We start from the raw sequence: 114461 nt of genomic DNA on the forward strand, positions 1-114461 counted from the left end.
TGCCGTGAACGCCATGCTGAACGCGGTCGCCGCCGAGCATCCGGGCATGTCGGCCGAGCGGATCGCCGAGATCACCTCGGCGTATCCGGATTTGGCGAAACCGCGCGGGGCGCTGGCCATGTCGACCGACGCGGCCTTCCGCATGCCCGCGCACTGGGTCGCCGATGCGCATTCCCGGCACACCCGCACCTGGATGTACCGCTTCGACCAGGCCACCCCGATGCTGAAGGCGGCCCGGGTCGGTGCGGGCCACGCCACCGAATTACCGTATGTCTTCGGCAATTTCGGCACGATCAATCACGATCCGACCTTCTGGCTGGGCGGGCGCAAGGCCGCGATGGAGGTGTCGGGCCGGATGATGCGGCGCTGGCTGGCCTTCGCCGAACACGGCGTGCCCGCGGCACTGGACGGCTCGAAGCACTGGCCGCCCTACCGGGAATCCACCCGCACCACCCTGGTCATCGATGCGACCGACCGGGTGATGGACGACCCGGACCACGACCTACACGCCGCCTGGGGCGATCGGATCGTCGGCTTCAGCTGAGGCTCAGACGGTGCTCGGCTGCTTGGCGCGATGGCCGAGCAGCACCGGCATACTGCTGTAGCCGTGCAGCGTGAACAGCTCTCGGCGTTCGGGTCGACCCGCCAGCTGCAGATCAGGGAAATGCTCGAACAGCGACCGCAGCGCGTACACACCCTCCATCCGAGCCAGACTGGCGCCCAGGCAGATGTGGACTCCCGTGGAGAAGGTCAAATGGTCCTTGGCGTTGGCCCGGGTGACGTCGAAGCGGTTCGGATCCTCGAAGACCTTCGGATCACGATTGGCCCCGGCCAGTGACAGCACGACCGTATTGCCCTTGCGCACGGTGACGCCCGCGATCTCGATGTCCTCGGCCACCGCCTGCCGGGCGGTGCTCTGCACGGGCGCGTCGAAACGCAGGATCTCCTCGACCGCGTTGGGCCACAGCTCCGGATCCTCGCGCAGCCGGGCCAGCTGCCGCGGGTGGGCGAGCAACTGGACCACGCCATTGCCGATCAGATTGACCGTGGTCTCGAAGCCCGCGCCCATGAGCAGGCTCGCGGAGGCCTTCAGCTCGCGGTCGTCGAGTTCGCCCGCCACCACCAGGCTGGACAGGATGTCCTCGCCCGGTTCGCGGCGCAGCCGGGCGATGTGATCGTCGAGGTAGGTGTCCATGACGCGCATGGAGTGCACGGCCTGCCGATAGGTGCGCCAGGGCAGGCCGACGTCCAGCAGCGGGCTCATGGCGTCGCCCCAGTCCAGGAACCGGCGGCGGCTGCTGTCGGGGAAGCCGAGGATTTCGGAGATGATCGCGATGGGCACCTGAGAGGCGTAGGTGGCCACCAGATCCGCCGAACCGTTCGAGGGCAGGGCGGCGATGAGTTCGTCGGTGACGATCTGGACCCGTTCGCGCAGGCGGCCGATGGCGCGCGGGGTGAACGCCGAGGCGACCGGGCGGCGCATCCGGGTGTGGTCGGGCGGGTCGATCACCAGCATCGAGGGCGGCTCGATCGGATTCGGCGGCAGCGGATGGCGTTCCATCAGCCGCTGCAGCGGGCGGGGGATGTTGAGCGCGTCGAAAGCCCGTACGCCCCAGCGGTTGTCACGCAGGATGCCGCGGCACAGCTCGTGATCGGTGGTGGCCCAGCCGATCGGTGAGGACACCAGTCGGCCCTGCGCGCGCAGCGCCTCGATCAGGGGTAGCGGATTCTGATAACCGGCCGGGCCGATCATCAACTGGGACAGCGTATCTCCGCGCCGGGCGAAGGCCTGCATCGCGTACCGCGCCGCGCCCTGCGTGGAGATCCAGCGGAACCAAGTGTTCGGCAGCATCGCCGACCCCCTTCGTTGTCCAGTCCTGTTTCCACCGTACGAAAACGCGCCGTGATCTGAAACATCCCGCGGTCGGACCGAAGACCCTACCCGGGTAGGACATGCGGTTCCGATGCTACGCGCGGGTCACGCGTTCGGTATCGATTCGCCGGGCCTGGGCGGCCGGATCGGGATTGGCGACCTGGACCAGCGACGCACCGGCGGCGTAGATCGCGAGCAGGCCGTCGACCAGTTCGCTCGCGCTGTTCCAGGATGCGGCCGACAGCACGCGATCGGAGTCGGTGAAGCCTTGGCGGGCCGCGGATTCGCGTGCCGCGGCGAGGACCTGCGCGACCGAACTGCCCTCGAGTGCGGCACCGGCGCCCTCGGGCCGGAACTGATCGCCGTGGGCGCGCACCGAGGTGGCGTAGTCGGTGATGCCGACCGGCAGACCGCGCACGGGTGCGCCGAGCGGATCGAGCGACAGCGCGGCCACCTCGGCGATCTCGGTGACGTCATCGATGCGATCCGCGGTCACCAGCGCCATCTCCGCGTCGTCGGCCGGATGCAGCAGCACCTCGGCCCCGGCCCACCAGCAGCCCAGCAGCACCGCCGCGGTCTGCCAGTGGGCGGGCAGCAGCACCGTCACGCGGCCACCCGGGGCGAGGCCGAATTCGTCGCGAATCATATTGGCGGTCTTGGCCGCCCAATTCGCCAGCGTCACCGCCGACAGCTCGATGCGCGCGCCGGTGGCGTCGTCGTAGTAGGTGATGCGCGGACCGGACGGATCGCGGGCCAGGATCGGATCGAGCAGCGCCGCGGTGAGGGTCTGGTTCAGTTCACGCATTTGGGTCCGTTCCGGCCGGCGTCGATGGGTGGTGCGGGCGGTACCGGCGTCGCCGTGCTCGATGCCGTTCCGGACAGGTCGAACAGGCTGCCCGCCGCCGAGCCGGGACCAGAATAGTCCCCTGCCAACACGACTCGGACCGTGCCCTGCGGCAGGCCGGACTCGCCCACGACGGGTAGGCCGCCCAGCGCCTTGGCCACCGCCTTGGCCTTGGGGTCGGCGGAGTTCCCGGCCAGCACCCGGCTCGCGGGCACCGGGCCGCCGATCCAGTTGTCCACGGTGCCGGTGCGAAAACCCTTGCCCGCCAATGCCTGCGACACCTGTCCGGCCAAGCCCGAGGTGCCGCTGGCGTTGTACACATCGACCGTCACCGACGACGGCTCGACCACCGAGGGATCGGCCGCCTTCCCGCCGACCTGGGCCGCCACATAGGACTGCACCGCCTGCGGATCGACCTTCACCACCGATTCACCCGCGGCGGTCGTGCCGTTGATATCGGCGACCGGGATGGTCTCGAACTCGACCTGGCCCGCCGACAGATCCTGCAGCTGCTGCAGGAATTTCATGACATCCCAGTCGTCGTCGAGCACGATCGTGCGGCCGACCGCATCGCTGAGCTGGCGTAATTTACCCGGATTGGCCAGGATTTTCGCGCTCAGCGCCTGGTGGACGAGCGAGGCCATGAACACCTGCTGGCGCACGATCCGATCGAGGTCGCCGCGGGGCAGTTCGTGGCGCTGGCGCACGAAGCTCAGCGCCTGCGCGCCGTCGAGGCGCTGCTCGCCCGCGGGGAAGTCCGCGCCCGAAAGCGGTTCGTCGACAGCGTTGTTCAGGCATACCTGCACCCCGCCGACGGCATCGGTCAGCAGCACGAAGCCCAGCAGGCTCACCTCGGCGTAGTGATCGACGGAGATTCCGGTGAGGTTGCCGACGGTCTTGATCAGCGCCTGGCGTCCCGCCTCGGTGGATCTGCGCTCCACCTCCGCATCGGACACGCCCTGCGCGATCAGCTTCTGGCGCGCCTTCTCCTTGCTGACGCCGTAGGCCGAATTGATCTTGCCCATGCCGATGCCGGGAATATCGACATAGGAGTCGCGGGGAATGGAGATGGCGGTGGCCGAGCGGCCGTCGTTGGGCACGCGCATCAACACGATCGTGTCGGTATTGGTGCCGACCTCGTCACCCGCGTGCAGCATGGCCCGCTCGGCGCGCGAGAGCGGGTTGCCGTGCGCGTCGGTGCGGCTGTCGATGCCGACCATGAGGATGTCGGTGGCACCGTCGCTGCCGCCGCCCAGGCCGAGGTTGCCGATGCGCTGGATGCCGGAGATCAGCCCGTCGACGCTGTGCCAGCCGAAACCGGTGACGATGAACACCAGGGTGGCCGCGGCCGCGGCGATGAGCCGGGCGGATCGGTTCACCGGAGGTTTGCCGTATGCGGGTCGCTGCCGGGGTCCGGGACGCAGCGGGGTGCCGGCGCCGCGCGGTCGCGACAGCGTCGATCCACCTCTGCTCTGCGCCACGTTCGCCGTCCTTTCGGCCCCACCCGGTAACCCCATGTTGCCTGTCTACCCCCTCGGGACGAGGCTAACGAATGCGAGGGCGTGCATGGTTCAACCGCGACCGGCGCGGCGTGCGAGACTTGCGCGCGTGGGTGCGTCATCCGTTTCGCGACTGGTCGTCACCGGGGCCGGAGGGCAGCTCGGCCGTGCCGTCCGCGCGCTCGAACCCGGTGCGCTGGGGCTGGGCCGCGATGCTCTGGACATCACCGATCCCGAGGCGGTCCGCGCGGTGCTGCGGGCCGGGGATGTGGTGGTGAACTGCGCGGCCTATACCGGCGTGGACGCGGCCGAGACGGACGAGGCCGCCGCCTTCGCGGGTAACGAGACGGGTCCGGCCGTGCTCGCCGCCGCATGTACCGCGTTGGGCGCGAGGCTGATTCACGTCTCGACCGACTACGTCTTCGACGGTGCGGGCACCAGGCCGTACGAACCGGACGATCCGACCGGGCCGACGAGTGTCTACGGGCGTTCCAAACTGGCCGGGGAACGGGCCGTGCTGAAGCTGGCCCCCGCCGCCCACATCGTGCGCACGGCCTGGGTGTACACCGGCGACCAGGGCGATTTCGTCGCCACCATGCGGCGGCTGGAGCGGGAACGGGACACGGTTTCGGTGGTGAACGATCAGATCGGATCGCCCACCTTCGCCGTCGATCTGGCGGCGGGGCTGCTGGAACTGGCCGCGCGGCCGGACGCGCCGCGAATCCTGCACGCCACCAATGCCGGTCGGGCCAGCTGGTTCGAGCTGGCGCGGGCGGTTTTCGAGGAGCTGGGCGCGGATCCGGAGCGGGTGCGCCCGTGTACGAGCGCGCAATTCCCGAGTCCCGTACGGCGGCCGGCGTATTCGGTGCTGTCGAATCGTGGCTGGGTCGCCGCCGGGTTGACGCCGCTGCGGGATTGGCGGCTCGCCCTCACCGACGCGCTGGCGCGGATATCGGGATAGGGTGGGCTTCCGTGAGCGAGCGTGCGAGCGAACCAGACAACACAGCACCCAGCGGGCACGACGGAGTCGTGAACGCTTCGGACCCCGTCGCCAGGCCCTCGCTCGTCGTGGTCACCGTGACCTATTCGCCCGGTGAGCATCTAGAGCATTTCATCAGCACGCTGGCCAGCGCGACCGCCGAGAAACCGCAGGTGATCCTGGCCGACAACGGGTCGACCGACGGGACTCCGGAGCTGGCCGCCGAGTCCAACGAACATGTGCGGCTGCTGCGTACCGGGGGCAATATCGGCTACGGCGGCGCCATCAATCGCGCGGTGGCCGAGATCGACCCGGATATCGAATTCGTCGTCATCGCCAATCCGGACATCCGCTGGGGCACCGATTCCATCGATCGGCTGCTCGAGGCCGCGCAGCGCTGGCCCCGGGCCGGGGCGCTGGGCCCGCTCGTGCGCGAGCCCGACGGCAGCGTCTATCCCTCCGCACGCCGGGTGCCCGGACTGCTCGACGGCGCGGGGCATGCGGTGCTGGGCACGATCTGGCCCGCGAACCCCTGGACCCGCCGCTACCGGCAGGAGAACGAGGAGATCTCTGAGCGCACGGTCGGCTGGCTGTCCGGATCGTGCCTGCTGGTACGCCGCGCCGCCTTCGACTCGATCGACGGCTTCGACTCCCGCTACTTCATGTACATGGAGGACGTCGACTTCGGAGATCGCATGGGCCGGGCCGGCTGGCACAATGTATTCGTGCCATCGGCGGAGGTCACGCACGCGAAGGGGCACGCGGCGGGGCGCAATCCCGAGGCCATGCTGCCCGCCCATCACGCCTCCGCGTATCGTTTCCAGGCCGATCGGCATCCGCACTGGTGGCAGGCGCCGCTGCGACTGGCGTTGCGCGTTGGACTTGCGATCCGCTGCCGGCTTGCGGTTCGATCTGCGCTGCGCGAGCGCGCCGCGCAGCAGTAGCGCGCGACGATCTCGATCCCACGCCCGCGTGGGCCGAACCTGAACAGGGAGACTGATGGCGGACAACTCCGCGACCGACGCCGTGATCCTGGTCGGCGGCCAGGGCACGCGGCTGCGCCCGCTGACACTGTCGGCGCCCAAGCCCATGCTGCCGGTGGCCGGTCTGCCGTTCCTGCACCACCTGCTGGCCCGCATCGCCGATGCCGGGATCAACCACGTCGTGCTGGGCACCTCGTTCCGGGCCGAGGTCTTCGAGGAGCACTTCGGCGACGGCGCTGACCTGGGCCTCGAGATCGAATACGTCCACGAGCCCGAACCGCTGGGCACCGGCGGCGGCATCCGCAACGTGCTGCCCAAGCTGCGCGCCGACACCGTGATGGTGTTCAACGGCGACGTGCTGGGCGGCACCGATCTGGGCGCGGTGCTCGACACCCACGTCTCCAGCAATGCCGATGTGACCCTGCATCTGGTGCGGGTGAGCGATCCCCGGGCCTTCGGCTGCGTGCCCACCGACGAGAACGGCCGGGTCACGGCATTCCTGGAGAAGACCCAGGACCCGCCGACCGATCAGATCAACGCCGGTTGCTACGTCTTCCGCCGCGAGTACATCGAGAAGATTCCGAGCGGGCGCCCGGTCTCGGTCGAACGCGAGGTCTTCCCCGCCCTGCTCACCGAGGGCGCGCACATCCAGGGCCACGTCGACACCTCCTACTGGCGCGATATGGGCACCCCGGAGGACTTCGTCCGCGGCTCGGCCGATCTGGTCCGCGGCATCGCCCCCTCACCCGCCCTGCCGGGCCAGCGCGGCGAGTCCCTGGTGCACGCCGGTGCCGGTGTCGCCCCCGGTGCCCTGCTGATCGGCGGCACCGTGGTCGGTCGCGGCGCGGAGGTCGGCGCGGGCGCCCGCCTCGACGGCGCGGTCCTGTTCGACGGTGCGCGCGTGGAAGCCGGTGCGACGGTAGAGCGTTCGATCATCGGCGCGGGCGCGCGCATCGGCCCGCGGGCGCTGGTGCGCGACGCGGTGATCGGCGACGGGGCGAATGTGGGGGCGCGCTGCGAGCTGTTGCGCGGCGCGCGCGTGTGGCCGGGTGTGGACATCCCCGACGGTGGGATTCGTTTCTCGACCGACGTGTAGTTGGTCCTCGCGCCCTGTAGCTGTCGGTGTCCGGTGCCATACCGGTCGAGTCCGAGCGAGCTGGTACATGGAAGGGGCAGTTCGCCGCCCGCGGGAATGTGGGCGGCAAGTTGTTTCTCGGCCCGGGCCTCAGGCCGTGGCGGCGATCATCGGCGTGTGGGCGGCTGCGTGCTCGCGCAGGAGCAGGAGGCCGGTCGCGATGACCAGGGCGGCGGTGAGGCCGTGGATGCCGAAAGCCGCCGCGGGGGAGCCGTCGTAGCGCAGGACGGTGAGCATGTCGCCGAGCGGGACGAGGCTGGTGGCCAGCATTCCGATGGCCAGGGCCCGGCGTTGGTGGGTGAGGAGGAGAGCGAGTATCAGGACTCCGAAGGCGGTGTCGCGGACGCCCTCGAGGTTCATGAAGGCGGTGGCCTGGCCTTGGGGCCATTCCGGCAGGCCGAAGCCGGGGGCGATGAATTCGGGGGCGATCAGGTAGCTGAGCGCTCTACGACGCCATGTTCGTGCAGAAGGTGGATCTGAAGTTCGGGCCGGACGCGCCGCCGGTGCTGAAGGACGCGTTCGACGAACTGGCGGCGGTATTCGCGCCTTTCGCGGGCGACCGCGATGTCGAGACCTTCACCGAGGTCGCCTGGAGCTCACTGCACGGCCTGGCCACCCTCGACCACGACGGCCGCCTGCGCCCGGACTCTCGCCGCCAGCGCCTGGACATCCTCGTCGCGCAGTGGACCCGCGGTTAACCCGCCGAACCGCTGGAGGCGCCGGAGACGGCCATCGACATCAGCCAGGTGAACGCGTGGCCGAGCGTGGTCATCCAGTCGTTCACGTTGAACGAGCCCATGGGGCAATCCTTTCCGTCGCGAATCGGCTCATGGGCCGATCCGGTCGCCCGCCGCGGTGAGATCGCAGGAGGTGTCGTTGCTGGTGTTGCCTCCGGTGGAGGTGATCTCGGCGAATACCTTCTTGCAGTTCTGCTCGCCGAGGCCGGAGGTGTTGTGGGCGATCGTGCTGCCGCTCAGGATCAGCCGTCCCATACCGGGATTCACCGCATCGGTGAATTGATACGGCAGGGTGTCCAGATAGGCCGGGGCGATATTGATCCCGCCGCCTCCGTCGGTGGCGCTGTTGCGCACCACGACCGAGTCGATGAGCACCACCGCGCCGAGGCCACGGATGTCGAGTCCGCCGCCGCGCCCGGCGAATCCGCCCGGGCGATACCAGCGGTTCGGATTGGTCACCCGGTTGTCGCTGATGGTCGTGCGGGTGAAGGTGCAGGTGTCGTCGCAGCGCACCCCGCCCGCCTCGCCCGCGGCATTGCCGGTGATGATGCTGTCGGTCACCCTCATGTCGGCGACCGGAATGTTGAAGATGCCGCCGCCGTAGTCGGCCGCATTGCCGGTGACGGTGACCCGCTCCAGCGACAGATTGCCCGAGTTGGCGATTCCGCCGCCGCCGGTGTCGTAGAGCGGGATCTCGCGCTGGGTGGTATTGCCGCCGGTGATGGTCAGGTCCGACAGCGAGACCGTGGCGGTGGTGAGCATGACCCGGTCCAGATGGTTGCCGTCGATGATCGTCCGCTCCTGGCCCGCGCCCACGATCGTGGTGTCGGCGGTGATGTCGAGATCGCCGGTGGTCGGATCGATGAAGGGGCCGTTGACGTTCAGCAGGTTCGGCGGGATCGTCAGCCGATAGTGACCGGGCGGCAGCACGATCGTGGTGCCGGGGCGGGCGTCGGCGACCTGCACGGCCGCCCGCAGCGTGCATTCCCCGGTGCGCGTGCGGCAGCGGCCGTCGAACGGGTTCACCGCGGCCCCGTCGGCGGTCGTGGTGACGGTGACGGTGCCCGGGGATTGTGCCGATCCGGTGTCGGCCGCGGCGGGCGCGGCCCAGGGAGCCGCGAGAAATATTGCGGCGCTGCACAGTTCGACATAGCGGCGAGTGGTCATGGCCAAACTCCTTGGAGGGCACGAAGACTCGCGCCATTGTGATGTCGATCACAAGAAGGATGACGGTTGGCCGCGGGGCGCGCCATGGTCGGTTTGCCGAAATTCCACCCGTCCGGTTGTGCGTCACGTCGCGGTGGTGGGGTCGGCACTCCGGTCGCGGGTCGTGCCGACACCACCGACGCCGGACGCGCACGCGCCTACAGTGGTGATCATGGCGGATGCGGTGATTGTCGGAGCCGGGCCGAACGGGCTTGCCGCGGGGGTGATCCTGGCCAGGGCCGGTCTGAGCGTCGAGGTGTACGAGGCCGGTGACACGGTGGGCGGCGGCTGCCGGACCGCCGAGCTGACGCTGCCGGGCTACCACCACGACATCTGCGCCGGAGCGCATCCGATGGCGGCGGCCTCGCCGTTCTTCCGCGCCTTCGATCTGGCCGCGCACGGGGTGGAGCTGTGTACGCCCGAGGTGTCCTATGCCCATCCGCTGGACGGGGGAGTGGCCGGACTGGCGTGGCGGGATCTGGATCGCACGGTCGCCGGGCTCGGTCGCGACGGCGCGGCGTGGCGGCGGCTGTTCGGGCCGCTGGTGCGGCACTGGGCGGGCGTGGTCGAGCTGACCATGTCGGATCTGCGGCATCCACCGCTGAACGTGGGCGTCGGCGTGCGGTTGGGGCGGCGGCTGCTCGAGCAGGCATCACCGCTGTGGGACTTGCGCTTTCGTGAGGACACGGCGGCCGCCCTGTTCACCGGGGTGAGCGCGCACGCCATCCTGCCGCCGCGGGCCTTCGCGGCGGCCGGGGTGGCGCTGATGCTGGGCACCCTCGCCCATGTCGACGGGTGGCCGGTGCCGCGCGGTGGCAGCCAGGCCATCGTCGACGCGCTCACCGCGGATCTCGTGGCGCACGGGGGTCGGGTCGTCACCGGCCATCGCGTCGAGTCGCTCGACGAATTCACCGGCACCCGAACGATTCTGCTCGATACCGCACCGGCCGAACTGCTCCGCGTCGCCGGTGACCGCCTGCCCGCCCGCTACACCCGCCGACTGGAACGTTTCCGCTACGGCAGCGCGGCCTGCAAGGTCGATTTCGCGCTGTCGGGCCCGGTGCCGTGGCTGGCGGAGGGCTGTGATCGCGCGGGCACCCTGCATGTGGTCGGTACCCGCGCCGAGACGGTCGCCGCCGAAAAGGCCGTCGCCGCGGGCGAACATGCGCAGCGCCCCTACGTCCTGGTCATCCAGCCCAGCACCCTCGACGACTCCCGCGCCCCCGCCGGTAAGCACACCCTCTATACCTACGCCCACGTCCCGCACGGCTCCACCCGCGACGTCAGCGCCGCCGTCATCGCTCAGATCGAGCGCTTCGCCCCCGGCTTCCGCGACCTCATTCTCGCCAAGCACGTCTACACCGCCGCCGACCTACCCGCCTACAACCCCAACTACATCGGCGGCGATATCGCCGCGGGCGCGATGACCACCCTCCAGGTCCCCTTCCGCCCCGCCCTCCGCTGGAACCCCTACGCCACCCCGCTCCCCGGCGTCTACCTCTGCTCCTCCTCCACCCCGCCCGGCCCCGGCGTCCACGGCATGTCCGGCCTGCACGCCGCCCATCACGCCCTGCGCGACGTCTTCCACGTCGACACGGACCCGCTCACCCTGCTGAGTTCGAAGCGGTGACCGGACCGGACTAGACTTAGTCCAGTCGGATAGGATAGGTTATGACCTCAGTCAACATCCACGAAGCCAAGACGCATCTGTCACGGCTGTTGGAGCGAGTGGCGAAGGGGGAGCGCATCGTGATTTCCAAGGCCGGAAAGCCCATCGCGGATCTGGTGCCGCATCGCGGCACGCCGGTCACCTTCGGCGGCCTGAAGGGCCGATTGCACTACGACGACAGCGTTTTCGACGTCGACCCGGACATCCAGGGGATGTTCTACGGGGACGCCGATGCTTCTGCTTGACAGCCAAACCGCCGTCTGGCTGCTCGACGACAACCCACGCCTGGGCGTCGACACGCGACGGCGGATCGAATCCGCGACCGAGGTCTATGTCTCGGCGGCGACGATCTGGGAACTGACGATCAAGTCAATGTTGGGCAAACTGACGGTGCCGCCCGAGCTCACCGATCTGCTTGTCGACCAGGGCCTGAGCGTCCTCGACGTGACCGGATATCACGCCGAGGCGCTGAGCGAATTCCCGGAGCTGTCGCGGCACGACCCGTTCGATCGCCTGATCACCGCCCAGGCCTACTGCGAGCGGTTACGCCTGTTGACCGCCGACAAGATTCTGCTCGGATTGGGCCGGGACTACATCATCGACTCGACCCGGTAGAGGTCCGGTTCGATGTACATGAGCTTGGCGGCGGGGACGGCTGTGCGGACTCGGGATTCGGCGTCGTCGATGGCGGCGGCGATATCGGAGATGTCGAGGCCGGGGACGATGGCCACCTTGGCGGCGATGAGGAGTTCCTCGGGGCCGAGGTATTCGGTGCGCAGGTGGATTATGCGGTCGATGCGGGTGCCGTCGACGAGGTTTTCGCGGATCGCGCGATCCTGATCTGGGGTGGCGCCCTCACCGATGAGCAGGCTCTTCATCTCGATGATCAGCACGATGGCGATGGTGCCCAGCAGGGCCCCGATGCACAGGGTGCCGATGCCGTCCCAGATCGGATCGCCGGTGAGCATGGTGAGCAGGACCGCCGTGAGCGCGAAGATCAGGCCGAGCAGGGCCCCGGCGTCCTCGAGCAGCACCACGGGGAGTTCGGGACTGCGGGAGGTGCGGATGAACCGCCACCAGCTGGCGTTGCCGCGCAGCGGATTCGACTCGCGGATGGCGGTGATGAAGCTGAAGGTCTCCAGTCCGATGGCGATCACCAGGATGACGATCGCCACCATCGGCGAGGTCAGGTCTTCGGGGTGCTGAACCTTGTGTACGCCCTCGTAGACCGAGAACAGCGCGCCGAGGCTGAACAGCACCAGCGCCACCACGAACGAATAGAAGTACCGATTGCGCCCGTAACCGAACGGATGCTTCTCGTCGGCCTCCCGCTCGGCCCGCTTCTGCCCGAGCAGCAGCAGCCCCTGGTTGCCGGTGTCGGCCACCGAGTGCACGCCCTCGGCCAGCATGGACGCCGAACCGGTGATGGCCGCGCCGATGAACTTCGCGATCGCGATGCCCATATTCGCGGTCAGTGCCGCGAGAATCGCCTTCTTACCACCACCGGCAGACATGATGCAGCCCTGGTCCTTTCGCTTTCGCGGCCCGTCACTCGCGGCCGTGCCGATTCGCCGGTAAATCTACAGCCGTTGTCAACGACCGCTCACACAGGCGCAGAACAACTGGGCCGCCTCGCCCGTCGCCCGCGCCCGCACGGGGCCGTCGGCGGCCGAGATCCACGCCGCACTGCCCGGCGTGATCCCCAGCTCATCGGCCCCCTGCCGTAACCGCGCGGTTCCCGCCGTGCACAGGATGATGCCCGGTCCGCCGTCGAGAATCCGGGTCGGCTCGGCGTCGGCGCTCAGCTCGAACCGGCGCAGCTCGAATTCCGTCGCGGGCGTGCGGTAGACGAACTCCCCATCGTCGCGCGCCTGCGGCTCCACGATCGGCAGCTCCAGCGGCTCGAAGTCCAGCACCCGCAACAACTCCGGCACGTCCACATGTTTGGGCGTCAGCCCGCCGCGCAGCACGTTGTCGGAGTTGGCCATGATCTCCACACCCATACCGCGCAAATAGGCGTGCAGATTGCCCGCGGCCAGGAACAGTCCCTGCCCGGGTTCGAGGGTGATCCGATTCAGCAGCAGCGCCGCCAGCACTCCGGCATCGCCCGGATAGGCCTCGGCCAGTTCCAGCGTGGTCCGCGCCTCGGCCACGAATTCCTTCGCGGTCACCGGCGATTCGTCGTCGGACTGCTTGAGGTAGCGCACGCAGCCGTCGAGCACCTTGGGCAGCAACATGGCCAGCATGGCCTGGGGCAGCGTGATCCAGGTGGTGAACAGCGTGCGCAGACCGTCCGAATCCGGCTGCGCGCCGAGCAGTTCGGCGTAGGGGGCCAGCTCCGGCACCGACAGCGCGTGCAGCAGCTTGACCGTTCGCTTCGGATCGCGGAATCCGGCCAGCGCCTCGAAGCGCTCCAGCGCCACCACCAGTTCGGGCTTGTGGTTCTCATCGCGATAGTTGCGCAGCGGTGAGTCCAGCGGCACCCGCGCGTGATTCTCCCGCTCGTAACCGGCGCGGGCCTGCTCGGCGCTGGGATGGGCCTGCAGCGACAGCGGCTCCTCGGCCGCGAGGATCTTGAGCAGGAACGGCAGTCGTCCGCCGAAAGCCGGCGCGACCGAGCCGAGTTCGCGCTTCGGATCGGCGGCCACCACCTCGAGCAGCGAGGCGCTGCGCCCGTCGAGGCGGATCCGCGCGGGATCGGCGGGATGGGCGCCGAACCACAGCTCGGCCTCCGGATGCGCGGAGGGAACCGGGCGGCCGCACAGCTGGGCCAGCGCGGTGCGCGAACCCCAGGCATAGGAACGCAACGCACCTACCAGTTCGTGCACTAGAACGATCCCCCGTCGTATTGGGTGGAACGATCGGCCGCGGTTGGGCGGCTGCCGAGCAGGCGCAGATAGGCCGTGGCCATCTCCAGCCGCAGGATCAGCACGGCCAACTGCTCGAGCTGGCCGCGGGCGGGCGGCGGCTGCGGCGGGGAATCCGGCTCGGCCAGCAGGGCTTCGGCGGCCTGCGGCACGGCGGCCTCGCCGTTCATCAGCTCGGCGTCGATATTCACCAGGTCGGCGTCGACCAGTCCGGCGCTACCGCTGAAGACGGCCAGCCGCCGATGCGCGGCCACCTGATCCGGATCGGCGCTGACCACGAACACCCGTACCCGGTCGACCGGAGCCGGTCCGTCGAGCTGCTCGTCGTGGAACAGCGGATCGTAGCCGGGCGCGGCCACGCCCGCGGCCTCGCTCATCCGCGCGTGCGCGGCCACGGCGTCGGCCAGACCGGTGGCGGCGGCGATCTGCCCGGCCGCCTGCAGCAGCACCTCGGCGGTGTGCGCGGCCACCTCGGTCGCGGCGGGGGAGTCCCCGGCCAGCACGATGCGGCGCTCCTGCATGCGCGCGGCCAGGGTCTTGGCCGGATTGTGGAAGACCTCGTTCTGCGGCCCGTCGCGCAGCGCCTCGGCGTCGAGGGCGTCGGCGAGCGCGTCCAGGTCGGGTACCTGCGCTGCGGTCTTGGCCGGATCGATGGCCCGCAGCACGGCGATACCGACGGCCAGATAGCGCAGCAGCCGATTGTGCTCGAGCACCCGTACCCGCGGCGGCAGGATCGCCGCCCGGCCGGCCGCGGCCGCCCGCAGCGGACCCTCGTCGGGTGCGGCGACGACCACCTCGGCGCCGCGGCGCAACGCCCGGTCCACCGCGCCGATCAGGCGTGGATCGCCCGCGTCGTCGCCCGCGACGAGCACCACGTCCAGCGGGCCGACCCACTGCGGGATCTCGGTGACCGGCACGATCGGCAGTCCGGCGCGATCGCCCAGCGCGGCCGTCAGCAGCGCGGCGGCGCGGGCCGCGCGCCCGGATCCCGAGACCAGCACCAGGCTGCGAGGACGTAAATCGGCCAGTCGGGCCAGCGCGTCCTCACCGATGGCCGCGGCGGTCGCGCGCACCTGCGCGCCACCCGAGGCGGCCGAGCGCAATGTCCCTCCGGAATCGGCGGCCTCCAGCGAGGCGACGTCATCGAGGTCGAGTACCGGTGTCCCTGCGATCATCGGGCGTTGCCACCTCCCCTCAATCGGGTCACCAGGCCGGGCGAATCCGAGCTCTGTGATTCCACTATTCCAGTCAGCCGCGGACGATGCTCAGGATCTCGGTTACGAGTGCGTCTACATCCTCCGGCGATCGCGCCTCGACGTTGAGCCGCAGCAGCGGTTCGGTATTCGAGGCGCGCAGGTTGAACCAGGCGTCGTCGGGCAGTTGCACGGTCAACCCGTCCAGCCGATCCACCGACTTGGCCCGGCCCTCGAACGCCGCGAGTACCGCCATCGTCCGCTCCTTCGCGTCCGCCACTGTGGAATTGATCTCCCCGGAGGCGGCATATGTTGCATACGAGGCGGCCAGTTCGGACATCGGGCGGTCCTTCTCGCCCAACGCGGCCAGCACGTGCAGCGCGGCCAGCATGCCGGAGTCGGCGCCCCAGAAGTCGCGGAAGTAGTAGTGCGCGGAATGCTCGCCGCCGAAGATGGCGCCCGTCGCGGCCATCTGCTGCTTGATGAACGAATGTCCGACGCGGGTGCGCACCGGCGTGCCGCCCAGCTCGCTCACCAGCTCCGGCACCGCCCGCGAGGTGATCAGATTGTGGATGATCGTCGCACCCGGCTCCTTGGCCAGCTCCCGCTCGGCGACAAGTGCGGTGATGGCCGACGGCGTGACGGGCTCACCCCGCTCGTCGATCACGAAGCAGCGGTCGGCGTCGCCGTCGAAGGCCAGGCCGATGTCGGCGCCGGTTTCGCGCACGAACTTCTGCAGGTCCACCAGATTCTTCGGATCCAGCGGATTGGCCTCGTGATTGGGGAACGAGCCGTCCAGCTCGAAGTACAGCGGCGCGACGGTCAGCTGCGGCACCGGGCCGAATACCGCGGGCACGGTGTAGCCGCCCATGCCGTTGCCCGCGTCGACGGCGACCTTCAGCGACCGAATGGAGCTCAGATCGACCAGCCCGCGCAGGAATTCGGCGTAGGCGTCGAGCAGGTTCCGCTCGCTCGCGCTGCCGCGCGGACCGTCGAAGGCGGGCACGCCGCCGATCAGCTCCGCGGTGATGGTGGCCAGGCCGGTGTCCTGTCCGACCGGCAGCGCATTGGCCCGGCACAGCTTGATGCCGTTGTAGCGGGCGGGGTTGTGGCTGGCGGTGAACATCGCGCCCGGGCAGGCCAGGTGACCGGAGGTGAAGTACAGCTCGTCGGTCGAGGCGAGCCCGATGTGCACCACGTCCAGACCCTGGTCCAGGACGCCGTCGGCGAAGGCGTTCGCCAAACCGGGGGACGAATCGCGCATGTCGTGACCGATGACGACCTGTGCGGCGCCCTCGTCCCGCATCAGCCGCGCGAACGAAGCGCCCACGTCCCGAACGAAATCCGCGTCGATCTGCTCCCCGACGACACCGCGAACGTCGTACGCCTTGACAACTGCATGTACCGACTCGGCAGATCGCGCGACTGTCATGCTGAACACCCTAGTAGGCGCGCGCCCGGCGCAGGCGAGGTCCCACCCCTAATCCGCCCGCCGCTCAGCTGGGTGGGTCGGGCAGGACGCGCAGATGGCCGCGGCGGCCGGTGCGCCCGGTGCGGGTCGGCCGCGCGGGGGCGGCGGGGGTGTCGGAGTAGCCGCGGTGCTCGGGTTCCGGTGTGCGACGGCGCATTCCGGCCTCGCGGACGGCCTCGGCCAGTGCGGTCAGATCGTCGTCGTCGGGGGTGCTGGAGGAGAAGCCGCCCTCGTGGCGGACCATGTCCCAGCCCTTCGGGGCGGTGATCCGGGAGGCGTGGGTCTCGCAGAGGTCCCAGGAGTGCGGTTCGGCGACGGTGGCCAGCGGGCCGACGACGGCCGTCGAATCGGAGTACACATAGGTGAGCGTCGCGACGGCCGGGTTCTTGCAGCCTGGACGGCAGCAACGACGCATGGGAATCACACCGAGGAGAGTAACCCCCCTCACGCCCGCGCGCCGCGAGACACGCAGGATGGGATGCTGATCACTGCCCGGAAACCGTTGCGGGTGGCGGCGAACGCGGGGCGGGCGGGGGGTTTAGGTTATTGCCATGACCCGTTCACGGAAGCGACCGCCGACCGCGCGGTCGGTGCTACGTCGTGGGCGTGGGGTGCGCGGACCCATGCTGCCTCCGACCGTGCCCGCGTGGCGCACCCGGGGCCAGCAGTTCGACCGGCTGGTGCTGGAGGCGTTCGCGCCCCTGGACAGCCGCTGGCACGACCGGCTCACCAAACTGGATATCGCCGTCGACGACGTGCCGAAAATCCGTCCGCTGCACCCGGATTCGGTGACCTGGCCGGACGAGGTCGTCGCCGACGGCCCGGTGCCGCTGTCCCGTTTGATCCCGGCCGGTGTGGACCGGCACGGGGCGGCGACCCGGGCCCGCGTCGTGCTGTTCCGCAAGCCGCTGGAGTGGCGTGCGAACGGCGACCCCGACGATCTGGTCGACCTGCTGCGCGAGGTGCTCGTCCAGCAGATCGCCACCTATCTGGGGGTGGATCCGGACGTCATCGATCCCGTCGAGGAATGATCGGCGAACCAGCCGGGAAAAACCGCGGGAGCCTGGGGAAGATCCCCGGGCTCCCGGCTAGCTGATGCCTCGCTTCAGGCGACGGCGCTCCCGTTCGGATAGTCCGCCCCAGATGCCGAAGCGTTCGTCGTGCGCCAGTGCGTATTCCAGACATTCGTCGCGAACCTCGCAGCCCATGCAGATCCGCTTCGCCTCGCGAGTGGAGCCGCCCTTCTCGGGGAAGAACGCCTCCGGATCCGTCTGAGCGCACAGGGCTCGTTCCTGCCATTGCTCTTCGATGGTGTCGAACATCGCATCGAAGTCGGTGACGATCAGGCTCAGCCGTGGTGGTTCCGGCTTGCGCTGCGCCCGTGCCCACTGTCCTCCCTGCGGTGGTGTCACCGTGTCGCCCCCCTCCTGTTCCTCGATCGGGCTGTGGTCTGCGCAGACGCCAGGTGCTGCGCCTGCTGTGGAATCGGTTTGCGATACACCGCCCGGAATGCTCGACGGGGCCAGCTCCTCGGCCATCGCTCCGCCTCCTCACTGTGTGTTAGCGCAGAATGATTTATCCGTCGGACCTCATCTGCCCACCGACGGCCCAACACCGCGACGTAGTCCCGCGGACATCCCCGAGCTTGCCACCCCGATGCGAACGCCTGTTCGAATTCTGGCCTGCGCCATGCACTCTCGCGCGGGCCCGGAATGACATGCCTGTGATTAGACACGCCGGACGCAGCGATGGTCAAGCTGCCGACACAATTCCGTTACTATCCGCCGCCCACTTCGACGCGCTTCGGTAACCGGAAGTAGCAAATGATCAGCAATTATGGTCCGAAGCATGACCTCGGCGCCAGCGCATAGGCTGTGCGGATGTGAGTGGAGAACGAGCGGAGATCGCGCCCGGCGCCGGGCCGCGCATTGCCGTGTTGGTCGGTGGAGTCGGCGGCGCACGCTTCCTGCAGGGCGTGCGGGAACTGCTGCCGCAGGCGGAGGTTTCGGCCATCGTCAACGTCGGCGACGACGTCTGGATGCACGGGCTGCGCATCTGCCCCGACCTGGACACCTGCATGTATACCCTTGGCGGAGGCATTGATCCGGAGCGCGGCTGGGGGCGGCGCGGGGAAACCTGGCACGCCAAGGAGGAGCTGGCGAATTACCGGGCGCAGCCGGATTGGTTCGGACTCGGCGATCGCGATATCGCCACCCATCTCGTCCGCAGCGAAATGTTGCGCGCGGGCTACCCGCTCTCGGCGGTCACCGAGGCGTTGTGCAACCGGTGGCAGCCGGGGGTGAAACTCGTTCCGGCAACCGACGACAGATGTGAAACACATGTCGTCATCTCCGACCCGGAGAACCCTGGCGAACGCCGCGCGATTCATTTTCAGGAGTGGTGGGTACGCTATCGCGCGGACGTCGAGACCCATGGATTCGTCACAATCGGGGCGGAACAGGCCAAGCCCGCCCCAGGTGTGACAGAAATCATAGAATCCGCCGACGCGGTGCTGCTGGCTCCATCCAACCCGGTCGTGAGCATCGGCGCCATCCTCGCGGTGCCCGGAATTCGCGGGGCGCTGCGCACCACGAAGGCCCGGGTGGTCGGGCTGTCCCCGGTGATCGGCGGAAAGCCGTTGCGCGGCATGGCCGACGAATGTCTGTCGGTGATCGGCGTCGAGACCACGGCCGAGGCCATCGGGCGGCACCTCGGGGCGCGCTCGCAGACCGGCATCCTGGACGGCTGGCTCGTGCACTCCACCGATACCGCCGAGGTGCCGGGCGTGGAGGTGCGCAGCGTGCCGCTGCTCATGACCGATCCGGCCGCCACCGCCGAAATGGTCCGCGAGGCACTGGATCTGGCGGGGGTGAAGCCGTGAGCGTCACCGATCACGCGCCCGGCGGGGAACTGCGCATCATCCCGGTGCCGGGGCTGCCGGAATTCCGCCCCGGCGACGATCTGGCCGAACACGTTGCGGCCCAGGCGCCCTGGCTCGCCGACGGCGACATTCTGGTGGTCACCAGCAAGATTGTCGCCAAGGCCGAGGGTCGCATCGTCGCCGCGCCCGCCGATCCGGACGAGCGCGACGCGCTGCGCCGGGAACTCGTGCGCGCCGAGGCGGTGCGGGTGTTGGCACAGAAGGGCCGCACCCTCATCACCGAGAACCGCATCGGCATCGTGCAGGCGGCCTCCGGGGTGGACGGCTCCAATGTGGAGCAGGGCGAGCTGGTCCTGCTGCCCGCCGATCCCGACGCCAGCGCCAAGGCGTTGCGCAGCGCGCTGGCCGACCGGCTCGGCGTGGATGTCGCGGTCGTCATCACCGACACCATGGGCCGCGCGTGGCGGGTCGGGCAGATCGATGCCGCGATCGGCTCGGCCGGGCTGCGCGTCGTCCACGACTACGCGGGCGCGATCGACGGGCAGGGCAACGAGTTACACGTCACCCAGGTGGCGATCGCCGACGAGCTCGCGGCCGCGGCCGATCTGGTCAAGGGCAAACTGGGCGGCGTACCGGTCGCGGTGGTGCGCGGACTGACCCCCTACGACGACGGCTCGCGCGCGGCGGATCTGCTGCGCCGCGGCGAGGACGATCTGTTCTGGCTCGGCACGGCCGAGGCCCTGGCGCGCGGTCGCCGCGAGGCGCTGCTGCTGCGCCGCTCGGTGCGCCAATTCGCCGATACCCCGGTGGAACCCGAGCTGATCCGGGCGGCGGTGGCCGAGGCGCTGACCGCCCCCGCGCCGCACCACACCCGGCCCGTGCGCTTCGTCTGGGTGCGCGATCGGACGCTGCGCCAGCGCCTCCTCGAGACCATGGCCGATCGGTGGCGCGCCGATCTGACCGCCGACGGCCTGCCCGCCGATCGGGTCGAGCGGCGAGTCGGCCGGGGCCGCATCCTGTTCGACGCGCCGGAGGTGATCATTCCGTTCTGCGTGCCCGACGGGGCGCACGACTATCCGGACGAGCGCCGGACGGCGGCGGAGACGACCATGTTCACCGTGGCGGTCGGCGCGGCCGTGCAGGGATTGCTGGTCGCCCTGGCCACGCGCGGGGTGGGCAGCTGCTGGATCGGATCGACGATCTTCGCCCCGGAGACCACCCGCGCGGTGCTGGAGCTGGCCGCGGACTGGAATCCGTTGGGGGCCATCGCCGTCGGCTACCCTGTCGAGGAATTGGCCCCGCGCGAGCCGCGTGCCCCGGGCGACGCGCTGCTCGAGCTGTAACCGGAAGGAATCGATGAGCGCGGAATCATTGCACGTGTCGGCGCGGGAACTGCTCGAGAAGTGGTCTCCCGCACCGGCTCCGGAACAGTCGCTGCGACAGGCCGTGCTGGCCTTCCTCGACGCGTCGCCGCGCGGCTGTCTGCGCGAGAACGCCCCCGGACATATCACCGCCTCCGCGCTCGTGTTCTCCCACGACGAACGCGAGATCCTGCTGACCCTGCACCCGCGCGTCGGCCGGTGGATCCAATTGGGCGGGCACTGCGAGGAATCCGACGAGACGGTGGTCGACGCGGCGCTGCGCGAGGCCACCGAGGAGTCGGGCATCGCGGGCCTGGAGATCGACTCCGAACTCCACGGCGCCCAGGCCCATCCGATCACCTGCTCGCTCGGCCTGCCGACCCGCCACCTGGACCTGCTGTTCAAGGTCCGCGCCCCGAAAGGCGCGGTGCCGGTGCGTAGTTCGGAATCGACGGATCTGCGCTGGTGGCCAGTGGACGCCCTGCCGGAGAACGCGGAAGTTCTGCTGTAGAGGCCGTTCTGTTTGCGACAACGCCCACCTGAAAGGTTTGTGTCTCAGGGCGCCACAAACTAGCGGCGGCGGAGCCGCCGCCAAAAAATGGAAGGCGCCGGTGCGCGGCCCGCTCGGGGGTATTGAGCGGGGGCGCACCGGCGCGGCTGGTCACGGCCCTGGGAACAAGGCGGGTACTAGGCCGGGACCAGGTCTTTCTCATTACCCTTGGCCGGTGGGGCGTCGGGCGGGGCGGTCGACGGGTGATCGTCGACCATGGTGGCTTCGTCGAAGGGCAGCCGGCGGGCGAGGACCGAGCGCACCCGGTCCGGGTCGATGGTCTTGGTCCAGGTGCCGATCAGCACGGTGGCGACGGCATTGCCGGAGAAGTTGGTGAGCGCGCGGGCCTCGGACATGAACCGGTCGATGCCGACGATCAGGCCGACGCCGTTGAGCAGATCCGGCCGGTGACTCTGCAGGCCGCCGGCCAGCGTGGCCAGGCCCGCGCCTGTCACGCCGGCCGCGCCCTTGGAGGCCACGATCATGAAGGCCAGCAGGCCGAGCTGCTCCCCCACAGACATCGGCTTGCCCATCGCATCGGCTATGAAAAGCGAGGCCATCGTCAGGTAGATCGCGGTGCCGTCCAGGTTGAACGAGTACCCCGTCGGCACCACGATGCCGACCGTGGTCCGCTCCACGCCCATATGCTCCATCTTCGCGATCAGCCGCGGCAGCGCCGATTCCGACGACGAGGTGGAGACGATGAGCAGGTACTCGCGGGCCAGATACCGAACCAGTTTGAAGATCGACACACCGGACGCGACCCTCATCAGCACGCCCAGCACACCGAACACGAACACCAAACAGGTCAGGTAGAACGCGGTCATCAGCAGTGCGAGCTGAGTCACCGCATCCCATCCGGTGCGCGCCACCACATTGGCGATCGCGCCGAACGCGCCGATCGGAGCCAGCCACAGGATCATGACCAGGATCCGGAAGACCAGCTTCTGCACCAGCTCGATACCGCGCAGGATCGGTTCGCCCGTCCGGCCCATGGCCTGCAACGCGAATCCGACCAGCAGCGCCACGAACAGCGCCTGCAGCACGCTGCCCGCCGTCAGCGACGACAGCAGCGAGGTCGGAATGATGCCCTGCAGGAATTGCCAGGTGCCGCCGGCCTTCTCGGCCTGCTTGGTATAGGTGGCGACATCCCCCGCATGAGCGGCGATGTCCAACCCGGCACCGGGCTGCAGCAGATTGCCGACCACCAGGCCGATGCCGAGCGCGAAGGTCGACATGAGCAGGAAGTAGCCGATGGCCAGCCCGCCGACCTTGCCGACCCGCGAGGCCGCCCGCACCGATCCGATGCCGAGCACGATGGTGCAGAAGATGACCGGGGCGATCATCATCTTGATCAGATTGACGAACATGGTGCCCAGTTCGCCCACCGACTTGCCGAAGCCCGGCGCCACCAGGCCCACGACCACACCGGCCACCACCGCCACGAGTACGGCGAGGTAGAGCCAATGGGTGCGGTCGCGTTTGCGCGCCGGTGCGGTGCTGTCGGTCATCGTGTTTACTGCCTCCGGGTACTGCCTGCGTGAGCTGGGCCACGCGTTCGTGAGAAATCATGACGACTACGGTGACGGCGGTCACTATTTCGTACATTTCGTTCACCGGGAGGACACGTGCGGTTCCGACGGCGACAGGGCCTCACCCTGGCCGGGCAGGTCTTCCTCGTGCAACTACTGGTGCTGGTCGCGGTGATCGCCATCGGTGCGACCCTGGCCGTCTGGGAAGTGCGGCGCGAACAGGACGAGGCAACCCGGCAACTGGTCACCGGCATCGCCATCGCGGTCGCGCAGTCGCCCGCCACCATCGCGGCCGTGCACGAACCGAATCCGACCGCGCTGCTGCAGCCGGTGACCGAACGCATTCGCAAGCAGACCCGGGTGGACTTCATCGTGGTCATGGCCCCGGACCGCACCCGCTACACCCACACCCAGCCGGACCGGATCGGAAAGCCCTTCAGCGGCAACATCTATCGCGCCCTGCGCGGGGAGACGTTCACCGAGACCTTCACCGGCACCCTGGGACCGTCCATCCGGGTGGTCACCCCGGTGCGCGACGAGATCGGCGGCGGCGTGATCGCGCTGGTCTCGGTGGGGGTCACCCGCGCGGCCATCGGCGATCAGGTGGCCGAGCAACTGCCCTTCATATTGGGCGCGGCCGGGGTCGGCCTGGTGCTGGCGACGTTGAGCTCCCTGGCCCTGCGCCGCAGGCTGCTGCGCCAGACCCACGGCCTGGCCCCCGCCCAGCTGCGCGCCCTCTACGAACATCACGACGCCGTACTGCATTCGGTGCACGAGGGGCTGGTCGTCTTCGATCAGGACGCCGAGGAGGCGGCCGTGGTCAACGACGAGGCCCGCAAGCTGCTCGAGCTGCCCGACGGGCCGGTGCGCCGCACGGATCTGCCGGTCTCGCTGCGGCGGTTGGGCATGACGGTGATCCGCGACGAGATGCATGTGACCGCCGAGCGCGTGCTGGTGGTCAATCAGGACGTGGTCACCTGGTCCGGCCGCCCGCTCGGCACCGTGCTGACCGTGCGCGACCACACCGAATTGCGGGACATGATGGGCGAATTGAACTCCATGCGCGGCCTGGCCGATTCGCTGCGCGCGCAGGCCCACGAATCGGCGAACCGGCTGCACACGGTGATCACGATGGTGGAGCTGGGCCGCCCGCGCGAGGCGGTGGAGTTCGCGACCGCCGAACTGCGGCTGTCGCAGGCGCTCATCGATCGGCTCACCGGCGCCGTGCACGAACCCGCGCTGGCGGCGCTGCTGCTGGGCAAGGTGGATCAGGCCCTCGAGCGCGGGGTCGAATTGTCGGTGGCCGAGTCGACCGCGCTGGACTCCGCCGCGCCGCTGAGCCCGCACGAAATGGTCACCCTGGTCGGCAATCTGGTCGACAACGCCCTGGACGCGGTCGCCCAGCGTCCGGACGCCTGGGTGGAGGTGACCGTGCGTCAGGACGATGCGCAGCTGTATGTCCGCGTCGCCGACAGCGGCGCGGGCATGTCGGAGGAGGTGTTCACCCGCGCGATGGAACGCGGCTATTCGACCAAGACCGACCACCAGGGCCTGGGCCTGGCCCTGGTCCGGCGGTTGGTGGCCCGCTACGGCGGCACGCTGGAAGCCGAGCGCACCCCGGAATCGGCGGTGGTCGTGCGGATTCCGGTGATCGGGGGCCGATCGTGATCCGGGTCCTGATCGTGGAGGACGAGCCGCGCATCGCCGCCGCGCACCGGTCCTATGTGGAACGGGTGGAGGGCTTCACACCGGTCGCGGTCGCGCACACCGGCCGCGACGCGCTGCGGGAGGCGGGGCAGGCCACGGCGGCGGGCGCGCCGATCGAACTGGTCCTGATGGATATCGGACTGCCCGATATGAGCGGCCTCGAGGTCACCGCGGCGCTGGCACGGCTGCGGCCGCGGCCCGACGTCATCGCCATCACCTCGGCCCGGGATCTGGACATGGTGCGGGCCGCGGTGGCCCACGGCGTGGCGTTGTATCTGCTGAAGCCGTTCACCTTCGCGGCCTTTCGCGACAAGCTCGAGCGCTACCGGGAGTTCCGGACCGCGCTCACGGTCGGTGCGAGCGCGGTCACCCAGCACGACATCGACCGTGCGTTCGGCGCGCTGCGCACGGCGGATCCGAAGGCCACCGCCCCGAAGGGCATTGCGCCGCAGACCCTCGAGGAGGTCTCGCGGGCGGTCCGGACCGCCGCGGACGGGCTCTCGGCCACCGAAACCGGGCGTGCGGTGGGCGTCTCGCGCGTCACGGCGTGGCGTTATCTGGAGCGGCTGGCCGACGATGGGGTGGTCGATCGGCGCACCGACTACGGCCGCACCGGCCGTCCCCAGGTGCGGTATGTGTGGCGGAAGTGACGCGGCTTTTCCGAATCGTGTTGGGCTGTATAACATTTGTTCCAGCCCATCGAGGACGCTGGGCGGCAACTGGACAGCGTCGACATTCGCGCGGCGGGCCCGGGACCCGCGTCGCGACGGTGGGGACCCCGAACCCGTCGAATGTTCGCCTATGGTATGCGGACTCGGGAATCGCCTGTGCAACAGGTTGAAAACAGGACCCCGAAGTACGTAACGGTTGCCACGTTTGATGGATCCGAGTGGATGTAACGGGCGTAACGTCTGTATAGATTCACTGGCTACAGGTCAAGGGTACTTTTTTAGCGGGGCAAACGTGCAAACGGTCGGCAAACGCTCGGGTTCGCCAGACCCCAAACGACATCTGTGGATGTTGGGGTTGATAGCTCCGGGTTGTGCGTTGCTGCCTTCCCAGCTGGTGCTGCACACCGGGTTTCCGGTGTTCTGGTGGATCGGCCCGATCATCGTGTTGATCGTGATCCCAGTGCTGGACTGGGTGGTGGGGGAGGACGGCACCAACCCTCGGGACGAGGACTACGAACTCCTTTCCAACGACCGGTATTACCGGTGGTGTACATATCTGTTCCTGCCGATCCAACTGGCCGGATTGTGGATCGCGGCCTACATGTGGTCCGGCGACGAGCTCGCGGTCGTGGACAAGCTGGGGCTGGCGGCCACGCTCGGATTCGTCAGCGGGATCGGCATCAACGCCGCGCACGAGCTCGGTCACCGGGTCGAGCACATGGAGCGGTGGCTGGCGAAAATCGCGCTGGCGCAGTCGGGTTACGGCCACTTCTTCGTCGAGCACAACAAGGGGCACCACGCGCGGGTGGCCACGCCGGAGGATCCGGCGAGTGCGCGGCTGGGGGAGTCGCTGTGGGAATTCCTGCCGCGCAGCGTGGCGGGCGGGTTCCGGTCCGCGATCCGGATCGAGGGAGATCGGTTGCGGCGCAAGGGACTGCGCTGGTGGAGCCCGCGCAACCACATTCTGCAGGCCTGGTCGATGACGCTGGTGCTCTACGCCGCGTTGCTGGTGGCCTTCGGACCGCGGATCCTGCCGTATCTGCTGTTGCAGGCGGTGATCGGGGCGGCGCTGCTGGAAACGGTGAACTACGTCGAGCACTACGGGTTGTTGCGGCGCAAGCGGCCCAACGGTTCCTGGGCGCGCTGCTCGCCCGCCGACAGCTGGAACAGTGATCGCCTGGTCACCAACATCTTCCTGTTCCATCTGCAGCGGCACAGCGATCATCACGCCAATCCGGGGCGGCGGTACCAGACGCTGCGCTCGTCGCGAGAAGCACCCCAGCTTCCGGCCGGATATGCCAGCATGATTCTGCTGGCCGCGATACCCCCGCTGTGGCGCTCCGTGATGGACCCGAAGGTGCTGGCCCACTACGAGGGCGATGTGAGCCAGGCCAATATCGCCCCGCGCAAGCGCAAGCGGATTCTGGCGACCTACGGCGAGGCCGCGCCCGCCTGAAGCGTCAACTCCGCTGTGAGTTCTTCGCCCTTGCGTACCGTGTACGCACGATTGGTATTAGTCTCTCTTCGTACACGCCGACCAGGAGAGGCTGATGACGACCGCAGTGAGCAGCAAGACGACTGCCGACCACCGCAACGGGATCGATTTCAAGGTGGCGGACCTGTCGCTGGCCGAGTTCGGCCGTAAGGAGATCCGGCTGGCCGAGCACGAGATGCCCGGTCTGATGGCGTTGCGCCGCGAGTACGCGGAGGTGCAACCGCTGAAGGGGGCCCGCATTTCGGGGTCGCTGCACATGACCGTGCAGACCGCGGTGCTGATCGAGACCCTGGTCGAGCTGGGGGCGCAGGTGCGTTGGGCCTCCTGCAACATCTTCTCCACCCAGGACCACGCCGCCGCGGCGGTCGTGGTCGGCCCGCACGGCACTGTGGAGGAGCCCAAGGGTGTGTCGGTGTTCGCCTGGAAGGGCGAGACGCTCGAGGAGTACTGGTGGGCCGCCGAACAGATGCTGACCTGGCCGGATGAGCCCGCGAACATGATCCTCGACGACGGCGGCGATGCCACCATGCTGGTGCTGCGCGGTGCGCAGTTCGAGAAGGCGGGGGTGGTGCCGCCGGAGGACGCGGACCACTCCGCCGAGTACAAGGTGTTCTTGAATCTGCTGCGTGCCAGCCTCGAGGCCGACAAGGGCAAGTGGACCAAGATCGCCGAGTCGGTCAAGGGCGTCACCGAGGAGACCACCACCGGCGTGCTGCGGCTGTATCAGTTCGCCGCCGCCGGGGAGCTCGCGTTCCCGGCCATCAATGTCAACGACTCGGTCACCAAGTCCAAGTTCGACAACAAATACGGCACCCGGCATTCGCTCATCGACGGCATCAACCGCGGCACCGATGTGCTGATCGGCGGCAAGAAGGTGCTGATCTGCGGGTACGGCGATGTCGGCAAGGGCTGTGCGGAATCGCTGGCCGGGCAGGGCGCGCGTGTGCAGGTCACCGAGATCGATCCGATCAACGCGTTGCAGGCGCTGATGGACGGATTCGACGTGGTCACCGTCGAGCAGGCCATCGGCGAGGCCGACATCGTGATCACCGCGACCGGTAACAAGGACATCATCACCCTCGACCACATGAAGGCGATGAAGGACCAGGCCATCCTGGGCAATATCGGCCACTTCGACAACGAGATCGACATGGCCGCCCTGGAGCGCTGCGGCGCGACCCGGCTGAACATCAAGCCGCAGGTCGACCTGTGGACGTTCAAGGAGTCGGGTAAGTCGATCATCGTGTTGTCCGAGGGTCGACTGCTGAACCTGGGCAACGCCACCGGTCACCCGTCGTTCGTGATGTCGAACTCCTTCTCCAACCAGGTCATCGCGCAGATCGAGCTGTGGACCAAGCCGCAGGAGTACGACAACGAGGTCTACCGCCTGCCGAAGGTGCTCGACGAGAAGGTCGCCAAGATCCACGTCGAGGCGCTCGGCGGCACGCTGACCAAGCTGACCAAGGACCAGGCCGAGTACATCGGCGTGGACGTCGAGGGTCCGTTCAAACCGGAGCACTACCGCTACTGAGCCACGAGCTCGTTTCCTGCCGCCGCGGCCCCGGGCCGCGGCGGCAGGACCTTGTCACTTCCGATACGACGCGGGCAGGGGCAACCCCTTGCTCTCCAACGCCTTCCGTCCGCGATCCGGATAGTCGGTGATGATCCCGTCGACGCCCGTATCCAACTGCGCCGCGATCGTCGCCTCGTCGTTGAGCGTCCACGGCACCACCTTCAGTCCCTTGGCGTGCGCCTTGCGCACGTATTCGGCATCGGCGGTGAAGCGGAAGCCGGGCTCGCCGAACTTGGCCGGGCTGTTCTCCGCGGGCACATAACTCGGCGAGGAGACGTTCGCCCCGAGCGCCGCGATCGCGCCCAGCGGATCGTCGACATGGTCCTCGTAGCGCACCGGGCCCAGCCAGCGGCTGCCCGCCTTGAAGGTGGTCTCGTCGTAGAGCGCCACCGTCGGGATCGCCGCATTCTTCGCCTTCACCAGCGGCAGACTGGACCAGTCGAAGCTCTGGATCTCCACCTTGTCGGCGGCCCCCGCCCGGTTCACCGCGTCGAGAATGACGTCGACGAATTCCTGCGGCGCGGCGGTCTGCTCGGGATGTTCCGCCTCGATCTTGGTCTCGATGTTGTAGCGGATCGTCTCGAACGCGCCCGGATAACTCTTCACCAGATCGAACAATTCCGGCAGGCGGGCGATTCGATTGTTCGGAACCGACTGCTGTCCCGGGAAGTTCGGCAGCGTCTTCGAGCAGTTCACCGTGCGGACCTGGTCATAACTGAGCTCATGGAGCAGTTTGCCGACATAGGGAAATTGCGGATCGTTCGCGAACGCGGGCGCGGTATCGGTGCACTTGTCCGCCTGGATTTTCGGATCGTGCCAGATCACCGGCACCCGGTCGGCGGTGAGGACGATGTCCAGCTCCAGCGTGCTGACGCCGAGTTCCAGCGAATGCGCGTAGGCCGCCAGGGATTCCTCGGTCAGCAGGCCGCGGCCGCCGCGATGGGACTGCAGATCGATCGCGCGCTGCGAATCCAGCGCGGGCGCACCGCTCGTGGTGGTCGAACTCGAGGTGTCCTCACCCCCGCCGAAGGCGGTTACCGCGGTTAGAGCAATCATGCAGCTCGCAGCGGAGATGGCCCACCGCAGCCGTTTCCTCTCGGGTTTACTGGTCATTCCGGACACCCTAGCGATCGAAGGGCAACAAATACTGTCGCGCGGGTGACCGATCCGGTTCGGCGGCGAGCGTCTAACCTGGTGCGCATGGGTGCGTTGGTGGCGGTTGAGGGGCTCGACGGCGCGGGTAAGCGCACACTGATCGACGCCGTCGTCGCGGGGCTGGCCGAGCGCGGCCTGCGCGTCGCGGGGCTGGCCTTTCCCCGCTACGGACGGTCGGTGCACGCGGATCTGGCGGCCGAGGCGCTGCGCGGGAGGCACGGCGATCTGGCCGCGTCGGTGAATGCGATGGCCCTTTTGTTCGCACTGGATCGGGCCGGGTCGCGCGACGAGCTGGCGAAGCTGTTGGCCGACAACGATATTGTGCTGCTGGATCGCTATGTGGCCTCGAATGTCGCCTACAACGCGGCGCGAACCGACCAGTCCGCTGACGGGGAAATCGCTTCCTGGGTGACGGAATTGGAATTCGGGCGATTCCAGATGCCGGTGCCGGATCTGCAGGTGCTGTTGGACGTCCCCACCGAACTCGCGGCCGAACGGGCACGTCGGCGCGGTGAACTCGACACCGCCCGCGGCCTGGACGCTTACGAACGGGACAACGGGCTGCAGGAGCGCACCGCGGCGGTCTATCGTGTGTTGGCCGAAACGCATTGGCACGGATCGTGGTGGGTCCATCGGCCGCATGACGATCCGGCAACGCTTACCGCGCGCCTGGCGGAAAAGGTTGCCCTATAGGGTTGGATGTGCGTCGGTAATGTACCAGTGTTGGCGTGGTTGCCCGTTTCGAGCCGGAGAGATGACACCATAGTAGTTATGAAGCCGAAGATTCTGGTCGTCGACGACGATATGGCGCTCGCGGAGATGCTCACGATCGTCTTGCGCGGCGAGGGTTTCGATCCCCACGTGGTCGGCGACGGCACGCAGGCGCTCACCGCGGTCCGGGAGCTGCGCCCGGATCTGGTGCTGCTGGATCTGATGCTGCCGGGCATGAACGGCATCGATGTATGCCGGGTGTTGCGGGCGGACTCCGGTGTGCCGATCGTGATGCTGACGGCGAAGACCGATACGGTCGACGTCGTGCTGGGCTTGGAGTCGGGCGCCGACGATTACATCGTCAAGCCCTTCAAGCCGAAGGAGCTCGTCGCCCGGGTGCGCGCCCGCCTCCGTCGCACCGAGGAGGAACCGGCGGAGCTGCTGTCCATCGCGGACATCGTCATCGATGTGCCAGCGCACAAGGTGACCCGCGCTGGTCAGCAGATCTCGCTGACTCCGCTCGAGTTCGACCTGCTGGTGGCGCTGGCCCGCAAGCCGCGTCAGGTGTTCACCCGCGAGGTGCTGTTGGAGCAGGTGTGGGGTTACCGGCATGCCGCCGACACCCGCCTGGTCAATGTGCACGTGCAGCGGCTGCGCGCGAAGGTCGAGAAGGATCCGGAGAATCCTGAGATCGTGCTGACCGTTCGTGGTGTGGGCTACAAGGCCGGACCGCCGTGATCGAAACCTCCAGAAACCGCCTCGCGCGGTTGCTGGCGGCGACGGTGGCCTGGTTCAAATCCGTCGGAGAGTCACTGGGCCACGTCTGGCGGCGTTCGCTGCAGTTGCGCGTCGTCGTGTCCACCCTCACCCTGTCGCTGATCGTCATCACGATCCTCGGCGTGGTGCTGACCAGTCAGATCACCGATCGACTGCTCGAGGGGAAGATCAGCGCGGCCGTGGAGGAGATGGGCCGCGCCCGCAATACGGTGGAGAGCCAGCTGACGGGCGTGCACGATTCGAGCACCCAGCACGTGCGGCTGCAGGACGCGCTGCAATCGCTGTCCTCGGGCAGCTCCCAATCCGGCGGCGCCGCAGGTAATTACGATGCCGCGCTGTCGATGATCGGCGAGGGCGAGATGCCGATCGAGGCCGGTCCGATCCAGGACGTGCCCGTCGAACTGCGCCGCTTCGTGGATCAGAACCAGCTGAGCTATCAGTTCGTCACGCTCACCGATTCGGACGGCTATCACGGCCCGGTGCTCATCGTGGGCAGTCCCAGCGCCGAGGTGCCCACCCTCAAGATCTACCTGATCTTCCCGCTCAACAACGAGAATCGCAGCCTGCAGCTGATGCGCGGCACCATGCTGATCGGCGGCATCGTGCTGCTGGTGCTGTTGGCCGCGATCACCGCGCTGGTCACCCGCCAGGTGGTGCTGCCGATCCGGTCGGCGGCCCGGATCGCCCAGCGCTTCGCCGACGGTCGGCTCAAGGAGCGGATGCTGGTGCGCGGCGAGGACGATATGGCGAGATTGGCCATGTCGTTCAACGAGATGGCCGAAAGCCTGTCCAACCAGATCACGCAGCTGGAGGAGTTCGGAAATCTGCAGCGCCGCTTCACCTCCGACGTCAGTCACGAGCTGCGCACGCCGCTGACCACCGTGCGCATGGCGGCCGACCTCATCCACGGCTCCAGCGACGAACTCGATCCGGCGCTGGCGCGCAGTGCGGAACTGCTGGTGACCGAGCTGGATCGGTTCGAGAGTCTGCTCAACGACCTGCTCGAGATCAGCCGCCACGACGCGGGCGTGGCCGAGCTGCAGGTGGAGTCGCTGGACGTGCGCATGTGCGCGCGGGCCGCGCTGTCGACCGTGCGGCATCTGGCCAAGGACACCGGCGTCGAGGTCGTGGTGGATCTGCCCGAGGAGCCGCTCGTCGCCGAGGTCGATCCGCGCCGCGTGGAACGCGTGCTGCGCAATCTGCTCGCCAATGCCATCGACCACAGCGAGGGCAAACCCGTGTTGTTGCGGATGCGCGGCGACGTCGACGCCAACGCGGTCGCGATCGTGGTGCGCGATCAGGGCGTGGGCCTGCGGCCGGGCGAGGAGAAGCTGGTGTTCAACCGCTTCTGGCGCTCGGACCCGTCCCGGATGCGGCGTTCCGGCGGCACCGGACTGGGCCTGTCGATCAGCGTGGAGGACGCCAATCTGCACGAGGGCAAGCTGGAGGCGTGGGGCGAACTCGGCGTCGGCGCCAGCTTCCGGCTCACGCTGCCGCTCACCCGCGGTCGCAAGATGGGACCCAGCCCGCTGTCGCTGGAGCCGCCGAAGCGCCGGGTCCAGGTGGTGGAGGCCGCTGTGCCGCAGGGGGACCCGGCGTCCGGTCCGGCCGCGGCCGAATCCGGCGACGGGCCCGTCGCCCCGACGGACCCCGCCGCGGCGACCGTGAGCCGGACCGAGCCGGGCGAGGTCGCACAGCCCGCGGCCGGTTCCCCATCGACGGCGGCATCCGATGATCCCGCCGCCGCGCCACCGCCGACCGGCGCGAACCCTCCCGTCCCGCGGGACGATTCGCCCGACGGCGCCGCCCCACCCGCCCGCCGCACGCCGCGCGGTATCGACAGCACCTCCACCGCAGCGGATTCCGTATTCAGCGATTCCGGGGACACGAAGTCATGAACGTCGTAGGTCACCGCATACGCCTCGCGGCCTGCCTGATGCTGGCGGGCCTGCTCACCCTGACCGGGTGCGCCAACCTGCCCGATTCGTCCGCGCCCCAGGCCCTGGGCACGATCGATCGCGCCCCGACGTCCTCGACGCTCCCGCAGCCGATCCAGGGCCGCGATCCGGATCTGCTGCTGCGCGATTTCCTGCAGGCCTCCGCCGATCCGAGCAACCGGCACGAGGCCGCGCGCCAGTATCTGTCCCCGAAGGCCGCCGCGAAGTGGAACGACGCGGCCAGCATCACGATCCTCGAGTCGGCCGACACCCTGCGCGAATCCCGATCCGGGGATACCGCGACCTATCAGATCCGGGGCCGCAAACTCGGCGAGCTCGAACCCGACGGGTCCTATCGCGCGGTCGACGGCACCTCCTCGCAGGTCGAGAAGCGGATGGAGATGGTCCGGGTCGGGGGCGAATGGCGGATCGATGAGCTGCAGGCCGGCGTGCTGGTGATCAAGACCGCGTTCGAGAAGTCCTATCGGCGCTATGTGCTGTATTTCCCGAATGCCGCGGGCACGGCGATGGTTCCGGACATTCGCTGGATCGCCGAACGCAAGGATCAGCTCACCACTCGGCTGTTGACCATGCTGGCCGCGGGGCCGCAGCCGGAACTGCTACCGGCGACTCGAAATATGCTGTCCGGTGCCGTGAGCGTGCACGGCGGAGTCACCAAGGCCAATGGGCAGACCGATGCGGTCGGGGTCGGCGTGGGCGGGGTGCAGATCGACTTCGCCGGTGCCTCGACGCTGGATCAGCGCGGCAAGGAACTGCTGGCCGCGCAAGTGGTGCTGACCCTGTCCGGCGCGGACATCCTCGGGCCGTATGTGCTGCTGGCCGACGGGAAACCGCTCGACGAGCGCTACGCCGCCACGGGCTGGTCCGCGGCCGATATCAACGCGATGAATCCGGCGTGGAGCACCCGCAATCGCGTCGGCCTGCACGCGGTTCGGGACGGCTCGCTGGTCAAGGTGGACGTCGGAAAGAACGAGATCTCGCCCGTGCCCGGCTACTTCGGCTCGGTGCACAACCTGCAATCGGTCGGCCTGTCCCAGGACGGACAACTGGTCGCCGCCGTCGCCGATAGCGGGCAGCCCGCGCCGCAGCCCCCGCGCACCCTGGTGATCGGCACCTACGACGGCGCGAGCACCATCTCCGTCGAACAGGGCGAAACCTTCACTCGTCCCTCCTGGACCGCGGACGGCACCGCGGCCTGGACCGTTGTCGACGGCCAGCGGGTGATCCGAGTCGTGAACGACCGCCGCACCGGCACTGTGTCGAAACAGGACGTCGATATCTCCGCCCTGTTCGCGCCTCCCGCCGATCCTACGCAGTCGGCGCCGCGTGGGCCGATCACCGAACTGCGGGTCGATCGCAGCGGCGCCCGGGCCGCGTTGATCGCGAACGGCAAGGTCTACGTCGCGGTGATCGTGCCCCAGCCGAACGGCCGCTTCGCGCTGGCCTCGCCGCTGCCGGTCGCGGTGAGCGTCGCCAGCAGGGTGGTGTCGCTGGACTGGTTCAGCGCCGATCGCGTGATCTTCGTCCGCGAGGGCAATGTCGAGCCCGTCGACACCGTCCCGATCGACGGCTACGGCGTCACCCCGCTGACCGCCCAGAACCTGACCTGGCCGGTCCGCGTCGTCAGTGCCTCGCCCGACTTCCAATACGTCGCCGACGCCCGCGCGGTCCTGCAGCTGCAATCCAATGAACCGAGCAGCGAGCGCTTCTGGCGAGAGGTCTACAACCTCGGCCCGAACGCCGTTCCGGTGCTGCCGGGCTAGCCGACTCGCGGGCCGCGCCGCCCGGCCCGCTGCCATCGCCTCTGCCGCAACGAGATTCCATTGCCGGGCTGGTATCTCCGGGTCGCGGAGTATATTTCGCTGTCCGGTGCGGACACCGGCGATCCCGAGGCCGCGAATCGTGTCGGTGCCGGGGTGCATACTCCCGCCATGCTGCTGGAGTTGATACTGCCGCAGATGTGCGGGGGCTGTGGGGAACCGGGGGTGGGCTGGTGCGCCGGGTGTGCGGGAAGTCTTGCGGGGGCGCCGGTTCGGGTGTGGCCGCGGGCGGATCCGGGGGTGCCGTGCTGGGCGCTGGGGCGGTACGCGGGTCCGGTGCGGCGCGCGGTGGTTGCCGCGAAGGAGCAGGGGCGGCGTGATCTGGCGGTGCCGCTGGGGCTGGCACTGGCGAGGGGGCTTGATCGTTTGCGGGACCCCGCGCGGGCGTTGGTGCTGGTGCCCGCGCCGAGTCGCCGGGCGGCGGCGCGGCGGCGCGGCGGCGATCCGGTGGCCCGTACCGCCCGGGTCGCCGGAAGTTGGCTGCACGATAGCCGAATGGCCCCGCTGCTATCCATGCGCCGCGGTGTGCGCGATTCGGTCGGCCTGGGCCCGAGTGCTCGGGCACACAATCTGCGCGGTCGGATCGTGGTGTCGGCCGGTTCGCTGCGGACTGCCCCGGTTCCGCCGAATGCCGAGGTAGTGCTGGTCGACGACGTGCTGACCACCGGAGCCACCGCGCGCGAGTCGGTGCGGGTGCTGGCGCGCGCCAAGATTGCCGTGCGGGCCGTGGTGGTTACTTCAACCGTCTGATCGGGGGAAATTTGCGTGAACACTGGCGGACGGATCGCTGGCGTAATAGCGTGGCGAGTAGAGCGATCTGACACCCGAACCCCAGAGTTTGGAGGTGGCGCCTCGGACGACTTCGTGCCGAGTTTCAAGCATCGTTCCCAAGCTCGGCACGGCAGATTCCCGCCACACAGAATCGGTTGTGTGGCCAGATCCGGGAGGTACGCGTGACGACTTCACGACCTTCAGTGAAAGAAGCAGATCCCTCGGCCCGTTACGGCACTTCGTTCGACATCCCGCAGCGCAACGGAGCCGAGCAGCCTGCAGCGGACCGGCCCAGGACGCCTCGTGCGGACGTCGTGGTGAAGGGACGCAACGTCGAGGTTCCCGATCATTTCCGCATTCACGTCGCCGAGAAGCTCGCGCGACTCGAACGCTTCGACCCGTCGATCTACCTGTTCGACGTCGAGCTGTTCCACGAACGAAATCGCCGTCAGCGCAAGAGTTGTCAGCGCGTGGAGATCACCGTCCGGGGCAAGGGCCCGGTCGCGCGATCCGAGGCCGCCGCCGACAGCTTCTATGCCGCGCTCGAGTTGGCCGTCGATCGACTCGAGAGTCGGCTGCGCCGGACGAAGGACCGGCGGCGGGTGCACTACGGGGAGAAGACTCCCGTCTCGGTGGCCGAGGCCACCGCCGATCTGATCGACGACGCGCTGTTCGCCAAGTCGTCGGACGAATCGACGTCCGGCCACGAGCGCTGGCCCGACGAGATCATCGAACCGAACGATTACGCGGGCCCGGGCCATATCGTGCGCACCAAGGTGCACCCGGCCACACCGATGACCGTCGACGACGCCCTCTATCAGATGGAGCTCGTCGGCCATGATTTCTTCCTGTTCCAGGACAAGGAGACCGACCGGCCGTCGGTGGTCTACCGTCGCCACGCCTTCGACTACGGCCTGATCCGACTCGCGTAGTCGCGGCGTAAGCCCCCGGACCGGGGCTTTTCGGAGCCCCGGTCGCCCACTGTTCGGCGATTTCTCGCGAAACAGGTTGTCACGCAAACCTTCCGGGTAGCTCGCACTTGTCTGTGACAATGTGTATCGCCTTTTTCCTTACTTTGCAGTAAGTTGGTGGCCTCGGGTTCTTCGGAGAGGACATGTCGTGGCTGCCAAACGTCGTGCTGTGATCGTGTCGGGTGTGCGGACGCCGTTCGTACGGGCGTTCACCGACTACACGCGGCTGGATTCGATCGATCTGGCCGATGCGGCCGTGGCCGGTCTGCTGGAGCGGACCGGCCTGCCCAAGGATCAGGTGCAGGCCATCGTGTGGGGCGGGGTGATCCTGCCCAGCGCGGCGCCGAACATCGCCCGCGAGATCGCACTGGATCTGAAGCTCGATCCCGGCTGCGAGGGCTACACCGTCACCCGCGCCTGCGCGTCCGGCCTGCAGGCCGTGACGTCGGCGGCCGCGGCCATCGAGCGCGGGGAATACGACGTGATGATCGCGGGCGGCAGCGATTCCACCAGTAATGCCGAGGTGAAGCTGCCGCAGAAGGTGGTGCACGCGGCCGCGCCGCTGGCGCTGGGCAAGCCCAAGGCCAAGGACTATCTGTCGGCAGTGGCGCAGCTGGCCCCGTTCACCGATATCGTGCCGCGCCGACCCAAGATCGCCGAGCGCACCACCGGCGAGGTGATGGGCGAGTCGGCGGAGAAGATGGCCGGTATCCACGGCATCACCCGCGCGGCGCAGGACGAGTTCGCCGCGCGCTCGCATCACCGTGCCGCCGCGGCCATCGAATCCGGGCGCTTCGATCGTGAGGTGCTGGAAGTCGTGACGCCCGAGGGGGAGTCGGTGCGCCGCGACGGACTCGTGCGCGCCGACACCAGTGTCGAGAAGCTGGCCAGGCTGGCTCCGGTCTTCGCGAAGGACGGCACCGTTACCGCGGGCAATGCCAGCCCCCTCACCGACGGGGCCGCGGCCGTGCTGCTGATGAGCGAGGAGAAGGCTCGCGCACTGGGCTTCGCGCCGCTGGCCGCCTTCCGCTCCTGGACCTATGTCAGCGTCGACCCCACCGATCAGGTGCTGATCGGCCCCGCGATCTCCATGCCGCGGGCCCTCGACAAGGCCGGAATGTCGCTCGCCGACGTCGATTTCGTCGATATCCACGAGGCCTTCGCCGCCCAGACCCTGTCCGTGGTGTCCGCCCTGGCCAGCGACGAATGGGCCAAGACCCGCCTCGACCGCGACACCGCCGTCGGCGAGATCGACCCGGCCATCCTGAACGTGCGCGGCGGCTCGGTCTCCCTCGGCCACCCCTTCGGCGCGACCGGCGCCCGCATGGTCACCACAATGGCCAACGAACTGGCCCTCTCCGACAAATCCACCGCCCTGCTCGGCATCTGCGCCGCGGGCGGCATCGGCGCCTCCGCAGTCCTCGAACGCGTCTGACCCACCGCCGCACCCCGTCCGATACCTCGCACCCCCTGTGGTCGCCCGCAGGGGGTGCGAGGCGCGGGAAGGGGTGCGGCGCTGGGGTTCAGGACGTGCGGTAGCGCTCCCAGTGGATGGCGTCGGGGAGGGGGCGGCGGGCGCGCCAGCCGAAGCGTTCCAGATCGGGGGTGTCCTGGAAGTCGTGGACCGGGCCGACGCAGAGCCAGGCGATGGGGCGGATCCCGGGCGGGAGGTCGATCAGGGCGGTGAGGAACGGTTCGTCGTAGAAGCTGACCCAGCCGACGCCGATGCCCTCGGCCGTGGCGGCGAGCCAGAGGTTCTGGATGGCGAGAATCGTGGAATAGCGCCCGGTTTCGGGAACAGTGGCCCGGCCCAGGATCTGCGGGCCGCCGCGGTTGTCGTCGTGGGTGACGACGATTCCGGTGCCGCTCTCGACGATTCCCTCGATCTTGATCGGCTCGAATGCGCGCGCCCGATCCGGCGGCAGCGCGTCGCGGAATTCGACGCGCTTGTCGGCCACATGGGCGGCGAATCTCGTCAGCGTCGCCCGGTCCCGCACCACGACGAAATCCCAGGGCTGCGAATTCCCCACGCTCGGAGCCCGATGCGCGGCGTCCAGAATCCGCAGCAGCGTCGCATCGTCGACGAGTTCGCCGGTGAACTCCGCCCGGACATCGCGCCGCCGCCGGATCACCTCATAAAGCTCGGCCACGGGCGACAGTCAACCAAGCCGGGGCGCGGCGGCCGCCACCACCCCGGGTGACGGCCGGTCGCGAATCAGCCGACCGAGACCGGCTGGCGGCGCGCGGCGATGCGGCGGCGGCCCTCCTTCAGGGCGGTGCGCAGGCCGCGGCGGCGTCCGGTGGTGTGGTCGATGCTGGCCGAACCGCCGAAAGCCTTCTCCGAGCGGGTCTCCGGGGCGTCGTGGGTGCTGCGGCGCAGGTACTTGTTGGGCAGCGACAGCTTCATGATGGTGCGCCAGGACTTGGCGTACTGCACCGGAAGCGAACCCGTGGTGTAGGGCAGGTCGTACTTGTCGCACAACTCCCGCACCCGCACCGCGATGGCGGCGTACCGATTGCTCGGCAGGTCGGGGAACAGGTGATGCTCGATCTGATGTGACAGGTTGCCGGTCATGAAGTGCATGAGCGGGCCGCCGCTGATGTTGGCGCTGCCGAGCATCTGCCGCAGATACCATTCGGCCTGGGTCTCGTTGTCGACATCGCGCTTGGTGAATTTCTCCGCGCCGTCGGGGAAGTGACCGCAGAAGATCACCGCATTGGTCCACACATTGCGAATGATGTTGGCGGCCAGGTTGGCCGTCAGCGTGGACAGGAAGAACGGACCCGTCAGCAGCGGGAAGAGCAGATAGTCCTTGGCGGTCTGCTTGCCGATCTTCTTCAGCACCAGCCGCCGGTCCTGCTCGAACTGCTTGCGCTCGGGGCTGTCCGGCGCCCACTTCTTCTTGGCGAGCTTGCCCAGCTCCAGATGCTGAACGGCGACACCGTATTCGAAGAACATCTGCAGCAGCAGGTTGTAGACCGGCTGGCCGAGATAGAACGGCGACCAGCGCTGGTCCCGGGTGACGCGCAGCAGGCCGTAGCCGATGTCGTCGTCCATGCCCAGCACGTTGGTGTACTTGTGGTGCAGGTAGTTGTGGGTGATCTTCCAGTGTTCGGAGGGACCCACGTTGTCCCATTCCCACGTCGAGGAGTGGATCTCCGGATCGTTCATCCAGTCCCACTGTCCGTGCATGACGTTGTGGCCGATCTCCATGTTCTCGATGATCTTGGCCGTGGACAGCAGCGCCACGCCCGCGAACCACGCGGGCGGGAAGAAACTGGCGAACAACACCGCGCGCCCGCCGATTTCGAGGCCGCGCTGAAGCCGGATCACATTGCGGATGTAGCGCGCGTCGCGCTCGCCGCGGGAGGCCTCGATCTCACGCCGGATCGCGTCCAGCTCGGCACCGATCGCCTCCACGTCCTCGGGAGTGAGGTGGGCGTATTCCTTGACATCCGAGATCGCCATGGTGGTTACACTACCGTAGGTTACGGCTCCGTAGGTTAACTACAGATTGATTCACAGTTGTGATCTGGATCGCATTGTGAAAGTGACCAACGGGTCAGTTCGCCTGCCGCTGCCGTCGCCGCATCCGCCAGATCGCCCGCTCCCGCAGGGCCTTGCGGCGCAGTAGCTGCTGCTCCTCGCGGGCCTTGTCCTGCAGGGCCTGCCTGGCCTCGCGCAGGGCCTGCTTCTCCTGGCGTGCCTTCTCCCGCAGCGCCACCTTGGCCTCGGCCATGGCCGAGCGCAGGCCGCGCCGATGTCCGGTCCGCGGATCGATTCCGGGCCAATGGTTCTCGGCCCACTGGTCCGCGGTCGGCAGCGAGACCCGCGACAGCGCGGCGAATTTCCGCTCCGAGGAGGTCTCCGGCGCGTCGTCGGCGGTCCGGCGCAGGAACCGGTCCGGCAGTGCCAGCTTGTGAATAGTACGGAATGCCAGCAGATATTGCTTGCCGAGCGAACCGGTCGTATACGGCAGATCGTACTTGTCGCACAGCTGGCGCACCCGCGCGGCGATCTCCGGATACCGATTGCTCGGAATGTCGGGAAACAGATGATGTTCGATCTGGTAGCAGAGGTTGCCGCTCATGAACGCCATTGCCGGGCCCGCCTGGAAATTGGCGCTGCCCAGCATCTGCCGCAGATACCACTCGGCGCGGGTCTCGTCGGCGAAATGCTCCTCGGTGAACTTCTCGGCGCCGTCGGGGAAGTGGCCGCAGAAGATCACCGCATACGCCCACAGATTGCGGATCAGATTCGCGGTGGCGTTCGCCTTCAGCGTCTGCTTCCAGGCCGGGCCGGTGAGCAGGGGGTAGAGGACGAAATCCTTGGCGACCTGCCGACCGGCCTTGCGCGCGAACGCCTTGTTCGGCTCGGAGAACACCTGCCACGGGGACACGCCCGTCTGCAGCTTCTCCGCCGACAGGTCGTGCAGCGCGATGCCCCATTCGAAGGTGGCGGCCAGGACGAGGTTGGCCAGCGGTTGGACCAGATGCAGCGGCTTCCACTGCTCGTCGCGGGTCATGCGCAGGATGCCGAAACCCAGGTCCTCGTCCTTGCCGAGCACGTTGGTGTAGGTGTGGTGGGAGTAGTTGTGCGCCCGCTTCCACTGTCCGGACGTGCCGGTCATATCCCACTCCCAGGTGGTGGAGTGGATCTCCGGGTCGTTCATCCAATCCCACTGCCCGTGGCTGATGTTGTGCCCGAGCTCCATGTTCTCGATGATCTTCGCGACCGACAGCATGGCCGTGCCGAGCAGCCACGCCGACCGCTTCCGGCTCGCGAACAGCGTCGCCCGCCCGGCGGCCTCGAGAATGCGCTGGGCGCGAATCGTCCGACGAATATATTTCGCGTCCCGATCGCCCAGTGACTGCTCCACATCCCGGCGGATGGCGTCGAGTTCCGCGCCGAGGGTCTCGATGTCGGCCGGGGTCAGATGGGCGTACGCATTGATGTCGGTAATTGCCACAGTGTTGGATTGCCTCGCTAGTCGGATGCCGATGTTCGATTGCCTCGTCGCGCTCGAACGGCGCTCATCGCCAGGTGTGCGCACTCACCGACTACGGGGTCGCGAGGAGCACCGGGTGTGCCATCGAGAGTATCGGGTTTCGGTGAACGGTGTTGCAGCCGCGCGCCGCGGCCGGTCACACATCGAGGGTGCAGTCGCCGGCCGCGGCGGAGATGCAGGTCTGGATCTTCTCCCCGGCCTGGCGCTCGACCCCGTTGCGCAGATCGCGGGTGTGCCCCTCGGTCAGCGTCACCACACAGGTCTGGCAGATACCCATCCGGCAGCCGAACGGCATCTGCACGCCCGCGTCCTCACCGGCCTGCAGCAGGCTGGTGGCGCCGTCGACGGCGACGCTGCGCCCAGTGCGCGCGAAGGTGACCGTGCCGCCCTGGCCGACGGCCGAGCGTTCCACCTCGAACCGCTCGATATGCAGTCGCTCGGTCAGTCCGGCCGCGCCCCAGTGCTTTTCGATATCGTCGAGCATGGCCAGCGGGCCGCACGCCCAGGTCTCGCGCTCGCGCCAATCCGGGAACAGCTCGTCCAGATCGGCCAGCGCGAACTTGCCCCGCTCCCCGGTGAGGTGCAGATGCGAGATGAAGCTCGGATGCTTGTCGTGCAGTTCGCGCAGTTCCTCGGCGAACATGACGTCGTCGGAGGTGCGCGCCGAATGCACGTGCACCACATCGGGCAGGTTGGCGCGACGATCCAGCGTGCGCAGCATGCCCATCACGGGCGTGATGCCACTGCCCGCGGTCAGGAACAGGATCTTGGCGGGCGGCGGCTCGGGCAGCACGAAACCGCCCTGCGGCGCGGCCAGGCGAACGACCGTGCCCTCGGGTACGCCGTTGACCAGGTGGCTGGACAGGAAGCCCTCCGGCATGGCCTTGACCGCGATCGAGATCAGCCGCTTGGACCGGCTTTCCGGATCACTCCAATCCGGCGGACAGGTCAGCGAATACGACCGCCAGTGCCAGCGCCCGTCCACCAGCACCCCGATGCCGATGTACTGACCCGGGGTGAACTTGAAGTCGAACCCCCACCCCGGCTTGATCACCAGCGTGACCGAATCCGCGGTCTCCTTGCGCACGTCCACGATGCGCCCGCGCAGCTCACGCGCGGACCACAACGGATTGACCAGGTGCAGATAGTCATCCGGCAGCAAGGGGGTGGTGATGCGCGCCGCGGCCCCCCGCAGCGCGTTGAGGCGGGTCCGCCCGGCCATCTTCGCCTCGGCGACCGGAGCCTCCAGCCATTCCCGAATACTCTGTACGGATTTCGAGACCATTCGTGCAGACGCCCATTTCCTGTGATCACGCGCCGACCGGCGCAGCCTGACAGCAAGGTTACGGCATCGTAGGTTAGGTCAGGATGGGAGCCACGTCACGTCAGAGCAGTTCCAAGAGGAACGGCAGTTCCTGGGCGGCGTACCAGGCCAGCTGGTGATCCTCGGCGTCGCCCAGGACGAATTCGGCGTCGGGGTCGCCCAGGTCGGCGGCATCGATCACGTCGACGGCCTTGGCCACGGCCGGTTCGGCCTCGGCCAGGTCGACGTGTACCGAGGCGATCTGGTGGTAGGCGATCGGGGCCGACAGGCGGACCACGGCGTCGTCCAGGTCGGGGCGCAGGGCGGCGTCGGCGATGTCGGCGGCGATGACGGCGCGGCGGTAGACCGGGCTGTGGTAGGCGGGGTTGTCGTCGTCCTCGTCGGCATCGGCGGAGGCGAGGGCCGCCTCGCGTTCGTCGGCCAGCAGGCGCAGTGCCGCGCGCGCGGCCTCGCCCATGGCCACCTCGGCCAGTTCCTCGTCGTCGCCGGAGGCGTAGGCCTCCCGTAGCGCGGGGGTGACCGCGAACGCCGTGTCGTTGATCGCGCGGATCTCCCGATCGTTCACCAGGTCCCGCAGCATGGCGACGGTCGCCGGGACGTAGACCCGTAGCTTGCCTTCACTGGACGCAGGCACCGAGCATCTCCTCCATGGACTCGCGCACCGCCGCGGACAGCACGCCGATATCGGCCATCGCATCGCGATCGGCATTGAGACCGTAGAACACGTTTCCGTCGTAGGACGTGATTCCGATACTCGAGGCCTGGTTGCGCAGCAGTGGCGACACCGGATACATCTCCAGCATCCGCGCGCCGCCGATGTACATCGGCTGCTGCGGACCCGGCGCGTTGGTGATCACCAGATTGAACGTGTGCTCTGCGAACGTACTCGCCGCCCGCACGCTCATCGCATGCAGGCTGGCCGGAGCGAACCCGGCCATGTGTACCAGGGTGCGGGCGCGCACGCTGCGGCGGTGCCGGGCGTGCGCGGCGGTGGCGTGGCGGATGTGCGACAGCCGCATCACCGGATTCGGCTCGCCGACGGGCAGATCGACCAGGAACGAGGACACCTCGCTGGCCGGTCGGAGCTGATCGCCGTCGGGGCCCTCCACGTAGACCGACATGGGCACCACCGTGCGCAGCACCGCCGATTGGGTGAGCAGCTCGCCGCGCGACTGCAGGAAGATGCGCAGCGCCCCGGTGACCACCGCCAGGATCACATCGTTGATCGAGCAGTCGACCCGCCGTCGGATCCTGCGATAGTCCTCGAGATCGGTGCGCACCACGTCGAAGCGGCGATTGCGCGAGGTGCGGGTGTTGAACGGGCTGTCCGGCGCGCCGATGGCCGCGGTGCGCACCAGCGAGACCACCTTCTCCACGGCCCGCCCGGTGACCCCGACGATCGAATGGGACCCCGCCTCGCGCAACGCCTGCAGCGCCTCGCGCGGCTGGCCCGCCAGTTCCATCGCCGCCATGGTCAGCAGTTCCGCCTCGCCCGGCTCGCGGCGCGCGGTCCAGGCGTCGGCGGCGACCTCGCGCGGCGACGGGCTGGTATCGAGGATCACGTGGCCGATCTCGAGTGCGGTGGCGCCGTCGACCAGCGCGCTGTGGGTCTTGGTGAAGATCGCGCGGCGGCCGCCGGACAGCCCCTCGATCAGATACATCTCCCACAGCGGCCGGGTCTGGTCGAGCGGGCGTGAGGACAACCGGGCGACCAGATCGTAGAGTTGCTCCTCCGATCCGGGACCGGGTAGCGCCGAGCGCCGCACGTGATAGGTGATGTCGAAGCCGCTGTCCTCCACCCACACCGGCCGACCCAGCGCCAGCGGGACCTCGCGCACCTTGCGGCGATAGCGCGGCACCAGCGGCAACCGGCTTTCGACCAGTTCGACCAGTCGGTCGTAGCCGAGCCTGCTCCCGTCGGTTCCGCCATCGCGAACGATCGCGAGCGAGCCGATATGCATCGGATTACTGCTCGATTCGAGCCGGTAGAACGACGCATCCTGCGGCGTCAGTCTCGTGATCACGCTGCTGCGTACTCCTTCCGGTACTCGATCCATTGTGCGGTCACACAAACGGCTCGGCGGCGGCCGTGTGGCACTTTTCGCGATACCGGTGGAAGCCCTTCACCCGCAGCGGGTTCCGTGCGATGCTGGTGCGATTCGTGTCCAGGGGAGCAGATACGAGGGGGAAATGCTGACACCCGCGCCGAATACCGAACCGCCGCTGGAGGGTGCCGACCGGCCGGGCCGAGCGCCGCTGCCCTGCCGTCATCGTCTGCCCGCCCGCGCCGCTGCGCTCCGCCTGCGCGGATCGCACCGCCGGTCGCCGCACGACGGGCGTTCCCCATCCTACGCCAGGGCGGGCGAAAGAAGTTCGGGGGCAATGCGATTCGCCGAACGGTCGCTGCGGCTGGTGCTCGAGGCGCTGGACGGCCGCCGCTCGGCCGCGCAGCTCGCCCGGCTGGTGGATCCGACCGTGGCGGCCACCCTCGCGACCCTGATCCGCACCGGCGCCGCCGAGCGCAGGCTGGGCCCCGCCGTGCTGGTCGCCGTCCGGACCGAGCCGATCGGGCCGGGCGTCGCGGAGGTGGTGGCGGGATACGAACGCGGCGGACGGCGGTTCGCGATCGCCGCCCGGGCGGCCTGCCGTCGAGGGGAGTGGCGGCTGGTAGCCCTTAGGCTGCGATGACCGGCGTGAATAGCGCCCCGATGATGTGGGCGCGGTGCGCGCCCGCCGCCTAGGATGGATCCCGCATTACCATGGGCGATGCTGCCACAGCCAGCCCCCGCCTGGGGTCCAGCCCCGCGTGGGGTGCCGAGACGAACAACACCGACCAGAGGACTGACGAGACCCGTGCCTGCGCTGACACTGACGAGGTTGCTACGTTTTGGTGAGGGTCGCGTCGTCAAGCGGCTCGCGCGGCTGGCCGACGAGGTCATCGAGCTGGAGCAGGATTTCGCCGACCTCACCGATGCCGAGCTGCGCGGCAAGACCGACGAGTTCCGGCACCGCTTCGCCGACGGCGAATCGCTGGACGAACTGCTGCTCGAGGCGTTCGCCGTGGCCCGCGAGGCGTCCTGGCGAGTACTCGGCCAGAAGCACTACAAGGTGCAGATCATGGGCGGCGCCGCGCTGCACATTGGCAACGTGGCCGAGATGAAGACCGGTGAGGGCAAGACCCTGACCTGTGTGCTCCCGGCCTACCTCAACGCCATCTCCGGCGACGGCGTGCACGTTGTCACCGTCAACGACTATCTGGCCCGCCGCGACGCCGAGTGGATGGGCCGCGTGCACCGCTTCCTCGGCTTCGAGGTCGGCGTGATTTTGTCCGGTATGAGCCCGACCGAGCGGCGCGAGGCCTACAACGCCGACATCACCTACGGCACCAACAACGAATTCGGCTTCGACTACCTGCGCGACAACATGACCCACTCGCTGGAGGATCTGGTCCAGCGCGGGCACAACTTCGCCGTGGTCGACGAGGTCGACTCGATCCTCATCGACGAGGCCCGCACCCCGCTGATCATCTCGGGTCCGGCCGACGCGTCGTCGAAGTGGTACGCCGAATTCGCCCGTATCGCACCACTGCTCAAGAAGGACCTGCACTACGAGGTCGACATCAAGAAGCGCACGATCGGCGTGCACGAGGCGGGCGTCGAATTCGTCGAGGATCAGCTGGGCATCGACAACCTCTACGAGGCCGCGAACTCGCCGCTGGTCAGCTATCTGAACAACGCCATCAAGGCCAAGGAACTCTACGTCCGCGACAAGGACTACATCGTCCGCAACGGCGAGGTCATCATCGTCGACGAGTTCACCGGCCGAATCCTGGTGGGCCGCCGCTACAACGAGGGCATGCACCAGGCCATCGAGGCCAAGGAGGGCGTGGAGATCCAGCCGGAGAACCAGACGCTGGCCACCATCACCCTGCAGAACTACTTCCGCCTCTACGACAAGCTCTCCGGCATGACCGGTACCGCCGAGACCGAGGCGGCCGAGCTGCACTCGATCTACGGCCTGGGCGTGGTGCCGATTCCGACCAACAAGCCGATGATCCGCAAGGATCAGGCGGATCTGATCTACAAGACCGAAGAGGCCAAATTCAACGCGGTCGCCGACGACATCACCGAGCGGCATCAGAAGGGCCAGCCGGTGCTGGTCGGCACCACCTCGGTCGAGCGGTCGGAATATCTGTCGAAGCTGCTGACCAAGCGCGGCATTCCGCACAACGTGCTCAACGCCAAGTTCCACGAGCAGGAGGCGCAGATCGTCGCCGAGGCCGGTCGGCCGGGCGCGGTGACCGTCGCGACGAATATGGCCGGTCGTGGTACCGACATCGTGCTGGGCGGCAACCCGGACATCATCGCCGACCTGCTGCTGCGTCGACAGGGCCTGGACCCGGTCGAGACGCCGGACGAGTACCAGGCGCACTGGCTGCCTACCCTGGAGCGGGTCAAGCAGCAGGTCGAGGAGGATGGCGAGCGGGTGCGCGAGGTCGGCGGCCTGTACGTGCTCGGCACCGAGCGGCACGAGTCGCGCCGCATCGACAATCAGCTGCGCGGTCGTTCCGGTCGTCAGGGCGATCCGGGTGAGTCGCGGTTCTACCTGTCGCTGGGGGACGAGCTCATGCGGCGGTTCAACGGCGCGGCGCTGGAGTCGATCATGACCCGGCTCAACCTGCCCGACGATGTGCCGATCGAGGCGAAGATGGTCTCTCGGGCCATCAAGAGCGCCCAGACCCAGGTCGAGCAGCAGAACTTCGAGATCCGCAAGAACGTTCTGAAGTACGACGAGGTTATGAACCAGCAGCGCACCGTGATCTACGCGGAGCGCCAGCGCATCCTGGCCGGTGAGGACATGGAGGGCCAGGTCCAGAACATGATCACCGACGTGATCACGGCCTATGTCAACGGCGCGACCGCCGAGGGCTACGTCGAGGACTGGGATCTGGACAAGCTGTGGACGGCGCTGAAGACGCTGTACCCCATCGGCATCAACCACCGGGATCTGACCGGTCAGAACGCCTCCGGCGAGGTGGGCGACCTGACCCGCGAGGAGCTGCTCGAGGCGGTGCTCGAGGATGCGCACGCGGCCTACGCGCGGCGCGAGAAGGAGATCGACGATCTGGCCGGTGAGGGCAGCATGCGCAACCTGGAGCGCCAGGTGCTGCTGTCGGTGCTGGACCGCAAGTGGCGCGAGCACCTCTACGAGATGGACTACCTCAAGGAGGGCATCGGCCTGCGCGCCATGGCGCAGCGCGATCCACTGGTGGAGTACCAGCGCGAGGGCTTCGACATGTTCGCCGCGATGCTCGAGGGCCTGAAGGAGGAGTCGGTCGGCTTCCTGTTCAACCTCCAGGTCGAGGTGCAGCAGCCGCAGCCGCAAGGGGTTGCGGTCGATCCGGGTCTGCGTTCGCCGGTCGGCGCGATGGCGGGCGGACCCGCCGCGCCCGTCGACGAGACCCCCGCGGCCCCGGCGGCCCTGCGGGCCAAGGGCATCGGCGACCGCCCCAACGTCGGCGGCCTGACCTACTCCGGTCCCGACGAGGGCGGCCGCGTCGCCCGCCACAGCGACGCCGAGGAGTACGGCAACGGCCAACATTCCGACGGCATGACCCGCCGCGAGCGCCGCGAGGCCGCCCGCTCGGAGGGCAAGCACGCCAAGCCTCCGAAGTCCAAGCGGCGGCGCTGATTTCGCCGTGAACGCCCTCCCATCCCCGCGATGGGAGGGCGTTTCTCGTCGCGTTGGCTATTCCAGTGCGACGGCCGTGCGGCTCAGCGCGGTCAGGGTGGCGTCGTCGGGCCAGTGCCGGACCTCGTAGCGTGGGGGTTCGAGGCCGGGGACGGGGGTGAGGCCGAGCGCCTCGAGCGCATCGGGGAATGGCACCGTGAACAGTGTGTACGGCTCGCCCTGGTCGTCCTCGTCGCAGAAGGCGATGTAATCGGTTCGGGGCAGGAGGTATTCGACGCCCCTACCCCAGATGGTGACCGTATCGGTGCCGTGTGGGCCCTCGGTGAGGTATGCGCCCGCGACGTAGGCCGGTTCGATGTCGTAGCGCTCGAGGTGCAGCTCCTCCTCGAATCTTTCGCGCAGCCATTCGGACTGCGCGGCGTATTCCGAGACCGCGAGGCCGCAGGCCGCGCGGCGGGCTGCGGCGTGCTGGGGGTGTGGGCCGACGAGGTCGAACGGCACCACATTCCCATCCGGATCGAGGGTGTAGCCCTGCGGTGACAGTGCTCGCGTGGCCTCCCGGTACTCCTGCTCGGCCATGGCGAACAGTGGTTCGAGCACGTCGGGATCGTCGGGGGCCACGATCAGGGTGTCCACGTCGGGCGCGAAGGCGACCGGCCGACGATCGCCGAATGTGAAGGCCGCCAGCCATTCCGGGGACAGCAGCCGGGAGGTGAAGTAGCCGTTGCCGTCGTCCGCGAATCGCACGACGGTGTTCGGGTCGACCGAATCCGGCGGTCCGAGCGCGGCGAGATTGGCTCGCGCCGTGGCGAATACGCGCTCGGCCGGGACACCCCATTCCGACGCCTCGCCCGCGGTCACGATCGAGCGGCGGTCGGGCAGGTCGACGGCGACCAACTCGTCGAGGAACGGAAAGGCCGGGCGGGCGAGGAATTCGACATCGTCGGGCGCGGCGAGCCGATACGACACCGGTCGCAGGATCGGCCGCAGCCGGTTTCGGACCTGTTCCCAGCCGAATTCCTCGGTGCCGGATGCCAGCAGGGCGGTGACGAAACGCGCGATCCGCGCCGCGCGCTCCTCCTCGGCCAGGTCGGCCGTCTCGCGAAAGAGGTTGTCCAGGTAGAGGATTCGGTCGCGTTCGGCAACCGTGAGGGAGAATTCGTCCGGGTCGTAGACCACCCCGGCCAGGCCCAGCCCACCGGATATCGTCTCGATCTGTCCTGCCACCTGCCGCGCGAATTCGAAGCGCCGCTCTTCGCTGCTCATCGAGGTCCGACTGTATGCCCTCGCGGGGGTGGTGCGCACCCGCTGCCGGAGAGGTCGATGAGGGGCAAGGACATCGGTCCGGCAGCGGGGCTACCCGTAGTCTGCTGCGCCGGTCGGGATAGCGGAAGTGTTGCGGTGTTGCCGGTTGTTGCCGGGTTCGACCATTGTGGCAATACTGTTCGGTCGCCCCGGGTACCGTGCGGGAATGGAGCGGGCTGCGGTCGAGGCATGGGTGCACGGATACGAGCAGGCCTGGCGGTCACCGGGCACCGGGCGGCTACGGGACCTGTTCGCCGAGGACATCGGCTATCTGCCATCGCCGTGGGCCCAGCCGGTGCGTGGGCTCGCGGCCCTGTCGCGGTTCTGGGAGGACGGCCGCTCCGGGCCGAACGAGCCGTTCACGATGAGCTTCGAAATCGTTGCGGTGGACGGGGATACCGCGGTGGTGCGGGTCTTCGTCGAATACGCGGCGGACGATCCGAGCCGCTGGCGGGATCTGTGGATCATCCGCTTCGACGCGCGCGGGCTCTGCGTCTGGTTCGAGGAGTGGCCGTTCGCGCCCAGACAGCCCGACGGTCACTGATCAGGCACTGTTGCCACTGGCCCAGGGGTCGTTGGACTTCAGTGCCACGAGCAGGCGGCGGATGGCGGCCACCCGGCGTTCCTTGCCGGGGAGCTGGTCCAGCGCGCATTCCGGATCGGCGGGCGGGCCGAGGTGGGTGCAGCCGCGTGGGCAGTCCTCGATGGCCTCGGCGAGATCGGCGAAGGCGTGGATGACATCGTCGGGGGTGATGTGGGCCAGACCGAAGGAGCGCACGCCGGGGGTGTCGATGACCCAGCCGCCGCCGGGCAGCGGCAGCGCGACCGACTGGGTGGAGGTGTGGCGGCCCTTGCCGACGCCGGAGACCTCGCCGACCGCGCGATCGGCCTGCGGCACAAGGCGATTCACCAGGGTCGACTTGCCGACGCCGGAGTGGCCGAGCAGGCAGGTCAGTTTGTCCCGGAGCAGGTCGAGAATGGGGTCGAGCGGATCCTCGCGGCCGCCGCGCACGATGGTGAGGTCGAGATCGCGGAATTCCGTGGCGAAGTCGGACGCGGGGTCCAGATCCTGTTTGGTCAGGCACAGAATCGGTTGCAGGCCACCGGCATACGCGGCGGCCATGGCGCGCTCGACGAAGCCGGTGCGCGGGGGCGGGTCGGCCAGGGCGACCACGATGAACAGCTGTTCGGCATTGGCGACCACGACGCGTTCGAACGGATCGGTGTCATCGGCGGTGCGCCGCAACACCGTTCGCCGCTCGGCCACCCGCACGATGCGGGCCAGGGTGTCGGGCGTGCCGGACAGATCGCCCACCACGTCCACCTCGTCGCCGACCACGATCGGGGTGCGGCCCAGCTCGCGGGCCCGCATGGCCACGATCGGCCGCTCCGGATCGCCCTCCAGCACGCAGCTCCAGCGGCCCCGGTCCACGGCGGTGACCATGGCGCTCAACGCATCCCGATGCTCCGGCCGGGTCTTGGTGCGGGGCCGCGAGCCCTTGCCCGGGCGCACCCGGACATCGGACTCGTCGTAGTCGCGCCGCCTCAGTGCGCCGCTCCTTCGCCAGCGAGCATGGCCTCCCAGAGGGCGACGAAATCGGGCAGGGTCTTGGCCGTGGTCCCGATGTCCTCGATCTCCACGCCCGGAATCCGCAGGCCCAGAATGGCTCCTGCGGTGGCCATGCGGTGGTCGGCATAGGAGTGCCACCGGCCGCCGTGCAGCGTGGTGGGCACGATGTGCAGGCCGTCCTCGGTCTCGGTGACCTTGCCGCCGAGCCGGTTGATCTCGGTGGACAGCGCCGCCAGCCGGTCGGTCTCGTGCCCGCGCAGATGTGCGATGCCGCGCAGCCGCGACGGGGAGTCGGCCAGCGCGGCCAGGGCCGCGACGGTCGGGGTGAGCTCGCCGACGTCGTGCAGGTCGATATCGATGCCCGCCAGCCGTTCCGGCCCGCGCACGGTCAGCTTGCCGTCGAAGCGGCGGGCCTCCGCGCCCATGCGCACCAGGATCTCCCGGATTACGTCGCCCGGCTGGGTGGTCAGCTGCGGCCAGTGCGGAATGACGACCTCACCGCCGGTGACCGCGGCCGCGGCCAGGAACGGGGTGGCATTGGACAGATCCGGTTCGATATCCCAGTCGACGGCGTGAATCGGCCCCGGTGCGACCGTCCACACCTGTTCGGCCCGCGGATCCCCGGGCACCTCGACCCGCACCCCCGCCTGCTCCAGCATCTGCACGGTCATCTCGATATGTGGCATCGACGGCAGTGCTCCACCCTCGTGCCGCACGGTCACGCCCCGCTCGAACCGCGCCGCCGACAGCAGCAGCCCGGACACGAACTGCGAGGAGCCCGAGGCGTCGATATCGACCTCCCCGCCCCGCAGCGCCCCCCGTCCGTGCACCACGAACGGCAGCGAATCGCCCTCGATGTCCACCCCCAGCCGCCGCAGCGCGTCCAGAATCGTGTTCAGCGGCCGCAACCGGGCCTGCTCGTCGCCGAAGAACGCCACATCACCGTGTGCCAGCGCCGCGACGGGCGGCAGGAACCGCATGACCGTCCCCGCCAGCCCGCAATCCACGGTGGCGCTGCCCAGCGTCGCGGCCGGAGTGACCGCGAGAGTGTCCGCCTCCCCGCTGATTTCGGCCCCCAGCGCCCGCAGCCCCGCGATCATCAGATTCGTATCGCGACTGCGCAGCGCACCGGTCAGCGTCGAGGGCCGATCGGCGAGGGCGGCCAGGATCAACGCCCGGTTGGTAATGGACTTCGACCCGGGCAGCGTCACGGTCGCGTGCACGGGCTGTTCGGTATGGGGCGCGGGCCAGAAACTCACCAACCCATCTTCGCCTATGACAGCTTCTGGCAGCCGAGAGGTCACGAAGTTGTGAGCGGGTCGACTCGGAATTGGAGGTCGGACCAGGGGTCTACTTGTGCCGTCCGTGGATCAGCGGTACCACCTTGCGGAGCAGGTTCATGGTGCGCTCGGTGCGGGCGTAGCTGAGCAGGGCCATGCCGGGGATGGCGAAGCGCTGTACGGCGATCGAGTGCGGGCTGGAGAATTCCAGCAGGCCGGGGGCGCCGTGGATGCGGCCGATGCCGGAGTCACCGACGCCGCCGAAGGGCAGCGCGGAGATGGCGGCGAAGCCGAGGACCGAGTTCACCGAGGTGGCCCCGGCGCGTAGGCGGCGGGCGATCGCCAGGCCCTGTTTGCGGGAGAAGACCGTGGAGCCGAGGCCGTATTTGTTGTTGTTGGCCAGCTCGACCGCCTCGTCGATGCCGTCGACCGTGCGGATGGTGATCGTGGGGCCGAAGGTCTCCTCGCAGACGGCGTCGGAGGTCTCGTCGGCGTCGAGCAGGACGACCGGCTCGATATAGGGCGCCTTCACCGATTCGGGGCCGCCGACGATCGCGGTGCCGCCCTTCTTCAGGGCGTCCTCGATGTGACGACGAACGATATCGATCTGGCTGGGCATGGTCATCGGGCCGTAGGAGGCCTTGGCGTCGGAGCCGGGGTGGACGTCGGCGAGGATGCGCTTGACCTCGGCGAGGAATTCGTCGCGGATCGAGCGGTCGACGTAGACGCGCTCCACGCCCGCGCAGGTCTGGCCGCTGTTCATGGTCGCGCCGTAGGCGACCGCGTCGGCGGCGGCCTTGACGTCGGCGTCGGCGGCCACGATCACCGCGTCCTTGCCGCCGCATTCCAGCAGCACCGGGGTGAGCGTCTCGGCCGCAGCGGCCATGATCTTCTTGCCGGTGGCGGTGGAACCGGTGAAGGCGATCTTGTCCACGCCGGAGCGCACCAGCGCGGCGCCGGTCGCGCCGTAGCCGTTGACGGTGCTGAAAACGCCCTCGGGCAGTTCGGGATTCGCCTCGGTGAACAGCTGGGCGAGGAAATTGCCGATGCCGGTGGAGTATTCGCTCGGCTTGAACACCACGGCATTACCGGCCGCCAGCGCGTAGGCGATCGAGCCGTTGGGCGTGTAGACCGGATAGTTCCACGGGCCGATCACCCCCACGACGCCCAGCGGGCGCTGCTCGATATAGGCGGAGAAGTTGGCCATCAGCGCGCCGGGGGAGACCTTCTTGGCCTTCAGTACCTTCTCGGCGTTACCGGCCGCCCACTTGATGTGCTCGAGGGCCAGCATCAGCTCCAGGAAGGCGTCGTCGCGCGGCTTACCGTTCTCGTTGTGGATGAGCTCGCAGAATTCCTCGGCGCGGGCGACGATCCGGCTGCCCCACCGCAGCAGGTGCCGCTTGCGATCGGCGAAGCTCAGTCGTCCCCAGACCGCGGCCGCGTCGCGGGCCTTGGCGACGGCCGCGCGCACCGCCTCGTCGTCGGCGATCGGATGGCTGGCGATGACCTCGCCGGTGGCCGGATTGACCGAGGTCAGCGTGGTCTTGCCGGCGACGGCGGTGGACTCGGTGGTGGACATTTGTGAACGACCCCTAATGAGACGGTAACGGCTCGAAGTTCTCACACCATAGATGTGAAGTCAACTGCCTTCAGTTGGATTTCCGGCCATCTTTCGGTCGTTTCGGTCAACTACCTGTCGGTGCCCGGTGGCAGCATGGGGACCATGTGCGGCAGATATGCGACCACGGCGAATCCGGCCCGGCTGGCCGCCGAGCTCGATGCCATCGACGAGACCGGCGACGGTCCGGACACCACCCCGAACTACAACGTCGCTCCGACCAATCATGTGCTGACCGTAACTGAGGGTCACGGCAACAGCGAGTCGGACGAGCGTCCAAGGCTGCGCATCCGGCGCATGCGCTGGGGCCTGATCCCGTTCTGGACCAAGGCGGCCGAGCCGGGTGTGCCGGTCAAGGGGAAACCGCTGTTCAACGCCCGCGCCGACAAGGCCGCCACCACGGCCTCGTTCCGGGACGGGGTGAAGAAGCGTCGCTGCCTGGTGCCGATGGACGGCTGGTACGAGTGGCTGGTCGAGGGGCAGACCGACAAGGGCAAGGCGATCAAGCAACCGTATTTCATGTCCCCCGCCGACGGCTCGCGGCTGTATATGGCCGGACTGTGGTCGACATGGCGCGATTCGGGCCATCCGGAGCTGGATCCGGTGCTGTCGTGCACCATCCTGACCACCGACGCGATCGGCGAGCTGGCCAAGATTCACGACCGGATGCCGCTGCCGATGCCGCGCGAGCACTGGGACGCCTGGCTCGATCCCACCCATCCCGCCCCGGCCGAACTGCTGGAAACGCCTCCGCTGGAATGGATCTCCGATATCGTGGCGCGCCCGGTGTCGCCGCTGGTGAACAGCGTGCGCAACAACGGCCCGGAGCTGCTGGCCGACCCGACCGGCGCGAATACCGGACAGGCCGGTCAGATCCACCTGATCTGACCGGCCCGTCGATGCGAAATCCGGTGTCACATATCGCATCTCACCGTCGACACCGCCACGCTGAGCCCGCATTTGACGACGCTCGCACCGAGGTCCACGAGTCGGGTGGTCAGGCTGCCGCCGAACTTCTCGGCCTTCTCCGCCTGCTTACCCGGGTCCTGGGCCGCCTGCCCCGGTCTGCCGCCGCCCATGGGGTAGTTGGAATCCACCGGGGTCACGGTCACCGGTGTGGCGGCCCCCGGGGCCGCACCCGCCACACCCAGGGCGAGTAAGGCGCCGCCCGACACGATCAGGGTGCGGAAACGGTGTCGGTCAGACATGTCGCATCACATCCTCGGGTCGAACGAATCTGGCCCGACCAGTAACGCATACGCGCTGGTTCCATTCGGGACATTTGCGAGTTTTGCGCCCGTGACCGCGCGTGTTGAGCACAGGGCGGCCCCGCGTCGTTGCGGGACCGCCCCTTTTCTCCGCCGGCCGTGGCTACCTCGGCTGTGCCGTCGCGACCTTCCGCTCGGCCGCCGCCTCGGCCCCGGCCTGGATGCCGCCCGCGGTGCGCAGCGGCACCTCCTTCCAGAACAGCACCAGCAGCAGCGCCACCGCCGCGATGCCGGTCACCGCCAGGAACACCGTCGACATCGAATCGGCGAAGCCCACCTGGAACGGCCGGGCCAGCGTCGGATTCAGCTGTTGGATGACCGAACTGTCGTTCAGCACGTTGCCCGCCGCCGAGACATCGTGGGCCGCAAGCCCCTTCGACAGCGCGGCATCGGCCGGATTGGTGCTGTGCACGCCCTCGGCGACGGCCTGCTGGAAGGCGGGCTGGGTGGCCGAGGCCCGCAGCTCGTCGCCGATGTTCGGGGTCAGCTGGGCGAACAGGATGGACAGGAACACCGCCACGCCCAGGGTGCCGCCGATCTGCCGGAAGAACGTCGCGGCCGCGGTGGACACGCCCATATCCTTGGGCGGCAACGCGTTCTGCAGCGCCAGGGTCAGCGGCTGCATGAGATTGCCCAGGCCCAGGCCGGTGATCGCCATGAAGATCATCACCAGCCACAGGCGGCTGTCGGCGGTCACGAAGTGCAGCAGGAACAGGCCCAGGGTCAGCAGCGCCGCGCCGATCAGCGGGAACACCCGATAGCGCCCGGTGCGCGCGATCGTCTGACCGGCGATGATCGAGCCGAGCATCAGGCCCATGACCATCGGCAGCATCTGCAGACCCGCGACGGTCGGACTCGAGCCCCGCACCACCTGCAGATACTGCGGAATCAAGCTGATGCCGCCGAACATGGCCGCGCCGACCACGAACGAGATGACCACGCCCAGCGCGAAGGTCGAGTTCTTGAACATCCGCAGCGGGATCAGCGCCACATCGCCCAGCTTGGCCTCGACCGCGATGAAGCCGAGCACGCCCAGCGCGCCGATCACGTAGCAGAGCACCGAAGCGGTGCTGCCCCAGCCCCATTCGCGGCCCTGTTCGGCCACGACCAGCAGCGGCACGATGCCGACCGCCAGCATGAGCACGCCCCACCAGTCGATGCGCACGCCCGGATGCGGGCGCTTGGGCAGGCGCAGCACCTTGCTCACCACGGCCAGCGCGAGCACGCCGACCGGCACGTTCACCAGGAACACCCAGCGCCAGCCGGTGAGGCCGAGGATGTCGCCCTGTCCGGCGAACAGGCCGCCCAGCACCGGGCCGACCACGCTGGAGGTGCCGAAGACGGCCAGGAAATAGCCCTGGTAGCGGGCGCGCTCGCGGGGGCTGACGATATCGCCCATGATGGTCAGCGCCAGCGACATCAGCCCGCCCGCGCCCAGGCCCTGCAGCGCCCGGAAGGCGGCCAGCTGATACATCGTGTCGGCGAACGAGCAGGCCAGCGACCCGATCACGAAGATCGAGATGGCGGCCAGATAGAAGGGCTTGCGCCCGTACATATCCGAAAGCTTGCCGTACAGCGGGGTCGCCAGGGTCGCGGTGATCAGATAGGCGGTGGTCACCCACGCCTGCAGCGAGTAGCCCTGCAGGTCGTCGGCGATGGTGCGGATGGCGGTCGACACGATGGTCTGGTCGAGCGCGGCCAGCAGCATGCCGAGCATCAGGCCGCTCATGATCACCAGGATCTGGCGGTGGGTGAAGCCGGATGCCTCCGATCTGGGTTCTTCGATGGTTGTCGTCACGAATCGTTCTCCATTGCAGCGGTTCTGGAAGTCGGGGGAGTGAGGATGGCCGGACGCGCGGCCTCGTAGTCGTCGACGAAGCGGCGCAGCAGACTCCCGAGCAGTGCGCGTTCGTCGTCGGTCCAGTCGGTCATGACCCGGGCGAGGGTTTCGTTGCGCCGCTTGCGAATCTCCGCGGCCACCTCCCGCCCGGCGTCGGTGACGACCAGGACGCTGGCCCGCCCGTCGGCCGGATCGGCTCGGCGTTCGATCAGCCCGCGTTTGACCAGGTGCGCTACCTGGCGGCTGATCGTGGAGGCGTCGGAGTAGAGGGCCTCGGCCAGCGCCCCGGAGCGCATCGGGCCGTCGCAGAGCAGCCGGAAGATGATGCCGTAGGCCGCGACCTCGATCTCGCCGCCGGACATGGCGGCGATCTGGGCCTGGGTGCGCTCCCGGAGCTTGCCGAGCCGGATCAGCTGCTGGGCGATCTGGTCGATCACCTCGTCGCTGTCCATGGATCTGTCGCCTCCTCGGTGCCGGAAAACTGCTTGTGCGAAGCAATTGCTTGTGGCTTACAACTAATTGTATGGAGCAAGTATGCGGGCATCGGCCGGAGGACGGCAAGTTCTTTTCGATGTGACCTGAATCGGGGCCGGTCGGCCCGGGCTCAGCCCTGGGCGATCGGGGCGGTGACGGCCTTGGTGAGCCGGATCAGGTCGGCGGGGGCCAGTTCGATCTCGAGGCCGCGACGGCCCGCACTGCACAGCATGCGGTCCCAGTGCAGCGCCGAATCGTCGATCACGGTGGGCAGCGGGCGTTTCTGGCCCAGGGGGGAGATGCCGCCCAGGACATAGCCCGTGCTGCGCTCGGCCCGGGCCCGATCGGCCAGCGCGGCCTTGGGCGCGCCGAGTGCGGCCGCGGCGGATTTGAGCGACAACGTGGTGGGCACCGGCAGCACGGCCACGGCCAGGGCACCGGTGGACAGCTCGATCACCAGGGTCTTGAAGATCTGCCCGGCCACCACGCCCAGCTGCGCGGCCAGGGCGGCGACGGCCTCGGCTCCGAAGGATTCGCTGCGCGGATCGTGGTCGTAGGAGTGCACGCGATGGTCGGCCTTCGCCTGCGTCAGCACCCGGATCGCCGGGGTCGATGCACCTGCCATGCGGGCCAGATTATGCGGGGCTGCCCACCGTGCCCTACCGAATATCCACGGCGCGCGGGAACACGGCGAAGCCCCGGCATGTTGCATGCCATACGCAGCCCATCCCCCGTGCGACCCCCGAAGGAGATTGCCGGTGACCGTTCTGGTCGACGAACGCCCGGTGGCCCCCGTCACCGGATTCCTGCTGCCCAGCCCGCTCGCGGTAGATTCGAAAGCTACGGCGATCGAAGGGATGGGCGTGACGAGCGACGACGATCTGGCCGGAATCGGCGAGCCCGATGATCCGGCCATCGATGACGATTTCGCGGACGACGAACCGGGGGCACGCAGCAACTCGACCGATGCGGAACTCGCGGCGCGCTTCGAGCGTGACGCGCTTCCGCTGCTGGACCAGCTCTACGGCGCGGCCCTGCGGATGACCCGCAACCCGGCCGACGCCGAGGATCTGGTGCAGGAGACCTACGCCAAGGCGTTCCAGGGCTTCCGGTCCTTCCGCGAGGGCACCAATCTGCGGGCCTGGCTGTACCGGATCCTGACCAATACCTACATCAACTCCTACCGCAAGAAGCAGCGCCAGCCCGCGCAGTATCCGACCGACGAGATCACCGACTGGCAGCTGGCCTCCACGGCCGAGCACAGCTCGACCGGTCTGCGTTCGGCGGAGATGGAGGCGCTCGAGGCGTTGCCCGACGACGACATCAAGGCGGCCCTGCAGTCGCTGCCGGAGGAATTCCGGATGGCGGTGTACTACGCCGATGTCGAGGGCTTCCCCTACAAGGAGATCGCCGACATCATGGGGACCCCGATCGGTACGGTCATGTCTCGCCTGCACCGCGGCCGCAAGCAGCTCAAGGGTCTGCTCGCCGATGTGGCGCACGAACGGGGATTCGATCGGAACCGAGCGGGCCAGGAGGTAACTCAGTGAGCACCGGGGACAAGGATATGGAACTCGACTGCACGGCGGTGCTCGCCGATGTCTGGCTCATGCTCGACGGGGAATGCGACGAGGCGACCCGCGATCGCCTGCGCCACCATATGGATCACTGCTCGCCGTGCATCGAGGCCTACGGCCTGGAGGAGAAGCTCAAGCGGCTGCTGCACAGCAAGTGCGGCGGCGATCGGGCCCCCGAGGGTCTGCGCGAGCGGTTGACGCTGGAGATCCGCAAATCGGTGACGATCACCGAGACGATCGAGACCAAAGAGGTCTGAGCCCGTAGAACGCAGAGCGGCACGCCATCGGAGATGGCGTGCCGCTCAGTGCTTTTCAGTGGCGTTCGACGACGCCGACCACTCAAGCGTTGGGACGCTTGCCGTGGTTGGCCGCGCTCTTGCGGCGGCTGCGCTTCTTACGACCGCGCTTACCCATCGGTTTCTCCCTTCTAGCTCCCGGCATGAGAGGTTACAGCCACCACGGCCGTGCTCGGCAACCGGATGGCGGGCTGGGCGGGCGGGCGGTTACGGGCGGGTATTCCGCTGTCGATCGAACCCCGCGGGGGCCGGTGTGCTTGGCTGTATCGGCAGCGAATGCAGGGGCACGATAGTGCCGATTCGATGAGAGGGTGCCATGGCCGAGGAAGTTCACGCCGAGATGGTGTCGACCGTCTTCCAGATCGTCGCGCAGGAGGGTGCGCCGATCCAGGAGGGCGACACCCTGGTGCTGTTGGAGTCGATGAAGATGGAGATTCCGGTTCTCGCCGAGACCAGCGGCACGGTCACCTCGATCAACGTCAAGCCCGGCGATGTGCTGAAGAAGGGCGATCTGATCGCCGTCATCTCCTGATCCCGGCCGGGAGGAAGTGCTCCACCGATGCGTAGGGGAGGATGTTCCCATCGGGTTGAGGAGCGTGGTTTATGTCGACACTGAGCGATCTGCTGGCCGAGCACACCGACCTACCGGGTGCGGCCGTGGATCATCTGCAACGCATGGTGGGCGATTGGCAGCTGCTGTCGGATCTGTCGTTCGCGGATCTGTCGCTCTGGGTGGGCGCTGGGCCGGTATCGCAGGGGGCCGACGTGGTCTGTGTGGCTCAGTGCCGCCCGACCACCGCCGCGACCGTGCATCCCGAGGATCTGGTCGGCTCGCTGGCCTCCCGGGAGGAGCATGCGCAGATCTTCGAGGCGCTGCTGACCGGTGAGATCGTGCGGATCGACTCCGACGTCGAATCCACCGGCGTCTATCACCCCACCCCCGTGCACGCCATCCGCGAGGCGATTCCGGTGCGGGTCGGCGAGGACGTGATCGCGGTGCTGGCCCGCGATACCGAGGTACAGCGGTCCAAGGTCCGCGGCAGCCTCGAACACGCGTACATGGCCTGCGCCGACGATCTGTGTCAGATGATCGCCGACGGCACCTTCCCGACGCTCGAGGATCGCACCGGCTCGCATTCCAGCCCGCGCGCCGGGGACGGGTTCATCCGCCTCGACACCGAGGGCACGGTCGTCTACGCCAGCCCCAACGCGCTCTCGGCCTATCACCGGATGGGCCTGCAGAGCGATCTGGCAGCCCAGGACCTGGCCCAGACCACCCGCTCACTGATTACCGACCCGTTCGACGCGCAGGAGGTGGTCAGCGATATCCAGGCCGCGCTGGCCGGAAAGTCCGGGCGGCGCATGGAGGTCGAGGCGCGCGGCGCGACCGTACTGTTGCGCACCATCGTGCTGCGTCCGCACGGCGAGCTGGCCGGGGCCGCGGTGCTGGTCCGCGACGTCACCGAGGTGAAGCGGCGCGACCGCGCGCTGCTGTCCAAGGACGCCACCATTCGCGAGATCCACCACCGGGTGAAGAACAACCTGCAGACCGTCGCCGCGCTGCTGCGCCTGCAGGCCCGTCGCACCGAGAACGAGGAGGCGCGCCTGGCGCTCACCGAATCGGTGCGCCGGGTCACCTCGATCGCCTCGGTGCACGAGATGCTGTCCATGTCGGTGGACGAGGAGGTCGATCTGGACGAGGTGGTCGACCGGCTGCTGCCGATCATGGCCGATGTGGCGACCGTGCACACCGCGCGCATCAAGGTGCGCCGGGCGGGTTCGCTGGGAGTGTTCTCCGCCGAGCGCGCCACACCGTTGGTGATGGTGCTCACGGAATTGGTGCAGAACGCCATCGAGCACGCGTTCGATCCGGGCGAAAACGGCACTGTGACAATTCGATCCGAACGTTCGGCACGCTGGCTCGACGTGATCATCAGCGATGACGGCCGGGGTTTGCCCGACGGTTTCAGTTTGGAAGGTTCGGACCGTTTGGGACTGCAGATCGTAAGAACGCTCGTCACAGCCGAATTGGGCGGTTCGATCGGATTGCATCCGGGCGCGGATGTCGGAACCGATGCGGTACTGCGGGTTCCGCTGGGCCGCCGTTCTTCTCGCTGAGTCCAACTCGGGCGAGTCCGAAAACAATGAAGCCCGGCACCTCGCGGGTGCCGGGCTGAAAATGCGTTACGCGCCGGGCTGTGCGGCTATCGCGTGGCCGTAACGCCGAGTGCCGTACTAGACGGCACTGCGCGTGCGGGTGCGCGCGTTGCGACGCTTCAGCGCCCGACGCTCGTCTTCGCTCATACCACCCCAAACGCCGGCGTCCTGTCCCGACTTCAGGGCCCAGGACAGGCACTCGGCGGTCACGGGGCAGCGGGCGCAGACCAGCTTGGCATCGGCAATCTGCGCGAGCGCGGGACCGCTGTTACCGACTGGGAAGAACAGCTCGGGGTCCTCGTCGCGACAGATGGCCTTGTGGCGCCAGTCCATTCCTCTGCTCCTTTGCTGGGCGCGCTAGGGCGCCTCGGGTTTGTGGTCCGTTCACTTGTGCGACTCGAATGTTTCCGCACGGTTGCTTGTGAATGCTTTCACGAACACCGTAGATGTCAATAGGTTTGTGGTGCACCGTGGGGAAGCTCACGCTGTAAGACCCCTACCTAGGGGGCCTGCGGAGTCCTTTGTACTCGCTTGCGCCGGTTTTCGCAGCACAACCGAGATGTTTCTCAGTTGTGTCGGCTCGAATCCGGTCGCGGCGCGACCACCTCGAGCACCTCCGGCACCGCCGTGAATTCCACCACGCTGCGGCGGCCGATGAAGTCGCCGTCAATTTGCAGCCCGATCGGCTCATCGGCCGTGATCCGAACCGACGGTACGTCGTCGGTTCGAAACAATTTGCGCGCCTTGGGGTTTCCATCCGAGGACAGAAGCTGACGGGCGACCCACAGTGTGGGCAGTACCCGCATGGTCCGCATGGCAAACACGCCGAGTCCGGTCTCGAATCGGGTGCCGGGGTTGGTGCGCACCGGCCGGGAGTCCAGATACGTCCAGGGGCTGGTGTTGGTCACGAAGGCGTAGTGCACATCCGTGACCGGTTCGTGATCGGGCAGGTGCAGGGTGACCGCGGGCTCGCGCCGCTTGTTGCGGAAGAACTGCCGCACGGTGGTGCGCAGATACCGGGCCGGGGTGGCCGGATGGCCGTTGGCCCGGCTGTGGTCGATCGCCTCGCAGACGTCGGCGTCCAAGCCGACGCCCGCGCTGAAGGTGAACCAGCGATCGTCGGCGATGGCCAGGCCGATGCGCCGGTCGGTGCCCGTCGCCGGGCCGCCCGAGTCCAGCGACATCAGATCGATCAGCTGATTGGTCGCGGCCACCGGATCCGGTTCGATGCCCAGCGAGCGGGCGAACACATTGGCCGAACCGCCGGGAATGACGCCGAGGCGGGGAATCCACGCCTGCCCGTCGTCGACCTGCGGCAGCGGCAGGAAGCCGTTGATGGTCTCGTTGACCGTGCCGTCGCCGCCGTGCACGACGATCAGATCCATCTCGTTGGTGGCGGCCCACTGCGCGAGTTCGGCCGCGTGCCCGCGGTGCTGGGTGTGCGCGACGATGAGCTGGGTGCGGCTCTCCAGGGCGTGGGCGAGCAGATCGCGAGTGGCCGGTGTGGTCGAGGTGGCATTGGGATTCACGATCAGCAGCGTCCGCACGGGAGCAGCGTACTGAACATCGACGGGCCTCCCGATCGGCCCGGCGCGGGTCTTAGGCTGGCGGGGTGGCGAAGCAGGACGACGGTGCGGTGAATCGGGACTCGGTCGGATCGAGCGCGGGGGCGACGCCCGCGACGGTGCGCGGCGCCGGGGCGCTGGCGGCACTCGAGGGACTCGTCGGCGTGATCATCGCGATCGTGCTGGTGGCGCAGGGCGCGCAGGGCAGCGAGACCGCGGCCCAGGCCTACGGCACCGCAGGCTATTTCGCGATCCTGGCCGGGGCGGTACTCGCCGCCGGTGTCGGCCTGTACCTCGGCAAGCGCTGGGGCCGGGCCATCGTGGTGCTCGCGCAGATCCTGCTGCTGCCCGTGGCCTGGTACATGTTCAGCTCGCACCGCCCCGAGCTGGCCGTCCCGGTCGGGCTGGCCGCGCTGGCGACCCTGGTCCTGATCTTCTCCCCGCCCTCGACCCGTTGGATGGCCAGCCTCTACGACTCGGTCGACTGAGTGCGGGGCGGCCGCCGCCCGTTATCGGACCCTGATTCGCCCGTGGACGGATTTTTGGTCATTCGTCCATATCGGAAGTCCCGGACGGTGGTTCAGGACGCGCCGAGGCGATTCAGGGCCTCGCCGGAGAGGCGATATCCGGTCCACTCGCTCTGCGGCTCCGCGCCCAGGGACTTGTAGAAGTCGATCGAGGGCGTGTTCCAGTCCAGCACCGACCAGTCCACCCGGCGGTAACCCCGGGCCACGGCCTCGCGGGCCAGCTCCCGCACCAGCTCCCGGCCCAGCCCCAGGCCGCGCGCCTCGGGCCGGACGTAGAGGTCCTCCAGGTAGATCCCGTGCGTGCCGGTCCAGGTCGAGTAGTTGAGGAACCAGATCGCGCAGCCGAGCACCGCGTCGTCGGACTCGCGCACCGCGACATGGGCGAAGACGGCGGGCGCGGGGCCGAACAGGGCGGTGTGCAGCTGCTCGGCGGTCAGCGTGCACTCCTCGCGCGCCTTCTCGTATTCGGCGAGGTCGTGGACGAGTCCGACCATGGCGGGCACATCGGCGGGGGTGGCGCGGTGAATCATGAACTGGCTCCGTCGGTTTCGGGGACTAGATTGTGGGCGAGCACCGTGGCGGCCCGATGATCGTGGCCGAGCACGCTGACCGCGCCGGTGGACAGGAAGAAGCGGCGGCCCTCGCGCACGTCGAATTCGGCCCAGCGGGCGATGAGGACGCGGGAGAAGTGGCCGTGGCCGACCAGCACGACATCGCGCTCGGCGAGGGCCGACCGCACCGAGGCCAGCACCCGATCGGCGCGGGCCCCGACCTGCTCGGCGGTCTCCCCGCCCGGGGTCGGATGGGTGAACACGGTCCAGCCCGGCACGCTCTGCTGAATCTGCGGGGTGGTCAGGCCCTCGTAGTCGCCGTAGTCCCACTCCACCAGATCCGCGTCGGGCCGGGGAGCGGGCAGGCCCGCGAGTTCGGCGGTCTGCACGGCCCGCTGCTTGGGGCTGGTCAGCACCAGCGGATCGCGCAGCGCCAGCCGGTCGAGCACCCGCGCCGCGGCGCGGGCCTGCTCCCGGCCGAGCGACGTGAGCGGCACATCCGTGCGCCCGGTGTGCTTGCGCGCCTTGGACCACTCGGTCTCACCGTGCCGGAGCAGTACCAGCCGGAACTCCGCATCGCCCATATCTCGATCATGCCCGACGGCGTCCGGGTTTCCGGCAACCGGCGTCCGGCGATCCCGCGGGACCGCTAGCCGCCGAGCCCGTAGAGTTGGCCGCCGCGCAGCTCCAGCAGGGTCGAGCCCACGACCGCCAGGGAGATCGGCTGGCGCTGGTAGTCCGTGCGCCGCAATGGAATCCGGGCAAGCTGCGCACCGGTCGCCGGATCCAGTACCGCCACCCCGTCGGGCACCGGCATGAGCAGCTGCCCCGCCATCATGGCCGGTCCGCCGAGCGCGTCCGACGCGGTCCACACCGGATCGAGGGTGCTGGCGTTCAGGGCGATCAGGCTGTTGCCGGTGAAGACGAAGAAGGTCGTGCCGAGCCGGGTGACGGTGGTGGCCTCGGACATCGGCGCGGTCAGGCGATGCGCGCCGACGAAATTGGCGGCCTGATCGTAGATGGCCAGTTCCGGTAGGGCCGAGGCGTTTCCGGGCAGGTACAGCGCGATCCGGTTGTCGGTCACCGCGAGCACGCGCGCCCGGTCCGAGACCGCGCCCGGCTCGGTGAGCACGTGCGAGCCGTACTCCTCCGGGATGGAGTTCTCCTTGGGCGAGGGATTCATCACGGTCAGCCGGTCGGCGGCCTCGTCGGGGCAGCGCTCCAGCACCGCCACCCGCGAGGGGTTGGAGGCGGCCGAGAGCAGAGCGCATCCGCGCCGCGGCTGGGTCCGCACGTTCATGGGCGCGTCGACGTACCCGTATTCGAGGGTGCGCACCAGGTCGTAGCGCCACACCTCCATGCGCTTCGGGCCGCGCGCGACGGCATTGCTGCCGTCCACCGAAAGCTCGACCTGCCGGTCCATATAGCTGCTGCGCGCCGAGCGGCGCATGCCGGTATCGGCCGACAGCAGTGTGGTCTGACTGCAGCCGCGCTGATCGCGATAGGTCGCGATGACGGCGCCGTTCTGGCTCTCCACGCCGCACAGCGGCATATCGCGCCGGTACTTCCACACCTGCTCGCCGGTCACCGGATCGCGTCCGGTCACCGTGCCGTCGTCGCCGGTGACGGCCACGGCGCCCTCGGCCAGGGCGCGGCGGGCGGCCCCGTCGGGGACGTGCCACAGTTCGCGCAGGGCGGTCGGCAGCTGGTCCGCCGGGCGCACCGGGGCGGGCGGATGCGCGGCGGGTTCGGAAACCGTGCCCCGCGCATCGCTGATCGACCAGACCACGACCACCGCGATCACCACCAGGACGGCGATCGCGGCGGCGGCGTAGATGTCGGCGCGCGTTCGCCGTTCGGGTGCGAGCACGTCAGCGAGATTAGTGCCTAGACCGAGGCGGCGGCCACCGGCGTATCGGCGCCCTCGGCCGCGGCGGGCTTGCGACGGCGGCGACGGCGGCGGGCGGGGGCGTCCGAACGCGGCTGCTCGGCGTCGCCGTCCGCATCGGGCGCGGCCTCGGCTTCGCCTGTGGCGTCGGGGTTCTCGGCCTCGGCGGACGTCTCACCCGAGCGGCGGCGGCGACGCCGACGGCGAGCGGGGCGTTCGGCATCCGAATCGGATTCCGGCGCAGCGGCTTCGGTGGTCTCGTCAGCCGAATCCGCTGCCGCGGAATCGCTTTCGATACCCTCGTCGCCACGCTCGACGACCTGGCCGCGGACGGTGCGCTTGCGGTTGCGCTTGCGCGGGGTGCGCTTCTCGCGCTCCACCACGACCGCGTCCTCCTCGCGCTCCGGCTTGCGGCACAGCGTGCCGGTGACGTCCTGCGGGATACCGAGATCGGCATACAGGTGCGGCGAGCGCGAATAGGTCTCCACCGGCTCCGGAATGCCCAGGCCCAGCGCCGAATCGATGGCCGCCCAGCGGTTCAGCTCGTCCCAGTCGACCAGGGTGACCGCGACGCCGGTGCGCCCGGCGCGGCCGGTGCGCCCGATCCGGTGCACGTAGGTCTTCTCGTCCTCGGGGGTCTGATAGTTGATGACGTGGGTGACGTCGTCGATATCGATGCCGCGCGCGGCGACATCGGTGGCGACCAGCACGTCGATCTTGCCCTTGCGGAACTTGTCCAGCGCCTTCTCGCGCGCGATCTGCCCCAGATCGCCGTGTACGGCCCCGACCGCGAAGCCGCGCTCGGCCAGCTCGTCGGCGACCTTCTGCGCGGTGCGCTTGGTGCGGGTGAAGATCATCGTCGCGCCGCGGCCCTCGGCCTGCAGGATGCGCGCGATCACCTCGCCCTTGTCCAGCGCGTGCGCCCGGTAGACGAACTGCGCGGTGCGGTCGTGCACGGCCGAATCGTGCGGCTCCTCCGCGCGGATATGGGTCGGCTTGTGCAGGAACGTGCGCGCCAGGGTGATGATCGGGCCGGGCATGGTCGCGGAGAACAGCATCGTCTGGCGCTGCGCGGGAACCATGGTCAGAATCCGCTCGATATCGGGCAGGAAGCCGAGGTCGAGCATTTCGTCGGCCTCGTCGAGCACCAGCACGCCGACCTTGCCGAGAATCAGATGCTGCTGCTCGGCCAGATCCAGCAGGCGGCCCGGCGTGCCCACGACGACGTCGACGCCGGAGCGCAGCGCGGCGATCTGCGATTCGTAGGGGCGCCCGCCGTAGATCGAGGCCACCCGCAGCGGCCCCTGATGGTTGGTCAGATACTTTCCGGCGTTCTCCAGATCCTGGGTGACCTGGACGCACAGCTCGCGGGTCGGCACGATGACCAGCGCGCGCGGGGTGCCGTCCAGGGCGGTGGTGCCGGAATCGGCGGTGGAAATTCGATGCAGCAGCGGAACGCCGAAACCGAAGGTCTTACCCATGCCCGTGCGGGCCTGGCCGATGAGATCCTCGCCGGCGAGCGCCAGCGGCAGTGTGAGTTCCTGGATCGCGAAGGTGCGCTCGATGCCGATCTCGCCGAGCGCGCGCACGATTTCCGGGCGCACTCCCAATTCGGCGAATGTGGGGGCAGTGTGGTCGGAGTCCAGTTCGGCGGTCAACAGGGTGTCGGCCAGCCCCGGTTCCTGTTCGATGGTGATCTTGCTCAGGTTCTTACCTTTCCTCGTGTTATCGCATCCCGCGCGCACGAGGTGTGGAAAAGCCACATATCCGGCGGTGTGTCCACCTCGGCCACTGCGGGATGCCCGGTCGGCATCTACCTGGCGCGGCGCAATGGTGTCGCGGATGGTGCGCGCACATTATCGCTGGGCTCGAATATTCGTCGCCCAGGGTGATTGTAGCGTGATAGCTTCTTCTGCCCGATTTCCGCCACCCGCAAATACCGGTGGTACCCCCGGGCGCTTGTTCGGCGCTTCTTTCCTTCCGCTCCGCCGGCGTGCCGTCGGACGCTGCGCCACATGGCAATTCACCGACGGCGGTCGTTTTCCGGCCCCGCTCCGCGAGCTCGCTCGATCACCCCGACGGTGGCCAACACCACATATGTGAGACACGGTGTCACAGGATAGGTTCGGTGCCGTGAGTCTGGCAGACACGGTGAGCACCGCCGCGCGCAACGCATGGGCCCTGACCTTCGGCGAGGGCATCCAACCCCCCGCACCGACCCCCTCGACCGTGCTGTGGGACGAGCCGCACCGGCAGCTGCGCCGCTTCGAGCGCCCCGACGGCTCCACCGGCGGGACCGACGACGCCGCGGTGCTGCTGGTGCCCCCGCTGGCCGCCCCGGCCTTCTGTTTCGACCTGAGCCCCGAGCAGAGCCTCGCGCGCTTCCTGCTCGAATCCGGGCGGCACCCGTACGTGATCGACTACGGCGAGATCACCTTCGCCGACCGCCGCCTGGGCTTCGAGGACTGGGTCGACGACATCCTGCCCGACGCCATCGGGCGGGCCTCGGCCGATCGCGACGGCGCACCGGTGGATCTGATCGGCTGGTCGCTGGGCGGAATCCTGGCGCTGCTCACCGCGGCCGCCGATGCCGCGCTGCCGATCCGCTCGATCACCGCGGTCGGCGCGCCGCTGGACTACGACAAGATGATCGGTGTCCCGCAGCTGCGAGCGGTCGCCCGGTTCACCCGCGGCATGGCCACCTCCACGCTGGTGCGCGCGGCCGGTGGGGTGCCCGCCCCGCTGACCCGCCTGGGCTACCGGGCCGCCTCCTGGGAGCGGGAGCTGCGCCGCCCGCTGTTCATCGCCGCCAACCTGGCCGACGCCGAGACGCTGGCCCGGATGGAGATCATCGATCGCTTCCAGTCCCGGCTGCCCGGTTATCCGGGACGGCTGTACAACCAGCTGTGGAGCCGATTCATGCTGGCCAACGACATCGGCCGGGGTGTGGTGCGGCTGGGGGAGCGCGAGATCGCGCTGGCCGAGGTGATGGCGCCGGTGCTGCTGGTCGGCGGCCCGGACGATGTGATCACCCCGGCCGCGGCGGTCGAGCACGGCATCACCACGCTCACCGGGGCGCCCGAGGTGCGCTACGAGACCGCGCCGGGCAGCCACCTCGGCATCCTCGCCGGACCGGCCGCCCGGGACACGACGTGGACCTATCTGGAGAAGTTTCTGCGGGATGTGGCATGACCGGGCGCGGGTCCGTCGCGGCCGGGACTAGGCTGGGCGGCATGGGAGTTAACCCGTCTGCCGCACTGGGTGTTTCGACCGAGCCCAATCCCCGCATCCCCGCCGATCACCCCGGCGTGACCGATCTGTTCGCCGTGCTCGCCTACGGCGAGATCTCAGCCTTCTACCGCCTGGCCGAGGAGGCGAAGCTCTCGCCGACGCTACGCGGCAAGGTCGCCGTGGCGAAGATGGCGGCCGCGGAGATGGCGCATTTCGACACCCTCGAGCAGGCGCTGTCGGCGCGCGGCGTCGACGTCTTCGACGCCATGGCCCCGTTCGTGCGGGCCCTGGACGCCTATCACGACTCCACCGACCCCTCCACGTGGCTCGAGTCGATGGTGAAGTTCTACGTGGGCGACGGCATCGCCGCCGACTTCTACACCGTGCTCGCCGATGCGCTGGCCCCCGAGGTGGCCACGGTCGTGCGCGATGTGCTCGCCGAGACCAGCCACTCCGAATTCGTCATCGAGGAGGTGCGCCGCGCGGTCGCCGAGAACCGCTCCGAGCGCGATCGGCTCACGCTGTGGGGTCGCCGCCTGCTCGGCGAGGCGATCACCCAGGCGCAATACGTCATGGCCCAGCGCGACGAGCTGACCGAACTGGTGCTCGTCGCCACCGGCGATCTCACCGGCATCGCGGCCCTGTTCGAGCGCATGCAGGCCAGTCACGCCGAGCGCATGCGCGTGCTGGGACTGGGTTGACCGTTTCGCTGAAAGCGCAGACCGCGCATCACTTCACGCCGCTGCCCTGCACTAGCCTGAGCAGGACAGCTGCATTGTGACCTTAGGAGGATGGCCGTGGAGGTCAAGATCGGTATTTCGGACAGCCCGCGCGAGCTCGTGATCACCAGCTCGCAGACCCCGCAGGAGGTCGAGGCGCTGGTGTCCGGTGCGCTGCAGGGCAACGGTGGCGTGCTGTCGCTGACCGACGAGAAGGGCCGCAAGTACCTGATCCAGGCCAACAAGGTCGCCTACGTGGAGATCGGCACCTCGACCAGCGGCCGGGTCGGCTTCGCCGCCGTCTAGAGGTACGCACGCGAAAGGCGGCGAGGCTCGCACCGAGCCTCGCCGCCTTTTTCGCGTCCTATCCCTGGGGGTGCAGGGGCACGCGGGACAGACCGCCCCAGCACAGCTGCACGGTGGTGTCGACGGCCTCCTCCTTGGGGATCGGGCGGTCGGCCTCGAGCCAGTAGCGGGCGGTGATCTGGCTGGCGCCCACCAGTCCGACGGCGAGGATGCGGGCCCGGTACGGATCCAGGCCGGAGTCGTGCGCGACCAGGTCGAAGACCGCGTCCACGCACGCCTCGGTGGCCTGTTCCACCCGGCGCTGCACCTGCGGCTCGCTGGTCAGATCGGATTCGAAGACCAGGCGGAAGCCCTGGGTCTCGTGATCGACGAAGTCGAAGTAGGCCGCGACCGCGGCGCGCACGCGCTGGCGGTTGTCGGTGGTGGAGCGCAGCGCCTGGCGCACGCTCGACACCAGGGCGTCGATGTAGTTCTGCAGCACCGCGAGATAGAGCTCGAGCTTGCTCGAGAAGTGCTGATACAGCACGGGTTTGGAAACCCCGGCGCACTGCGAGATCTCGTCCATGCCGGCGGCGTGGTACCCGCGTAGCACGAAGACCTCGCTGGCGGCGGCGAGCAGTTGCGCTCGACGAGCGTCGCGGGGCAGGCGCGTTCCGCGCTTGCTCGGCATGGCCTCGGATGACAGTCTTTGCGACGTCATCCGGTCCACGAGGTCTGTCATTTCGGCTCTCCCAATCGAATCCCGGCTCGGAAAATGGGTGTGCACGGGTATCCCACGAACGATACTCGCATGCGGGGCCGCGTGCTGATCCCGGTTCTCACACTATTGCGGTCGTCCAAGTCCGTTCCGGATCACGCCGCGGAGCGGGACGAGTGACCAATATCTACACACTATTGGCAATCGGTCAGTAACCGGTTGCCCCGAGAAATCTCGCACAGCGGTGAGAAATCTCGCAACCCCTGAAGCTCGGGTCACGTCCCCGGGTGTCCCCGGGCGGGTTGTGAGACGCTGAATGTCGTGACCGACCAACGGGGCAGATCGACCGGCGGGCGCGATTCGCGTCGCCCCGTGGGCGCTGTCTCCGCCCGGGTGAGTGCCCTGGGATCGAGACGCAAGGGTAAACCACAGCCGGAGATCTACGATCCACTCGGCCTCTACACCTCCCCGGCGGAGGCCGAGGAGCCGCAGCTCACCCACCTGGTCGACCGGTCGCACCAGCCGCTGCGCGCCCGCTGGGATCCGCTCGCGGAGGACTCCCCGGCCCGGCCGCGACCCGATCGCGAGACGACCAAGCAGAGCCGGATCGGCCGCTTCGTCTCCACCTACGGCTGGCGCGCCTATGCGTTACCGGTGCTGTTCGTGATCACCGTGCTGGTCGTCGTCGACGCCGTCAAGGGGGGTGGAGACGAGGGGAGCGGCGCACCCGGTCTGGGACGGCTCAGCCAGCGCACCGCGAAAGCGGGCGGCGTCATCGGCGCACCGCCCAAGGGGGACGGCAAATTCGCGGCCGATCTGCCCACGGGCACGCTGCCCGACGGCGGCCCGTTCGCCGAGACGGCCGCCGGCACCTGGCATCCGGTACCGGGCACCAGCGGCACCGTCGGCGCGACGCAGGGGCAGGTGTTCACCTACACCGTGGAGGTCGAGGACGGTATCGACACCACCGCCCTGGGCGGTGACGCCGCCGTCGCCAAGATGGTCGATGCCACCCTGGCCAATCCCAAGAGCTGGATCCACGATCCCAAATTCGCCTTCCGCCGCATCGATACCGGGGAGCCCGACTTCCGCGTCTCGCTGACCTCGCGCAAGACCACCGAATCCGCCTGCGGCTTCGAGATTCCGATCGACTCGTCCTGCTACAACTCCGATCTGGACCGGGTGATCCTGTCCGAGGTGCGCTGGGTGCGCGGGGCGGTGTCGTTCGAGGGCGATATCGGCTCGTACCGGCAGTATCTGATCAACCACGAGGTCGGCCACGCCATCGGCTATCACGAACACCAGCCCTGCGGCACCGACGGCGGCCTGGCCCCGGTGATGATGCAGCAGACCTTCGGCACCCGCAACAACGACATCGCCAAGCTCGACCCGCAGGGCGTGGTCCCGATGGACGGCAAGAAATGCCGCTTCAACCCCTGGCCGTATCCCACGGGGTAGTGCTGGGGCAGGATGGTCGGGAAGAACCGCTCGATGCGCCGTGTTGCACGGGTGAGCGTGATCGGCGAATTCTATTCGAGGAGTCTGACGACGTGTCATCACCAAAGTCCCTGCCGCCATTGGTCGAGCCGGCCGCGGAGCTGACCAGGGATGAGGTCGCCCGCTACAGCCGCCATCTGATCATTCCCGATCTGGGCGTGGACGGGCAGAAGCGGTTGAAGAATGCCAAGGTGCTGGTGATCGGCGCGGGCGGGCTCGGCTCCCCTGCGCTGCTGTATCTGGCCGCGGCCGGGGTCGGCACGCTGGGCATCGTGGAATTCGACGAGGTGGACGCCTCGAATCTGCAGCGGCAGATCATTCACGGCGAATCCGATATCGGGCGCTCCAAGGCCGATTCGGCGCGCGACTCGATTCTGGAGATCAACTCCGGCATCGATGTCGAGCTGCACAAGTTCCGACTCGACAACGACAACGCGGTCGAGCTGTTCTCCCGCTACGACCTGATCGTCGACGGCACCGACAATTTCGCCACCCGCTATCTGGTCAACGACGCGGCGGTGCTGGCCGGTAAGCCCTACGTGTGGGGCTCGATCTACCGCTTCGAGGGCCAGGTCTCGGTGTTCTGGGAGGACGCCCCCGACGGCCGCGGCATCAACTACCGCGACCTCTATCCGGAGGCCCCGCCGCCGGGCATGGTGCCCTCCTGCGCCGAGGGCGGCGTGCTGGGCGTGCTGTGCGCGTCCATCGGTTCGATCATGGTGACCGAGGCGATCAAGCTGATCACCGGCATCGGCGAGCCGCTGCTGGGCCGGTTGATGGTCTACGACGCACTGGATATGAACTACCGGACGATCAAGCTGCGCCGCGATCCGGAGCGCAAGCCGATCACCGAGCTGATCGACTACGACGCGTTCTGCGGCGTGGTGTCCGAGGAGGGTCAGGCCGCTGCCGCGGGCTCGACCGTCACCGCGCGCGAGCTCAAGGACATGCTCGACGCGGGTAAGGACGTCGCGATCATCGATGTCCGCGAGCCGGTCGAGTGGGACATCGTGCGCATCGACGGCGCGACGCTGGTGCCCAAGGACCGCATCCTGTCCGGTGAGGCGCTGGCCGAGCTGCCGCAGAACCGCCCGATCGTGTTGCACTGCAAGACCGGTGTGCGTTCGGCCGAGGCCCTGGCCGCGCTCAAGCGCGCCGGCTTCGCCGATGCGACGCATCTGCAGGGCGGAATCATCGCCTGGGCCAAGCAGATCGACCCCTCGCTGCCGGTGTACTGACGCTCCGGCGCGGCGGCGGGACCCGGCAAAGACCCGGGAGTACGGTACGGCCGTGACTTCTGTGGAACCGCCCGAACACGTGCGTGCCACGTTCGGACTTCGCGAAGAAACCCCGATCGCCCTTGGCGATTGGGACGGCGGCTGGCGCTGCGGCGATGTGGTGCTCAGCCCGGTGGCCGACCACGCGCGCGCCGCGTGGTCGGCCAAGGTTCGCGAAACCCTGAAGGTGGACGGGCTACGGCTGGCGCGCCCGGTGCGCGCGACCGACGGTCGGTACGTCGTATCCGGTTGGCGAGCGGACACCTACCTCGAGGGCACGCCCGAGCCGCGGCACGACGAGGTGGTGTCGGTGTCGCTGCGACTGCATCAGGCCACCGCCAAGCTGGATCGCCCGCGCTTCCTGGTGCAGCAGCCGATCGCGCCGTGGGTGGACGTCGACGTCTTCGTGGCCGCCGATCGCGCGGCCTGGGAACCGGTTCCGTTGCGCAGCCTCAAGATCGGCGGCATGCTGCCGGTCACCTCGCCCGACGGACAGCGCAGCCTGGAGATGCTCGCGCAGCTGGCCACCCTGCGCAAACCGGTGCAGTCCCCGCCGCAGCTGGTGCACGGCGATCTGTTCGGCACGGTGCTGTTCGCCGGGGCGCAGACCCCCGGCCTGACCGATATCACCCCGTACTGGCGGCCCGCGCCGTGGGCGGCCGGGGTCATCGTGGTCGACGCTCTGTCCTGGGGCGGTGCGGACGACGGTTTATTACAGCGCTGGGCCGACCTACCCGAATGGCCGCAGATGGTGTTGCGGGCGGTCATGTTTCGGCTCGCCGTGCACGCATTACATCCCCGCTCCACCCCGGAGGCATTCCCGGGCCTGGCCCGCACGGCCGATATGGTCCGCCTCATCGTCTGAAAGTCCCTGTGCGCGAGGGCCGAAAGCCGTGCCGGGGATGAAGCGGTTGGCCCGGCACGGCTTTCGATTGTGGGAGCGGGTATCGGCTCCCGGCTTTCATACGTTCGCGTAGGCGAGCGAGGGCGCTCGTTCCACCGCGAACGACGACCGCAGATAGAACCACCAGGTGACCCCGCCCATCACCACGAAGGTCACCGCATAGGCCCAGAACGCTGGGGCCATGCCGCCGAAGTGGTTGTTGGACAACCGAAGCGCCTGCTGCAGCAGCCAGCCGCCCGCGGCGCCGACCGCACCGACCACCCCGATGGCCGCACCGGCCTGCCGTTTGGCGGCGATCAGCGCCGATCCCGGGTCCTGCCCGGCCTCGCTGGCCCGCCGCTTGGCCGCGGCGGCGAAGATCGAGGGGATCATCCGGTAGGTCGACCCGTTGCCGATGCCGCTGAGCACGAACAGCAGTAGGAACGAGGCCAGATACAGCGGGAAGTGCTTCGCCGAGAGCGCGGCCATGATCAGCGCGGTCGCCATCGCCATGCCGCCGAAGACGTACAGCGTGATCCGCGCGCCGGTGAGCCGGTCGGAGATCCACCCGCCGAACGGCCGGCTCAGCGAGCCGACCAGCGCCCCAAGGAAGGCCAGGTTGCCCAGGGTGCTCATCCAGCCGATCTTGGCCAGGTCCGGAAAGTTGGCCTTGAGCAGCGTCGGGAAGGCGAAGGAGAAGCCGATGAACGAGCCGAAGGTGCCGATGTAGAGCACCGCCATCACCCAGGTGTGCGGATTGGCCAGGGCCAGTTTGTAGGACGAGCCGTCGGCCTTGGCGTGGGTGATCGAGTCCATGTACCGCAGCGCCGCGACCATGGCCACCAGGATCAGCGGAATCCACAGCAGCGTGGCCAGGGTGATGCCGAACCGGTAACCGGCCGCGTCCTTGGCCAGCAGATGGGTGCCCAGCGTGATCACCAGCGGTACGAACAACTGTGTCTGCGCCACACCGAGATTGCCGCCCGCGGCGTTGATGCCCAGCGCCGCGCCCTTCTTGCCCTCGGGGAAGAAGAAGTTGATGTTGGCCATCGAGGAGGAGAAGTTGCCACCGCCGACGCCCGCCAGCGCGGCCAGAATCATGAAGACCCAGAACGGGGTTCCCGGCTGATTGACGAAATACGCCAGCCCCAGCGTGGGAATCAGCAGCATGGCCGCGCTGAACACGGTGAACGCCCGCCCGCCGAAGCGCGGAATGGCGAAGGTGTACGGAATCCGCAGTGCCGCGCCGACGAGGGTGGGAGTGGAGGTCAGCAGCAGTGAATTGCCCACGGCCACCGGATTTCCCTTGCCCAGACCCTCCAGGAAGGTGAAACCCGCCGGGCCCATGGCGGTGACGACGCTGGCCCACAGCACCCAGACGCTGAAGCCCAGATTCTCGGCGAAGACCGAGAAGATCAGATTCTTGCGGGCGGTCTGTTTTCCGCCGTTCTCCCAGAAGGTTTCGTTGTCGGGCTCCCAGCGGTCCAGCCAGCGGCCGCGGGCCTGATAGGTGAACGAGGTCATCGGCTTCCTCTCGAGGTGGAGACGACCGCCCCTCATCGTGGTACCCGGCCCCAGGATCGGCTGGCGCGGGAACCGGCGGTCGGCTCATACCGTACGAATCCGCCGTTACGCCGGATTCACCCTCGATGACGATCGCGCCAAATCCGGCTCACCGCGGCATGCGCCGCGCGGTGACGAGATGTTTACCTGTCCGGATACTCGGCGATGAGCGTGCCGAAGAAGCAGTTGGCCACGCGCGCCGCCCGTTCCGGATCGCCGTCGACGACCGCCGCCACCAGCTCGGCGTGCTCGGCGTGGTAGTCCTCGGTCAAACGCGCCGAGCTGGAACGGATTCCCTGCTCGATGACCGGCAGTAGCGAATCGTAGAACTCCAGATACACCGCGTTGTGGCTGGCGACCACGATGGCGCGGTGCAGTTGCACATCGGCGTCGATGGCCTCCGGGGCCTCCTGCCCCAGCTCGTCCCAGATCTGGATGCGCGCCTCGAGCAGGCGGCGTAGATCGGCGATGTCGTTGTCGTCGCGGCGTTGCGCGGCCAGCCGCGCGGCCGTGGTGTCCAGCGCCTGGCGCAGCTCGAGAATGTCGCGGGTGACGGCGTCGGCGAAGTACTTGGTGAGCGTGCCCCCCAGATCGGAGGTCGCGATCACATAGGTACCCGAGCCCTGGCGACGTTCGAGCATTCCGGCGTGCACGAGGGCCTGTACGGCCTCGCGCACGGTATTGCGACCGGTGCCGGTCAGCTCCGTCAGCTCCGGTTCGGTGGGGATGCGGGAGCCGACAGGCCAACGGCCGGAACGGATTTCGGCACGCAGTTGCTCAGTGACCTGAGCGATGAGGCTGGTGCGACGAACGGGTTGCACGCACAACAGAGTACCCCGCATCACATTTGTTGCCGCATAACATCCAATCATCCTATGATTTCTCGGTGACAGTAACCGCCGAGCAGACGACCCAGCAGCAACCACTACGCCGCCGCTCCCTTCTCGAGGGGCGGCTTCTGGTGTTGGCCGCGATCATCGCCTCGGCGTCCACCTTGCGGGTGGCGGTGACCGCGTTCAGCCCGTTGGCGGAGCGGATCGGCCAGGACATCGGGTACTCCACCGCGGTGGTCGGCGTCTTCGGCATGATCCCCACGGCCATGTTCGCCTTCGCGGGCATTCTGACCCCCGTACTCGAGCGGCGCTTCGGCCTCGAGCGCACCGCCCTGATCGCCATGCTGATGGTCGGCTTCGGTCAGGCCGTTCGCGCGGTCGTGCCCAGTACCTGGGAGCTGCTGGCCTTCTCGGCGCTCGCGCTGGCGGGTATGGGCGTGGGCAACGTGGTGATTCCGCCGCTGGTCAAGCGGTACTTCTCCGATCGGGTCGGGGTGCTGAGCTCGCTGTACATCGTGATGGTGCAGCTGGGCACCGTCGTGCCCGCGCTGGTCGCGGTGCCGGTGGCCGACTCGCACGGCTGGCGGGTGTCGCTGGGCATGTGGTCGGTGCTCGGCTTCGTGGCGGTGCTGCCGTGGCTGGGCGTGCTGCGCGATCGACGCGGCCGCGATCAGCAGGACCGCACGGCACTGCCGCCGGAGCCGGGCGCGGCCGCGGGCCGGGTCTGGCGCTCCCCGCTGGCCTGGGGTATGGCCGGAATGTTCGGCATGACCTCGCTGACCACCTACGCCATGTTCGCCTGGCTGCCCAAGATCTTCTCCGACGCCGGGGCCAGCGAGGCCTTCGGCGGCACAATGGTCGGCATCTTCTCGCTGATCGGTCTGGTCGCGGCGCTGTCCGCACCGACGGTCACCGCGCGGGTGCGCAATCCGTTCCCCATCGTGGTGGTCTGCGCGCTGTGCTTCTTCGCGGCCTTCGCCGGGCTGCTGTTCGCGCCGATGAGCGTGCCGCTGCTGTGGGTGTTGCTGCTGGGTCTGGGACCGAGCACCTTCCCGATGGCGCTGACGCTGATCAACCTGCGCACCCGCACCCAGGCCGGTTCGGCGGCGCTGTCCGGATTCACCCAGGGTGTCGGCTATGCGGTCGCCTGCGTCGGTCCGCTGCTGTTCGGTGTGCTGCACTCGGCCACCGGCGGCTGGGGTGCGCCGTTCGCGCTGCTGTGCGTCGCGGTGATGGTGCTGCTGACCGGCGCCTGGCAGGCCTGCAAGCCGCGGGTGCTGGAAGAGACCTGGGCGTAGCGTTCTCACGGGTCTGTCGGGGGACCCGTGAGCAACCGTTGATTCAGTAGTCATCTCGCGCAGCATCGGCGCAATACCGGTTTCCTACCTTGGGCCCATGCGCAGCCGCGAGATCGAGCACTGGGATGCCGAGGACGTCGCCGCCTGGGAGGCCGGGGGCAAGGACATCGCGCGCCGGAACCTGATCTGGTCGGTCTTCGCCGAGCATGTCGGGTTCTCGGTGTGGTCGATCTGGTCGGTCATGGTGTTGTTCATGCCGACCGACGTATTCGGCATCGATCCGGCGGGGAAGTTCATCCTCGGCGCGGTGCCCACCCTTGTCGGCGGGGTGCTGCGAATTCCGTACACCGTCGCCACCGCGAAATTCGGCGGCCGCAACTGGACCATATTCAGCGCGCTGGCGCTGCTAATCCCGACGCTGCTGACGCTGTATTTCGTGAACCAGCCCGGCACCTCGTTCACCACCTTCCTGATCGTGGCCGCGTTCGCGGGTCTGGGCGGCGGCAATTTCGCCTCCTCGATGGCCAATATCAACGTCTTCTATCCGCAGCGGCTCAAGGGCTGGGCGCTGGGCCTCAACGCCGGGGGCGGCAACCTCGGGGTGCCGGTCGTGCAGCTGATCGGCCTGGCCGTCATCGCCGCGCTGGGCAATGCCTACGGCCACGCCTCGGTGGTGTGCCTGGTGTACCTGGTCCTGATCGTGATCGCCGCCACCGGTGCGGCGTTGTTCATGGACAATGTGCGCAATCAGCGCGCCGACTACTCCTATATGTGGACCGCGCTGAAGGTCCCGCAGTCCTGGGCGATCGCCTTCCTCTACATCGGCACCTTCGGCTCGTTCATCGGCTACGGCTTCGCGTTCGGGCAGATCCTGCAGGTCAGCTTCCTGGCCGGGGGTGACAAGCCCGCCCAGGCCGCGCTGCACGCCGCGCAGCTCGCCTTCCTCGGACCGCTGCTCGGCTCGCTGGCCCGCCCGTACGGCGGTAAGTGGGCCGACCGGTTCGGCGGGGCGCGGGTGACGCTGGCCGGCTTCCTGGCGATGATGGTCGCCGCCATCGTGGTGGCCGCCGCGAGCGCGATGGCCGATCGCAACGGGCATGTCCCCACCGGTGCGGTGATGGTCGCGCTGGTGGCCGGATTCGTCGCGCTGTTCGTGGTGTCGGGCGTGGGCAACGGCGCGGTCACCAAGATGATCCCGTCGGTCTTCGCCGCGAAGGCCCAGGGGCTGGGCCTGCGTCCGGCCGAGCGGGCGGCCTGGTCGCAGAACACCTCCGGGGCGATGATCGGGGTCGTCGGCGCGGTCGGCGCGCTCGGCGGCGTCGCCATCAACCTGGTGCTGCGCTCCTCCTATGCCTCCACCAAATCCGCGACCACCGCGTTCTGGGTGTTCACCGCCTTCTACGTCGTCTGCGCCGCCATGTGCTGGGCGGTGTTCCTACGGCGGCCGCGGGCGGATACCGATGTGGTCGTCGAGGCCGAAACGCTGGTGCTCGCCGCCGAGGAGGCGAATGCCCTGCCGCACAACACATCCACCGATACGCCCGTTCGGGCCTGACCGAAAGACCAGGGGAGAAGATGGTGAACCACAAGGAGTCCACCCCGCGCAAGACCGTGGTCGTCGTCGGGCACGGCATGGTCGGGCACCGCTTCGTCGAGGCGCTGCGCGCGCGGGACGCCGCCGGACAGTGGCAGGTCGTCGTGCTCAGCGAGGAGCCGCGACCGGCCTACGACCGCGTCGGGCTGTCGTCCTATGTCGGTGCGTGGGACGCGAGCGCGCTGGCGCTGCCGGGTAACGAGTACGCCGGTGACGACCTGGTCGATCTGCGGCTGGGCGAGCGGGCCGAGGCGATCGACCGTGGCGGCCGCAAGGTCACCACCTCCGGCGGCGATGTGATCGGTTACGACGCACTGGTTCTCGCGACCGGCTCGTACGCGTTCGTGCCGCCGGTGCCGGGCCACGATCGCCCGGAGTGCTTCGTCTATCGCACCATCGAGGATCTCGACGGCATCCGGGCCGCGGCCGAGGCGGCCGGTCCGGGCGCGGTCGGCGTAGTGGTCGGCGGCGGTCTGCTCGGCCTGGAGGCGGCGAACGCGCTGCGCCTGATGGGTATGACCCCGCATGTGGTCGAGTTCGCGCCGCGGCTGATGCCGGTGCAGGTCGACGAGGGCGGTGGCGCGATTCTCGAGCGGCTGGTCACCGATCTGGGCCTGCATGTGCACACCGGCGTGGGCACCTCGGCCATCGAGGGCTCGCAAGACGGTGCGGGACTACGGGTCACGCTGTCGGACGAGTCGACGATCGACGCCTCGCTGGTGGTCTTCTCGGCCGGTATCCGCCCGCGCGACCAGCTCGCCCGCGAGGCCGGTCTGGAGGTCGGGCCGCGCGGCGGCGTGGTCACCGATCTCGGGCTGACCACCTCGGATCCGAACATCTACGCCGTCGGCGAGGTCGCCGCCATCGAGGGCGTCTGCTACGGCCTGGTCGCCCCCGGCTACACCACCGCCGAGATCGTGGCGGACCGATTGCTCGGCGGCGCCGGGGAATTCCCGGGTGCGGACCTGTCCACCAAGCTCAAGCTGCTGGGTGTGGACGTGGCCTCCTTCGGCGACGCGCACGGGGTGACCGAGGGCGCGCTGTCGGTGGTGCTGCACGACGCGGCCAAGGGCACCTACGCCAAACTCGTGGTCTCCGACGACGCCAAGACGCTGCTGGGCGGCATTCTGGTCGGCGACGCCTCGGCGTACGCGGCGCTGCGGCCGCTGGTGGGCAGCGAACTGCCCGCCGAGCCCGCGGCCCTGATCTCGCCCGCCGGGGCCGAACTCGGCGCCGACGCGCTGCCCGACGACGCCCAGATCTGTTCCTGCAACAACGTTTCCAAGGGCGCGATCTGCGGTGCCATCGCCGAGGGGGCCTGCGATATCGCGGCGGTCAAGAGCTGCACGTCGGCCGGAACCTCCTGCGGCGGTTGCGTTCCCATGCTCAAGAAGCTGCTCGAGCAGTCCGGCGTCGAGATGTCCAAGGCGCTGTGCGAACACTTCGAGCACTCGCGCGCCGAGCTGTTCCACATCGTGCAGTCCACCGGCATCCGCACCTTCTCCGGCCTGATCGCCAAGTACGGCAGGGGATCCGGCTGCGATATCTGCAAGCCGACCGTCGCCTCCATTCTGGCCTCGACCTCGAGCGATCACATTCTCGACGGCGAGCAGGCGGCGCTGCAGGACACCAACGACCACTTCCTGGCGAATCTGCAGAAGAACGGCACCTATTCGGTGGTGCCGCGCATGCCCGGCGGTGAGGTCACTCCCGAGCAGCTCATCGAAATCGGCCAGATCGCAAAGGATTTCGGCCTCTATGTGAAGGTGACCGGCGGCCAGCGCATCGATCTGTTCGGCGCGCGGGTGGAGCAGTTGCCGCGCATCTGGCAGCGGCTGGTCGATGTCGGCATGGAGTCCGGGCACGCCTACGGCAAGTCGCTGCGCACGGTGAAGAGCTGTGTGGGCTCCACCTGGTGCCGCTACGGCCAACAGGACTCGGTCGGCATGGCGGTGCTGCTGGAGAAGCGCTACCGCGGATTGCGCTCGCCGCACAAGCTGAAGCTGGCGGTGTCGGGCTGCGCCCGCGAATGCGCCGAGGCGCGCGGTAAGGATGTCGGCGTCATCGCCACCGAGAACGGCTGGAACCTCTACGTCGGCGGCAATGGCGGTCTCACGCCCAAGCACGCGGTGCTGCTGGCCGGTGATCTCGACGACGAGACGCTGATCAAGTACATCGACCGGTATCTGATGTTCTACATCCGCACCGCCGACCGGCTGCAGCGCACCGCGCCCTGGCAGGAGTCGCTCGAGGGCGGCATCGACTATCTGCGCCAGGTCGTCTGCGAGGACTCCCTCGGCATCGCCGCCGAACTGGAGGCGGCCATGGCCCGGCATGTGGCGGGCTACCGGGACGAGTGGGCCGCCGTGCTCGAGGATCCGGCGAAGCTGTCGCGGTTCGTCTCCTTCGTCAACGCGCCCGAGCAGGCCGATCCGACCATCGCCTTCGACGACAGCGGGGAGCGGAAGGTGCCGGTGCTGCTGGGCATGCCCGAGATGCCCGTCACAGCGGCCGCCACGGACGGGAAATAGCCGCGTAATCGCGACGAAACAGGACGCCGGTACCAATAGGTAGGGGCGTTCGGAGGAGAGTTACCGATGACCGTGATCGATACACCGGGCACTGCCCAGGTCACCAGCACCGAGTGGACCTCGGCCTGTCGGCTCGACTATCTCATTCCCGGCCGCGGCGTCGCGGTGTTGCTGAAGGACGGCCGCCAGGCGGCGCTGTTCCTGCTGCCGGACGGCACGCTCTACGCGGTCGGCAATATCGATCCGTTCGGGCGCGCGGCGGTCATGTCGCGGGGCATCGTCGGCGATCGAGGCGGTGAGCCCGTGGTGGCCTCGCCGCTGCTGAAGCAGGCGTTCTCGCTCATCGACGGGCGCTGCCTGGACGATCCGGCGGTGGCGCTGCCGGTGCACGCGGTCCGGGTCGTCGACGGACTGGTCGCGGTCTCCAACGAGCCGGTGGCCGGCAGCGGCGGTGACACCGCATGACCGTGAGCGCCACCCCGCAGCCCGACTGTCTCGAGGGCTTCACCATCGGCATCACCGCCGCCCGGCGCGCCGACGAACTCGCCACCCTGCTGACCCGGCGCGGTGCGACCATCGTGTCCGCCCCGGCGATCCGCATCATCCCGCTGGCCGATGACAACGAATTGGAGCGAGTCACCAGGCAATTGGTGGCCACGCCGCCGCGGATCACGGTGGCCACCACCGGCATCGGCTTCCGCGGCTGGATGGAGGCGGCCGAGGGCTGGGGCCTGGCCGAACAGCTGCGCGCCACGCTGGGTGCGACCCGGCTGCTGGCCCGCGGCCCGAAGGCCAAGGGCGCCATCCGCGCCGCCGAACTGCGCGAGGAGTGGTCGCCCGCCTCGGAGTCCTCGGCGGAGGTGCTCGACCATCTGCTCGCCGAGGGCGTGGAGGGCGTGCGCATCGCGGTGCAGTTGCACGGCGCGACCACCGAATGGGAGCCGGTGCCGGACTTCTGCGAGGTATTGCGCTGTGCCGGAGCCGATGTCGTGCCGGTGCCGGTGTATCGCTGGACGCCGCCGGAGGATCAGGTGCCGATGGATCGACTGATCGAGTCGATCGTCACCGCGGCGCTGGACTGCGTCACCTTCACCAGCGCCCCCGCCGTGGCCTCGATGCTCATGCGCGCCAAGGAAACCGGGCTGCTGGAGGCGCTGCTGCACGCCTTCCGGACCCGGGTGCTGCCCGCCTGCGTCGGACCGATCACCGCCGCGCCGCTGGAGGAGCTCGGCGTGCCCACGACCCAGCCGGGCCGGGCGCGCCTGGGCGCGCTGGCGCGGCATGTGGCCGAGGAACTTCCCCGGCGCGCCAACCGAATTCACGCCGCGGGGCATGTGCTGAGTGTGCGCGGCGGATGCGTGGTGGTCGACGGCGAGGTGCGCCAGCTCGCGCCCGCGCCCATGGCGCTGATGCGGGCGCTGGCCCGCCAGCCCGGTCGCGTGGTCTCGCGCGAGGATCTGCTGGCCGCACTGCCCGGCGGCGGCGAGGACACACACGCGGTGGAGACCGGCATCGCCCGCCTGCGCGCGGGCCTGGGTACGCCCAAGGCCATTCAGACGGTGGTCAAGCGCGGTTATCGGCTGGCTCTGGATCCGGCCGAGTGCATCGACAACAATCCGCGTCCCCCGGTTGCCGGGTACGCCCCGTCGTTGCGCCCGCAGCGCCCCACCCCGCTGGCCGGGGTCTGATCTCGACCGTCCGAGCGAAAGCCGTTCGAGCGGTACGACTTTCGCCATCGGCGAGCATTCTTTAGGAGGTGCGCGATGACCGATCCCGCCCTGGTCCTGGTCGCCCACGGCACGAGAAGCCCACGCGGAGTGCAGATGATCGCCCGCCTGGCCGAGGCGGTGGCCCGCGAACTCGGCTCGCACATCCCCGTGCGCACCGCCTTCGTCGACGTGCTCGGCCCCTCACCCGCCGAGGTGCTGCGCGACCTCGGCCCCACCCCCGCCGTCCTGGTCCCCGCCTTCCTGGCCTCGGGCTACCACGTCTACCAGGACGTCCCCCGCGAGGTTGCCGAAAGCGCCCACCCCGCGGTCACGGTGACCCCCGCCCTGGGCCCCGACCCCGCCCTGGCCCGCATCATGCACATCCGCCTCCGGGCCGCCGGTTGGCGCCCCGGCGACACGGTCGTCTTCGCCGCCGCGGGCTCCTCCGACGCCCGCGCCCGCCAAGACGTCCACCGCGCCGCCGCCCTCCTGTCCCACCGCCTCGACACCCTTGTCCACACCGCCTACATCGCCACCGGCACCCCGCGAGTTCCCGAGGTGGTCGCCCACCTCCGCGCCTCCGGCGCTCCCCGAATCTTCCTCGCCCCCTACCTCCTCGCTCACGGCCTGTTCCACCAGCGCCTCCACGAATGCTCCGCCGACGGCACCGCCGACCCCATCGGCACCCACCCCGCGGTAGTCCGCCTCCTGGCCACCCGCTACCGCACCGCGGCCCACGCCCTGACCACCACCCCAGCCTGACCCATCCCCGGGCCGCAGCCCCACCCGCGCCCACGTTCCGCCTCATACCCGCGCCATGCCGCCCGCCGAACAACTGCGCCCCGGCCTGACCCGATTCGGAGTCGCCGCTCTCGTTCCCTGGGGGGTGACTGTGACAACATTGGCGCATTTCGGGGCGCTCGAGGGGACGAAAATGATCCAATCTTGTAACATCATGGCGCGTGAGTGAGCGCATGGAGCGGTTCCTGGAGTGGCGGAACCGGGTGGCCGATGGGGACAGTGAGCGGGCCATCGCGGCGCGGATGGGGATCGGGAACAATCGGGTGGGGCGGCATCTGCGGGAGAGCGATCCGCCGGTGGCGGAGACGGTGATCGAATTCGCGCGGGCCTACGGGGTCAATCCGGTGGATGGGCTGGTGGCGGCGGGGCTGGTGAGTCAGGAGGAGGCGTTGCGGGCGGCGGCCAGTGAGCCGTTGCGGTCGGCGTCGACGCTGCAGTTGCTCGAGGAGCTGACCCGCCGGGAGCGCGAACATCTGCGGGAGACGGGGACGGAAGCCGAGGCCGGTAAGCGCCGTCGGCGCCGGGCCGGTATCGCGGAGGGGCTGCTGACCTGAGGCGCGCGGGTCATCCGGGCAGGCCCAGCCCCCGTGCGAGCACCGGCCACGACCGCAGGAACGAATCGCGGAAGTAGCCCCAGGAATGCGTCCCGGCCCGGAAGTCGTAGGTGGCCGGAATGCCCAGCTCGTTCAGCCGTTCCCGCATCTGGTGCGTGCACTGATCGGTCGCCACCTCGATGGCCCCGCCCACGACCACCTGATTGACCAGTCCCTCCGGCGCGGGCGTCATCAGAAACGGGCTGTCGGCCACGTCGTGCGGCCCCGGAACTCCGCTGCCCGTCGACAGATACAGCTCGGTACCGCGCAACCGATCGGCGTGGACATAGGGATCGTTGGCCGTCCACATCGGATCCCCCGGCGGCCCGTACATGTTCTCGGCATTGCCCCCGCCCACCTTCACCACGGTCCGCACCATTCGCGTCCCGGTCGGATCGCTGATCCGCGCGCATCCGCTGTAGGAGGCCACCGACCCGAACAACCCGGGCGCGGCGATCGCGAGCTGCAATACCGAGGTGGCCGACATCGACATGCCCGCGATGGCCCTGCGCCCGTCGGCGCGCAGCGCGGCGTCCATGACCGGCGGCAACTCCACGGTGAGGAAGGTGCGCCACTTCTGCACGCCCAGTACGGGATCCGGCGCGCGCCAATCGGTGTAGTAGCTCGACCGTCCGCCCACCGGCTGCACCACGTTCACCTCCTTACGGGCGAGGAAGTCCAGCACATCGGTCTGCTTGCGCCAGGTGGCGTCGTCCTCGCCGCCGCCCCCGCCGTTGAGCAGATACAGCGTGGGCCGCGGCGCCGAGACATCGGCCGGACGCAGCACATCGATATCGATGGCCCGGCCCATCGCGGGGGAGTAGACGCGGTATCGAACATTGCGATCGTCCAGCACGACCGTCTCGACGATGCGAGCACCCTCGGGCGTGGCCCGCACCGCGGTGGCGGTCGAGGCGAGGACGACGGCCGCGAGCGCGGTCAGGCTCAGCAGCCGCGCGAGGGCGGCCGACGGTTTCCAGGTCATGATCTTGTTCCTTGAATAGCTGATGCAAACATGCAACAACATATAGCAATTTTGCAGCAATGATCATGTCCCCCGAAGGCGGCCCAGCGGCGAGAGAGACCAAGATTCCAGGCCCTCTTCCTGCTACTTCCCGCCGAATCAGCCGAATTCGCGATCCGGTAATGTGTCGCAAGTGTCACAAATCCGGTTCAACCCTGAACGGCCTTGTGTCACCACCGGACGCACCGACACGACGGAGGGATTGCTTACGTGAGCACGGGGCTGATCGCCTGTTTCGCGGCATGCGCGCTGGCGCTGGTGACGATCGTCCTGCGCGCGAGCAAATGGCGGCAGCGCCCGCAGTCGCGCCCCTTCACGGTCACGCTGACCCTGCTGGTCGTCGGCGTCGCCCTGCGCAATCCGGCGGTGCTGGCCGGTACCTGGCTGAACGGCAACACCGCCATCGACCTGCACCTGGCCAACGCCACCGACCTGCTGGGTGATCTGTGCTACGTCGCCGCGGGGTACTTCATCTGCACTCTGGTCGCGCGCGCCTGGGGGCTGGCGATGCCGATGCCCTGGCTGGCAGGGGTTTTCACGATCGGGGCGCTGGCGATGGTGGCGCTGTGGGTCGGCTCGGACGCGCCGACCACCCCCGCGGTCTACGTCGGCTATCTCGGCGGCCCCGCGCTCGCCTACTCCTATGTCGCGGCCTCGCTGATCCTGCTGTCCAATCTGGCCCTCGTCGCGACCGCGGCGATCGCGCAGTCGTCATGGCGGGTGCGCCTGGCGCTGCTGCCGCTGGCGCTGGGCGGGCTGCTCGGCGTGATCGAGGGGCTGCTGCGCATCGGCAGCCATATCCGGCCCGAGCCGTGGGCGGAGCTGCGTGATCGAATCGGCTGGTACCCCTCGGTGGCGATGATCGTGCTGTATGCGGTGTCGGGGCTGATCGGCTACTTCATGTACGCCAGCATCACTCGGGAGCGGCGGGCGGATCGCGTCGCTGCCGAGTAGCCGGATCCGATCGTTGCCGGTGAGCTGGGCCACGCGGACTTGGTGTCCCAGATGTGAAACACCTCTCTCTGTCGAGCGCGTTCGAGTGGACGGGCGACCGGATTGACCCCGCTGGCGGGCCTGTTTCACGCCGTCGCTGTTGCAGTTTTCAATCATCATGATGCAAATACGGTTTGCAAATTCTGATGCAGCGCTGCAATAGTCGTTCCCGTAATTGCAACACGGCCCGCAGGGGTCGCATCCGAAGGAGAACATTGTGAGTACTGCCGCCGTCCTCGGTATCGGAGCCATCGTCACCGCCGTTGGCGCGGTCCTGGACTTCGTCACCCTGCCCCTGCTCGGCCTGTCGGTCGGCTCGGCGCTCGGCTCGCTGGCGCTGCTGGGCTGACCGGCGTGCGCACGGGTCCGCGGGGGTCGTCCCACCTCTCCGGGCGACCCCCGCGGACCGGTGCGAAAGCCGTTGCGTAATCGGACAATTGTGACTCGACTTCGACGCATGGATGGCTCGCGGAGCACCGATGCCGTACTGCCGGTATCGGTGCGGGTGGAGCTGGAGACCCAGGTCGATCGCGCCGTCGCGGGCGACCGCTCGGCGGTGAGCCGGGTGCTGGAGATCGTGCGCCCGTGGGTGCTGCGGTACTGCCGCGCGCGAGTGGGCGCCGGTGAGACCGCGCGATTGTCGGCCGACGATGTGGCCCAGGAGGTGTGCATCGCCGTCGCCGAGGCGCTGCCCCGTTATCGGCAGGAGGGCAAGCCGTTCATGGCCTTCGTCTACCGTGTCGCCGCGCACAAACTGGGTGACGCCTTCCGCGCCCTGCGCCGCAACCGGTCGATTCCGGCCGCGTCCGTACCCGATTCGATCGATACCGCCAGCGGCCCCGAGGCGCGGGCCCTCGACCGCGAGGCCGCCGAACGCATGCGCGCCCTGATCGAAACGCTGCCGCCCACCCAGCGTCACATCGTCTACCTGCGCGTCGTCGCCGGACTGTCCGCCGACGAGGTCGCCGCCCGGCTCGGCACCTCCCCGGGCGCGGTCCGCACCGCCCAGCACCGCGCGCTGTCGCGGCTGCGCGCGGAACTGTCCCCGCGCGGCCATTGTCGTCGACCCGAAACGAGAGAACCGATTCGAGCACGTCATGAGATCTGACACCGTCTTCCCGGCGAAGCGAACGGCCCTGGCGGCCGCCCTCGCCGTAACCATCGCGACCGGTTCGGCCGGACTCGTCGCCGCTCCGGCCATCGCCGATCCCAATACTCACTCCGAAAGTGCCACGCGCACAGCCGAATCCGAATCAACGAGCGCCGAGCCGACACCGCCGCCCAGGCCCGAACCGCCGACCGCACCCGAGCCGCCGCCCGACCGCCAATCGCCGACGCTGATCGTGGTCCCCCCGCCCGCCGCCGAGCGCCCGACCGACGACAGCGGTCGCGGCGACTCGAATCGCTTCGATCGCAACGGATTCGACCGCGACGGCTACGACCGCTGGGGCTACGACCGCCAGGGCTACGATCGGCAGGGCTTCAACCGCCAGGGTTTCGATCGCGCCGGTTTCGACCGCGCCGGACTCGATCGCTGGGGCAACGACCGGCGCGGATACCGGTCCAACAATGCCAACCGCGACGGTTTCGACCGCGACGGATTCGATCGCTGGGGTTACGACCGAGGCGGTTTCGATCGCGCGGGCCGCGACCGGTTCGGCTACGACCGCCAAGGCTACAACCGGCAGGGTTATGACCGGTTCGGTTACGACCGAGCGGGTTACGACCGCTGGGGATACAACCGCCACGGGCTCGACCGCTGGGGCAACCCGCGCCCACCGGGCGCACCCCGCCCCGCACCCGCCCCGTCTCCGCAGCGCCCGCTGCCCGAACCGGTCGACCGCTTCCTTCGCACGCTGCCGCCACCGGTCGAACAGGCGGTGCGCTCGCCGGTGCAGTCCGCCTTCGACGCGCTGCCCTGGCTGCACGACGTGCCGTGGCCCCGATAGCGGGTCGGGCCACGGTATGCCGTCGCGTTCGCGTTCCCGCCGGTCGGCCTCATCCCTCGCCCGACCGGCGCCCCGGGTCCCCACCCGGCGCGTGACGCGGCGGCGGCGACCGGATGCGCGGGGGCGTCGCCGCCCGGCCCCTCGCGCATCCGGATCGTCAGCGCGCCTGGATCTTCAGATCTCCGACAGTCACCGAGCGGGTCATGGGCCGGTCGAGGAAATCGTGCGGGAAGCCGAGTTCGACGGCACTCGCCGCGTGCAGCCGCTCCAACTGGCCCGGCTCGAACTCGACCTCCAGCGCCCCGAGATTGTCCGCCAGCTGAGCCGGGGTGCGCGCCCCGATGATCGGCGCGGTCACCCCCGGATTGTTTAGCGTCCAGGCCAGCGCCACCTGCGACGGGGTCCGATGCATCTGCGCGGCAACCTCTTTCACCACATCCGCGATCGCCAGCCCGCGTTCGGTGAGCGCCCCGCTGGCGATCGCCAGATTCTTGCGGGTGCCCTCCGGCGATCCCACGGCAGGCTCGCCGAGATCGGCGCGGCCGTATTTGCCCGACAGCACCCCGCTGCCCAGCGGCGACCAGGGCACCACACCCAGTCCCAATTCCCGGGCCATTGGGATCAGATCGCGCTCCACCGTGCGCTCGATGAGGCTGTATTCGATCTGCAAGGCCACCAGGGGCGCCCAGCCCCGCAGGTCCGCGATGGCCTGCATGCGCGCGACCTGCCAGGCCGGGGTGTCGGAGATGCCGACGTAGAGCACCTTGCCCTGGCGCACCAGATCGTCGAGCCCGCGCAGGATCTCCTCCACCGGGGTCAGGAAGTCCCACGCGTGCAGGTACAGCAGATCGATGTAATCCGTATTCAGTTGTCGCAGACTGTTTTCCACCGAGGCGAACATGCTCTTGCGATGGTTGCCGCCGGAGTTCGGATCACCCGGACGGCGCAGCATGGTGTATTTCGTTGCCAGCACCAGACTTTCGCGATTGTTCCGGGTGAACTCGCCCAGCAGCCGCTCGGCACTGCCCCCGGTGTACATGTTGGCGGTGTCGATGAAGTTCCCGCCGCGCGCGACGTAGCCGTCGAACAGTTCGCGCGCGACGTCGGCGTTCGCGCCCCAGCCCCAGTCCGAGCCGAAGGTCATGGCGCCGAGGGCGAGCGGGGAGACCCGCAGCCCGGACCGGCCCAGCAGCCGGTAGGTGTCGAGGGTCAGCGACATCTGTCCTCCTGTGTCGTACTCACTGTCGGCCTCGAGTCTGTGGCCGTGCGCGAGCGGCGGTAAGGGAGGGCATTTCCTGGGAAGGCCAGTCCCACCCTGGTCGTAGGATCGAACGATGACGAGTGGCACCGTGGATGCGACCCAGGAACTCGCCGCATTCCTGCGGACTCGGCGCGAACGACTCGACCCCGGCGACTTCGGCCTGCCGCAGCGCCGCCAGTCGCGCCGCACGCCCGGCCTGCGCCGCGAGGAGGTCGCCGAGCTGGCCGGGGTGAGCACCGATTACGTCGTCCGGCTCGAACAGGGTCGGGGCCTGCGGCCCTCGCCGGAGGTGCTCGACGCGCTGGCGCGTGCCCTGCGGCTGGCCCCCGACGAGCGCGCCTACCTGTTCGATCTGGCCCAGCAGCGTCCGCCGCAGCTCGACCCGGCGGTGACGACGGTCGCTCCGGAGCTGATCCGATTGGTACGCGATCTGTCGCCGCGTCCGGCGATGCTGCTCAACCACCGCTACGACATCCTGGCGTGGAATCCGGAGATGTCGCGCCTGCTGCTGGATCTCGAGACGCTGCCGCCGCGGCAGCGCAACAGCATGTGGCTGTGCCTGATGCATCCGCGGATGCGCGATTTCTTCGTCGATCGCGAGCAGATCCTGCGCGAGGGCATCGCCGATCTGCGCGCGGCCTGGGCCGCCCATCCCGAGGACGGGCCGCTGAGCGACCTCATCGCCGAATTCCGCAGCCGCGATGCCGAATTCGCGCGGCTGTGGGCCATGCGTGACGTGCGGGTCAACGGCCGTGGGATCAAGGTCATGCGGCATCCACAGGTCGGTCGGGTCGCCGTGCGGTTCGAGGTGCTGATGCCGATGCAGGACCCCGGTCAGCGGCTGGTGATCTACCGCGCCGCCGACGAGGAGAGTCGGGCGGCGCTCGATCGGCTGTGCGGGGCCTGAGTCAACGCGACAACGCGGACTCCGCCACCCGCTTCAGGCGGCGGGCGAGGATCGGGCCGATGACGGCGACGACCGCCGAATTGGTCAGCTGCGCATGGGTGGCGTCCACCGGGTGCTCGATGAGCTCGCCGGTCACATACGGTCGCCACATCCGCGCATCGAGCGCGGCGGTCACCCCACGGGTCGCCGAAAAGTACAGCAGGTCACCGTCGAATACGCGGGGCCGATAGCCGTGGGCGAGCGCGACGCCCGCGACATATCCGCGGTGCAGCCGCTCGAGGCGGCTCGCGGTCAATCCCGTGCCGAATGATCCGGGCGCACGGGCCAGCTCGGCCGCGGCCTCGGCGGCGGTGAGGTCGGGCGCGTCGTCGGCATCGTCGGGTTCGTCACCGAGTAGATGGGTCAGCAGATCTCGCATACGCGGCGGCGTCGGCGGCTCGGTGCCGGGAGGAACGACGACGCTGTCGAGCATGGCCAGCACGGCGACCTCCTCGCCGTCGGCCCGCAGCCGCACCGCCAGGGCGTGGGCGATCTGTCCGCCCAGTGACCAGCCGAGCAGATGATACGGACCCTGCGGCTGCACGGCCCGGATGGCGTCGAGGTAGTCGTCGACCAGCTCGTCGATGGTGGCGGCATCGGCGCCGGAGGTGAGCACCGCCGCCTGGAGCCCGTAGACGGGACGGTCGGTGATGTGCTGCGCCAGCCCCGCATAGCACCACGCCAGCGGCACCGCCGAATGCACGCAGAACAGCGGCGGCCGAGTTCCCTTGCGGCGCAACGGGAGCAGCACCCCCAACGCGTCGTCGTCGGCGTCGCGACCGTCGTAGCCGGCGATCCGAGCGGCGAGCGCGCCCACGGTCGGTGTCGCGTAGAGCCAGCGGACCGTCACCGGCACGCCGGTGGCGGCGGCGATCTCGGCCGAAACCGCCACGGCGAGCAGTGAATTCCCGCCGAGCTCGAAGAAGTCGTCGTCGCGTCCGACATTGTCCGCGCCGAGCGCCGCGCCGTAGCGGGTGGCGACCAGCCGCTCCAGCTCGGTCTGCGGTTCGCGCGTGGGGCGGGTGCCGCGGGCCGGGGGCGGCAGGGCCGATCGATCGATCTTTCCATTGCCCGACAACGGCATTCGGTCCAGTTCGATCAGCATCGCGGGCACCATGGCGGCGGGCAGGGTGTCCCGCAGTCGGCGCAGTGCGGCAGGGGCATCGAATCCGATGCCCTCGGCGGCGACCACATAGCCCACCAGCCGCGCACCCGGCCGCCTCGCGTCGGCGACGGTCACCGCGGCGGCGGTGATCCCCGGCACGGCGAGCAGCGCGGCCTCGATCTCGGTGGGTTCGATCCGCCGTCCGTGCAGCTCGAGCTGCCCGTCCAGCCGCCGCAGATATTCGAACGCGCCGTCCGGTCGGCTGCCGACCAGGTCGCCCGTGCGATACAGCCGATCCCCGCCACCGAACGGGTTGGCGATGAACCGCGCCGCCGTGCCCGCCGGATCGTGCAGATAGCCGTGGGCGAGTGCCGGGCCGCCCAGGTAGAGTTCACCGCGCGCACCGGCCGGTGCGCACCGCAACCGCGAATCCAGCACCGCCGCAAGCATTCCCGGCAGCGCGCGCCCGATGGTCACCGGCTCGTGTGCCGTCAGCGCCCCGGTCTCGGTGGCCATCACGGTCGCCTCGGTCGGGCCGTAGCCGTTGAACAGGCGCACGTGCGGGGCCCATTCGCGCACCAGCGTCGCCGGGCAGGGCGCCCCGCCGACGGCCACGACCTCCAGCCCCGGTACCCGATCCGGAGCGAGGGTGGCCAGCACCGCGGGCGCGGTCTGGAATACGGTGCAGCCGCCGGTGCGGATCAGCCGGGCCAGTTCGGCGCCCGCGATCACCGTGGGTGGGGCGACCACCAGACGCCCGCCCGCGGCGAAGGCGCCCAGCAGTTCCAGCAGATGTGCGTCGAAGGTCGCGGTGTGCGAATGCAGCAGCACCGAATCGCGGTTCAGCCCATAGTGTTCGACGAGGTAGTCGGTCAGCGCTCCCAGGCCGTGGTGACCGACCACCACGCCCTTCGGGGTGCCGGTGGTGCCCGAGGTGTGAATGAGGTACGCCGGATGCGCCGGTCGCAGCGGCCGCGGCCGGTCGGCGTCGGTGATCGGCGTCGCGGCCAGCCGGGCGGCCCGTGCCGCGTCCCCCGGGTCGTCGAGCACCAGCCAGTCCACCCCGCCGGATCCGTTCGCACGGCCCCCGCTGTCGCCGTTCGGAAGTCGGTCGCGCACCGAGCCGACCGTGATCCCCCAGCGCGCGGCGCAATTGGAGATCACGGTCGCCACTCGCAGCGGGGGATCGTCGGGGTCGATCGGCACGAAGCACGCACCGGATTTGGCGACCGCCCACAGGGCCAGCACGGACTCCGCCGACCGAGGCACGGCGACGACCACCAGGTCCCCGGGACCCGCGCCGCGGGCCAGTAGCGCTCGAGACCAGCGCGAGGACGCCTCGTCCAGCTCCCGATAGGTGAGCGTGCGGTCGCGGTCGGACACCGCCACCGCGTCGGGTGTCATGGCCGCGCGCAACAGTTCGGGCAGCGTCCGAACCGATCCGGGTGGGGACGGCGGCGGTACCGGTTTCGGTGCCGGATCCAGATCGGCTGCGACGCAGTCCTTCTCGGCGGCCAGAAAGTGCGCGAAGTAGTTCAGGAACGCGTGCTGATGCCGGATCATCGTCTCGTGCCGATAGCGGGCCGGGTTCGCCTGGAAATCGACGCATACCGAGCGCTCGTCCGGCCCGACCTGATAGCCGTTGACCTGCAGGTCCGCCACGGGCCCGAGCGCGAGCACCCGACCGTGCCCGACGAGCGGGCCGAAGCGCAGCGGTGCGATGAAGCCGAGGACATTGACCACCGGCCCGAATCCCGCACGCAGGGAGGGGTTTTCGCGCCGAATGTCTTCGTGGCGGTGCCGCTGGTGCCGCAGCGCCCCGATGACGGCCGAACGCACCTGCGCGATGATCTCGCCTACGGTGGCGACGTCGAGATCGCGCAGCCGCAGGGGGACGACATTGGACAGTGAGCCCGCCGACCGGCGCAGCGCGGCGGTGGGCCGGGCGGTGACCGGCAGCGTGAGCACGACCTCGGCGCTGCCGGTCATGCGTGCCAGATAGCAGGCGAAGGCCGCGATGGTCAGTTCGGGGAAGGTAGCGCCGTGGGCGGCCTTGGCCAGGGCGAGCAGCCGCGCTGTCGCCGGATCCAGGGTGGCTGTGCTGTGGTGCGGCCGCGCCTGCGGCGGGGCGTTTTCGACGGTCAGGCTCACCGGCTCATCCACTCCGGCGAGCCGGTCGTGCCAGTAGGCCCGATCGGCGTCGGCGCGGGAAGAGTCTTGGTACGCGCGTTCGTCTTCCAGAAGTCGGGCTACCGGCAGTGCCTCGGATGCCAATGGCTTCGCGGGGCTTGGCCTTTCGGTCGAAAGGGCGGCCCGGTACAGCTCCGCAGTCCGCCGCACCACCGCGGCCGCGCCGACGCCGTCCAGAAATATGTGGTGGCTGCGCAGATACATCAGATGTCGATCCGGACCCACCGTGAACAGCACGGCGACGGTCGGCCGATCCGCGCGGGGGTCCAGCGGCGCGCTGTAATCGCGCTCCATCCGATCCAGCGCTGCCGCAACCGGATCGGCCTCGCTCGTCGTATCCACCGTGTCGAACGGCAGCGGAGCCTCGAGATCGACATACTGGCACGGAGTTCCGTCGACGACGCACACCCGCAGATGCGGCGACTCGAGTTCGCGCGCGGCCTGCCGAGCCGACCGAGCCAGCAGATCGATGTCGAGGGGGCCCGCCAAATCCAGATACATCGCCACCGTCATCGGCACGGCCGGGTGCAGCTGCTGCGCCAACCACCAGCCCCACTGGGCCTTCGACAGCGGGTGCGTCCGCCGCACCGCGGCGTCCGGCCGTACGGTCAACATGCCCTCCCTGCAGATCCGGAAAACGCAGCCGAGAACCTCTCGGCAAACCTACGGCATGGGTGGGCCGGATCGGTGTTTCCAGCGGGTCACGGCATGGCGCGCTGGCTGGTTGCTGGGCTGATGCGATACTCCTGGTCATGCACCGGCTCCCGCGCTGCCTGGCCGTCCTGTTCACCGTGTTCGCCGCGTTTGCCACGCTCTTGCCCGCAGCCGTGTCCGCCGATCCCGGCAACTCGGCCATCCTCGAGGTGCGGCCGCTGGGCGGGCGGCAGTACTCGGTGGTGGTGCACTCCGCGGCGATGAACAAGGCGGTGACCGTGTGGATTTCGCATCCGGGCGGACCGGCGCCCGCGCTGTATCTGCTCAATGCCGTGGACGGCGGCGAGGACGGCGGGCCGTGGACCGCCCGGACCGACGTCGCCGAGTTCTTCGCCGACAAGTCGGTCAATGTGATCGTGCCGATGGGCGGGCGCGCGAGCTACTACACCGACTGGGTGAGCGACGATCCGGTGCTGGGCCGAAACAAATGGTCCACCTTCCTGATTCGGGAACTGCCCGCGCTGCTGCGCGACCGTTTCCAGCTGACCGGTCGCAATGCCGTTGCGGGAACATCGATGTCGGCGACCTCGGCGCTGGATCTGGCGATCGAGGCGCCCGGAATGTATCAGGCGGTCGGCGCGTACAGCGGCTGCCCGCGCACCAGCGATCCGCTCGCCCGCGCGTACGTCCATTCCCAGCTGGGCATCTTCGGCGCCAATGCCGCCAATATGTGGGGTACGCCCGACGATCCGGCCTGGCTCGCCCACGATCCCATCGTCAATGCCGAGCGACTGCGCGGCCTGGCCCTCTACATCTCCGCGGGCAACGGCGCCCCCGGCAGCCACGACGCCCTCACCGATCCGTCCATCGGCGGCAACCCCGCGACCCTGGCCAACCGCATGGGCATCGGCGGGCCGATGGAGGCGGTGGTCAACTCCTGCACCCGAGCCCTCACCGACCGCCTTGCCGCCCTGGGCATTCCAGCCACCGTGGCATTGCGCCCCGGCACCCACGCCTGGCCGTACTGGCAGGACGATCTGCACGACTCCTGGCCCCTGTTCGCGAGCGCCCTGGGCATCTGACCGCGGGTAACCGCGTCACCCGTCGTCGAGCACGCCATGGATGCCCCCGAGGACCTCGAGCAGCGCCGGATCGTCGACGCGGTCGAAGGCCGCGGTGACCGCGGCGAGCGCCGGTCCCTCGCCGAGCCAGGCGACCACCTCGCGATAGGTCGGTAATGTCCGGTCCCAGAACGCGTTGTTCGGAATCAGGACGCCATGTTTGCGGCGGCAGTCGCGCGTGAGGAACTCGTGCAGCCGAAGGATCGCGGCGGCGCTGTCGAGACGCGCCCACCGGGCCAGCCGGGCCGCGAGCGTATCCTCGGCGGAACCCAACGCGCACACCAGCGTTCCGACATTCTCGTGCGGTGGCTCATCGGTCAGCAGATCGGTCCACAGCGCGTCGAATACGGCCGCGATGGCACCGGCCTGCTCCCACGATCGCCAGCCCGCCCGACGTAATTTGCCGTAGCACGTCTCGACCGCGGGCATATCCGGGTCGTGTGTGTGCAGCAGCTGCAGCATCCGGCCGGTCAGATATCGCAGATCGGCCGCGGATCCGACGGTGTCCAGCACGCTGAAGGCGTACGGGCCCAGGTCTCTTCCGGTCAGCTGGGAGCGCGGCCGCATCAGCAGGACGGCGAAATCCTCGACCCGGCGACAGCACGGACAGACATCGATTGCCGGCGGTGGCCGGACCGGCGCGAACGCATCGTCCAGCGCTTGCAATGCGCGCCGAATCTCCCGCATCCCCAGACACTAAGCAACGGGATCCCGCCCGGGCTAGCTGTTTACCGTGCGCCGGTAGGTGACCTTGTCGAACTCCCGGCCGTATTCGTCCACCGCGACGACGTCCATCTCGCTGGCGAAGAAGCCGGGGCGCACGTCGACCCGGATGAAGGAATAGTTGCGGAAGCGGACCCGGGACCAGGGGGCCGCCTCGTCCTGTTTGTCGCCGTCGGCGGTCCAGACGTAGCTGTTGGGGACGGTGGTGTCGGGAATCTGGTGGCCTCGGTAGGTCTCCTGCGAGCCGGGTTGGAAACCGTAGCGGGGGCGGCCGCCGCCGCCGACGGTGTAGTAGACCGTGCCGTCGGTCTCGGGGTAGACGATCGAGTTGTCGCCCGCGGGCTTGGTCGGGCGCCCGGCTCGGATGGGGTCGGTGCGCTCGAAGATGTGGTTGTGGCCCTGTAGGACGAGGTCCACCCGGTACCGGTCGAACAGCTCGCACCAGGCGTCGCGCACGCCGCCGTCGCTGGCGTGGGAATCGGTGGTGGAGTAGGCGCAGTGGTGGAAGAAGCAGACGATGAAGTCGATGTTCGGATCGCTGCGGTATGCCGCGAGAGTCCTTGCCACCCAGCCGTTCTGGGCACCTCCGGAATAGCCGGTATTGGCCCTGATCTCATAGGAGATGTCGTTGGCGTCCAGCGACAGCACCGCGAGGTTGCCGTAGCCGAACGAGTAGGCCGAGGGGCAGCCCGCCGGGCCGTTGCCCGGCAGGTCCAGGCGCGCGAGATGTCCGCCGTAGCCGTGGGTGTCGTAGGCGGCCTCCATGTCGTGGTTGCCGGTGGCGAACATCCAGGGCGTGGTCGAGGCGCTGGCCTCGATGGCGCCGAAATACACGTCCCACACATAGGGATTGAACTTGTCGAAGCCGCCGCCGACCTTGCCGCCGGACGGCACGAATTGCGCGGCCCTGCCCGCACCGGAGGGGTCGGCATAGGCGATGTCCCCGGCGAGGATGTGGAAGTCCGGTCGGCAGGCCACGATCTGGTTCAGCACATTGGCCGCATGCGGCACGGTCGGATCGTTGTCGGGCTTGTAGTAGTTGTCGTCGTAGTCACCCGCCACCAAACCCGTTGGCCGCGTTGGTGTGTCGTCGGTGCCCTGATCGCCCATCATGGTGAAGCGGAACGGCAGCACGGCCCCGCGCATACTCGGCATTGCCGGTGCGGCGCTGCGCACGTCGCCGACGAAGCCGTCGGAGGTGCGCCAGCGGTAGAAGTGCGGCACCCGCCCGGGCAGCCCGTCCACCGGCGCGTGCACGTAGAACTGTTCGGCCGCGAGCACCCCGCCGTCGCTGCTCGGGATCTGGGTGATCAGATCGCGCACCTCGGCCTCGACCGTCGCGCCGAGCATCGGTGTCGGACCGTGTTCGAGAAAGACCTTGGTGCCCTGCGGATTACGCGACAGCTGCGCGGCGAAGCGGAGCTGACTGGCCGCATCGGGTCCGAAGCCGACATGCCGCCCGGCGACCGCGAGCCGGGCGTCCTCGGCGTATGCGCGGGTGCCGAAGGGAGAGACGCCCGCGGCCGCCACCGCCGCGGCCGCCGCCGAGCCGCGCAGGAAGTTGCGCCGTGAGACCGGATGGCGGCGCAGGTGGGCGCGATGCCACTCGTACTGCTCGGCCATGGTCGTGGTGGCGGCCACCTGCTCGGGAATCCCGGTGTCCGGAACATCACCGGCAGGGTTCAGGCGATTGGACGGCATGAGGTTGGATGCTCGTCGCGTAGCGATCGGCGAGCAACTCGAACCGGCGGTCGCGCCTAAAAAATCTTGATGAACTTTGGGTGCATGGTCGTGCATATGTGTCGGTGGTCCGGCACACAATGCCCGCTATGGCGTACGACGAGCAGCTGGCCGACCGGATCCGCGACGCCCTGGGCCCCGCGCTGCCCGAGGCGGTCGAGAAGAAGATGTTCGGCGGCCTGTCCTTCCTGATCGACGGCAATTTGGCTGTCGCGGCCAGCGGCAAGGGCGGGCTGCTGGTCCGCGTCGCCCCCGAGGAGGTCGACCGCCTCATCGATGGGGAGTTCGTCACCGTGATGACGATGGGCGGCCGGGAGATGCGGAACTGGCTGCGCGTGGCCCCCGAACCGCTGGCCGACGACGCGGTACTGGGGGAGTGGGTCGAGCGCGGCGTGCGCTACGCCCGCAGCCTGCCCGCTAAATAGCCGTCGGCGCCCGCAGGGCAGGGAACCAGATATCGGTGAGCACCTCCGCCGCCTGCTCGGCCGAGACCTCGATCGTGCCCTGCATGGCCCAGCGGGTGAAGAACCGTTCCAGTTGGGCGACAAGCAATTCGACGCGCAGCCGCGCCTCGTCCCGGCGCGCCTCGGGCCAGCGCGACAGATACGAGGTCATGCTGTCGGGCAGCGCCCTCATGCCCGCGCGGGCGACCTCGCGGAACTCCGGTTCGAGGGCGGTGGCCTCGTCCCAGGCGGGCAGCAGATCCTTGTGCTCGAAGAACCAGCCGATCGCGCGGGTCATCCAGGCGGCGAATTCGGCGCGCGAGCCGGTGTCGAGCACCCGGTCCAGATCCGCGTAGAAGCGCAGGACGCTGGGCAGCGTGCCCTCCTCGGCGATCGCCCGCAGCACCTCGGTCTTGCCCGTGAAATGCAGATAGAAGGTGGCTCGGCTGCAGCCGACGGCGGCGGCGATGTCGTCGACCCGCACGCTCGAGTAGCCCCGGGTCTCGAACAGTCCCCGGGCCGCGTCGACGATGCGTGCGCGGGTCAGCCGCTTCTGTTCGTCACGCAGCGAAGGCATGTCGTCGATATTAGACGATGGGTCACTCACTGGACGCTGTGTCCAGCGAGTGCTACGGTGTGTGCCACATCACGTCCGGCCCGGTCCTCGACCGGCGGCCGAACAGGAGAGTCAGTTGGATACACGCGAGCTACCCCGGGTGTGCGTCATCGGCGCCGGACCGTCGGGCATCACCACCGCGAAACGCCTCGCCGAGTACGACATCCCCTTCGACTGCTACGAGGCCTCCGACGAGGTCGGCGGAAACTGGTACTTCAAGAACCCCAACGGCATGTCGGCCTGCTATCAGAGCCTGCACATCGACACCTCGAAGTATCGCCTGCAATTCGAGGACTTCCCCGCGCCCGACGGATGGCCGGACTTCCCGCATCACGCGCAGCTTTTCCAGTACTTCCGGGACTACGTCGACCACTTCGGCCTGCGCGAGCGCATTCGATTCAACACCAAAGTCGTTGTGGCCGAGCGCGATCCGGACGGCCTCTGGCTGGTGCGCACCGACACCGGCGAAACCGCGGTCTACGACGTGCTGATCGTCGCCACCGGTCACCACTGGGATCCCAACCTGCCCGACTACCCGGGCGAGTTCCACGGCGAACTGCTGCACAGCCACGCCTACAACGATCCGTTCGATCCGGTCGATATGCGTGGCAAGCGAATCGTGGTGGTAGGCATGGGCAATTCGGGCCTGGACATCGCCTCGGAGTTGTCGCAGAAATTTCTGGCCGAGCGGTTGTTCGTCTCCGCCCGCCGCGGCGTGTGGGTGCTGCCGAAATACGTCAACGGTCGGGTCGGTGACCGCCGTTCCATGCCGCGCTGGATGCCGCCGCGGCTCGGCCTGCGGCTCAAACAGCGCTTCGTGCGCAAATATCGCGGTGAGATGGAGAATTACGGCCTGCCCAAACCGGATCACCTGCCGTTCGAGGCGCATCCGTCGGCCAGTGAGGAATTCCTGCACCGGGCCGGTTGCGGCGATATCGTGTGCAAACCGGCGATCACCCGCCTGGACGGTGACCGGGTGCACTTCGCCGACGGCAGCGCCGAGACCGTGGACGTGGTGCTGTGCGCCACCGGCTACCGCATCAGCTTCCCGTTCTTCTCCGATCCGAATCTCCTGCCCGGCAAGGACAATCGCTTCCCGCTGTTCCAGCTGATGATGAAGCCGGGGGTGAACGACCTGTTCTTCATGGGCCTGGCCCAGCCGCTGCCCACGCTGGTCAACTTCGCCGAGCAGCAGAGCAAATTCGTGGTGGCGTACCTGACCGGCCGCTACCATCTGCCGACCCGCGGGGAGATCGACCGGGCGGTCCGCGACCAGGAGGCGCGGCGCACCGGGCGCTATTACGACTCGCCGCGCCACACCATTCAGGTCGAATTCCAGCCGTACGTGCGCGGCCTGTTCAAGGAGCTGGCACGCGGTGCGAAACGTGCCGCCGCAGCGGGCAATTCGCTGCCCGTTGCGGCCCGCGCCGCGCAGGGGGTGCGCCGATGACCCGCGCCTCGGGCTTCTGCCGGGACGAATTCGCTGGAGTGCGAGCGGTATTCGACGAACAGCTGGCCTCCGGCGCGGAGTTGGGCGCGGCGCTGTGCGTGACCGTCGACGGTGATCCGGTCCTGGATCTGTGGGGCGGTTACGCCGATCCGGAGCGGACCCGGCCGTGGAGCGCGGACACGCTGGTGAACGTCTTCTCGGTCACCAAGACCATGACCGCGCTGTGCGCACTGCTACTGGTGGATCGCGGCGAGCTGGACATGGACGAGAAGGTGGCGCACTACTGGCCGGAGTTCGCCGCGAACGGCAAGGGCGACATCGAGATTCGGCAGCTGCTCGCGCACACCTCCGGCGTCTCCGGCTGGGAGCGCCCGATCGAGATCGCCGATCTCTACGATGCCGAGGCCGCCGCGGCCCGGCTGGCCGCCCAGGCGCCGTGGTGGGAGCCGGGGACCGCCTCGGGCTATCACGCGCTGAACTACGGCCATCTCATCGGTGAGGTGATCCGCCGCATCACCGGCAGCTCACTGGGCCGCTTCTTCGCCGCCGAACTGGCCGGTCCACTGGGCGCGGACTTCCACATCGGCACCGGGCCGGAGCACTTCGATCGGATCGCCACCCTGGAGCAGCCGCGGCTGCCGACCTTCGATCTGGCCGCCCTCGATCAGGACAGCGTGCTGATCAAGACGCTCACCAGCCCGCTGCTCGACGTCGCCGTGACCGCCACGCCCGCCTGGCGGCAGGCCGAGATAGGCGCGTTGAACGGGCACGGCAACGCCCGTTCGGTGGCGCGGGTGCAATCGGTGGTGTCCTGCGGCGGCCAGGTGAGCGGACAGCGCCTGCTCTCGCCCGCGACCCTGGAACTGATCTTCCGGCAGCAGAGCGACGGCGTGGACCTCGCGCTGCTGACCCCGCTGCGGTTCGGCATCGGCCACGGACTGCCGCAGCCGCAGACCGTGCCCTGGGTGCCCGGCGGGCGGGTGTGCTGGTGGTCCGGATACGGCGGATCGATGGTCGTCAACGACCTGGATCGCCGAATCAGCTTCGCCTACACCATGAATCGCATGGCGAGCGGGCTGATCGGCTCCGACCGGTGCGACCGCTACCTGCGGGCGACCTTCGACGCCGTCGCGGGACGGGTGTGATGCGCGCCCTGCAATTGACCGCGCCCGGCACCCTCGAGCTGCGCGAGGTCCCCGTGCCCGAGATCGGCCCCGCCGACCTGCTGCTACGGGTGGGCGCGGCCGGGCTGTGCCATTCCGACTCCTACGTGCTGAGCCTGCCGTTTTCCCTGCGGGCCGAGCCACTGACCCTCGGCCACGAGATCGCCGGGACCGTCGCGGCCGTCGGGACGGACGTCACCGGCCGCGCGGTCGGCGAGCGTGGCGTGGTCTACCTGTGCTGGTCCTGCGGCGGCTGCCGGGAATGTCTGCGCGGCAACGAGAATGTGTGCCTGGCCGCCGGGCGCGCGGCCATGCCGCCGTGCCCGGGGCTGGGACCCGACGGCGGCATGGCGGAATACGTTCGGATACCGGCGAATTCGTTCGTGCCGATCGGTGAGCTGGACTTCGACGCAGCCGCCCCGCTGGCCGATGCCGCGCTCACCTCGTATCACGCCGTTCGGGGCGCTCGTGATCAGCTGCACCCCGGCGCGACCGCGGTCGCCATCGGCGTCGGCGGACTCGGTCATGTGGCCGTGCAGATCTTGAAGGCCGTGGCCGAGATTCGTGTCATCGCCGTCGATATCGCCCCCGACAAGCTGGAACTGGCCGCCGACTGCGGCGCGGATCTCGGACTGCTCGCCGGGGAGGACACCGCGGCGCGAATTCTCGAGCTCACCGAGGGTCGCGGCGCCGAGGCGGTCTTCGACTTCGTCGGCGACGATGCCACCGCCCGGCTGGCGGTGCGCTCGGTGGCCCCGAACGGCGCGTATCGCATGGTCGGACTCGGCGGCGGCAATCCGGGCATCGATGCCGGACCAGCCGGAGGGCCGGGGCTCCCCTGGGGAGCCACGGTGCGAAAGTCCTACGGCGGCACCAAAAGCGATCTTGCGGCGGCTGTCGAGCTGGCCCGGTCGGACGCGCTGCGGGTAGTCGTGGAGCGATTCGACCTCGCGGACGGGCCCGCCGCCCTCGATCGGCTCGACCGCGGCCTGATCCGCGGCCGCGCCGTGCTGATCCCCTGAACTACCGCGAGCGAGGATGACATGACCGATGCCGTTGACGTCCAGGCGCTCGTCGCCCGTGCCGTCGCCGAACTGACCGGCCCCGGTGGACGCTTCGAATCGACCGTGGAGCCGGTGCTGGGGGTGCCGATTCCGGTGCTGCGCCACCGCCGCCGCTCCCTGCTCGAACTGCTCGACGCGGCGCGCGCCTGGGGTGGGCGAGAGTTCCTGGTGACCGAGGACCGGCGCATGTCCTTCGCCGAGCACCACGCCGCGACCGAGGCGCTGGCGTCCGCCCTGGCCGATCGGTCCGGGGTCGAAAAGGGCGATCGGGTGGGCATTCTCGCGGCCAATGCCATCGAATGGGTGGTCGCGTTCTGGGCCGCGGTGCGGCTGGGGGCGATTCCGGTCGGCTACAACGCCTGGTGGGCGCCGCCCGAGATCGCCTACGGCCTGGGGCACACGGGTCCGAAGGTGGTGATCGCGGATGCGAAACGGGCTGGGCTGCTGCCGGAGTCGGTGCCCGTGCTCACCATGGAGCGGGACGTGCCGGAGTTGATCGCAACCCACAGCGGGCGCTCGGACCTGCCCCGGCCGACCATCGCCGAGGACGATCCCGCCGTGATCCTCTACACCAGCGGGACCTCCGGTCGCCCCAAGGGGGTGGTGCATTCGCATCGAAACCTGGTGGCGGTCAGCGATTATCACCGCTTCACCGACGCCCTGGCGGCCGCCCTGCTCGGGCAGGCCGACCATGACGGCCCCAGTGCCAAGCGATTCCTGTTGACCTCACCGCTGTTCCACATCGCGAGCCTGCACAACCTCGTGGTGCCCCGGCTGGTCACCGGGGCCACCGTCGTGATCCATCAGGGCTCGTTCGACGCCGACCGGGTGCTGATGCTGCTCGAGCGCGAGCGTGTCACCAACTGGGGCGCGGTGCCGACCATGGCGTCCCGGCTGCTCGACCGCGAGCTGTCGCGCTACGACCTGTCGGCGCTGACCGCGTTCTCGCTCAATGCCGCCCCGTCCTCCCCGGCATTGCACCGCAGGCTGCGCGAACGGCTGCCGGTCGCCCCGACCACCAGCTACGGGCTCACCGAAAGCGGTACCGCCGCAACGGTTGCCGCCCCGCCGGAACTGGCCGCGTTCCCGGAGACGGTGGGGCGGCCCATCCTCGGCGTCGCCGTCGAGATCCGCGACCCGGGCGGCAAGCCGGTGCCCGATGGCGTCGAGGGCGAGATCTGCGTCCGCAGCCCGTACGTCATGCTCGGTTACTGGAACGACGAGGCGGCCACCGCCGCCGCCATCGACGCCGAACGGTGGCTGCGCACCGGTGATTTCGGCTCCCTCGCCGAGGGGAGACTGTATCTGTCGGGTCGGCGCACCGATCTCATCCTGCGCGGCGGGGAGAACGTCTATCCCACCGAGATCGAGAACGTCCTGGACGAACATCCGGCCGTGCGCGAATCGGCGGTGCTCGGCATCGCGCACGAGGAGTTGGGGCAGCAGGTGGCCGCGGTGGTGGTGGTCGACGATCCGGAGGTGGTGGGCGAGCAGGATTTACGCGAGTTCACCGCGGCCCGGCTGGCCTACTTCAAGGTGCCCGAGCGCTGGGTGATCACCGCGAAACCGTTGCCCCGCAATGTCACCGGCAAAGTGATGCGGAGGAATATCGAAATCGGCTAGTTTGCTCGCTATGAGGTCACGCTGGGCTGCCGTATTCTCCGCCGTTGTCGTATCGATGTCCGGGCTGCTGGTCGGCGCGGGATCGGCCCAGGCGAAACCGCTGGTGGTCACGTGCGATTTCACCCCGACCCCGGACAACCCGGCGGCCCGGCCGGTGCTGGCGCCGCCGTCGATCGCGCCGACCGTGGGCACCATCGACGTCACCTTCCGGTTCCGCCAGGGTCCGGTGACGGTGCGCCTCGACCGCTCCGGCGCGGCGCCCTGCGCGGTGCAGAATATGACCAGCCTTGTGCTGCAACGGTTCTACGATCAGAGCCAGTGCTGGCGGCTGACCGACAGCGCCCGGCTCGGCGTGCTGCAGTGCGGCGACATCTACGAGGTCGAAAGGGGCGGGCCCGGGTACGCCTTCCCCGACGAGGTCGACGGCACCGAGACCTACGAGCGCGGCACCCTGGCCATGGGCAACCAGGGGTCCGGCACCAACGGCAGCGAATTCTTCATCGTGCACTCCTTCGCCCACATCCCCGCCAACTATTCGGTACTGGGCCGCGTGGTGCGCGGGATGGAGGTGATCGACCGCATGGTCGCCGCGGGCATCACGCCCACCGAACGCGGCGAGCGCGACGGCCTGCCCGCCCAGCCGGTGGTCATCGAGTCGGCGGGGCTGGGCTGATCAGGCGCTTTCGGGCGGCCCGCAGGATGCGCTCGGACAGCTCGTCCCCGGCGCTCGCCCGCGCCAGCATCAGCGCCCCGGCCAGGAGCGCGACCTCGACCAGTAGCTCGTCCTCGTCGCTGGAGCGCTCGCCGAGGGAGCCGAGGTTGTCCACCATCTCCCGCAGGCCGTCGAGATAGGCCTGCCGCAGAGGACTTTCGGCATCGGCACGCGCCACATCGCCGACCAGCGCGGCCAGCCCGCAGCCCTGCCCGGGATGGTCGCGGTGGGCGACCGACAGGTAGCGCTCGATGAACAGCTGCCGCGCGGTCTCCAGATCCGGGCTGGTCTCGCGAATCTCGTCGATCTCCCGCGCCTTCTCCGCACACGCGGCCGTGCACGCCTGCGCCACCAGATCCTCCTTGGACCGGAAGTGGCGATAGAAGCCGCCGTGGGTCAACCCCGCCGCTGCCATCAGCTGCGGCACGCTCACGCCGTGTGCGCCGTGCGCGCGCACCTGCGCGGCGGCCGCGTCCAATACCTCCCGACGGTGCGATTCCGCCTGTGCCCGTGATGCTCGCGGCATGGGCTCCCCTTCTCTCGAATCGGTCACCACAGTCTTGCGCATTGCTTTAGATGATGAGCATAATCTAAAGATGACCACTATCGAGGGCACGGTCGCCCTGGTGACCGGCGGCCAACGCGGCCTGGGCCGAGCATTCGTCGACGAACTCCTGCGTCGCGGCGCGTACAAGGTGTACACCACCGCGCGCGACCCGATCCCGGGCGAGGATCCGCGGATCGAACCGCTCGCCCTCGACGTGACCGATCCGCGGGCGATCGACGCGGTCGCCGCCGGGGCCACCGACGTGCGGATCGTCGTGAACAACGCGGGCGTGCTGTATCCGGCGCCGCTGCTGCGAACCGCGATGGCCGATGTGGTGGCGACCTTCGAGACCAATGTCTTCGGCCCGTTGCGGGTCGCCCGGGCCTTCGCGCCGATCCTCGCCGCGAACGGCGGCGGCGCGCTGGTCGACATCCACTCGGTGCTGTCGTGGAGCGCGGGCGCGGGTGCCTACGGCGCGTCCAAGGCGGCGCTGTGGTCGATCACCAACTCGCTGCGCATCGAGCTGGCCGGGCAGGGTACCCAGGTCGTCGGGGTGCATCTCGGCTTCGCCGACACCGATATGGTCCGGAACTTCCCCGGCGACAAACTCGAGCCCGAGCAGGTGGCCCTGGCCGTTTTCGACGGCGTCGAGAAGGGGGAGAGCGAGGTGCTGGTCGACGAATTCAGTCGCGGTGTGAAAGCGGCGCTGTCCGGTCCGGTCGAGGGCCTGAGCCTGAGCATCGGCCGCTGACCGAGAGGAGCGATCCATGCCGCTGTGGCATGTTTACCATCCGATCGGCGCCTACTCCGCCGCGGACAAGCAGAACTTCGCGCGGGATATCACCGGGATCTACACGGCCGTCGGCCTGCCCGAGTTCTACGCCATGGTGCTGTTCCACGAGGTTGATACGCACGACTTCTACGTCGGCGGGCGACCGGCCGGCGACGCGGTGCGGATCGTCGTCGAGCATCTGGCCCGCCATCTCGACGATCCGGTCCGGCGCAGGGCGATGACCGAGCGTCTCGACGCCGTGATGCGCCCGTATACCCGAGATCGGGGTCTGCACTGGGAGTTCCACATCGACGAGACCCCGCGCGATCTGTGGATGATCGCGGGATTGTGGCCCCCGGATCCGGGCACCGACGCCGAAAAGGCCTGGGCAGCGGCCAATCGGCCGCTGCCGTACTGATGCGTCGAACGGTATTCAACGCCCCGACGCGCGCAGCGCCATCGCCAGGAATCCGATGGCCCCGGTATTGGCCAGTGCGCGGGCGAGGTTCAGCCGCACCCACGGTGTCTCGAACCGCTGGCGCAGCGCCGCGAAGTCGCCGCCGCTGACATCGGCGAGCTGATTGTTGAGCGGGATGTTGCCCCCGAAGGAGATGAACAGGCTGATCACATTGAGCGCCAGCGCGATCAGAATCCACCACAGCACCTGACGCTGATCGCCGCGCAGATGCAGGGCGGCCGCGACACCGGTGAGCACGACCGAGCCGAGGAAGCTGAGCAGGAACAGCGGATTGACGATGACCACGTTGATGCGGTTCATCACGTCCACGAAGGTGCGGTCGTCGACCTGGCGCAGCGCCAGCATGACCGAGGTGCCGTAGGCGTAGTAGACCCCCGCCAGCAGGCCGGTGAGGATGGTGGCGGCGACGAGGGAGATCGTGCCGAGCGTGGCGGAGGTGGTGGTGGCGGAGGCGGTTGTCGCTGTCATGCCTTGAAGTACACCCGTTCGAGCAGCGAGTCGACATCGTTGTGACGCTCGCGCACATGCGCGCGAGTCCAGGCCGAAAGGGGTGCTTCGGCGGCGAGAACGGTCACATGGTGGTGTGCCTGGATGCACTCTATTCCCCGGTCGCACCGTCCCACTATTTCTAGAACGCGTTTCGGAACGCCTACGCCCCGGGTGGTGCGCGACCCGGGTCCCCGGTGTCGGCGTGACGAGCCGAATCAGCCGGGTAGCGGCAGGAATTCGACGAGGGTGCCGTCGGTGGCCCCGGGTGGGACGATGACCAGGCCGTCGCGGTCGAGCAGGCCCGCCAGGTGGGCGGTGCGGATGTGGGGGTCGGCGGTGAAGCCGCCGTCGGGGAGGGTGCGGGCGGGGACTATGCGGGTCACCGGGGCGGTGACGGAGGTGGCGTTGGTGAGGGGGCCGAGGAGGGTGCGGGCGGGGGTGCGGGCGGTGCGGCCGTCGATGATCGCGGGGAGGAGGGCGGTGAGGGTGGCCACGGCGGCGTAGGGGTTGCCGGGGAGGCCGAGGATTGTTGTGCCGGAGGGGGTTTCGGCTACCACGGTGGAGCCGCCGGGGCGTAGCTGCAGGCGATGGACCAGGATGCGGGCCGCGGTGCGGTCGAGGGCGTCCCGGAGCTGGTCGGCCGCGCCGCCGCCGGTCGCGCCGACGATCACCAGCAGGTCGCAGTCGGTGGCGGCGGCCAGGACCTCGTCGAAACCGTTGGGGGTGTCACGCAGGTGTACCCGGTCCAGGGCGTCAATTCCGTAGCGGGACAGCAGATCCGGCAGCACGGGGCCGATCGAGTCGCGGGTCTGGCCGGTGCGCAGCGGTCCCTCGCTGCGAATCTCGTCGCCGGTCATGACGATTCGCGCCCGGATGGGGCCGCGCACCATCAGGGCCGCCACCTCGGCGGCGGTGGCCGCGGAGATCAGGGCGGTGGACACCGGTGTGCCCGCCGCGGCGATCGAATCGCCCGGTTGCCAGTCCTCGCCGCGGCGGCGCACGTCGTCGCGGATCGGGGTGTCGGGCAGGCGATGCAGCAACCCGTCCTCGACGCGGGCGAACTCGTCCCGCACGACCGTGGACGTGCCCTCCGGCACATGCGCCCCGGTCGCGATCCGCACCGCCTCCCCGGCCGCCAGCCCCACCGGACGCTGCCCGCCCGCGAAGCCGACGTCGTGGCGCAGCCGCCACGGACCCTCGCCCGCCACGGCATATCCGTCCATGGCCGACACGTCGAATCGGGGCAGTGCCTCGGCGGCGGTCAGCGGCACCGCGAGCGTCGCGCCCCGCGCCGAACGCAGCGGTGACTGGCGGGTCGGCAGGCGGGAAAGGCTGCCGCGCAAGATATTTCGCGCCTCGTCGAGGGTCAGCGGGGCCGCGCGGGCCCGCGCCCGGCGAATATCGTCGGCGGTATCGCAGTCGGCGACCCCGGGCAGCTGGACCATGACGGTGTCCATCGGCACCAGCGCCTTCATCGGCTGATTGATCAGCGAGTCCAGTCGGTCCAGCCCGGCCAGCAGCGCCGTGCGCCGCCACACCCCGACCAGATACTGCGGCCGCCCCGATTCGTCGGCCGCGAATACCGCCGCCGCCTGCGAGGCCACGGCATGCCGGGCCAATTCATCGATCACCTCGGCGGTCAGGAACGGCATATCGGCGGCCAGCACCGCGACCAGCTCGGCCGGAAAATCGCACTCCTCCAGCACCCGCAGCCCGGCCGCGATCGCGGCGACCGGACCCGCACCGGCGGGCACCTCCTGCACCTGCCGGATCGCGGGGGCCAGTTCCGGCCGATGCGGGCCGACCACCACCGTCCGCACGCACGAGGCCACCGCGGCCAGCGCCGTGTCCAGCATCGTTCGCCCGCCGACCACGATCGCGGGCTTGTCCACCCCGCCCATCCGGGTCGCCCGCCCACCCGCGAGCACGATCGCGTCGATCGTCGTCACGAGCCCTCACCCCGCACGTTGATCATGGCGCCGATGGTAGGCGATGCGGTCAGTCGCCCCGGGGACGCAGCAGACAGAACTCGTAGGTCTCCGGATCGGCCAGCACCACGGGCCGTCCATCGCCGGAGCCGAAATCGCCGGGCCGCACCGCAATCGCGCCCGCCGCGCGTAATCGGGCCAGATCCTCGTCCGGATCGTCGGCCGGAAACCACATCAGGTCCAGATGCAGCCGCCCGCGGTCGCCGCCGCTGCCACAGCGCAGGAACTCCAGCCACGGACCCTGCCCGGTCGCCGACCGGATGCCGCTGAATCCGCCCGCGTCGTGGGACACCGGCCAACCCGAGGCGGTCGACCAGAACCGGGCCAGCCGAGCCGGATCGCGGGTGTCGATCACGATCGCGGCGACCGCGCCGGTATCCACGTACTGCTCGCGCGGTTCCAGTACGCAGAATTCGTTGCCCTCCGGATCGGCCAGCACCACCCACGGCACCGCGCCCTGCCCGATATCGATCCGCCGGGCGCCCAGCGCCAGCGCCCGATCCACCTGTACCCGTTGATGATCCAGCGACCGGCTGGCCAGATCCAGGTGAATGCGGTTCTTCCCAGACTTCGGGCCGCGGGCGGGCAGAAAGCTCAGCGCGACATCGGGGGCGTCCGGATCGGGCGCGGCCACATCGACCCCGTCGGGCCGGTCCACCGTCACATCCCAGCCCAGCAGCTCGGCCCAGAATCGGGCCACGCCGCGCGGTTGGACGGCATCGAAGACCACACACGCCAGCCGGGTGGACATGACTCCACGGTAATCGCCGTCAGCCCGGGTCGCGGTGGGATTCGAAGCGAAACCGCGCCGCCGCCAGATCGACCCGGTCGCCGCGGACCGGACAGCCCTCCTCGGCCAGCCGCTGCAATTGCCGGTGGCGCAGGTGCGGCGCCGGTGAGCCGTCGGCGCGCAGCACCCGGTGCCAGGGCAGGTCGGCGGCGTCGGTGCGCATGATCCAGCCGACCGTGCGCGGTGTCGACAGCCCGGCGGCGGCGGCGATATCGCCGTAGGTGGCGACCCGGCCGGGCGGGATCGCGGCCACCAGTTCGCGGACTCGCTCGATCTCGGCGTCGGAGGTGGCCATATCAGAGGACCGAGCGGATGACGGCCGCGGTCTCCGCGGGACGGGCCAGGGGAACCATGTGGTCGCAGTCGAACTCGTGCACGGTCAGCCGGTCGCCGAGATGTGCGCCGAGCTCCGACCGCAGCCGTGGCGTGACGATCTGCGCCTTCATCGCCCGCACCAGCACGGTCGGCAGTTCCGCGGGTGGAAGCACGAGGTCGCGGGCCAGCTCACCCCAGTAGGAGACGATGGCGGGCAGGCTCAGCCGCCAGGCGAGCCGACCGGCGCCGGTGGGCACCAGATGTTCGGCGAGTTCGGCCTCGAGCAGCCGCGGTTCGACCTCGGCCCAGGCCGTTTCCAATTTGTCGAGCCGGGCCGCCTCGACGTCCGCGTAGTCGGGCCGGGCCAGCGTGCCGTAGGCGATCTGCAGCAGGAACTCGGGGTCCAGACCCATGGCCGGATCGAGCAGTACCAGGGCGCGCACCAGTTCCGGATGCCGATGGGCCAGATGGATGCCGGTGGCCCCGCCGAACGAATGCCCGACCACCACCGCCGGTTCACCCGCGAGCAGTTCGGCCACATCCTCGGCCACGGTCTCCAGCGTCCACGGCGGCAGCGCGGGTGAGCGGCCGTGACCGCGCAGATCCGGGGCGACGATCCGTAGCTCGGGCAGGTGTTCGGTGGCCAGCGCGGCCCAACGGCGACCGTGTCCGGTCAGGCCGTGCAGGGCGAGGACGAGCGGCCCGTCGGCCGGGCCGAAGCGGTGGACGTTGAGGTCGGTCACCCGATCATTGTGCCGACGGCGTTCGGCATCCGCGCGCCGGTTCCGCTGCTTTCGCCGGACACTATGCGGCGCAGGGCTTTTCGTCGGCCTCGTCGGCTATCCGGGACAGGGCGCCGTCGCGGACCAGGGCCGTGGCCGCCTCGACGTCGGGGGACAGATATCGATCGTCGGTGAGCGGTTCGATGCGCTGGCGGACAATCGCTTGCACGGCCTCGGTTCCGGAACCCATTGCCAGCCCGGGCATTCGGGGGCGGGCCAGGTCGACGGCCTGTGCGGCCATCATGATCTGCACGCCCAGGACGGTGTCGAGCCGGTCCAGATTGTCGGCGAGGTTGCGCAGCGAGGCCATCGCCATCGGGTTGAGGTCCTCCTGGCCGCCCTTGACCGGCCGAGACAGGGTGCTCGCCGGATTCGCGCGAATCTGGATCTCGGGAACGAGGGCCGCCGCCACCGTTTCGGCTTGCACCATCCCGGAGTTCAGGCCCACCGGGCCACCGGCCAGATTCGCGGGCAGGCCGTAACTCCAGTCCGGATCCAGCAGTCGGCCGGACAGCCCCTCCGAGAGGACGGCGAGGTTGGCGAGCTGGGCATTCAGCCGGTCGATGTGCTCACCGAGATGTGTTGCCGCCCAGTTGCCACCCATGACGAACTCGTGGCCGCCGGAATCGCGCGGGAAGATCAGCGGATTCGAGGTGGAGGCGTTCGCCTCGCCGACCACCGCGTCGCGGGCGGCGGCGAGCGTCCGGCGCAGGGTGCTCAGCACATGCGGTGTCGAACGCACCGAGGTGGCGTCCTGCACCCGCGGTCCGTGCTGCCCGAATAGTTCTCGGCCCGCCTCGGTCATCCACTGAGTGCCGCAGTACAGCGACCGGATCTGCGCGGCCGCGTCGACCTGTTCGGGAATGCCGCGCTCGGCATGGGTGCGTTCGTCGAAGGCGCCCTGTTCGGCGCGCGTGGCCTCCAGGAACAGGGCGAAACCCGCGATGAAGGCGTCGATATCGCGGTCGGCCCGGTCGATCGCCTCGGCCAGCCGGGCCGTCAGCGCGCTGCCGCCGCTGATCAGTGGAAGCGCCTCACCGGCCTCGAGGGTGAACCGTTCGGGCAGGCCCGCGGCGCGCAGGGCCATCGGCGCGCCGGTCTGCCGACCCTCGAAGAACACCGGATTGGCCTCTCCGATCATGCTCAACCCGGCCGCGGCCATCGGCTGCAGGTCGCCCGTGCCGAGCGAGCCGATCTCCGGCATCGTCGGCAGCACACCGGCGTTCACCAGCGACAGCATGCGGTCCACCAGTTCCGGGCGCACCCCCATCGTGCCACGCGCCATCGTATTGGCCCGCAACACCAGCGTCAGCCGCGCGACCCGCGGCGGCAGCGCCGGTCCGGTCCCGGCCGCGTGTGAGCGCAGCACGCGGCGCTGGAATTCCTGCTGCTCTTCGGAATTGAGCGGACGGTCCTTGAGCGGGCCGAGGGCCTGATTCCAGCCGTATACTCGTTGCCCCCCGGCTACGGTGTCCAGCGCACCCTGTCTGGCGGTGGCCATCTGCCGCCGCGCCGATTCGGACAGCCGGACGTCCACCGAGTTCTCGTGCAGGACGCGCAGCATCGTCGGCCAGTCCAGGTGGGCGCCGTCCAGGGTGATCGCGGTGGCCGATCCGGTCGGTCCGCCCGCGGCGGCGACCATTGTCTGCGAACCGATCGCGA

109 protein-coding genes (2 of these 109 running past the window's edge) are annotated in these 114461 nt (G+C 69.0%); 59 read left to right on the top strand and 50 right to left on the bottom strand.

The features are described 5' to 3' along the window. On the top strand, positions 1 to 544 hold the 3' portion of the coding sequence (locus NDR87_RS18075; RefSeq protein WP_251914000.1) for a carboxylesterase/lipase family protein. Its footprint begins 1031 nt before the window's first position; only the last 544 of its 1575 coding nucleotides appear in the window; its start codon lies beyond the left edge, outside the window; the stop codon is at positions 542 to 544. A gap of 3 nt (positions 545 to 547) precedes the next feature. On the opposite strand, the gene NDR87_RS18080 is transcribed toward NDR87_RS18075, so the two are convergent. The 3 genes from NDR87_RS18080 to NDR87_RS18090 all read right to left on the bottom strand — a co-directional run bounded on the left by NDR87_RS18080 (position 548) and on the right by NDR87_RS18090 (position 4198). Beyond that, on the bottom strand, positions 548 to 1852 hold the full coding sequence (locus tag NDR87_RS18080; RefSeq protein ID WP_251913999.1) for a cytochrome P450: 1305 nt from the start codon (positions 1850 to 1852) through the stop codon (positions 548 to 550). Positions 1853 to 1967: 115 nt separating this feature from the next. Next, positions 1968 to 2678 (bottom strand): TIGR03089 family protein, encoded by a 711-nt coding sequence (locus NDR87_RS18085; protein WP_251913998.1) that lies wholly within the window; start codon positions 2676 to 2678, stop codon positions 1968 to 1970. Then, positions 2666 to 4198, bottom strand: a complete 1533-nt coding sequence (locus NDR87_RS18090; RefSeq protein ID WP_372494208.1) for an LCP family protein — start codon at positions 4196 to 4198, stop codon at positions 2666 to 2668. Before NDR87_RS18090 ends, NDR87_RS18085 begins: the two co-directional genes overlap by 13 nt. Positions 4199 to 4283: 85 nt before the next feature. Between NDR87_RS18090 and rfbD the strand changes: the two genes are divergently transcribed. The 3 genes from rfbD to NDR87_RS18105 all read left to right on the top strand — a co-directional run bounded on the left by rfbD (position 4284) and on the right by NDR87_RS18105 (position 7274). Next, positions 4284 to 5177: a dTDP-4-dehydrorhamnose reductase gene (rfbD, locus tag NDR87_RS18095; RefSeq protein ID WP_251913997.1), complete on the top strand. Its 894-nt coding sequence runs from the start codon at positions 4284 to 4286 to the stop codon at positions 5175 to 5177. A 68-nt stretch (positions 5178 to 5245) separates the two neighbouring features. Then, on the top strand, positions 5246 to 6139 hold the full coding sequence (locus NDR87_RS18100; protein ID WP_251913996.1) for a glycosyltransferase family 2 protein: 894 nt from the start codon (positions 5246 to 5248) through the stop codon (positions 6137 to 6139). 55 nt (positions 6140 to 6194) lie between these two features. Beyond that, on the top strand, positions 6195 to 7274 hold the full coding sequence (locus NDR87_RS18105; protein ID WP_251913995.1) for a sugar phosphate nucleotidyltransferase: 1080 nt from the start codon (positions 6195 to 6197) through the stop codon (positions 7272 to 7274). Between the two features lie 129 nt (positions 7275 to 7403). On the opposite strand, the gene NDR87_RS18110 is transcribed toward NDR87_RS18105, so the two are convergent. Further along, positions 7404 to 7853: a DUF4267 domain-containing protein gene (locus NDR87_RS18110; protein ID WP_308212113.1), complete on the bottom strand. Its 450-nt coding sequence runs from the start codon at positions 7851 to 7853 to the stop codon at positions 7404 to 7406. On the opposite strand from NDR87_RS18110, the gene NDR87_RS18115 reads away from it, so the two are divergent. Further along, a complete protein-coding gene (locus NDR87_RS18115; RefSeq protein ID WP_251913994.1) occupies positions 7769 to 8011 on the top strand; it encodes a TetR-like C-terminal domain-containing protein in 243 nt (80 codons plus the stop codon). The two genes, NDR87_RS18110 and NDR87_RS18115, sit on opposite strands and share 85 nt — an antisense overlap. Positions 8012 to 8140: 129 nt before the next feature. Here the strand turns inward: NDR87_RS18115 and NDR87_RS18120 are convergent, their stop codons facing one another. Further along, positions 8141 to 9217 carry a hypothetical protein gene (locus tag NDR87_RS18120; protein WP_251913993.1) on the bottom strand — a complete coding sequence of 359 codons (1077 nt, stop codon included), beginning with the start codon at positions 9215 to 9217 and terminating at the stop codon, positions 8141 to 8143. Between the two features lie 211 nt (positions 9218 to 9428). Here NDR87_RS18120 and NDR87_RS18125 point away from each other — a divergent pair, with 211 nt between their 5' ends. The 3 genes from NDR87_RS18125 to NDR87_RS18135 are packed head-to-tail and all read left to right on the top strand — an operon-like array spanning position 9429 to position 11540. Next, on the top strand, positions 9429 to 10886 hold the full coding sequence (locus NDR87_RS18125) for an NAD(P)/FAD-dependent oxidoreductase (protein ID WP_251913992.1): 1458 nt from the start codon (positions 9429 to 9431) through the stop codon (positions 10884 to 10886). A 41-nt stretch (positions 10887 to 10927) separates the two neighbouring features. Further along, positions 10928 to 11170: a type II toxin-antitoxin system Phd/YefM family antitoxin gene (locus tag NDR87_RS18130; protein ID WP_251913991.1), complete on the top strand. Its 243-nt coding sequence runs from the start codon at positions 10928 to 10930 to the stop codon at positions 11168 to 11170. Then, positions 11157 to 11540: a type II toxin-antitoxin system VapC family toxin gene (locus NDR87_RS18135; protein WP_251913990.1), complete on the top strand. Its 384-nt coding sequence runs from the start codon at positions 11157 to 11159 to the stop codon at positions 11538 to 11540. The genes NDR87_RS18130 and NDR87_RS18135 overlap by 14 nt, the downstream gene beginning before the upstream one ends. On the opposite strand, the gene NDR87_RS18140 is transcribed toward NDR87_RS18135, so the two are convergent. The 5 genes from NDR87_RS18140 to NDR87_RS18160 form a co-directional block, all read right to left on the bottom strand. Further along, a complete protein-coding gene (locus tag NDR87_RS18140) occupies positions 11516 to 12439 on the bottom strand; it encodes a cation diffusion facilitator family transporter (RefSeq protein WP_251913989.1) in 924 nt (307 codons plus the stop codon). The two genes, NDR87_RS18135 and NDR87_RS18140, sit on opposite strands and share 25 nt — an antisense overlap. A gap of 78 nt (positions 12440 to 12517) precedes the next feature. Beyond that, positions 12518 to 13753 (bottom strand): mannose-6-phosphate isomerase, class I, encoded by a 1236-nt coding sequence (manA, locus tag NDR87_RS18145; protein ID WP_251913988.1) that lies wholly within the window; start codon positions 13751 to 13753, stop codon positions 12518 to 12520. Continuing rightward, positions 13753 to 14967 carry a tobH protein gene (locus tag NDR87_RS18150; RefSeq protein WP_251913987.1) on the bottom strand — a complete coding sequence of 405 codons (1215 nt, stop codon included), beginning with the start codon at positions 14965 to 14967 and terminating at the stop codon, positions 13753 to 13755. Before NDR87_RS18150 ends, manA begins: the two co-directional genes overlap by 1 nt. A gap of 73 nt (positions 14968 to 15040) precedes the next feature. After that, positions 15041 to 16417 (bottom strand): phosphomannomutase/phosphoglucomutase, encoded by a 1377-nt coding sequence (locus tag NDR87_RS18155; protein WP_251913986.1) that lies wholly within the window; start codon positions 16415 to 16417, stop codon positions 15041 to 15043. A 64-nt stretch (positions 16418 to 16481) separates the two neighbouring features. Then, entirely contained in the window at positions 16482 to 16871 is a 390-nt protein-coding gene (locus NDR87_RS18160) for a DUF3499 domain-containing protein (protein ID WP_286013741.1), read from the bottom strand. A 136-nt stretch (positions 16872 to 17007) separates the two neighbouring features. Here NDR87_RS18160 and NDR87_RS18165 point away from each other — a divergent pair, with 136 nt between their 5' ends. Beyond that, on the top strand, positions 17008 to 17487 hold the full coding sequence (locus NDR87_RS18165) for a metallopeptidase family protein (RefSeq protein ID WP_251913984.1): 480 nt from the start codon (positions 17008 to 17010) through the stop codon (positions 17485 to 17487). Positions 17488 to 17544: 57 nt separating this feature from the next. On the opposite strand, the gene NDR87_RS18170 is transcribed toward NDR87_RS18165, so the two are convergent. Beyond that, positions 17545 to 17778 (bottom strand): WhiB family transcriptional regulator, encoded by a 234-nt coding sequence (locus tag NDR87_RS18170; RefSeq protein ID WP_030515006.1) that lies wholly within the window; start codon positions 17776 to 17778, stop codon positions 17545 to 17547. 560 nt (positions 17779 to 18338) lie between these two features. On the opposite strand from NDR87_RS18170, the gene cofD reads away from it, so the two are divergent. From cofD to NDR87_RS18185, 3 genes are read left to right on the top strand one after another with little or no spacing between them, the layout of a single operon-like run. Then, positions 18339 to 19337: a 2-phospho-L-lactate transferase gene (gene cofD / locus NDR87_RS18175; RefSeq protein WP_251913983.1), complete on the top strand. Its 999-nt coding sequence runs from the start codon at positions 18339 to 18341 to the stop codon at positions 19335 to 19337. After that, the gene (locus NDR87_RS18180; RefSeq protein ID WP_251913982.1) at positions 19334 to 20680 is read left to right on the top strand and encodes a coenzyme F420-0:L-glutamate ligase; all 1347 of its coding nucleotides are present in this window, start codon (positions 19334 to 19336) and stop codon (positions 20678 to 20680) included. The genes cofD and NDR87_RS18180 overlap by 4 nt, the downstream gene beginning before the upstream one ends. A gap of 13 nt (positions 20681 to 20693) precedes the next feature. Next, a complete protein-coding gene (locus tag NDR87_RS18185; RefSeq protein WP_251913981.1) occupies positions 20694 to 21209 on the top strand; it encodes an NUDIX hydrolase in 516 nt (171 codons plus the stop codon). 176 nt (positions 21210 to 21385) lie between these two features. Here NDR87_RS18185 and NDR87_RS18190 read toward each other — a convergent pair whose 3' ends face one another. Beyond that, on the bottom strand, positions 21386 to 22759 hold the full coding sequence (locus tag NDR87_RS18190) for a cation:dicarboxylate symporter family transporter (RefSeq protein ID WP_251913980.1): 1374 nt from the start codon (positions 22757 to 22759) through the stop codon (positions 21386 to 21388). Positions 22760 to 22876: 117 nt separating this feature from the next. Between NDR87_RS18190 and NDR87_RS18195 the strand changes: the two genes are divergently transcribed. From NDR87_RS18195 to ahcY, 4 genes are all read left to right on the top strand, one after another. Beyond that, on the top strand, positions 22877 to 24448 hold the full coding sequence (locus NDR87_RS18195) for an ATP-binding protein (protein WP_251913979.1): 1572 nt from the start codon (positions 22877 to 22879) through the stop codon (positions 24446 to 24448). Beyond that, positions 24445 to 25137, top strand: a complete 693-nt coding sequence (locus NDR87_RS18200) for a response regulator (protein ID WP_251913978.1) — start codon at positions 24445 to 24447, stop codon at positions 25135 to 25137. The genes NDR87_RS18195 and NDR87_RS18200 overlap by 4 nt, the downstream gene beginning before the upstream one ends. Positions 25138 to 25504: 367 nt before the next feature. After that, the gene (locus tag NDR87_RS18205; protein ID WP_251913977.1) at positions 25505 to 26614 is read left to right on the top strand and encodes an alkane 1-monooxygenase; all 1110 of its coding nucleotides are present in this window, start codon (positions 25505 to 25507) and stop codon (positions 26612 to 26614) included. A gap of 94 nt (positions 26615 to 26708) precedes the next feature. After that, positions 26709 to 28184 (top strand): adenosylhomocysteinase, encoded by a 1476-nt coding sequence (ahcY, locus tag NDR87_RS18210; protein ID WP_251913976.1) that lies wholly within the window; start codon positions 26709 to 26711, stop codon positions 28182 to 28184. Between the two features lie 54 nt (positions 28185 to 28238). Here ahcY and NDR87_RS18215 read toward each other — a convergent pair whose 3' ends face one another. Further along, positions 28239 to 29300 (bottom strand): glycerophosphodiester phosphodiesterase family protein, encoded by a 1062-nt coding sequence (locus NDR87_RS18215; protein ID WP_372494219.1) that lies wholly within the window; start codon positions 29298 to 29300, stop codon positions 28239 to 28241. A 126-nt stretch (positions 29301 to 29426) separates the two neighbouring features. On the opposite strand from NDR87_RS18215, the gene NDR87_RS18220 reads away from it, so the two are divergent. From NDR87_RS18220 to NDR87_RS18250, 7 genes are all read left to right on the top strand, one after another. Beyond that, positions 29427 to 30074, top strand: a complete 648-nt coding sequence (locus tag NDR87_RS18220) for a dTMP kinase (protein WP_251914232.1) — start codon at positions 29427 to 29429, stop codon at positions 30072 to 30074. Positions 30075 to 30152: 78 nt separating this feature from the next. Beyond that, complete coding sequence (gene mtrA, locus NDR87_RS18225; protein WP_036566684.1) at positions 30153 to 30830, top strand: MtrAB system response regulator MtrA; 678 nt, start codon at positions 30153 to 30155, stop codon at positions 30828 to 30830. Continuing rightward, entirely contained in the window at positions 30827 to 32767 is a 1941-nt protein-coding gene (gene mtrB / locus NDR87_RS18230) for an MtrAB system histidine kinase MtrB (RefSeq protein WP_372494207.1), read from the top strand. The genes mtrA and mtrB overlap by 4 nt, the downstream gene beginning before the upstream one ends. Beyond that, a complete protein-coding gene (lpqB, locus tag NDR87_RS18235) occupies positions 32764 to 34590 on the top strand; it encodes an MtrAB system accessory lipoprotein LpqB (RefSeq protein WP_251913974.1) in 1827 nt (608 codons plus the stop codon). The genes mtrB and lpqB overlap by 4 nt, the downstream gene beginning before the upstream one ends. A gap of 168 nt (positions 34591 to 34758) precedes the next feature. Beyond that, positions 34759 to 35397, top strand: a complete 639-nt coding sequence (locus NDR87_RS18240) for a ComF family protein (RefSeq protein WP_251913973.1) — start codon at positions 34759 to 34761, stop codon at positions 35395 to 35397. A 269-nt stretch (positions 35398 to 35666) separates the two neighbouring features. Further along, a complete protein-coding gene (gene hpf, locus NDR87_RS18245) occupies positions 35667 to 36350 on the top strand; it encodes a ribosome hibernation-promoting factor, HPF/YfiA family (protein WP_251914229.1) in 684 nt (227 codons plus the stop codon). 187 nt (positions 36351 to 36537) lie between these two features. After that, the gene (locus tag NDR87_RS18250; RefSeq protein WP_251913972.1) at positions 36538 to 37824 is read left to right on the top strand and encodes an acetyl-CoA C-acyltransferase; all 1287 of its coding nucleotides are present in this window, start codon (positions 36538 to 36540) and stop codon (positions 37822 to 37824) included. An 88-nt stretch (positions 37825 to 37912) separates the two neighbouring features. Here NDR87_RS18250 and bluB read toward each other — a convergent pair whose 3' ends face one another. The 6 genes from bluB to NDR87_RS18280 form a co-directional block, all read right to left on the bottom strand. After that, positions 37913 to 38539 (bottom strand): 5,6-dimethylbenzimidazole synthase, encoded by a 627-nt coding sequence (gene bluB, locus NDR87_RS18255; RefSeq protein WP_251913971.1) that lies wholly within the window; start codon positions 38537 to 38539, stop codon positions 37913 to 37915. Positions 38540 to 38604: 65 nt separating this feature from the next. After that, positions 38605 to 39858 (bottom strand): fatty acid desaturase, encoded by a 1254-nt coding sequence (locus tag NDR87_RS18260; protein WP_251913970.1) that lies wholly within the window; start codon positions 39856 to 39858, stop codon positions 38605 to 38607. Positions 39859 to 39952: 94 nt separating this feature from the next. Then, positions 39953 to 41359 (bottom strand): acyl-CoA desaturase, encoded by a 1407-nt coding sequence (locus tag NDR87_RS18265; RefSeq protein ID WP_251913969.1) that lies wholly within the window; start codon positions 41357 to 41359, stop codon positions 39953 to 39955. A gap of 175 nt (positions 41360 to 41534) precedes the next feature. Next, entirely contained in the window at positions 41535 to 42683 is a 1149-nt protein-coding gene (locus NDR87_RS18270; RefSeq protein ID WP_286013691.1) for a ferredoxin reductase, read from the bottom strand. Positions 42684 to 42783: 100 nt separating this feature from the next. After that, the gene (locus tag NDR87_RS18275; protein WP_372494206.1) at positions 42784 to 43356 is read right to left on the bottom strand and encodes a hypothetical protein; all 573 of its coding nucleotides are present in this window, start codon (positions 43354 to 43356) and stop codon (positions 42784 to 42786) included. Continuing rightward, positions 43340 to 44746: a wax ester/triacylglycerol synthase family O-acyltransferase gene (locus tag NDR87_RS18280; protein ID WP_251913968.1), complete on the bottom strand. Its 1407-nt coding sequence runs from the start codon at positions 44744 to 44746 to the stop codon at positions 43340 to 43342. Before NDR87_RS18280 ends, NDR87_RS18275 begins: the two co-directional genes overlap by 17 nt. Before the next feature lie 358 nt (positions 44747 to 45104). Between NDR87_RS18280 and NDR87_RS18285 the strand changes: the two genes are divergently transcribed. Then, positions 45105 to 45410: an Rv3235 family protein gene (locus NDR87_RS18285; RefSeq protein ID WP_251913967.1), complete on the top strand. Its 306-nt coding sequence runs from the start codon at positions 45105 to 45107 to the stop codon at positions 45408 to 45410. A gap of 165 nt (positions 45411 to 45575) precedes the next feature. Next, positions 45576 to 48413: a preprotein translocase subunit SecA gene (gene secA, locus NDR87_RS18290; RefSeq protein ID WP_251913966.1), complete on the top strand. Its 2838-nt coding sequence runs from the start codon at positions 45576 to 45578 to the stop codon at positions 48411 to 48413. A 57-nt stretch (positions 48414 to 48470) separates the two neighbouring features. Here secA and NDR87_RS18295 read toward each other — a convergent pair whose 3' ends face one another. Continuing rightward, a complete protein-coding gene (locus tag NDR87_RS18295; protein WP_251913965.1) occupies positions 48471 to 49679 on the bottom strand; it encodes a hypothetical protein in 1209 nt (402 codons plus the stop codon). 205 nt (positions 49680 to 49884) lie between these two features. On the opposite strand from NDR87_RS18295, the gene NDR87_RS18300 reads away from it, so the two are divergent. After that, positions 49885 to 50262, top strand: a complete 378-nt coding sequence (locus NDR87_RS18300; RefSeq protein ID WP_251913964.1) for a nuclear transport factor 2 family protein — start codon at positions 49885 to 49887, stop codon at positions 50260 to 50262. Here the strand turns inward: NDR87_RS18300 and rsgA are convergent, their stop codons facing one another. From rsgA to NDR87_RS18315, 3 genes are all read right to left on the bottom strand, one after another. Next, positions 50263 to 51267, bottom strand: coding sequence for a ribosome small subunit-dependent GTPase A (gene rsgA, locus NDR87_RS18305; RefSeq protein WP_251914225.1), 1005 nt, complete (start codon positions 51265 to 51267; stop codon positions 50263 to 50265). Then, complete coding sequence (gene aroA / locus NDR87_RS18310; RefSeq protein ID WP_251913963.1) at positions 51264 to 52547, bottom strand: 3-phosphoshikimate 1-carboxyvinyltransferase; 1284 nt, start codon at positions 52545 to 52547, stop codon at positions 51264 to 51266. The genes rsgA and aroA overlap by 4 nt, the downstream gene beginning before the upstream one ends. A 91-nt stretch (positions 52548 to 52638) precedes the next feature. After that, positions 52639 to 54147: an aldehyde dehydrogenase family protein gene (locus tag NDR87_RS18315; protein ID WP_251913962.1), complete on the bottom strand. Its 1509-nt coding sequence runs from the start codon at positions 54145 to 54147 to the stop codon at positions 52639 to 52641. 144 nt (positions 54148 to 54291) lie between these two features. Here NDR87_RS18315 and NDR87_RS18320 point away from each other — a divergent pair, with 144 nt between their 5' ends. Continuing rightward, positions 54292 to 55074: an SOS response-associated peptidase gene (locus NDR87_RS18320; protein WP_251914224.1), complete on the top strand. Its 783-nt coding sequence runs from the start codon at positions 54292 to 54294 to the stop codon at positions 55072 to 55074. Between the two features lie 26 nt (positions 55075 to 55100). Here the strand turns inward: NDR87_RS18320 and NDR87_RS18325 are convergent, their stop codons facing one another. From NDR87_RS18325 to ybaK, 4 genes are all read right to left on the bottom strand, one after another. Beyond that, positions 55101 to 55394 carry a hypothetical protein gene (locus NDR87_RS18325; RefSeq protein WP_251913961.1) on the bottom strand — a complete coding sequence of 98 codons (294 nt, stop codon included), beginning with the start codon at positions 55392 to 55394 and terminating at the stop codon, positions 55101 to 55103. A gap of 163 nt (positions 55395 to 55557) precedes the next feature. Continuing rightward, the gene (locus tag NDR87_RS18330) at positions 55558 to 57183 is read right to left on the bottom strand and encodes an MDR family MFS transporter (RefSeq protein WP_251914223.1); all 1626 of its coding nucleotides are present in this window, start codon (positions 57181 to 57183) and stop codon (positions 55558 to 55560) included. Positions 57184 to 57248: 65 nt separating this feature from the next. Next, entirely contained in the window at positions 57249 to 57746 is a 498-nt protein-coding gene (locus tag NDR87_RS18335) for a MarR family winged helix-turn-helix transcriptional regulator (RefSeq protein WP_251913960.1), read from the bottom strand. A 152-nt stretch (positions 57747 to 57898) separates the two neighbouring features. Further along, a complete protein-coding gene (gene ybaK, locus NDR87_RS18340; RefSeq protein WP_251913959.1) occupies positions 57899 to 58393 on the bottom strand; it encodes a Cys-tRNA(Pro) deacylase in 495 nt (164 codons plus the stop codon). An 85-nt stretch (positions 58394 to 58478) separates the two neighbouring features. Here ybaK and NDR87_RS18345 point away from each other — a divergent pair, with 85 nt between their 5' ends. Both NDR87_RS18345 and rsrA read left to right on the top strand, forming a co-directional pair. Continuing rightward, positions 58479 to 59318: a sigma-70 family RNA polymerase sigma factor gene (locus NDR87_RS18345; protein WP_372494204.1), complete on the top strand. Its 840-nt coding sequence runs from the start codon at positions 58479 to 58481 to the stop codon at positions 59316 to 59318. Next, positions 59315 to 59602 (top strand): mycothiol system anti-sigma-R factor, encoded by a 288-nt coding sequence (rsrA, locus tag NDR87_RS18350; protein ID WP_372494203.1) that lies wholly within the window; start codon positions 59315 to 59317, stop codon positions 59600 to 59602. Before NDR87_RS18345 ends, rsrA begins: the two co-directional genes overlap by 4 nt. A gap of 82 nt (positions 59603 to 59684) precedes the next feature. Here the strand turns inward: rsrA and NDR87_RS37900 are convergent, their stop codons facing one another. After that, entirely contained in the window at positions 59685 to 59759 is a 75-nt protein-coding gene (locus NDR87_RS37900) for a 50S ribosomal protein bL37 (protein WP_372494218.1), read from the bottom strand. Between the two features lie 198 nt (positions 59760 to 59957). Here NDR87_RS37900 and NDR87_RS18355 point away from each other — a divergent pair, with 198 nt between their 5' ends. Beyond that, on the top strand, positions 59958 to 60173 hold the full coding sequence (locus tag NDR87_RS18355) for a biotin/lipoyl-binding carrier protein (protein ID WP_251913958.1): 216 nt from the start codon (positions 59958 to 59960) through the stop codon (positions 60171 to 60173). Between the two features lie 71 nt (positions 60174 to 60244). After that, complete coding sequence (locus tag NDR87_RS18360; RefSeq protein ID WP_251913957.1) at positions 60245 to 61759, top strand: sensor histidine kinase; 1515 nt, start codon at positions 60245 to 60247, stop codon at positions 61757 to 61759. A 117-nt stretch (positions 61760 to 61876) separates the two neighbouring features. On the opposite strand, the gene NDR87_RS18365 is transcribed toward NDR87_RS18360, so the two are convergent. Next, on the bottom strand, positions 61877 to 62131 hold the full coding sequence (locus tag NDR87_RS18365; RefSeq protein WP_019930908.1) for a WhiB family transcriptional regulator: 255 nt from the start codon (positions 62129 to 62131) through the stop codon (positions 61877 to 61879). A 233-nt stretch (positions 62132 to 62364) separates the two neighbouring features. Then, on the bottom strand, positions 62365 to 63345 hold the full coding sequence (locus tag NDR87_RS18370) for a diacylglycerol kinase family protein (RefSeq protein WP_251913956.1): 981 nt from the start codon (positions 63343 to 63345) through the stop codon (positions 62365 to 62367). A 65-nt stretch (positions 63346 to 63410) separates the two neighbouring features. Here NDR87_RS18370 and NDR87_RS18375 point away from each other — a divergent pair, with 65 nt between their 5' ends. Continuing rightward, positions 63411 to 63851: a hypothetical protein gene (locus NDR87_RS18375; RefSeq protein WP_251913955.1), complete on the top strand. Its 441-nt coding sequence runs from the start codon at positions 63411 to 63413 to the stop codon at positions 63849 to 63851. Between the two features lie 92 nt (positions 63852 to 63943). Here NDR87_RS18375 and NDR87_RS18380 read toward each other — a convergent pair whose 3' ends face one another. The 4 genes from NDR87_RS18380 to NDR87_RS18395 form a co-directional block, all read right to left on the bottom strand. Continuing rightward, positions 63944 to 64420 carry a GNAT family N-acetyltransferase gene (locus NDR87_RS18380; protein ID WP_251913954.1) on the bottom strand — a complete coding sequence of 159 codons (477 nt, stop codon included), beginning with the start codon at positions 64418 to 64420 and terminating at the stop codon, positions 63944 to 63946. Then, positions 64417 to 65025 carry an acid phosphatase gene (locus tag NDR87_RS18385; protein ID WP_251913953.1) on the bottom strand — a complete coding sequence of 203 codons (609 nt, stop codon included), beginning with the start codon at positions 65023 to 65025 and terminating at the stop codon, positions 64417 to 64419. Before NDR87_RS18385 ends, NDR87_RS18380 begins: the two co-directional genes overlap by 4 nt. A 65-nt stretch (positions 65026 to 65090) precedes the next feature. Further along, positions 65091 to 66311, bottom strand: a complete 1221-nt coding sequence (locus tag NDR87_RS18390; protein WP_251913952.1) for a PQQ-binding-like beta-propeller repeat protein — start codon at positions 66309 to 66311, stop codon at positions 65091 to 65093. Between the two features lie 17 nt (positions 66312 to 66328). Further along, complete coding sequence (locus NDR87_RS18395) at positions 66329 to 68002, bottom strand: DEAD/DEAH box helicase (protein ID WP_251914218.1); 1674 nt, start codon at positions 68000 to 68002, stop codon at positions 66329 to 66331. Between the two features lie 460 nt (positions 68003 to 68462). Between NDR87_RS18395 and NDR87_RS18400 the strand changes: the two genes are divergently transcribed. The 3 genes from NDR87_RS18400 (at position 68463) to NDR87_RS18410 (ending at position 70585) form a co-directional block, all read left to right on the top strand. Beyond that, positions 68463 to 69521: an alpha/beta fold hydrolase gene (locus NDR87_RS18400; protein ID WP_251913951.1), complete on the top strand. Its 1059-nt coding sequence runs from the start codon at positions 68463 to 68465 to the stop codon at positions 69519 to 69521. A 41-nt stretch (positions 69522 to 69562) separates the two neighbouring features. Beyond that, complete coding sequence (locus NDR87_RS18405; protein WP_251913950.1) at positions 69563 to 70261, top strand: ferritin-like fold-containing protein; 699 nt, start codon at positions 69563 to 69565, stop codon at positions 70259 to 70261. Between the two features lie 96 nt (positions 70262 to 70357). Next, entirely contained in the window at positions 70358 to 70585 is a 228-nt protein-coding gene (locus NDR87_RS18410) for a DUF3107 domain-containing protein (RefSeq protein ID WP_251913949.1), read from the top strand. Positions 70586 to 70643: 58 nt separating this feature from the next. Here NDR87_RS18410 and NDR87_RS18415 read toward each other — a convergent pair whose 3' ends face one another. After that, on the bottom strand, positions 70644 to 71306 hold the full coding sequence (locus tag NDR87_RS18415; protein WP_251913948.1) for a TetR/AcrR family transcriptional regulator: 663 nt from the start codon (positions 71304 to 71306) through the stop codon (positions 70644 to 70646). A 288-nt stretch (positions 71307 to 71594) separates the two neighbouring features. Here NDR87_RS18415 and NDR87_RS18420 point away from each other — a divergent pair, with 288 nt between their 5' ends. The 3 genes from NDR87_RS18420 to NDR87_RS18430 all read left to right on the top strand — a co-directional run bounded on the left by NDR87_RS18420 (position 71595) and on the right by NDR87_RS18430 (position 74921). Continuing rightward, positions 71595 to 72740 carry a DUF3152 domain-containing protein gene (locus NDR87_RS18420; RefSeq protein WP_372494217.1) on the top strand — a complete coding sequence of 382 codons (1146 nt, stop codon included), beginning with the start codon at positions 71595 to 71597 and terminating at the stop codon, positions 72738 to 72740. Between the two features lie 92 nt (positions 72741 to 72832). Then, on the top strand, positions 72833 to 74017 hold the full coding sequence (gene moeZ, locus NDR87_RS18425; protein ID WP_251913947.1) for an adenylyltransferase/sulfurtransferase MoeZ: 1185 nt from the start codon (positions 72833 to 72835) through the stop codon (positions 74015 to 74017). A gap of 52 nt (positions 74018 to 74069) precedes the next feature. After that, positions 74070 to 74921, top strand: coding sequence for a TIGR02569 family protein (locus NDR87_RS18430; protein WP_251913946.1), 852 nt, complete (start codon positions 74070 to 74072; stop codon positions 74919 to 74921). Positions 74922 to 75017: 96 nt separating this feature from the next. Here the strand turns inward: NDR87_RS18430 and NDR87_RS18435 are convergent, their stop codons facing one another. Further along, the gene (locus NDR87_RS18435; RefSeq protein ID WP_251913945.1) at positions 75018 to 76463 is read right to left on the bottom strand and encodes an MFS transporter; all 1446 of its coding nucleotides are present in this window, start codon (positions 76461 to 76463) and stop codon (positions 75018 to 75020) included. Between the two features lie 182 nt (positions 76464 to 76645). Continuing rightward, the gene (locus NDR87_RS18440) at positions 76646 to 77323 is read right to left on the bottom strand and encodes a FadR/GntR family transcriptional regulator (RefSeq protein WP_251913944.1); all 678 of its coding nucleotides are present in this window, start codon (positions 77321 to 77323) and stop codon (positions 76646 to 76648) included. Positions 77324 to 77388: 65 nt separating this feature from the next. Here NDR87_RS18440 and NDR87_RS18445 point away from each other — a divergent pair, with 65 nt between their 5' ends. From NDR87_RS18445 to NDR87_RS18475, 7 genes are all read left to right on the top strand, one after another. Then, a complete protein-coding gene (locus tag NDR87_RS18445; protein ID WP_251913943.1) occupies positions 77389 to 78633 on the top strand; it encodes an MFS transporter in 1245 nt (414 codons plus the stop codon). Between the two features lie 97 nt (positions 78634 to 78730). Then, a complete protein-coding gene (locus tag NDR87_RS18450) occupies positions 78731 to 80188 on the top strand; it encodes an MFS transporter (protein WP_251913942.1) in 1458 nt (485 codons plus the stop codon). Between the two features lie 20 nt (positions 80189 to 80208). Then, entirely contained in the window at positions 80209 to 82758 is a 2550-nt protein-coding gene (gene nirB / locus NDR87_RS18455) for a nitrite reductase large subunit NirB (protein ID WP_251913941.1), read from the top strand. A gap of 66 nt (positions 82759 to 82824) precedes the next feature. Continuing rightward, positions 82825 to 83223 (top strand): nitrite reductase small subunit NirD, encoded by a 399-nt coding sequence (gene nirD, locus NDR87_RS18460; protein ID WP_251913940.1) that lies wholly within the window; start codon positions 82825 to 82827, stop codon positions 83221 to 83223. Beyond that, positions 83220 to 84446, top strand: a complete 1227-nt coding sequence (locus NDR87_RS18465; RefSeq protein ID WP_251913939.1) for a uroporphyrinogen-III synthase — start codon at positions 83220 to 83222, stop codon at positions 84444 to 84446. Before nirD ends, NDR87_RS18465 begins: the two co-directional genes overlap by 4 nt. Before the next feature lie 75 nt (positions 84447 to 84521). Next, a complete protein-coding gene (locus tag NDR87_RS18470; protein ID WP_251913938.1) occupies positions 84522 to 85229 on the top strand; it encodes a sirohydrochlorin chelatase in 708 nt (235 codons plus the stop codon). A 200-nt stretch (positions 85230 to 85429) separates the two neighbouring features. Next, positions 85430 to 85822 carry a hypothetical protein gene (locus tag NDR87_RS18475; protein WP_251913937.1) on the top strand — a complete coding sequence of 131 codons (393 nt, stop codon included), beginning with the start codon at positions 85430 to 85432 and terminating at the stop codon, positions 85820 to 85822. A 10-nt stretch (positions 85823 to 85832) separates the two neighbouring features. On the opposite strand, the gene NDR87_RS18480 is transcribed toward NDR87_RS18475, so the two are convergent. Next, positions 85833 to 86846: an alpha/beta hydrolase family protein gene (locus NDR87_RS18480; RefSeq protein WP_251913936.1), complete on the bottom strand. Its 1014-nt coding sequence runs from the start codon at positions 86844 to 86846 to the stop codon at positions 85833 to 85835. Positions 86847 to 87095: 249 nt separating this feature from the next. Here NDR87_RS18480 and NDR87_RS18485 point away from each other — a divergent pair, with 249 nt between their 5' ends. The 4 genes from NDR87_RS18485 to NDR87_RS18495 all read left to right on the top strand — a co-directional run bounded on the left by NDR87_RS18485 (position 87096) and on the right by NDR87_RS18495 (position 89827). Continuing rightward, positions 87096 to 87839 carry a hypothetical protein gene (locus tag NDR87_RS18485; protein WP_251913935.1) on the top strand — a complete coding sequence of 248 codons (744 nt, stop codon included), beginning with the start codon at positions 87096 to 87098 and terminating at the stop codon, positions 87837 to 87839. A 256-nt stretch (positions 87840 to 88095) separates the two neighbouring features. Further along, positions 88096 to 88227: a hypothetical protein gene (locus tag NDR87_RS37375; protein WP_286013695.1), complete on the top strand. Its 132-nt coding sequence runs from the start codon at positions 88096 to 88098 to the stop codon at positions 88225 to 88227. Between the two features lie 108 nt (positions 88228 to 88335). Beyond that, on the top strand, positions 88336 to 88986 hold the full coding sequence (gene shbA / locus NDR87_RS18490) for an RNA polymerase sigma factor ShbA (RefSeq protein WP_251913934.1): 651 nt from the start codon (positions 88336 to 88338) through the stop codon (positions 88984 to 88986). After that, positions 88976 to 89827 (top strand): hypothetical protein, encoded by an 852-nt coding sequence (locus NDR87_RS18495; protein ID WP_251913933.1) that lies wholly within the window; start codon positions 88976 to 88978, stop codon positions 89825 to 89827. The genes shbA and NDR87_RS18495 overlap by 11 nt, the downstream gene beginning before the upstream one ends. A 157-nt stretch (positions 89828 to 89984) precedes the next feature. On the opposite strand, the gene NDR87_RS18500 is transcribed toward NDR87_RS18495, so the two are convergent. Next, positions 89985 to 91046, bottom strand: a complete 1062-nt coding sequence (locus NDR87_RS18500; protein ID WP_251913932.1) for an aldo/keto reductase — start codon at positions 91044 to 91046, stop codon at positions 89985 to 89987. A gap of 115 nt (positions 91047 to 91161) precedes the next feature. On the opposite strand from NDR87_RS18500, the gene NDR87_RS18505 reads away from it, so the two are divergent. Then, positions 91162 to 91995: a helix-turn-helix transcriptional regulator gene (locus NDR87_RS18505; RefSeq protein WP_251913931.1), complete on the top strand. Its 834-nt coding sequence runs from the start codon at positions 91162 to 91164 to the stop codon at positions 91993 to 91995. Position 91996: 1 nt separating this feature from the next. On the opposite strand, the gene NDR87_RS18510 is transcribed toward NDR87_RS18505, so the two are convergent. After that, positions 91997 to 95944: an amino acid adenylation domain-containing protein gene (locus tag NDR87_RS18510; protein WP_251913930.1), complete on the bottom strand. Its 3948-nt coding sequence runs from the start codon at positions 95942 to 95944 to the stop codon at positions 91997 to 91999. A 137-nt stretch (positions 95945 to 96081) separates the two neighbouring features. On the opposite strand from NDR87_RS18510, the gene NDR87_RS18515 reads away from it, so the two are divergent. Further along, complete coding sequence (locus NDR87_RS18515; RefSeq protein WP_251913929.1) at positions 96082 to 97065, top strand: alpha/beta hydrolase family protein; 984 nt, start codon at positions 96082 to 96084, stop codon at positions 97063 to 97065. Between the two features lie 15 nt (positions 97066 to 97080). On the opposite strand, the gene NDR87_RS18520 is transcribed toward NDR87_RS18515, so the two are convergent. After that, positions 97081 to 97791 (bottom strand): hypothetical protein, encoded by a 711-nt coding sequence (locus NDR87_RS18520; RefSeq protein ID WP_251913928.1) that lies wholly within the window; start codon positions 97789 to 97791, stop codon positions 97081 to 97083. A 33-nt stretch (positions 97792 to 97824) separates the two neighbouring features. Beyond that, positions 97825 to 99528, bottom strand: a complete 1704-nt coding sequence (locus tag NDR87_RS18525) for a metallophosphoesterase (protein ID WP_251913927.1) — start codon at positions 99526 to 99528, stop codon at positions 97825 to 97827. Between the two features lie 128 nt (positions 99529 to 99656). On the opposite strand from NDR87_RS18525, the gene NDR87_RS18530 reads away from it, so the two are divergent. Next, the gene (locus NDR87_RS18530; protein ID WP_251913926.1) at positions 99657 to 99992 is read left to right on the top strand and encodes a TfoX/Sxy family protein; all 336 of its coding nucleotides are present in this window, start codon (positions 99657 to 99659) and stop codon (positions 99990 to 99992) included. Here NDR87_RS18530 and NDR87_RS18535 read toward each other — a convergent pair. Then, positions 99985 to 100587, bottom strand: a complete 603-nt coding sequence (locus NDR87_RS18535; RefSeq protein ID WP_251913925.1) for a TetR/AcrR family transcriptional regulator — start codon at positions 100585 to 100587, stop codon at positions 99985 to 99987. The two genes, NDR87_RS18530 and NDR87_RS18535, sit on opposite strands and share 8 nt — an antisense overlap. A 115-nt stretch (positions 100588 to 100702) precedes the next feature. Between NDR87_RS18535 and NDR87_RS18540 the strand changes: the two genes are divergently transcribed. The 5 genes from NDR87_RS18540 to NDR87_RS18560 are packed head-to-tail and all read left to right on the top strand — an operon-like array spanning position 100703 to position 106599. Next, positions 100703 to 102076 (top strand): NAD(P)/FAD-dependent oxidoreductase, encoded by a 1374-nt coding sequence (locus tag NDR87_RS18540; protein ID WP_251913924.1) that lies wholly within the window; start codon positions 100703 to 100705, stop codon positions 102074 to 102076. After that, positions 102073 to 103221, top strand: a complete 1149-nt coding sequence (locus tag NDR87_RS18545; RefSeq protein WP_251913923.1) for a serine hydrolase domain-containing protein — start codon at positions 102073 to 102075, stop codon at positions 103219 to 103221. The genes NDR87_RS18540 and NDR87_RS18545 overlap by 4 nt, the downstream gene beginning before the upstream one ends. After that, the gene (locus tag NDR87_RS18550) at positions 103221 to 104261 is read left to right on the top strand and encodes an NAD(P)-dependent alcohol dehydrogenase (protein WP_251913922.1); all 1041 of its coding nucleotides are present in this window, start codon (positions 103221 to 103223) and stop codon (positions 104259 to 104261) included. The genes NDR87_RS18545 and NDR87_RS18550 overlap by 1 nt, the downstream gene beginning before the upstream one ends. A 21-nt stretch (positions 104262 to 104282) precedes the next feature. After that, positions 104283 to 105926 carry a class I adenylate-forming enzyme family protein gene (locus NDR87_RS18555; RefSeq protein WP_251913921.1) on the top strand — a complete coding sequence of 548 codons (1644 nt, stop codon included), beginning with the start codon at positions 104283 to 104285 and terminating at the stop codon, positions 105924 to 105926. 10 nt (positions 105927 to 105936) lie between these two features. Beyond that, positions 105937 to 106599: a peptidylprolyl isomerase gene (locus tag NDR87_RS18560; protein WP_251913920.1), complete on the top strand. Its 663-nt coding sequence runs from the start codon at positions 105937 to 105939 to the stop codon at positions 106597 to 106599. Here NDR87_RS18560 and NDR87_RS18565 read toward each other — a convergent pair. After that, positions 106574 to 107164: a TetR/AcrR family transcriptional regulator gene (locus tag NDR87_RS18565; RefSeq protein ID WP_251913919.1), complete on the bottom strand. Its 591-nt coding sequence runs from the start codon at positions 107162 to 107164 to the stop codon at positions 106574 to 106576. The genes NDR87_RS18560 and NDR87_RS18565 overlap by 26 nt on opposite strands. Before the next feature lie 70 nt (positions 107165 to 107234). Between NDR87_RS18565 and NDR87_RS18570 the strand changes: the two genes are divergently transcribed. Both NDR87_RS18570 and NDR87_RS18575 read left to right on the top strand, forming a co-directional pair. After that, positions 107235 to 107936, top strand: a complete 702-nt coding sequence (locus NDR87_RS18570; protein ID WP_251913918.1) for an SDR family oxidoreductase — start codon at positions 107235 to 107237, stop codon at positions 107934 to 107936. Positions 107937 to 107952: 16 nt separating this feature from the next. After that, on the top strand, positions 107953 to 108375 hold the full coding sequence (locus NDR87_RS18575; RefSeq protein ID WP_251913917.1) for a tautomerase family protein: 423 nt from the start codon (positions 107953 to 107955) through the stop codon (positions 108373 to 108375). A gap of 15 nt (positions 108376 to 108390) precedes the next feature. On the opposite strand, the gene NDR87_RS18580 is transcribed toward NDR87_RS18575, so the two are convergent. From NDR87_RS18580 to hutH, 6 genes are all read right to left on the bottom strand, one after another. Then, positions 108391 to 108903, bottom strand: coding sequence for a DUF1772 domain-containing protein (locus tag NDR87_RS18580; RefSeq protein WP_251913916.1), 513 nt, complete (start codon positions 108901 to 108903; stop codon positions 108391 to 108393). A 236-nt stretch (positions 108904 to 109139) separates the two neighbouring features. Beyond that, entirely contained in the window at positions 109140 to 110873 is a 1734-nt protein-coding gene (locus NDR87_RS18585; RefSeq protein WP_251913915.1) for an NTP transferase domain-containing protein, read from the bottom strand. Positions 110874 to 110922: 49 nt separating this feature from the next. After that, positions 110923 to 111663, bottom strand: coding sequence for a VOC family protein (locus NDR87_RS18590; RefSeq protein WP_251913914.1), 741 nt, complete (start codon positions 111661 to 111663; stop codon positions 110923 to 110925). 19 nt (positions 111664 to 111682) lie between these two features. Beyond that, positions 111683 to 111997, bottom strand: coding sequence for an MGMT family protein (locus tag NDR87_RS18595; protein ID WP_251913913.1), 315 nt, complete (start codon positions 111995 to 111997; stop codon positions 111683 to 111685). A gap of 1 nt (position 111998) precedes the next feature. Beyond that, positions 111999 to 112760 (bottom strand): alpha/beta hydrolase, encoded by a 762-nt coding sequence (locus NDR87_RS18600; protein ID WP_251913912.1) that lies wholly within the window; start codon positions 112758 to 112760, stop codon positions 111999 to 112001. A 61-nt stretch (positions 112761 to 112821) separates the two neighbouring features. After that, positions 112822 to 114461, bottom strand: partial view of an aromatic amino acid ammonia-lyase gene (hutH, locus tag NDR87_RS18605; RefSeq protein ID WP_251913911.1) — the 3' portion only. 49 nt of this gene lie beyond the right edge of the window; the window shows 1640 of its 1689 coding nt (coding positions 50-1689); its start codon lies beyond the right edge, outside the window; its stop codon occupies positions 112822 to 112824.

Origin of the sequence: Nocardia sp. CDC159 (genome assembly GCF_023740735.1) — a bacterium.
Taxonomy (GTDB): domain Bacteria; phylum Actinomycetota; class Actinomycetes; order Mycobacteriales; family Mycobacteriaceae; genus Nocardia; species Nocardia pulmonis.

Coding starts and splice junctions, on each gene's coding strand:
- NDR87_RS18080 (WP_251913999.1), bottom strand. CDS start 1,852: ATGCTGCCGAACACTTGGTTCCGCTGGATCTCCACGCAGGGCGCGGCG.
- NDR87_RS18085 (WP_251913998.1), bottom strand. CDS start 2,678: ATGCGTGAACTGAACCAGACCCTCACCGCGGCGCTGCTCGATCCGATC.
- rfbD (WP_251913997.1), top strand. CDS start 4,284: ATGGTTCAACCGCGACCGGCGCGGCGTGCGAGACTTGCGCGCGTGGGT.
- NDR87_RS18105 (WP_251913995.1), top strand. CDS start 6,195: ATGGCGGACAACTCCGCGACCGACGCCGTGATCCTGGTCGGCGGCCAG.
- NDR87_RS18115 (WP_251913994.1), top strand. CDS start 7,769: ATGTTCGTGCAGAAGGTGGATCTGAAGTTCGGGCCGGACGCGCCGCCG.
- NDR87_RS18120 (WP_251913993.1), bottom strand. CDS start 9,217: ATGACCACTCGCCGCTATGTCGAACTGTGCAGCGCCGCAATATTTCTC.
- NDR87_RS18125 (WP_251913992.1), top strand. CDS start 9,429: ATGGCGGATGCGGTGATTGTCGGAGCCGGGCCGAACGGGCTTGCCGCG.
- NDR87_RS18130 (WP_251913991.1), top strand. CDS start 10,928: ATGACCTCAGTCAACATCCACGAAGCCAAGACGCATCTGTCACGGCTG.
- NDR87_RS18135 (WP_251913990.1), top strand. CDS start 11,157: ATGCTTCTGCTTGACAGCCAAACCGCCGTCTGGCTGCTCGACGACAAC.
- NDR87_RS18140 (WP_251913989.1), bottom strand. CDS start 12,439: ATGTCTGCCGGTGGTGGTAAGAAGGCGATTCTCGCGGCACTGACCGCG.
- NDR87_RS18150 (WP_251913987.1), bottom strand. CDS start 14,967: ATGATCGCAGGGACACCGGTACTCGACCTCGATGACGTCGCCTCGCTG.
- NDR87_RS18155 (WP_251913986.1), bottom strand. CDS start 16,417: ATGACAGTCGCGCGATCTGCCGAGTCGGTACATGCAGTTGTCAAGGCG.
- NDR87_RS18160 (WP_286013741.1), bottom strand. CDS start 16,871: ATGCGTCGTTGCTGCCGTCCAGGCTGCAAGAACCCGGCCGTCGCGACG.
- NDR87_RS18165 (WP_251913984.1), top strand. CDS start 17,008: ATGACCCGTTCACGGAAGCGACCGCCGACCGCGCGGTCGGTGCTACGT.
- NDR87_RS18170 (WP_030515006.1), bottom strand. CDS start 17,778: ATGTTCGACACCATCGAAGAGCAATGGCAGGAACGAGCCCTGTGCGCT.
- NDR87_RS18185 (WP_251913981.1), top strand. CDS start 20,694: ATGAGCGCGGAATCATTGCACGTGTCGGCGCGGGAACTGCTCGAGAAG.
- NDR87_RS18190 (WP_251913980.1), bottom strand. CDS start 22,759: ATGACCGACAGCACCGCACCGGCGCGCAAACGCGACCGCACCCATTGG.
- NDR87_RS18205 (WP_251913977.1), top strand. CDS start 25,505: ATGTTGGGGTTGATAGCTCCGGGTTGTGCGTTGCTGCCTTCCCAGCTG.
- ahcY (WP_251913976.1), top strand. CDS start 26,709: ATGACGACCGCAGTGAGCAGCAAGACGACTGCCGACCACCGCAACGGG.
- NDR87_RS18220 (WP_251914232.1), top strand. CDS start 29,427: ATGGGTGCGTTGGTGGCGGTTGAGGGGCTCGACGGCGCGGGTAAGCGC.
- mtrA (WP_036566684.1), top strand. CDS start 30,153: ATGAAGCCGAAGATTCTGGTCGTCGACGACGATATGGCGCTCGCGGAG.
- lpqB (WP_251913974.1), top strand. CDS start 32,764: ATGAACGTCGTAGGTCACCGCATACGCCTCGCGGCCTGCCTGATGCTG.
- NDR87_RS18240 (WP_251913973.1), top strand. CDS start 34,759: ATGCTGCTGGAGTTGATACTGCCGCAGATGTGCGGGGGCTGTGGGGAA.
- NDR87_RS18260 (WP_251913970.1), bottom strand. CDS start 39,858: ATGGCGATCTCGGATGTCAAGGAATACGCCCACCTCACTCCCGAGGAC.
- NDR87_RS18270 (WP_286013691.1), bottom strand. CDS start 42,683: ATGGTCTCGAAATCCGTACAGAGTATTCGGGAATGGCTGGAGGCTCCG.
- NDR87_RS18285 (WP_251913967.1), top strand. CDS start 45,105: ATGCGATTCGCCGAACGGTCGCTGCGGCTGGTGCTCGAGGCGCTGGAC.
- NDR87_RS18295 (WP_251913965.1), bottom strand. CDS start 49,679: ATGAGCAGCGAAGAGCGGCGCTTCGAATTCGCGCGGCAGGTGGCAGGA.
- NDR87_RS18300 (WP_251913964.1), top strand. CDS start 49,885: ATGGAGCGGGCTGCGGTCGAGGCATGGGTGCACGGATACGAGCAGGCC.
- NDR87_RS18315 (WP_251913962.1), bottom strand. CDS start 54,147: ATGTCCACCACCGAGTCCACCGCCGTCGCCGGCAAGACCACGCTGACC.
- NDR87_RS18320 (WP_251914224.1), top strand. CDS start 54,292: ATGTGCGGCAGATATGCGACCACGGCGAATCCGGCCCGGCTGGCCGCC.
- NDR87_RS18325 (WP_251913961.1), bottom strand. CDS start 55,394: ATGTCTGACCGACACCGTTTCCGCACCCTGATCGTGTCGGGCGGCGCC.
- NDR87_RS18330 (WP_251914223.1), bottom strand. CDS start 57,183: ATGAGCGGCCTGATGCTCGGCATGCTGCTGGCCGCGCTCGACCAGACC.
- NDR87_RS18335 (WP_251913960.1), bottom strand. CDS start 57,746: ATGGACAGCGACGAGGTGATCGACCAGATCGCCCAGCAGCTGATCCGG.
- ybaK (WP_251913959.1), bottom strand. CDS start 58,393: ATGGCAGGTGCATCGACCCCGGCGATCCGGGTGCTGACGCAGGCGAAG.
- NDR87_RS18345 (WP_372494204.1), top strand. CDS start 58,479: ATGCCATACGCAGCCCATCCCCCGTGCGACCCCCGAAGGAGATTGCCG.
- NDR87_RS18355 (WP_251913958.1), top strand. CDS start 59,958: ATGGCCGAGGAAGTTCACGCCGAGATGGTGTCGACCGTCTTCCAGATC.
- NDR87_RS18360 (WP_251913957.1), top strand. CDS start 60,245: ATGTCGACACTGAGCGATCTGCTGGCCGAGCACACCGACCTACCGGGT.
- NDR87_RS18365 (WP_019930908.1), bottom strand. CDS start 62,131: ATGGACTGGCGCCACAAGGCCATCTGTCGCGACGAGGACCCCGAGCTG.
- NDR87_RS18380 (WP_251913954.1), bottom strand. CDS start 64,420: ATGATTCACCGCGCCACCCCCGCCGATGTGCCCGCCATGGTCGGACTC.
- NDR87_RS18385 (WP_251913953.1), bottom strand. CDS start 65,025: ATGGGCGATGCGGAGTTCCGGCTGGTACTGCTCCGGCACGGTGAGACC.
- NDR87_RS18405 (WP_251913950.1), top strand. CDS start 69,563: ATGGGAGTTAACCCGTCTGCCGCACTGGGTGTTTCGACCGAGCCCAAT.
- NDR87_RS18415 (WP_251913948.1), bottom strand. CDS start 71,306: ATGACAGACCTCGTGGACCGGATGACGTCGCAAAGACTGTCATCCGAG.
- NDR87_RS18435 (WP_251913945.1), bottom strand. CDS start 76,463: ATGACCTCGTTCACCTATCAGGCCCGCGGCCGCTGGCTGGACCGCTGG.
- NDR87_RS18450 (WP_251913942.1), top strand. CDS start 78,731: ATGCGCAGCCGCGAGATCGAGCACTGGGATGCCGAGGACGTCGCCGCC.
- nirB (WP_251913941.1), top strand. CDS start 80,209: ATGGTGAACCACAAGGAGTCCACCCCGCGCAAGACCGTGGTCGTCGTC.
- nirD (WP_251913940.1), top strand. CDS start 82,825: ATGACCGTGATCGATACACCGGGCACTGCCCAGGTCACCAGCACCGAG.
- NDR87_RS18465 (WP_251913939.1), top strand. CDS start 83,220: ATGACCGTGAGCGCCACCCCGCAGCCCGACTGTCTCGAGGGCTTCACC.
- NDR87_RS18470 (WP_251913938.1), top strand. CDS start 84,522: ATGACCGATCCCGCCCTGGTCCTGGTCGCCCACGGCACGAGAAGCCCA.
- NDR87_RS18480 (WP_251913936.1), bottom strand. CDS start 86,846: ATGACCTGGAAACCGTCGGCCGCCCTCGCGCGGCTGCTGAGCCTGACC.
- shbA (WP_251913934.1), top strand. CDS start 88,336: ATGGATGGCTCGCGGAGCACCGATGCCGTACTGCCGGTATCGGTGCGG.
- NDR87_RS18495 (WP_251913933.1), top strand. CDS start 88,976: ATGAGATCTGACACCGTCTTCCCGGCGAAGCGAACGGCCCTGGCGGCC.
- NDR87_RS18500 (WP_251913932.1), bottom strand. CDS start 91,046: ATGTCGCTGACCCTCGACACCTACCGGCTGCTGGGCCGGTCCGGGCTG.
- NDR87_RS18505 (WP_251913931.1), top strand. CDS start 91,162: ATGACGAGTGGCACCGTGGATGCGACCCAGGAACTCGCCGCATTCCTG.
- NDR87_RS18510 (WP_251913930.1), bottom strand. CDS start 95,944: ATGTTGACCGTACGGCCGGACGCCGCGGTGCGGCGGACGCACCCGCTG.
- NDR87_RS18515 (WP_251913929.1), top strand. CDS start 96,082: ATGCACCGGCTCCCGCGCTGCCTGGCCGTCCTGTTCACCGTGTTCGCC.
- NDR87_RS18520 (WP_251913928.1), bottom strand. CDS start 97,791: ATGCGGGAGATTCGGCGCGCATTGCAAGCGCTGGACGATGCGTTCGCG.
- NDR87_RS18525 (WP_251913927.1), bottom strand. CDS start 99,528: ATGCCGTCCAATCGCCTGAACCCTGCCGGTGATGTTCCGGACACCGGG.
- NDR87_RS18530 (WP_251913926.1), top strand. CDS start 99,657: ATGGCGTACGACGAGCAGCTGGCCGACCGGATCCGCGACGCCCTGGGC.
- NDR87_RS18535 (WP_251913925.1), bottom strand. CDS start 100,587: ATGCCTTCGCTGCGTGACGAACAGAAGCGGCTGACCCGCGCACGCATC.
- NDR87_RS18545 (WP_251913923.1), top strand. CDS start 102,073: ATGACCCGCGCCTCGGGCTTCTGCCGGGACGAATTCGCTGGAGTGCGA.
- NDR87_RS18550 (WP_251913922.1), top strand. CDS start 103,221: ATGCGCGCCCTGCAATTGACCGCGCCCGGCACCCTCGAGCTGCGCGAG.
- NDR87_RS18555 (WP_251913921.1), top strand. CDS start 104,283: ATGACCGATGCCGTTGACGTCCAGGCGCTCGTCGCCCGTGCCGTCGCC.
- NDR87_RS18560 (WP_251913920.1), top strand. CDS start 105,937: ATGAGGTCACGCTGGGCTGCCGTATTCTCCGCCGTTGTCGTATCGATG.
- NDR87_RS18565 (WP_251913919.1), bottom strand. CDS start 107,164: ATGCCGCGAGCATCACGGGCACAGGCGGAATCGCACCGTCGGGAGGTA.
- NDR87_RS18570 (WP_251913918.1), top strand. CDS start 107,235: ATGACCACTATCGAGGGCACGGTCGCCCTGGTGACCGGCGGCCAACGC.
- NDR87_RS18575 (WP_251913917.1), top strand. CDS start 107,953: ATGCCGCTGTGGCATGTTTACCATCCGATCGGCGCCTACTCCGCCGCG.
- NDR87_RS18580 (WP_251913916.1), bottom strand. CDS start 108,903: ATGACAGCGACAACCGCCTCCGCCACCACCACCTCCGCCACGCTCGGC.
- NDR87_RS18590 (WP_251913914.1), bottom strand. CDS start 111,663: ATGTCCACCCGGCTGGCGTGTGTGGTCTTCGATGCCGTCCAACCGCGC.
- NDR87_RS18595 (WP_251913913.1), bottom strand. CDS start 111,997: ATGGCCACCTCCGACGCCGAGATCGAGCGAGTCCGCGAACTGGTGGCC.